This window comes from Pantoea sp. X-Soil-YNGN-844 (assembly GCF_059730595.1).
Genome location: NZ_AP036007.1, coordinates 3,097,470 through 3,212,561, shown reverse-complemented (window position 1 = coordinate 3,212,561; position 115,092 = coordinate 3,097,470). Strand labels below are relative to the sequence as shown.

Annotated in this window: 104 protein-coding genes, 6 tRNA genes, 3 rRNA genes, 1 other RNA gene and 1 other annotated feature (2 of these 115 running past the window's edge); of the genes, 57 read left to right on the top strand and 57 right to left on the bottom strand. The window is 54.0% G+C overall.

All coding sequences use genetic code 11. The features are described from left to right. The 4 genes from surE to rpoS all read left to right on the top strand — a co-directional run. Window positions 1-140 carry the 3' end of a 5'/3'-nucleotidase SurE gene (gene surE / locus AC6I8C_RS14875; RefSeq protein WP_497822913.1) on the top strand. The gene continues 622 nt to the left of window position 1, outside the view, so 140 of the gene's 762 nt are visible here — the last part of the coding sequence; its start codon lies off the left edge, out of view; it ends in the stop codon at window positions 138-140. Beyond that, a complete protein-coding gene (locus tag AC6I8C_RS14870; RefSeq protein WP_013358862.1) occupies window positions 134-760 on the top strand; it encodes a protein-L-isoaspartate(D-aspartate) O-methyltransferase in 627 nt (208 codons plus the stop codon). The genes surE and AC6I8C_RS14870 overlap by 7 nt, the downstream gene beginning before the upstream one ends. 162 nt (window positions 761-922) lie before the next feature. Next, window positions 923-2,023, top strand: coding sequence for a murein hydrolase activator NlpD (gene nlpD / locus AC6I8C_RS14865; protein ID WP_013358860.1), 1,101 nt, complete (start codon window positions 923-925; stop codon window positions 2,021-2,023). A gap of 57 nt (window positions 2,024-2,080) precedes the next feature. Then, the gene (gene rpoS / locus AC6I8C_RS14860; RefSeq protein ID WP_009086923.1) at window positions 2,081-3,073 is read left to right on the top strand and encodes an RNA polymerase sigma factor RpoS; all 993 of its coding nucleotides are present in this window, start codon (window positions 2,081-2,083) and stop codon (window positions 3,071-3,073) included. A gap of 132 nt (window positions 3,074-3,205) precedes the next feature. On the opposite strand, the gene mutS is transcribed toward rpoS, so the two are convergent. Further along, window positions 3,206-5,767, bottom strand: coding sequence for a DNA mismatch repair protein MutS (gene mutS, locus AC6I8C_RS14855; protein WP_497822912.1), 2,562 nt, complete (start codon window positions 5,765-5,767; stop codon window positions 3,206-3,208). Window positions 5,768-6,072: 305 nt separating this feature from the next. Continuing rightward, the gene (gene narL, locus AC6I8C_RS14850; RefSeq protein WP_497822911.1) at window positions 6,073-6,720 is read right to left on the bottom strand and encodes a two-component system response regulator NarL; all 648 of its coding nucleotides are present in this window, start codon (window positions 6,718-6,720) and stop codon (window positions 6,073-6,075) included. A 311-nt stretch (window positions 6,721-7,031) separates the two neighbouring features. Here narL and AC6I8C_RS14845 point away from each other — a divergent pair, with 311 nt between their 5' ends. The 7 genes from AC6I8C_RS14845 to AC6I8C_RS14815 all read left to right on the top strand — a co-directional run bounded on the left by AC6I8C_RS14845 (window position 7,032) and on the right by AC6I8C_RS14815 (window position 16,873). Beyond that, a complete protein-coding gene (locus AC6I8C_RS14845; protein ID WP_497822910.1) occupies window positions 7,032-8,423 on the top strand; it encodes a NarK family nitrate/nitrite MFS transporter in 1,392 nt (463 codons plus the stop codon). Window positions 8,424-8,524: 101 nt separating this feature from the next. Continuing rightward, window positions 8,525-12,286 (top strand): nitrate reductase subunit alpha, encoded by a 3,762-nt coding sequence (locus tag AC6I8C_RS14840; RefSeq protein ID WP_497822909.1) that lies wholly within the window; start codon window positions 8,525-8,527, stop codon window positions 12,284-12,286. Then, window positions 12,283-13,827: a nitrate reductase subunit beta gene (narH, locus tag AC6I8C_RS14835; protein WP_497822908.1), complete on the top strand. Its 1,545-nt coding sequence runs from the start codon at window positions 12,283-12,285 to the stop codon at window positions 13,825-13,827. Before AC6I8C_RS14840 ends, narH begins: the two co-directional genes overlap by 4 nt. After that, window positions 13,824-14,552: a nitrate reductase molybdenum cofactor assembly chaperone gene (narJ, locus tag AC6I8C_RS14830; protein ID WP_497822907.1), complete on the top strand. Its 729-nt coding sequence runs from the start codon at window positions 13,824-13,826 to the stop codon at window positions 14,550-14,552. The genes narH and narJ overlap by 4 nt, the downstream gene beginning before the upstream one ends. Beyond that, window positions 14,549-15,226, top strand: coding sequence for a respiratory nitrate reductase subunit gamma (narI, locus tag AC6I8C_RS14825; protein WP_098052529.1), 678 nt, complete (start codon window positions 14,549-14,551; stop codon window positions 15,224-15,226). Before narJ ends, narI begins: the two co-directional genes overlap by 4 nt. A gap of 149 nt (window positions 15,227-15,375) precedes the next feature. Further along, window positions 15,376-16,458, top strand: coding sequence for a lytic murein transglycosylase B (gene mltB / locus AC6I8C_RS14820; protein ID WP_033733598.1), 1,083 nt, complete (start codon window positions 15,376-15,378; stop codon window positions 16,456-16,458). A 79-nt stretch (window positions 16,459-16,537) separates the two neighbouring features. Further along, a complete protein-coding gene (locus AC6I8C_RS14815; RefSeq protein WP_497822906.1) occupies window positions 16,538-16,873 on the top strand; it encodes a zinc ribbon domain-containing protein YjdM in 336 nt (111 codons plus the stop codon). A gap of 33 nt (window positions 16,874-16,906) precedes the next feature. On the opposite strand, the gene AC6I8C_RS14810 is transcribed toward AC6I8C_RS14815, so the two are convergent. Further along, complete coding sequence (locus AC6I8C_RS14810; protein WP_497822905.1) at window positions 16,907-17,794, bottom strand: dihydrodipicolinate synthase family protein; 888 nt, start codon at window positions 17,792-17,794, stop codon at window positions 16,907-16,909. A gap of 165 nt (window positions 17,795-17,959) precedes the next feature. Here AC6I8C_RS14810 and tam point away from each other — a divergent pair, with 165 nt between their 5' ends. The 14 genes from tam to luxS all read left to right on the top strand — a co-directional run bounded on the left by tam (window position 17,960) and on the right by luxS (window position 29,127). Beyond that, entirely contained in the window at window positions 17,960-18,736 is a 777-nt protein-coding gene (tam, locus tag AC6I8C_RS14805; protein ID WP_497823350.1) for a trans-aconitate 2-methyltransferase, read from the top strand. A gap of 105 nt (window positions 18,737-18,841) precedes the next feature. After that, window positions 18,842-19,336, top strand: coding sequence for a nicotinamide-nucleotide amidase (gene pncC / locus AC6I8C_RS14800; RefSeq protein ID WP_497822904.1), 495 nt, complete (start codon window positions 18,842-18,844; stop codon window positions 19,334-19,336). 95 nt (window positions 19,337-19,431) lie between these two features. After that, on the top strand, window positions 19,432-20,502 hold the full coding sequence (gene recA, locus AC6I8C_RS14795; protein WP_013358828.1) for a recombinase RecA: 1,071 nt from the start codon (window positions 19,432-19,434) through the stop codon (window positions 20,500-20,502). Between the two features lie 121 nt (window positions 20,503-20,623). After that, entirely contained in the window at window positions 20,624-21,142 is a 519-nt protein-coding gene (locus AC6I8C_RS14790; RefSeq protein WP_497822903.1) for a regulatory protein RecX, read from the top strand. Window positions 21,143-21,275: 133 nt separating this feature from the next. Further along, window positions 21,276-23,903, top strand: coding sequence for an alanine--tRNA ligase (gene alaS, locus AC6I8C_RS14785; protein ID WP_497822902.1), 2,628 nt, complete (start codon window positions 21,276-21,278; stop codon window positions 23,901-23,903). Window positions 23,904-24,151: 248 nt separating this feature from the next. Continuing rightward, complete coding sequence (gene csrA, locus AC6I8C_RS14780) at window positions 24,152-24,337, top strand: carbon storage regulator CsrA (protein ID WP_008927091.1); 186 nt, start codon at window positions 24,152-24,154, stop codon at window positions 24,335-24,337. A 282-nt stretch (window positions 24,338-24,619) separates the two neighbouring features. Then, window positions 24,620-24,712: transfer RNA gene (locus AC6I8C_RS14775), tRNA-Ser, on the top strand. Window positions 24,713-24,720: 8 nt separating this feature from the next. Next, window positions 24,721-24,797 (top strand) — tRNA-Arg (locus AC6I8C_RS14770). A gap of 217 nt (window positions 24,798-25,014) precedes the next feature. Beyond that, window positions 25,015-25,091, top strand: a tRNA-Arg gene (locus tag AC6I8C_RS14765). Between the two features lie 71 nt (window positions 25,092-25,162). Next, window positions 25,163-25,239: transfer RNA gene (locus tag AC6I8C_RS14760), tRNA-Arg, on the top strand. A gap of 591 nt (window positions 25,240-25,830) precedes the next feature. Continuing rightward, on the top strand, window positions 25,831-26,397 hold the full coding sequence (gene yqaB / locus AC6I8C_RS14755; protein WP_497822901.1) for a fructose-1-phosphate/6-phosphogluconate phosphatase: 567 nt from the start codon (window positions 25,831-25,833) through the stop codon (window positions 26,395-26,397). Continuing rightward, window positions 26,394-26,822 (top strand): YqaA family protein, encoded by a 429-nt coding sequence (locus AC6I8C_RS14750; protein ID WP_033783952.1) that lies wholly within the window; start codon window positions 26,394-26,396, stop codon window positions 26,820-26,822. The genes yqaB and AC6I8C_RS14750 overlap by 4 nt, the downstream gene beginning before the upstream one ends. A 31-nt stretch (window positions 26,823-26,853) precedes the next feature. Continuing rightward, window positions 26,854-28,461, top strand: coding sequence for a glutamate--cysteine ligase (gshA, locus tag AC6I8C_RS14745; RefSeq protein WP_497822900.1), 1,608 nt, complete (start codon window positions 26,854-26,856; stop codon window positions 28,459-28,461). Window positions 28,462-28,611: 150 nt separating this feature from the next. Next, window positions 28,612-29,127: an S-ribosylhomocysteine lyase gene (luxS, locus tag AC6I8C_RS14740; RefSeq protein WP_003849049.1), complete on the top strand. Its 516-nt coding sequence runs from the start codon at window positions 28,612-28,614 to the stop codon at window positions 29,125-29,127. A gap of 61 nt (window positions 29,128-29,188) precedes the next feature. Here the strand turns inward: luxS and AC6I8C_RS14735 are convergent, their stop codons facing one another. Together AC6I8C_RS14735 and AC6I8C_RS14730 are read right to left on the bottom strand one after the other, a co-directional pair. Then, window positions 29,189-30,475, bottom strand: a complete 1,287-nt coding sequence (locus tag AC6I8C_RS14735) for an HlyC/CorC family transporter (RefSeq protein ID WP_497822899.1) — start codon at window positions 30,473-30,475, stop codon at window positions 29,189-29,191. 15 nt (window positions 30,476-30,490) lie between these two features. Next, complete coding sequence (locus AC6I8C_RS14730; protein WP_497822898.1) at window positions 30,491-31,291, bottom strand: cytochrome C assembly family protein; 801 nt, start codon at window positions 31,289-31,291, stop codon at window positions 30,491-30,493. 165 nt (window positions 31,292-31,456) lie between these two features. On the opposite strand from AC6I8C_RS14730, the gene ffh reads away from it, so the two are divergent. From ffh to rplS, 5 genes are all read left to right on the top strand, one after another. Then, entirely contained in the window at window positions 31,457-32,818 is a 1,362-nt protein-coding gene (ffh, locus tag AC6I8C_RS14725) for a signal recognition particle protein (RefSeq protein ID WP_013358819.1), read from the top strand. Between the two features lie 141 nt (window positions 32,819-32,959). Next, the gene (gene rpsP, locus AC6I8C_RS14720; RefSeq protein WP_003849041.1) at window positions 32,960-33,208 is read left to right on the top strand and encodes a 30S ribosomal protein S16; all 249 of its coding nucleotides are present in this window, start codon (window positions 32,960-32,962) and stop codon (window positions 33,206-33,208) included. An 18-nt stretch (window positions 33,209-33,226) separates the two neighbouring features. After that, a complete protein-coding gene (rimM, locus tag AC6I8C_RS14715; protein ID WP_013358818.1) occupies window positions 33,227-33,775 on the top strand; it encodes a ribosome maturation factor RimM in 549 nt (182 codons plus the stop codon). A gap of 35 nt (window positions 33,776-33,810) precedes the next feature. Continuing rightward, the gene (gene trmD, locus AC6I8C_RS14710; protein WP_013358817.1) at window positions 33,811-34,575 is read left to right on the top strand and encodes a tRNA (guanosine(37)-N1)-methyltransferase TrmD; all 765 of its coding nucleotides are present in this window, start codon (window positions 33,811-33,813) and stop codon (window positions 34,573-34,575) included. A 42-nt stretch (window positions 34,576-34,617) separates the two neighbouring features. Beyond that, entirely contained in the window at window positions 34,618-34,965 is a 348-nt protein-coding gene (gene rplS, locus AC6I8C_RS14705) for a 50S ribosomal protein L19 (protein WP_003849035.1), read from the top strand. Window positions 34,966-35,061: 96 nt separating this feature from the next. Here the strand turns inward: rplS and AC6I8C_RS14700 are convergent, their stop codons facing one another. Then, complete coding sequence (locus AC6I8C_RS14700) at window positions 35,062-35,598, bottom strand: GNAT family N-acetyltransferase (RefSeq protein ID WP_497822897.1); 537 nt, start codon at window positions 35,596-35,598, stop codon at window positions 35,062-35,064. A gap of 288 nt (window positions 35,599-35,886) precedes the next feature. On the opposite strand from AC6I8C_RS14700, the gene AC6I8C_RS14695 reads away from it, so the two are divergent. Then, complete coding sequence (locus AC6I8C_RS14695; protein WP_033733589.1) at window positions 35,887-36,966, top strand: 3-deoxy-7-phosphoheptulonate synthase; 1,080 nt, start codon at window positions 35,887-35,889, stop codon at window positions 36,964-36,966. Window positions 36,967-36,971: 5 nt separating this feature from the next. Further along, a complete protein-coding gene (tyrA, locus tag AC6I8C_RS14690; RefSeq protein WP_312217462.1) occupies window positions 36,972-38,093 on the top strand; it encodes a bifunctional chorismate mutase/prephenate dehydrogenase in 1,122 nt (373 codons plus the stop codon). A gap of 41 nt (window positions 38,094-38,134) precedes the next feature. Here tyrA and pheA read toward each other — a convergent pair whose 3' ends face one another. From pheA to bamD, 4 genes are all read right to left on the bottom strand, one after another. Then, window positions 38,135-39,298, bottom strand: a complete 1,164-nt coding sequence (pheA, locus tag AC6I8C_RS14685) for a bifunctional chorismate mutase/prephenate dehydratase (protein ID WP_497822896.1) — start codon at window positions 39,296-39,298, stop codon at window positions 38,135-38,137. A gap of 22 nt (window positions 39,299-39,320) precedes the next feature. Further along, window positions 39,321-39,445: a sequence feature (Phe leader region), on the bottom strand. After that, on the bottom strand, window positions 39,397-39,444 hold the full coding sequence (gene pheL, locus AC6I8C_RS14680) for a pheA operon leader peptide PheL (protein ID WP_187507180.1): 48 nt from the start codon (window positions 39,442-39,444) through the stop codon (window positions 39,397-39,399). Its footprint overlaps the feature before it by 48 nt. 88 nt (window positions 39,446-39,533) lie before the next feature. Further along, on the bottom strand, window positions 39,534-39,869 hold the full coding sequence (gene raiA, locus AC6I8C_RS14675) for a ribosome-associated translation inhibitor RaiA (RefSeq protein ID WP_013358812.1): 336 nt from the start codon (window positions 39,867-39,869) through the stop codon (window positions 39,534-39,536). A gap of 277 nt (window positions 39,870-40,146) precedes the next feature. Beyond that, window positions 40,147-40,878 carry an outer membrane protein assembly factor BamD gene (gene bamD, locus AC6I8C_RS14670; protein WP_010248444.1) on the bottom strand — a complete coding sequence of 244 codons (732 nt, stop codon included), beginning with the start codon at window positions 40,876-40,878 and terminating at the stop codon, window positions 40,147-40,149. 129 nt (window positions 40,879-41,007) lie between these two features. On the opposite strand from bamD, the gene rluD reads away from it, so the two are divergent. The 9 genes from rluD (at window position 41,008) to AC6I8C_RS14625 (ending at window position 52,686) form a co-directional block, all read left to right on the top strand. After that, window positions 41,008-41,985, top strand: coding sequence for a 23S rRNA pseudouridine(1911/1915/1917) synthase RluD (gene rluD, locus AC6I8C_RS14665; protein WP_497822895.1), 978 nt, complete (start codon window positions 41,008-41,010; stop codon window positions 41,983-41,985). Continuing rightward, window positions 41,985-42,713 carry a purine nucleoside phosphorylase YfiH gene (yfiH, locus tag AC6I8C_RS14660; RefSeq protein ID WP_497822894.1) on the top strand — a complete coding sequence of 243 codons (729 nt, stop codon included), beginning with the start codon at window positions 41,985-41,987 and terminating at the stop codon, window positions 42,711-42,713. Before rluD ends, yfiH begins: the two co-directional genes overlap by 1 nt. A gap of 113 nt (window positions 42,714-42,826) precedes the next feature. Further along, window positions 42,827-45,412 carry an ATP-dependent chaperone ClpB gene (clpB, locus tag AC6I8C_RS14655; RefSeq protein ID WP_497822893.1) on the top strand — a complete coding sequence of 862 codons (2,586 nt, stop codon included), beginning with the start codon at window positions 42,827-42,829 and terminating at the stop codon, window positions 45,410-45,412. 472 nt (window positions 45,413-45,884) lie between these two features. Further along, window positions 45,885-47,426: ribosomal RNA gene (locus AC6I8C_RS14650) — 16S ribosomal RNA — on the top strand. A 73-nt stretch (window positions 47,427-47,499) separates the two neighbouring features. Continuing rightward, window positions 47,500-47,576, top strand: a tRNA-Ile gene (locus tag AC6I8C_RS14645). A gap of 142 nt (window positions 47,577-47,718) precedes the next feature. Further along, window positions 47,719-47,794: transfer RNA gene (locus tag AC6I8C_RS14640), tRNA-Ala, on the top strand. Between the two features lie 208 nt (window positions 47,795-48,002). Further along, window positions 48,003-50,911, top strand: a 23S ribosomal RNA gene (locus AC6I8C_RS14635). Window positions 50,912-51,003: 92 nt separating this feature from the next. Continuing rightward, window positions 51,004-51,119 (top strand): 5S ribosomal RNA (rrf, locus tag AC6I8C_RS14630). Together the 16S, 23S and 5S rRNA genes with 2 tRNA genes alongside form the textbook arrangement of a ribosomal RNA operon. A 277-nt stretch (window positions 51,120-51,396) precedes the next feature. Then, window positions 51,397-52,686 (top strand): MFS family transporter, encoded by a 1,290-nt coding sequence (locus AC6I8C_RS14625; protein WP_497822892.1) that lies wholly within the window; start codon window positions 51,397-51,399, stop codon window positions 52,684-52,686. Between the two features lie 194 nt (window positions 52,687-52,880). On the opposite strand, the gene pssA is transcribed toward AC6I8C_RS14625, so the two are convergent. From pssA to trxC, 4 genes are all read right to left on the bottom strand, one after another. After that, entirely contained in the window at window positions 52,881-54,236 is a 1,356-nt protein-coding gene (gene pssA / locus AC6I8C_RS14620; protein ID WP_497822891.1) for a CDP-diacylglycerol--serine O-phosphatidyltransferase, read from the bottom strand. A gap of 117 nt (window positions 54,237-54,353) precedes the next feature. After that, window positions 54,354-57,011 carry a bifunctional acetate--CoA ligase family protein/GNAT family N-acetyltransferase gene (locus AC6I8C_RS14615; protein ID WP_497822890.1) on the bottom strand — a complete coding sequence of 886 codons (2,658 nt, stop codon included), beginning with the start codon at window positions 57,009-57,011 and terminating at the stop codon, window positions 54,354-54,356. A 135-nt stretch (window positions 57,012-57,146) separates the two neighbouring features. After that, window positions 57,147-57,824 (bottom strand): tRNA-uridine aminocarboxypropyltransferase, encoded by a 678-nt coding sequence (locus AC6I8C_RS14610; protein WP_497822889.1) that lies wholly within the window; start codon window positions 57,822-57,824, stop codon window positions 57,147-57,149. A gap of 81 nt (window positions 57,825-57,905) precedes the next feature. Next, complete coding sequence (trxC, locus tag AC6I8C_RS14605) at window positions 57,906-58,325, bottom strand: thioredoxin TrxC (RefSeq protein ID WP_013358802.1); 420 nt, start codon at window positions 58,323-58,325, stop codon at window positions 57,906-57,908. 159 nt (window positions 58,326-58,484) lie between these two features. Here trxC and AC6I8C_RS14600 point away from each other — a divergent pair, with 159 nt between their 5' ends. Then, window positions 58,485-59,669, top strand: a complete 1,185-nt coding sequence (locus tag AC6I8C_RS14600) for a tRNA/rRNA methyltransferase (RefSeq protein WP_033733581.1) — start codon at window positions 58,485-58,487, stop codon at window positions 59,667-59,669. Window positions 59,670-59,705: 36 nt separating this feature from the next. On the opposite strand, the gene emrB is transcribed toward AC6I8C_RS14600, so the two are convergent. The 9 genes from emrB to AC6I8C_RS14555 all read right to left on the bottom strand — a co-directional run bounded on the left by emrB (window position 59,706) and on the right by AC6I8C_RS14555 (window position 69,352). Further along, on the bottom strand, window positions 59,706-61,241 hold the full coding sequence (gene emrB, locus AC6I8C_RS14595) for a multidrug efflux MFS transporter permease subunit EmrB (RefSeq protein ID WP_135907811.1): 1,536 nt from the start codon (window positions 61,239-61,241) through the stop codon (window positions 59,706-59,708). Window positions 61,242-61,257: 16 nt separating this feature from the next. Next, window positions 61,258-62,430: a multidrug efflux MFS transporter periplasmic adaptor subunit EmrA gene (gene emrA / locus AC6I8C_RS14590; protein WP_497822888.1), complete on the bottom strand. Its 1,173-nt coding sequence runs from the start codon at window positions 62,428-62,430 to the stop codon at window positions 61,258-61,260. Window positions 62,431-62,580: 150 nt separating this feature from the next. After that, window positions 62,581-63,111, bottom strand: coding sequence for a transcriptional repressor MprA (gene mprA / locus AC6I8C_RS14585; RefSeq protein ID WP_003850381.1), 531 nt, complete (start codon window positions 63,109-63,111; stop codon window positions 62,581-62,583). Between the two features lie 303 nt (window positions 63,112-63,414). Further along, window positions 63,415-64,602: an MFS transporter gene (locus AC6I8C_RS14580; RefSeq protein WP_497822887.1), complete on the bottom strand. Its 1,188-nt coding sequence runs from the start codon at window positions 64,600-64,602 to the stop codon at window positions 63,415-63,417. A 397-nt stretch (window positions 64,603-64,999) separates the two neighbouring features. Next, window positions 65,000-65,959 (bottom strand): class 1b ribonucleoside-diphosphate reductase subunit beta, encoded by a 960-nt coding sequence (gene nrdF, locus AC6I8C_RS14575; protein ID WP_135907814.1) that lies wholly within the window; start codon window positions 65,957-65,959, stop codon window positions 65,000-65,002. An 8-nt stretch (window positions 65,960-65,967) separates the two neighbouring features. Next, a complete protein-coding gene (gene nrdE / locus AC6I8C_RS14570) occupies window positions 65,968-68,106 on the bottom strand; it encodes a class 1b ribonucleoside-diphosphate reductase subunit alpha (protein ID WP_497822886.1) in 2,139 nt (712 codons plus the stop codon). Next, a complete protein-coding gene (gene nrdI, locus AC6I8C_RS14565; protein ID WP_497822885.1) occupies window positions 68,076-68,489 on the bottom strand; it encodes a class Ib ribonucleoside-diphosphate reductase assembly flavoprotein NrdI in 414 nt (137 codons plus the stop codon). The genes nrdE and nrdI overlap by 31 nt, the downstream gene beginning before the upstream one ends. A 4-nt stretch (window positions 68,490-68,493) precedes the next feature. Further along, window positions 68,494-68,736, bottom strand: a complete 243-nt coding sequence (gene nrdH, locus AC6I8C_RS14560) for a glutaredoxin-like protein NrdH (protein ID WP_033783939.1) — start codon at window positions 68,734-68,736, stop codon at window positions 68,494-68,496. Window positions 68,737-69,034: 298 nt separating this feature from the next. Then, window positions 69,035-69,352, bottom strand: coding sequence for a DUF883 family protein (locus AC6I8C_RS14555; protein ID WP_033733577.1), 318 nt, complete (start codon window positions 69,350-69,352; stop codon window positions 69,035-69,037). A gap of 153 nt (window positions 69,353-69,505) precedes the next feature. Here AC6I8C_RS14555 and AC6I8C_RS14550 point away from each other — a divergent pair, with 153 nt between their 5' ends. The 4 genes from AC6I8C_RS14550 to AC6I8C_RS14535 all read left to right on the top strand — a co-directional run bounded on the left by AC6I8C_RS14550 (window position 69,506) and on the right by AC6I8C_RS14535 (window position 72,817). Continuing rightward, window positions 69,506-69,841: a DUF2002 family protein gene (locus AC6I8C_RS14550; protein WP_003850360.1), complete on the top strand. Its 336-nt coding sequence runs from the start codon at window positions 69,506-69,508 to the stop codon at window positions 69,839-69,841. 136 nt (window positions 69,842-69,977) lie between these two features. After that, on the top strand, window positions 69,978-71,387 hold the full coding sequence (gene mmuP / locus AC6I8C_RS14545) for an S-methylmethionine permease (RefSeq protein ID WP_497822884.1): 1,410 nt from the start codon (window positions 69,978-69,980) through the stop codon (window positions 71,385-71,387). Next, the gene (gene mmuM, locus AC6I8C_RS14540; RefSeq protein ID WP_497822883.1) at window positions 71,377-72,312 is read left to right on the top strand and encodes a homocysteine S-methyltransferase; all 936 of its coding nucleotides are present in this window, start codon (window positions 71,377-71,379) and stop codon (window positions 72,310-72,312) included. The genes mmuP and mmuM overlap by 11 nt, the downstream gene beginning before the upstream one ends. Window positions 72,313-72,397: 85 nt before the next feature. Beyond that, window positions 72,398-72,817, top strand: a complete 420-nt coding sequence (locus AC6I8C_RS14535) for a hypothetical protein (protein ID WP_003850357.1) — start codon at window positions 72,398-72,400, stop codon at window positions 72,815-72,817. Here the strand turns inward: AC6I8C_RS14535 and speG are convergent, their stop codons facing one another. From speG to AC6I8C_RS14505, 6 genes are all read right to left on the bottom strand, one after another. Beyond that, the gene (speG, locus tag AC6I8C_RS14530; protein ID WP_003850356.1) at window positions 72,818-73,363 is read right to left on the bottom strand and encodes a spermidine N1-acetyltransferase; all 546 of its coding nucleotides are present in this window, start codon (window positions 73,361-73,363) and stop codon (window positions 72,818-72,820) included. Window positions 73,364-73,609: 246 nt separating this feature from the next. Further along, entirely contained in the window at window positions 73,610-74,287 is a 678-nt protein-coding gene (locus tag AC6I8C_RS14525; protein ID WP_497823349.1) for an ABC transporter ATP-binding protein, read from the bottom strand. Beyond that, entirely contained in the window at window positions 74,280-75,110 is an 831-nt protein-coding gene (locus AC6I8C_RS14520; RefSeq protein WP_497822882.1) for an ABC transporter ATP-binding protein, read from the bottom strand. Before AC6I8C_RS14520 ends, AC6I8C_RS14525 begins: the two co-directional genes overlap by 8 nt. Then, a complete protein-coding gene (locus AC6I8C_RS14515) occupies window positions 75,100-75,957 on the bottom strand; it encodes an ABC transporter permease (protein ID WP_010257750.1) in 858 nt (285 codons plus the stop codon). The genes AC6I8C_RS14520 and AC6I8C_RS14515 overlap by 11 nt, the downstream gene beginning before the upstream one ends. Beyond that, a complete protein-coding gene (locus AC6I8C_RS14510) occupies window positions 75,954-77,006 on the bottom strand; it encodes an ABC transporter permease (protein WP_013358787.1) in 1,053 nt (350 codons plus the stop codon). Before AC6I8C_RS14510 ends, AC6I8C_RS14515 begins: the two co-directional genes overlap by 4 nt. After that, window positions 77,006-78,574 (bottom strand): ABC transporter substrate-binding protein, encoded by a 1,569-nt coding sequence (locus tag AC6I8C_RS14505; protein WP_278497541.1) that lies wholly within the window; start codon window positions 78,572-78,574, stop codon window positions 77,006-77,008. Before AC6I8C_RS14505 ends, AC6I8C_RS14510 begins: the two co-directional genes overlap by 1 nt. A gap of 657 nt (window positions 78,575-79,231) precedes the next feature. Between AC6I8C_RS14505 and mgtA the strand changes: the two genes are divergently transcribed. Together mgtA and mgtU are read left to right on the top strand one after the other, a co-directional pair. After that, complete coding sequence (gene mgtA / locus AC6I8C_RS14500; protein WP_497822881.1) at window positions 79,232-81,934, top strand: magnesium-translocating P-type ATPase; 2,703 nt, start codon at window positions 79,232-79,234, stop codon at window positions 81,932-81,934. Between the two features lie 10 nt (window positions 81,935-81,944). Then, the gene (gene mgtU / locus AC6I8C_RS14495) at window positions 81,945-82,031 is read left to right on the top strand and encodes a magnesium transporter protection protein MgtU (RefSeq protein WP_368668636.1); all 87 of its coding nucleotides are present in this window, start codon (window positions 81,945-81,947) and stop codon (window positions 82,029-82,031) included. Window positions 82,032-82,087: 56 nt separating this feature from the next. On the opposite strand, the gene AC6I8C_RS14490 is transcribed toward mgtU, so the two are convergent. The 7 genes from AC6I8C_RS14490 to AC6I8C_RS14460 form a co-directional block, all read right to left on the bottom strand. Next, a complete protein-coding gene (locus AC6I8C_RS14490; RefSeq protein ID WP_013358784.1) occupies window positions 82,088-82,942 on the bottom strand; it encodes a PA4780 family RIO1-like protein kinase in 855 nt (284 codons plus the stop codon). 316 nt (window positions 82,943-83,258) lie between these two features. Then, window positions 83,259-83,747, bottom strand: coding sequence for a cold-shock protein (locus tag AC6I8C_RS14485; protein WP_497822880.1), 489 nt, complete (start codon window positions 83,745-83,747; stop codon window positions 83,259-83,261). Window positions 83,748-83,942: 195 nt separating this feature from the next. Beyond that, a complete protein-coding gene (locus AC6I8C_RS14480) occupies window positions 83,943-84,188 on the bottom strand; it encodes a YmjA family protein (RefSeq protein WP_033783932.1) in 246 nt (81 codons plus the stop codon). 114 nt (window positions 84,189-84,302) lie between these two features. After that, window positions 84,303-85,031: a proteasome-type protease gene (locus AC6I8C_RS14475; RefSeq protein ID WP_497822879.1), complete on the bottom strand. Its 729-nt coding sequence runs from the start codon at window positions 85,029-85,031 to the stop codon at window positions 84,303-84,305. A 292-nt stretch (window positions 85,032-85,323) separates the two neighbouring features. After that, on the bottom strand, window positions 85,324-86,106 hold the full coding sequence (locus tag AC6I8C_RS14470) for a transglutaminase family protein (protein WP_497822878.1): 783 nt from the start codon (window positions 86,104-86,106) through the stop codon (window positions 85,324-85,326). Further along, window positions 86,103-87,029, bottom strand: coding sequence for an alpha-E domain-containing protein (locus tag AC6I8C_RS14465; RefSeq protein WP_497822877.1), 927 nt, complete (start codon window positions 87,027-87,029; stop codon window positions 86,103-86,105). The genes AC6I8C_RS14470 and AC6I8C_RS14465 overlap by 4 nt, the downstream gene beginning before the upstream one ends. Continuing rightward, window positions 87,023-88,459, bottom strand: coding sequence for a circularly permuted type 2 ATP-grasp protein (locus tag AC6I8C_RS14460; RefSeq protein ID WP_013358778.1), 1,437 nt, complete (start codon window positions 88,457-88,459; stop codon window positions 87,023-87,025). The genes AC6I8C_RS14465 and AC6I8C_RS14460 overlap by 7 nt, the downstream gene beginning before the upstream one ends. Before the next feature lie 164 nt (window positions 88,460-88,623). Between AC6I8C_RS14460 and AC6I8C_RS14455 the strand changes: the two genes are divergently transcribed. Both AC6I8C_RS14455 and AC6I8C_RS14450 read left to right on the top strand, forming a co-directional pair. Then, the gene (locus AC6I8C_RS14455; protein ID WP_497822876.1) at window positions 88,624-88,800 is read left to right on the top strand and encodes a hypothetical protein; all 177 of its coding nucleotides are present in this window, start codon (window positions 88,624-88,626) and stop codon (window positions 88,798-88,800) included. A gap of 29 nt (window positions 88,801-88,829) precedes the next feature. Beyond that, window positions 88,830-89,030, top strand: a complete 201-nt coding sequence (locus AC6I8C_RS14450; RefSeq protein ID WP_497822875.1) for a hypothetical protein — start codon at window positions 88,830-88,832, stop codon at window positions 89,028-89,030. Between the two features lie 258 nt (window positions 89,031-89,288). Here AC6I8C_RS14450 and oxlT read toward each other — a convergent pair whose 3' ends face one another. The 11 genes from oxlT to AC6I8C_RS14395 form a co-directional block, all read right to left on the bottom strand. After that, window positions 89,289-90,563 carry an oxalate/formate MFS antiporter gene (gene oxlT, locus AC6I8C_RS14445; protein WP_497822874.1) on the bottom strand — a complete coding sequence of 425 codons (1,275 nt, stop codon included), beginning with the start codon at window positions 90,561-90,563 and terminating at the stop codon, window positions 89,289-89,291. A 600-nt stretch (window positions 90,564-91,163) separates the two neighbouring features. Next, a complete protein-coding gene (locus tag AC6I8C_RS14440) occupies window positions 91,164-91,637 on the bottom strand; it encodes a hypothetical protein (protein WP_497822873.1) in 474 nt (157 codons plus the stop codon). 2 nt (window positions 91,638-91,639) lie between these two features. Further along, the gene (locus tag AC6I8C_RS14435) at window positions 91,640-92,362 is read right to left on the bottom strand and encodes a hypothetical protein (protein ID WP_497822872.1); all 723 of its coding nucleotides are present in this window, start codon (window positions 92,360-92,362) and stop codon (window positions 91,640-91,642) included. A 541-nt stretch (window positions 92,363-92,903) separates the two neighbouring features. Beyond that, window positions 92,904-93,596, bottom strand: coding sequence for a hypothetical protein (locus tag AC6I8C_RS14430; protein ID WP_346461807.1), 693 nt, complete (start codon window positions 93,594-93,596; stop codon window positions 92,904-92,906). Between the two features lie 512 nt (window positions 93,597-94,108). After that, window positions 94,109-95,554: a metallophosphoesterase family protein gene (locus AC6I8C_RS14425; protein WP_480343766.1), complete on the bottom strand. Its 1,446-nt coding sequence runs from the start codon at window positions 95,552-95,554 to the stop codon at window positions 94,109-94,111. Further along, entirely contained in the window at window positions 95,536-96,459 is a 924-nt protein-coding gene (locus AC6I8C_RS14420) for a hypothetical protein (protein WP_346461809.1), read from the bottom strand. The genes AC6I8C_RS14425 and AC6I8C_RS14420 overlap by 19 nt, the downstream gene beginning before the upstream one ends. Before the next feature lie 422 nt (window positions 96,460-96,881). Beyond that, entirely contained in the window at window positions 96,882-99,212 is a 2,331-nt protein-coding gene (locus tag AC6I8C_RS14415) for a phage/plasmid primase, P4 family (protein ID WP_497822871.1), read from the bottom strand. Between the two features lie 14 nt (window positions 99,213-99,226). After that, window positions 99,227-99,550, bottom strand: coding sequence for a DUF5375 domain-containing protein (locus tag AC6I8C_RS14410; RefSeq protein WP_346461811.1), 324 nt, complete (start codon window positions 99,548-99,550; stop codon window positions 99,227-99,229). Then, the gene (locus tag AC6I8C_RS14405; RefSeq protein WP_346461812.1) at window positions 99,547-99,771 is read right to left on the bottom strand and encodes a hypothetical protein; all 225 of its coding nucleotides are present in this window, start codon (window positions 99,769-99,771) and stop codon (window positions 99,547-99,549) included. Before AC6I8C_RS14405 ends, AC6I8C_RS14410 begins: the two co-directional genes overlap by 4 nt. Then, window positions 99,768-100,307 (bottom strand): host cell division inhibitor Icd-like protein, encoded by a 540-nt coding sequence (locus tag AC6I8C_RS14400; protein WP_497823348.1) that lies wholly within the window; start codon window positions 100,305-100,307, stop codon window positions 99,768-99,770. The genes AC6I8C_RS14405 and AC6I8C_RS14400 overlap by 4 nt, the downstream gene beginning before the upstream one ends. A gap of 28 nt (window positions 100,308-100,335) precedes the next feature. Next, window positions 100,336-100,602 (bottom strand): helix-turn-helix transcriptional regulator, encoded by a 267-nt coding sequence (locus tag AC6I8C_RS14395; protein ID WP_009088621.1) that lies wholly within the window; start codon window positions 100,600-100,602, stop codon window positions 100,336-100,338. A 532-nt stretch (window positions 100,603-101,134) separates the two neighbouring features. Between AC6I8C_RS14395 and AC6I8C_RS14390 the strand changes: the two genes are divergently transcribed. Together AC6I8C_RS14390 and AC6I8C_RS14385 are read left to right on the top strand one after the other, a co-directional pair. Beyond that, the gene (locus tag AC6I8C_RS14390) at window positions 101,135-101,410 is read left to right on the top strand and encodes an ogr/Delta-like zinc finger family protein (protein WP_346461813.1); all 276 of its coding nucleotides are present in this window, start codon (window positions 101,135-101,137) and stop codon (window positions 101,408-101,410) included. A gap of 17 nt (window positions 101,411-101,427) precedes the next feature. Further along, window positions 101,428-102,240 carry a phage polarity suppression protein gene (locus AC6I8C_RS14385; protein ID WP_346461814.1) on the top strand — a complete coding sequence of 271 codons (813 nt, stop codon included), beginning with the start codon at window positions 101,428-101,430 and terminating at the stop codon, window positions 102,238-102,240. A 313-nt stretch (window positions 102,241-102,553) separates the two neighbouring features. Here the strand turns inward: AC6I8C_RS14385 and AC6I8C_RS14380 are convergent, their stop codons facing one another. The 4 genes from AC6I8C_RS14380 to smpB all read right to left on the bottom strand — a co-directional run bounded on the left by AC6I8C_RS14380 (window position 102,554) and on the right by smpB (window position 106,011). Then, on the bottom strand, window positions 102,554-103,675 hold the full coding sequence (locus AC6I8C_RS14380) for a hypothetical protein (protein WP_346461815.1): 1,122 nt from the start codon (window positions 103,673-103,675) through the stop codon (window positions 102,554-102,556). A gap of 49 nt (window positions 103,676-103,724) precedes the next feature. Next, a complete protein-coding gene (locus AC6I8C_RS14375) occupies window positions 103,725-104,930 on the bottom strand; it encodes an integrase domain-containing protein (RefSeq protein WP_346461816.1) in 1,206 nt (401 codons plus the stop codon). Between the two features lie 193 nt (window positions 104,931-105,123). After that, window positions 105,124-105,485, bottom strand: a transfer-messenger RNA (tmRNA) gene (gene ssrA / locus AC6I8C_RS14370). Window positions 105,486-105,528: 43 nt separating this feature from the next. Then, complete coding sequence (gene smpB / locus AC6I8C_RS14365; protein WP_033733561.1) at window positions 105,529-106,011, bottom strand: SsrA-binding protein SmpB; 483 nt, start codon at window positions 106,009-106,011, stop codon at window positions 105,529-105,531. Between the two features lie 158 nt (window positions 106,012-106,169). Between smpB and AC6I8C_RS14360 the strand changes: the two genes are divergently transcribed. Together AC6I8C_RS14360 and AC6I8C_RS14355 are read left to right on the top strand one after the other, a co-directional pair. Further along, window positions 106,170-106,604 carry a type II toxin-antitoxin system RatA family toxin gene (locus AC6I8C_RS14360; protein WP_013358774.1) on the top strand — a complete coding sequence of 145 codons (435 nt, stop codon included), beginning with the start codon at window positions 106,170-106,172 and terminating at the stop codon, window positions 106,602-106,604. Continuing rightward, the gene (locus tag AC6I8C_RS14355) at window positions 106,597-106,890 is read left to right on the top strand and encodes an RnfH family protein (protein ID WP_013358773.1); all 294 of its coding nucleotides are present in this window, start codon (window positions 106,597-106,599) and stop codon (window positions 106,888-106,890) included. The genes AC6I8C_RS14360 and AC6I8C_RS14355 overlap by 8 nt, the downstream gene beginning before the upstream one ends. A gap of 91 nt (window positions 106,891-106,981) precedes the next feature. Here the strand turns inward: AC6I8C_RS14355 and bamE are convergent, their stop codons facing one another. From bamE to nadK, 3 genes are all read right to left on the bottom strand, one after another. Continuing rightward, window positions 106,982-107,329: an outer membrane protein assembly factor BamE gene (bamE, locus tag AC6I8C_RS14350; RefSeq protein WP_497822870.1), complete on the bottom strand. Its 348-nt coding sequence runs from the start codon at window positions 107,327-107,329 to the stop codon at window positions 106,982-106,984. 186 nt (window positions 107,330-107,515) lie between these two features. Beyond that, window positions 107,516-109,177 (bottom strand): DNA repair protein RecN, encoded by a 1,662-nt coding sequence (gene recN / locus AC6I8C_RS14345; RefSeq protein ID WP_143813124.1) that lies wholly within the window; start codon window positions 109,175-109,177, stop codon window positions 107,516-107,518. An 84-nt stretch (window positions 109,178-109,261) separates the two neighbouring features. Then, window positions 109,262-110,140 (bottom strand): NAD(+) kinase, encoded by an 879-nt coding sequence (gene nadK, locus AC6I8C_RS14340; RefSeq protein ID WP_003848582.1) that lies wholly within the window; start codon window positions 110,138-110,140, stop codon window positions 109,262-109,264. 122 nt (window positions 110,141-110,262) lie between these two features. Here nadK and grpE point away from each other — a divergent pair, with 122 nt between their 5' ends. After that, a complete protein-coding gene (gene grpE, locus AC6I8C_RS14335; RefSeq protein WP_003848585.1) occupies window positions 110,263-110,844 on the top strand; it encodes a nucleotide exchange factor GrpE in 582 nt (193 codons plus the stop codon). A 59-nt stretch (window positions 110,845-110,903) separates the two neighbouring features. Here grpE and ung read toward each other — a convergent pair whose 3' ends face one another. Beyond that, window positions 110,904-111,584 carry a uracil-DNA glycosylase gene (gene ung / locus AC6I8C_RS14330; protein WP_033733557.1) on the bottom strand — a complete coding sequence of 227 codons (681 nt, stop codon included), beginning with the start codon at window positions 111,582-111,584 and terminating at the stop codon, window positions 110,904-110,906. Between the two features lie 242 nt (window positions 111,585-111,826). Here ung and grcA point away from each other — a divergent pair, with 242 nt between their 5' ends. After that, window positions 111,827-112,210 carry an autonomous glycyl radical cofactor GrcA gene (grcA, locus tag AC6I8C_RS14325; RefSeq protein WP_497822869.1) on the top strand — a complete coding sequence of 128 codons (384 nt, stop codon included), beginning with the start codon at window positions 111,827-111,829 and terminating at the stop codon, window positions 112,208-112,210. A gap of 217 nt (window positions 112,211-112,427) precedes the next feature. Here grcA and srmB read toward each other — a convergent pair whose 3' ends face one another. Next, window positions 112,428-113,756 carry an ATP-dependent RNA helicase SrmB gene (srmB, locus tag AC6I8C_RS14320; protein ID WP_497822868.1) on the bottom strand — a complete coding sequence of 443 codons (1,329 nt, stop codon included), beginning with the start codon at window positions 113,754-113,756 and terminating at the stop codon, window positions 112,428-112,430. Window positions 113,757-113,920: 164 nt separating this feature from the next. Here srmB and trmN point away from each other — a divergent pair, with 164 nt between their 5' ends. Next, window positions 113,921-114,670, top strand: coding sequence for a tRNA(1)(Val) (adenine(37)-N(6))-methyltransferase TrmN (trmN, locus tag AC6I8C_RS14315; protein WP_497822867.1), 750 nt, complete (start codon window positions 113,921-113,923; stop codon window positions 114,668-114,670). Here the strand turns inward: trmN and nadB are convergent. Then, window positions 114,655-115,092: the final stretch of an L-aspartate oxidase gene (nadB, locus tag AC6I8C_RS14310; protein ID WP_497823347.1), read on the bottom strand. 1,182 nt of this gene lie beyond the right edge of the window; only the last 438 of its 1,620 coding nucleotides appear in the window; its start codon lies beyond the right edge, outside the window; its stop codon occupies window positions 114,655-114,657. The genes trmN and nadB overlap by 16 nt on opposite strands.

Genomic DNA, 115,092 nt, shown 5'->3' with positions numbered 1-115,092 from the left:
CGGGCCCGGATACGGACTTTGCCGCCGTGGATCAGGGTTACGTTTCTGTCACCGCACTGCATGTCGATTTAACGGCGCACAGCGCGCAGAACGTGCTCAGTGATTGGCTGGCTAAAGCTGAGGTGAACCTGGCATGGTGAATCGGCGTATTGAGACACTGCTGTCACAACTGCGTCAGCAGGGTATTGATGATGAAAACCTGCTGAAAGCCATCAGCGAGGTGCCGCGCGAACGGTTTATCGACGAGGCGTTTGAGCATAAAGCCTGGGACAATGTGGCCTTGCCTATCGGCTCCGGCCAGACGATTTCACAGCCTTATATGGTCGCGCGGATGACCGCTTTGCTCGGGCTGAATCCGCATTCGCGTGTACTGGAGATTGGTACGGGTTCCGGGTATCAGACAGCGATTCTTGCCCATCTGGTAGACCATGTTTATTCAGTAGAACGCATCAAAGGGCTGCAATGGCAGGCCAAACGTCGTCTGAAACAGCTGGATCTGCATAATGTCTCAACCCGCCATGGCGATGGCTGGCAGGGCTGGCCATCTCGCGGTCCGTTCGATGCCATCATTGTTACCGCCGCGCCACCGGAAATTCCGATTGCGCTGATAGCACAACTGGCAGAAGGCGGCATTATGGTGCTGCCGGTTGGCGAAGATCAGCAGGTACTGAAGCGCCTGCGTCGTCAGGGCGAAGAGGTCACGGAAGAGATCATTGAACCGGTGCGTTTTGTTCCGCTGGTACAGGGCGATCTCGCCTGACGCTCTTCGTATTTCTTCACAACTGTTTCATGGCACCACCTGGTTGATATTGTTACTATCCAGTTTATTCAACGAAAACACAGATTTTATCGCGCCGCGCAGAGCATTCTGCTGGCGGGTACAGTGAAACAGATAGATCAGCGTTGCCATCACGGGGGATTAATGAGCACGGGAAGCACACTTTTTCAGTTACGCCGTCTGGCGGCACTTTCACTGGTAGGATTCTGGCTGGCAGGCTGCAGCTCTGGCGACAACTCACAGGCACCGATCAGTCGCGTTGGCGATGATGGCGGCATGATGAACAGCCAGGCTGGCGCAGGCCCGGTTTCGGGTGGTGTGCCTGCTGCGCCGTCTCAGGGACAAATGTTAAGCAGAAATTCAGCATCTGTCCCCAGCAATGGCGGAATGGTTAGTACCAACAGTAATGTTGAGACGCAGAACGGCCGGATAGTGTACAACCGCAGTTACCAGAATATTCCTAAGGGTAGCTACTCCGGTGAAACATATACCGTTAAGCGCGGAGACACCTTGTTTTACATTGCCTGGATTACTGGCAATGATTTCCGTGATTTAGCCCAGCGCAACAACGTTGCTGCGCCATACAGCCTGAATGTGGGTCAGACTTTACAGATTGGTAACGGGTCGGGTCAGCCGATTACCGGTGGCAATCCCATTACCGTTGCTGATGCAACGCAGGGCGGCGTTCCGGCGGCGCCACAAATTAAATCGCCTGCTGTTGCACAGCAACCTGTTATTACGTATTCTGATGATTCAGGTAATTCGGGTGGCAGCAAATTGTTGCCTTCGAAAGGAGCAAATGTTGCAACGACAACAGCTCCGGTGGTTACCGCACCCCCAACGGTTAGCAGTACTACCAACAGTTCAACGCCGGTCGGAAGCTGGCGCTGGCCGACTGACGGGAAGATTATCGATAACTTCTCTGCCGCCGAAGGTGGCAATAAAGGCATCGATATCGCCGGGACGCGCGGACAGTCTGTGGTTGCCACTGCTTCAGGACGAGTGGTTTACGCAGGTAACGCACTCCGGGGTTACGGTAATTTAATCATCATTAAACACAACGATGATTACCTGAGCGCCTACGCCCACAACGATACAATGCTGGTTCGGGAACAACAGGAAGTTAAGGCGGGGCAAAAGATCGCTACCATGGGTAGCACCGGAACCAGTTCAGTCAGATTACACTTTGAAATTCGTTACAAGGGGAAATCCGTAAACCCGTTGCGTTATTTACCGCAGCGATAATCCGGCAGAACAAATCCTTTTTATGTTCTGCCCTGGAATCACGGGTAGGAGCCGCTTATGAGCCAGAATACGCTGAAAGTAAACGAGTTACATGAGAACGCGGAATTCGATGAGAACGGAGCTGAAATTTTTGACGAGAAGGCCCTTGTTGAAAATGAAGCCAGTGATAGCGACGTAGCGGAAGAAGAGTTGCTATCACAGGGTGCGACGCAGCGTGTATTAGATGCGACGCAGCTCTATCTTGGGGAGATTGGCTATTCTCCGTTGTTAACGGCAGAGGAAGAAGTTTTCTTCGCTCGCCGTGCATTGCGGGGTGATATCCCTTCCCGTCGTCGCATGATCGAAAGTAACTTACGCCTGGTGGTGAAAATCGCCCGTCGTTACAGCAATCGTGGTTTAGCACTGCTGGACCTGATTGAAGAAGGTAACCTCGGCCTGATTCGCGCCGTAGAGAAATTTGACCCGGAGCGTGGGTTCCGTTTCTCAACGTACGCCACCTGGTGGATTCGTCAGACTATTGAACGGGCGATTATGAATCAAACCCGTACCATTCGTCTGCCGATTCACATTGTTAAAGAACTGAATGTTTATCTGCGTACCGCACGTGAACTTTCCCACAAGCTTGACCATGAGCCAAGTGCGGAAGAGATCGCCGAGCAGCTTGATAAACCGGTTGATGACGTAAGCCGTATGTTACGTCTCAACGAACGCATTACCTCAGTTGATACGCCATTAGGCGGTGATTCTGAAAAAGCGCTGCTGGATATTCTGGCCGATGAGAAAGATAACGGCCCGGAAGACACCACGCAGGACGATGATATGAAACAAAGCATCGTCAAGTGGCTGTTCGAACTGAACGCCAAGCAGCGTGAAGTGCTGGCTCGTCGTTTCGGCCTGTTGGGCTATGAAGCGGCAACGCTTGAGGATGTGGGTCGTGAAATCGGCTTAACCCGTGAGCGTGTACGTCAGATTCAGGTTGAAGGTTTGCGCCGTCTGCGCGAAATCCTGCAGGCGCAGGGTCTCAACATTGAAGCACTGTTTCGTGAATAATCGTCTGTAAGATGGTCTGAGTTCGAATGCAAAAAGCGGTGGTGAAAACCACCGTTTTTTTATGCCTGCAGAAAAGTGATTGACAGAGAAATGCCAGCGCCACACCGTGCGTTTACACGATGCGGCGTGCTCTCACACCAGCGATTTAAGCCGATAAATCCAGTCAAGTGCCTGACGCGGTGTCAGCGTATCCGGATCCAGCGCCTCAAGCGCCTCCACCGCTGGCGAGGTCTCTTCAACCAGCAGCGGCAACTGAGAACCATCAACCGTTGATGATGCCGAGTGGTTTGAAACGGTCTCCAGCTCTTTCAGCTTGTTGCGCGCCCGCTTGATCACCTCTTTAGGCACGCCGGCCAGCGCGGCTACCGCCAGACCATAACTCTTGCTCGCAGCCCCTTCCTGAACGCTGTGCATAAAGGCAATGGTGTCGCCATGCTCAACCGCATCCAGATGAACGTTGACCACGCCTTCCATTTTTTCCGGCAATGTTGTCAGCTCGAAGTAGTGAGTGGCAAACAGCGTCATTGCCTTGATGCGATTCGCCAGGTTTTCAGCACAGGCCCAGGCCAGCGATAAACCGTCGTAGGTCGAGGTGCCGCGTCCAATCTCATCCATCAGCACCAGACTGTTTTCCGTGGCGTTGTGCAGGATGTTGGCGGTCTCGGTCATCTCCACCATAAAGGTCGAGCGCCCGGAGGCGAGATCGTCAGCCGCACCGACGCGGGTAAAAATGCGATCCAGCGGACCAATCAGCGTCTCATCGGCAGGAACAAAACTGCCAATCCATGCCATCAGCGCAATCAGTGCCGCCTGTCGCATATAGGTACTTTTACCGCCCATGTTGGGACCGGTAATGATCAGCATTCTGCGCTGTGGTGCCAGTGACAGCGGGTTAGCAATAAACGGCTCTTTCAGAACCTGCTCAACCACCGGATGGCGACCGCCGCTGATTTTAATGCCGGCTTTATCCTGCAGCACCGGACGGCAATAGTTCAGGGTCCAGGCGCGTTCTGCCAGGTTGCTCAATACGTCCAGTTCGGCCAGCGCGGCGGCACTCAGCTGCAGCGCTTCAAGGTGCGGCAGCAGCTGATCGAACAGCGCCTCATACAGGCTTTTCTCCAGCGACAGCGCTTTGCCCTTCGAGGTGAGAACTTTGTCTTCGTACTCTTTCAGTTCCGGGATGATGTAGCGTTCAGCATTCTTCAGCGTCTGACGACGCACATAGTGCATCGGCACCTGATGGCTCTGACCACGGCTGACCTGGATGTAATAGCCATGCACACCGTTAAAGCCGACCTTCAGCGTATCCAGTCCCAGCTTCTCACGTTCACGGATCTCCAGCCGGTCAAGGTAGTCGGTTGCGCCATCGGCCAGCGCGCGCCACTCATCCAGCTCTGCATTGTAGCCGGGCGCGATCACGCCGCCGTCGCGAATCAGCACCGGCGGTGACTCAATCACCGCCTGCTCCAGCAGCTCGCGTAGTGCGGTGAACTCGCCCATCTGCGTGCGCAGCTTTTGTAGCTGTGGCGCTTTTACGTCGGCCAGCAGCTGGTTCAGTTCAGGCAGTTGCTGAAACGCATGGCGCATGCGGGCCAGATCGCGCGGACGCGCGGTGCGCAGGGCCAGACGGGCCAGAATTCGTTCCAGATCGCCGACCTGACGCAGCACCGGTTGCAGGACGTCGCTGAGATTCTGCAGCTCAGCAATCGACTCCTGACGCTGGTTAATGATGCGCACATCGCGCAGCGGCATATGCAGCCAGCGTTTCAGCATCCGGCTGCCCATTGGGGTGACGGTTTTATCCAGCACGGCCGCTAAGGTATTGTCGGTGCCGCCTGCCAGGTTCTGGGTGATCTCCAGATTACGGCGGGTGGCGGCATCCATGATGATGCTGTCCTGCTGCCGCTCCATGCTCAGCGAGCGGATGTGGGGCAGCGTGGTGCGCTGGGTATCTTTGACATATTGCAGCAGGCAGCCCGCCGCGCTCAGCCCCAGATTCGCATTCTCCACGCCGAAGCCATTGAGGTCGCGGGTGCCAAACTGCAGGTTCAGCTGCTGGCGCGCGGTGTCGATCTCAAACTCCCACAGCGGACGGCGGCGCAGGCCACGACGCTGATCGATCAGCGACATCGCCTGAAAATCTTCGGGATAGAGCAGCTCGGCGGGATTGGTGCGCTGCAGCTCTGCCGCCATGGTTTCAGCATCCGCCGGTTCGCTTAAGCGAAAACGGCCTGAGCTGATATCCAGCGTGGCGTAGCCAAAACCGCGCGGACTTTGCACAATCGCCGCCAGCAGATTGTCATGCCGCTCCTGCAACAGCGCCTCATCACTGATGGTGCCGGGTGTTACGATGCGCACCACTTTGCGCTCGACCGGGCCTTTGCTCAGCGCCGGATCGCCTATCTGCTCACAGATGGCAACCGATTCGCCCAGCTGCACCAGCTTAGCCAGATAGCCTTCAACCGCATGATAGGGCACACCCGCCATCGGGATCGGTTCGCCCGCAGACGCGCCGCGTTTGGTAAGTGAAATCTCCAGCAGCTGCGAGGCGCGTTTGGCGTCGTTATAAAACAGCTCGTAGAAGTCACCCATCCGGTAAAACAGCAGAATATCAGGATGCTCCGCCTTGAGGCGCAGGTACTGCTGCATCATGGGCGTATGGGAAGGAAAGTCCTTTTCGGTTGGCTCTTGCATAAGGTTTTAACTCATCTTTAATGCGGTAAATTTCTGGCGGTCAACGCCCATGAAACCGAAAGGGATTCCAGGCACGCAGGATAACCAGATGATAACGAATAGGGCAGGGCATATGCCAGCCTGATAATCGCCCTGATCCTTGCCGGGTTTAACCTGACAGGCATCCTGGCAAATGTGGCGACGGCTGGCGACAGAAAAGTGGCGTTTTTCATGACGCTGGCGCGGTGCTGCGAGGCGGCTCGCGATTTCCGCGTCAGTTTACGGTGTGCGGAGCGGCGCCAGAGCGCACAGCAGAAGAAAAAAGCTCAGTGCAGCCCGTTCTGCAGCGCCCAGACGGCGGCTTCAAGGCGGGATTTGAGGTTCATTTTTTTCAGCAGATATTTGACGTGAACCTTGACCGTGCTTTCACTGATGTCCAGTTTGCGGGCAATGGCTTTATTGGTCATTCCATCGCTGATCAGCTGCAGGATGTCGCGTTCACGTCGGGTCAGCTGGCTGATATCGCGCGTCTGTGCAGTCTGCGATTCGCGCAACCGCGCAACCAGAATCGGCGTTAACGCTTCGCTGAGTACGATCTGCCCGGCGGCGGCCTGATGCAGCGCTTTCAGCAAGGCTTCCGGTTCCATATCTTTCAGCAGATAACCATCCGCGCCGCGCTTCAGTGCGCTGACCACATCCTCTTCATTATCAGAAACGCTGAACACCACCACCCGGCCAGAAAGGGCGATTTCGCGCAGTTGGGTCAGGGTATCCAGCCCATTCAGACCCGGCATATTAAGATCCAGCAGGATCAGGTCGGGATCGTGCTGTTGTGCCAGCGCCAGACCATCAATGCCGTTACCCGCTTCGGCCACCACCTGCAGTCGTTCATCCAGCGCAATCAGCTGCTTCAGCCCGTTGCGCAGCATGGGGTGGTCATCGATTAATAAGAGCGTAAATTTCTCTGCCGTCACAATCTTTCCTGTCCTGTACGCCAGCCCTGTGCGGGCGAAGGTGCCTATCTTACCGGTGAAGCAGGGTCGCTATATACCCCCAAAGGACTACTCCTTTATTTCCATTCAGATGCCCTTTTGCTGAAGGGGTTCGCAGCAGTAATTAAACCGCATGATTTATAAGGGTTATCTGCATTCAGTTAACTACTTAACCGGGATGATCAGAGATTGCCACGCCTTTGTAACCTGCATTGCCGTTGATTTGTATCAAGCAAGCCGCCAGGCCGGATGCGCAGGATATGCACAATTATTATTCTGCTGATGAGAGAGTTATGACCCAATCTGCCCCACTGCAAACCCCGACGCGCGGCGCATTAATCCAGGACTGGCAACCGGAAAACGAGGCGTTCTGGCAGACGAGCGGCAAGCGTATCGCCAGCCGTAATCTGTGGATTTCTGTTTTTTGCCTGCTGCTGGGCTTCTGCGTCTGGATGCTGTTCAGCACCGTCGCGGTTAATCTGAATAAAGTCGGCTTTAACTTCACTACGGAGCAGCTCTTTTTACTGACCGCGCTGCCGTCGGTGTCCGGCGCGCTGCTGCGTGTGCCTTACTCTTTTGTGATCCCCATCTTTGGTGGCCGCCGCTGGACCGCCTTCAGCACCGGTATCCTGATCATTCCCTGCCTGTGGCTCGGCTTTGCGGTACAGGACAGCCAGACCTCATTCGCGACATTTATGGTGATCTCCCTGCTGTGCGGATTTGGTGGCGCTAACTTCGCGTCAAGCATGGGCAACATCAGCTTCTTCTTCCCTAAAGCCCATCAGGGCGGCGCGCTGGGTATCAACGGTGGTCTCGGTAATCTTGGCGTCAGCGTGATGCAGTTTGTCGCACCGCTGGCAATTTCCTGTGCCATTTTTGGCTTTGCCGATGTGGGCCATACCACTGCCACCGGTGACAGTCTCTGGCTGGAAAATGCGTCCTGGATCTGGGTACCGTTCCTGGCGGTCGGCACGCTGGCGGCCTGGTTCGGCATGAACGATCTCGCGGCGGCGAAATCCTCGCTGCGTGAGCAGTTGCCGGTGCTGAAACGTCCACACCTGTGGATCATGGCGCTGCTCTACCTGGCGACCTTCGGTTCCTTTATCGGATTTTCTGCCGGTTTCGCCATGCTGACAAAAACGCAGTTTCCGGATGTGGTGATCATGCATTACGCCTTTTTCGGCCCGCTGATTGGTGCGCTGGCCCGTTCAGCAGGCGGCATCGTTTCTGACCGCCTCGGCGGGACCCGCGTCACGTTGGTCAACTACATCCTGATGGCGCTGTTTGCCGCGCTGCTGTTCCTCACGCTGCCGGGAGACGGACATGATGGCTCGTTTATCGCCTTCTTCGCGGTGTTTATGGGCCTGTTCCTGACCGCCGGTCTGGGCAGTGGCTCCACCTACCAGATGATTGCGGTGATCTTCCGCAAGCTGACGCTGGAACGTATCAAAGCTGAAGGTGGCGACGATGCGCATGCGCAGCGCGAAGCGGCAACTGAAACCTCGGCTGCGCTGGGCTTTATCTCCGCCATTGGCGCACTGGGCGGCTTCTTTATTCCACAGACCTTTGGCCTGTCGCTCGCCATGACCGGTTCACCCGCTGGCGCGATGAAAATCTTCCTGGTCTTTTATCTCTGCTGCATCGCCGTGACCTGGCTGGTTTACGGACGAAAAGCCCGCGCCTGATAACGACAAAGCCGGTGTGGCGCACCGGCACCATTTTACTTTCTGTGTCGCGACAGATGCAGAGTCAGCAATGTCATACCAGGCCTTCAGGAGTATTCCGGATGAGCAAGTTTCTTGATCGATTTCGTTATTTCAAACAGCTGGCTGAGCCCTTTTCCGGCCAGCATGGCCAGACGTTAAACAGCAACCGCGACTGGGAAGATGGCTATCGCAGTCGCTGGCAGCACGATAAAATCGTGCGCTCCACGCACGGCGTTAACTGTACCGGCTCATGCAGCTGGAAAATCTACGTCAAAAATGGACTGGTCACCTGGGAGACCCAGCAGACCGACTATCCGCGTACCCGTCCCGATCTGCCCAACCATGAGCCGCGTGGCTGCCCACGCGGTGCCAGCTACTCCTGGTATCTTTACAGCGCTAACCGCCTGAAGTATCCGCTGATGCGCAAGAAGCTGATTCAGCTGTGGCGCGACGCGAAAGCGCAGCACAGCGATCCGGTAGAGGCCTGGGCATCCATTATCAGCAATCCGGAAAAGGCTAAAAGCTACAAGCAGGCGCGCGGACGCGGTGGCTTTGTCCGCTCCAGCTGGCAGGAAGTGAACGAGATGATCGCTGCTGCGAACATCTGCACCGCGAAGACCTACGGCCCTGACCGTATTATGGGCTTCTCGCCGATTCCGGCGATGTCGATGGTCTCCTACGCTGCGGGCGCTCGTTACCTGTCACTGATTGGCGGCACCTGCCTGAGCTTTTACGACTGGTATTGCGATCTGCCGCCAGCGTCACCGATGACCTGGGGCGAGCAGACCGACGTGCCGGAATCGGCCGACTGGTACAACTCCTCTTACATTATTGCCTGGGGTTCGAACGTGCCGCAGACCCGTACCCCGGATGCTCATTTCTTCACGGAGGTCCGCTATAAAGGGACAAAAACCGTGGCCATTACCCCGGACTATGCCGAAGTCGCTAAGCTGTGCGACCAGTGGCTGAGTCCGAAGCAGGGCACTGACAGCGCGATGGCGCTGGCGATGGGCCATGTGATGCTGAAAGAGTTTCACCTTGATCGCGAAGTCGGTTATTTTCGCGACTACGTGCGCCGCTACACCGATATGCCGATGCTGGTCATGCTGGAACCGCGTGAGGGCGGCTACTACGCCGCGGGCCGTCAGCTGCGCGCCAGCGATCTGGTGGATGGTCTGGGTCAGGAGAATAACCCGGAGTGGAAAACTGTTGCGCTGGATCAGGCGACCGGTGAACTGGTTGCCCCGCAGGGCTCTATCGGCTTCCGCTGGGGCGAAAAAGGCAAATGGAACCTGGAACAGCGTGACGGTCTGTCACAAAAAGAAGTGGAGCTGCAGCTCAGCCTGCTCGGCAGCCACGATGAGGTCGTTGAGGTCGGTTTCCCTTACTTTGGCGGCATCACCAGCGAGCATTTTAACAGCGTCGCGCTGGATGAGATTCTGCTGCACAAGCTGCCGGTGAAACGGCTGCAGCTGGCGGATGGCAGTGAAGCGCTGGTCACCAGCGTCTACGATCTGACGCTGGCGAACTACGGTCTGGATCGCGGTCTGGATGATGCCAACTGCGCGCAAAGCTACGACGAGATTAAAGCCTATAGCCCGGCCTGGGCGGAGCAGATTACGGGCGTTTCCCGTCAGAACATCATTCGCATTGCCCGTGAGTTTGCCGAAAACGCTGAAAAAACCCGTGGCCGCTCAATGATCATCGTCGGTGCCGGTATGAACCACTGGTATCACATGGACATGAACTACCGTGGCCTGATGAACATGCTGATTTTCTGTGGCTGCGTCGGTCAGAGCGGCGGAGGCTGGGCGCACTATGTCGGTCAGGAGAAACTTCGTCCGCAGACCGGCTGGACACCGCTGGCCTTTGGCCTGGACTGGCAGCGTCCGCCACGTCAGATGAACAGCACCTCTTTCTTCTACAACCACTCCAGTCAGTGGCGCTATGAAACCCTGGCCACCAGCGAACTGCTGTCACCGCTGGCGGACAAAAGCCGCTACAGCGGCAGCCTGATCGACCTTAACGTCCGTTCCGAACGGATGGGCTGGCTGCCTTCCGCGCCGCAGCTCAACGTCAACCCGCTGCATATCGCGGCACAGGCGAAAGCCGCCGGTCAGTCACCGCTGGACTACACCGTGGAGAGCCTGAAGCAGGGCACTATCCGGTTTGCCGCCGAACAGCCGGACGACCCGCAGAACTTCCCGCGTAACCTGTTTGTCTGGCGTTCCAACCTGCTCGGTTCCTCAGGTAAAGGGCATGAATACATGCTGAAGTACCTGCTGGGCACGGAAAACGGCATTCAGGGTAAAGATTTAGGTCAGCAGGGCCGCGTGAAACCCGAAGAGGTGGAGTGGCTGGACCAGGGTGCTGAAGGCAAACTGGATCTGGTGGTCACACTCGACTTCCGCATGTCGAGCACCTGTCTCTACTCTGACGTCGTGCTGCCAACCGCTACCTGGTATGAAAAAGACGATATGAATACTTCGGATATGCATCCGTTTATTCATCCACTCTCGGCGGCTGTCGATCCTGCCTGGGATTCAAAAAGCGACTGGGAGATCTATAAAGGCATCGCCAAAGCCTTCTCCGAACTCTGCCCTGGCCATTTAGGTGTTGAAACGGATGTGGTGACGCTGCCGGTATTGCATGACTCGCCCGCCGAACTGGCACAGCCGTTTGAAGCAAAAGACTGGAAAAAAGGCGAGTGCGACCTGATTCCAGGCAAAACCGCGCCACACATTATGGTGGTGGAACGCGACTATCCGGCGACCTGGGAGCGCTTTACCTCGCTGGGGCCGTTGCTGGAGACCCAGGGTAACGGCGGCAAAGGCATCAGCTGGAACACCAGCAAAGAGGTCGATTTCCTCAAACAGCTTAACTATGTCAAAGCCAGTGGCCCGGCAGCGGGACGGCCAAATATTGACACGGCGATTGATGCAGCCGAAGTGATCCTGGCGCTGGCTCCGGAAACTAATGGTCAGGTGGCGGTGAAAGCCTGGCAGGCGCTGGGCGCGATTACCGGTCGTGACCACACGCATCTGGCACTAAACAAAGAAGATGAGAAGATCCGCTTCCGCGATATTCAGGCGCAGCCGCGCAAAATTATCTCCAGCCCGACCTGGTCAGGTCTGGAAGATGAACATGTCTCGTACAACGCCTGCTACACCAACGTTCATGAGCTGATCCCGTGGCGTACCCTGAGCGGCCGTCAGCAGCTCTATCAGGATCATGAGTGGATGCGCGCCTTCGGTGAGAGCCTGATGGTCTATCGTCCGCCAATCGATACTCGTGCGGCGAAGCCGTTGCTGAACAGCAAGCCCAACGGTAATCCGGAGAAGGCGCTTAACTTCCTGACGCCACATCAGAAATGGGGCATTCACTCCACCTACAGCGACAACCTGCTGATGCTGACGCTGTCACGCGGTGGACCGATTGTCTGGATGAGTGAAGATGACGCCCGCGAGCTGGGCATTGTGGATAACGACTGGATCGAGGCGTTCAACGCCAACGGTGCACTGACCGCGCGTGCGGTGGTGAGCCAGCGTATCCCGGCCGGTATGACCATGATGTACCACGCGCAGGAACGCATCGTGAATATTCCCGGCTCGGAGATCACCAGCCAGCGTGGCGGCATCCATAACTCCGTGACGCGAACCTGCCCGAAACCGACCCATATGATCGGCGGTTATGCCCAGCTCTCCTGGGGCTTTAACTACTACGGTACCGTCGGCTCTAACCGCGATGAGTTCGTGGTGGTGAGAAAAATGAACAACGTTAACTGGTTAGACGGGGAAGGCAACGATGCCTGCCAGGGCAGCCAGCAGGAGGTAAAACCATGAAAATTCGTTCACAGGTCGGCATGGTGCTGAACCTCGACAAATGTATCGGCTGCCACACCTGCTCGGTAACCTGTAAAAACGTCTGGACCAGCCGCGAGGGCATGGAATACGCCTGGTTTAATAACGTCGAAAGCAAACCTGGCGTCGGCTATCCGCACGCCTGGGAAGATCAGCAGAAGTGGAAGGGCGGCTGGATCCGTAAGATCAACGGCAAGCTGGAGCCACGCATGGGCAGTCGCGTCGGCCTGCTGTCGAAGATCTTCGCTAACCCGGATGTGCCTGCACTGGATGATTACTACGAGCCGTTCGATTTCGATTATCAGCATCTGCACAATGCGCCTGCCGGTAAACATCAGCCGATTGCGCGTCCGCGCTCGCTGATCACCGGTCAGCGGATGAAAAAGATCGAAAACGGGCCGAACTGGGAAGAGATCCTCGGCGGCGAGTTTGCTAAACGCTCACAGGATAAGAACTTCGACAACGTCCAGAAGGAGATTTACGGCCAGTTTGAGCACACCTTCATGATGTACCTGCCACGACTGTGTGAGCACTGCCTCAACCCGGCGTGCGTGGCGACCTGTCCGAGCGGCGCGATCTACAAGCGCGGAGAAGATGGCATCGTGCTGATCGACCAGGATAAATGCCGCGGCTGGCGGATGTGCCTCACCGGCTGTCCGTACAAGAAGATCTACTTCAACTGGAAAAGCGGCAAATCAGAAAAATGCATTTTCTGTTATCCACGTATTGAAGCGGGCCAGCCCACCGTTTGCTCGGAAACCTGCGTCGGCCGTATTCGCTATCTCGGCGTGCTGCTCTATGACGCGGATCGCATTGAACAGGCGGCGGCTGCGGAAAACGAAAAAGATCTCTATCAGAGCCAGCTGGATATCTTCCTTGATCCCCACGATCCTGCCGTGATCGCCCAGGCGTTGAAAGATGGCGTTGCGCAGAGCGTGATCGACGCCGCGCAACGTTCACCGGTTTATAAAATGGCGATGGAGTGGAAGCTGGCGCTGCCGCTTCACCCTGAATACCGCACGCTGCCGATGGTCTGGTACGTGCCGCCATTGTCACCGATTCAGTCGGCGGTGGATGGCGGAGCACTGGCGCACACCGGCGTACTGCCGGATGTGGAAAACCTGCGCATTCCGGTGGAGTATCTGGCGAACCTGCTGACCGCGGGCGACACCGCGCCGGTGCTGCTGGCACTGAAACGCATGCTGGCGATGCGCCATTACAAGCGCGCAGAAAGCGTGGAGGGTGAGCATGATATCCGGGCGCTGGAGCAGGTCGGTCTGACCGAAGCCCAGGCGCAGGAGATGTATCGTTATCTGGCGATCGCCAACTATGAAGATCGCTTTGTGGTGCCTTCAAGTCATCGTGAACTGGCGCGTGAAGCCTTCCCGGAAAGCAAAGGCTGCGGCTTCAGCTTTGGCGATGGCTGCCACGGCAGCGACAGCAAATTTAACCTGTTCAACAGCCGCCGAATTGATGCCATCGACGTCAGCAGGAAAACCACGCGTCCGGAGGATGCCTCATGATCACGCTGCGTGTTGTGTCGCGCCTGCTGGACTATCCGGACGAGGCGCTGTTTACCCACTATCCCGATCTGATCGCGGCGCTGGAAGAGGCCAGTGAACTCAACCTGCAGCAGAGCGCACGGCTGGTGCGCTTTATTAATCAGCTCTGCACCCGGCCCTTGCTGGACGTGCAGGCTAACTACTGCGAACTGTTTGATCGCGGCCGCGCCACCTCGCTGCTGCTGTTTGAACATGTGCACGGGGAGTCCCGCGATCGCGGTCAGGCGATGGTTGATCTGCTGGAACAGTACCGGGCCGACGGTCTGGAGCTGGACAGCAAAGAACTGCCCGATTATCTGCCGCTCTACCTGGAATACCTCGCCTGTAAAAGAGATGAGGCGGCGCGTCAGGGGCTGGACGATATCGTGCCGATCCTGGCGTTGCTGGCCGTGCGGCTGGAAGCGCGCCAGAGTCCTTATGCCGATCTCTTCACGGTGTTACTGACGCTGTCCGGTAGCGCGGTCGATCCTGCGGTCCTCAAGCCCCAGGTGGCGCAGGAAGCGCGCGACGATACTCCGGCCGCACTCGATGCGGTCTGGGAAGAGGAGCAGATTAAATTTCTCGGCGAACAGGGCTGCGCCTCAGCGCAGCAGGCGATGCATCAGCGTCGCTTCGCCGATGCGGTCGCGCCGCAGTATCTGGATATCGCCGCGGCGACGGCGCGCACCACAGGAGAATCAGCATGAATTTTATTAACACTTTCTTCTTCGATATTTACCCTTACCTGGCCGGAACGGTTTTTCTGGTCGGGAGCTGGCTGCGCTATGACTACGGGCAGTACAGCTGGCGGGCCGGTTCCAGTCAGATGCTGGACAAAAAAGGAATGCGGCTTGCCTCTAACCTGTTCCACATCGGCATCATCGGGATCTTCTTCGGTCATATCGTCGGGATGCTCACCCCGCACTGGATGTATGAATCTTTCCTGCCAATCGACGTGAAGCAGAAGCTGGCGATGATTGCCGGTGGCCTGTTTGGTGCGATGACCCTGGCGGGCGGCGCGCTGCTACTGAAGCGCCGTCTGACCAATCCTCGGGTGCGGGCGACCAGCAGCGTCGGCGACATTCTGATCCTGACCCTTCTGGTGGCTCAGGCTACGCTGGGCCTGCTGACCATTCCGTTCTCCGCCCAGCATATGGACGGCAGTGAGATGATGAAGCTGGTGGGATGGGCGCAGGCGGTGGTGACCTTCCACGGTGGTGCATCGCAGCATCTTGAGGGCGTCGCGTTTATCTACCGCGTACACATGGTACTGGGCATGACGCTGTTCCTGCTGTTCCCGTTCTGCCGTCTGGTGCATATCTGGAGTGCGCCGGTTGAGTATCTGACCCGCCGTTATCAACTGGTGAGAAATCGCCGCTAACCCCGGAATGGCTGCGGGAAGATACTGCCCCGCAGCCCTTTTTACCCCACGGCTGCGTTGACGTTTTTTTAAGATTCCGGACTGTATGTCAATGCGCTGAACGACTACTATTACCGCATCTGAATTTACCCCTCGTTTATGGATAACCGATGCGTCTTAAGCTAGCCCTCCTTGCGTTCATCCCACTTCTGGCCTCCTGCAGCAGCAAACCTGACGTTCCGTCCCAGCAGAAGATGCTGGCTGCGCCGCAGGGCGGTTTTTTACTGCAGCCGTCGCACAGCGGACAGGCGATGTTCGGCGACTTTGCCGGTAACCCGGCCGCAGAGCAGTTTATCGATAAGATGGTTGAGAAGCATGACTTCGACCGTGAGCAACTGCACAACATCATTGGTCAGGCTAAGCGACTGGATTATGTGCTGCGGCTGATGGATCGTCAGGCACCGAGCTATACGCCAGCACCGGGCCCTAACGGGGCCTGGATCCGCTATCGCAACAAGTTCATTACACCGGATAACGTGCAAAACGGCGTGGCGTTCTGGAACCAGTATCAGGATGCGCTGCAACGCGCGCAGCAGGTCTATGGCGTGCCGCCGGAGATCATTGTCGGCATTATTGGCGTGGAAACCCGCTGGGGTCGCGTGATGGGGAAAACGCGGATCCTGGATGCGCTGGCAACCTTATCGTTTAACTATCCGCGCCGCGCCGCGTACTTCAGCAGCGAGCTGGAAACCTTCCTGCTGATGTCGCGTAAAGAGCAGGATGACCCGCTGGCGCTGAAAGGCTCTTTCGCCGGGGCGATGGGCTATGGCCAGTTTATGCCTTCCTCTTATAATGATTACGCGGTTGATTTCAACGGCGACGGCCATGCAAACCTGTGGGATCCGGTGGATGCGATCGGCAGCGTGGCGCACTACTTCCAGAAGCACGGCTGGCGCAGCGGTGAAAATGTGGCGGTCCCGGCCAGCGGTCAGGCACCGATGCTGGAAGATGGCTTCAAAACCAGTTACAGCGTGAGCATGCTGGCGGCGTCAGGCCTGTCACCGCAGGGCTCGTTGGACGGTAACAATCAGGTCAGTCTGCTGCGTCTTGATTTAGGCACCAGCTACCAGTACTGGTACGGCTTACCGAATTTCTATGTCATTACCCGCTACAACCACAGTACCCATTATGCGATGGCGGTGTGGCAGCTGGGCGAGGCGGTGAGCAAGGCACGGCAGGGCGGCCTGTTATAAAGGCTATCCTTGTTAACTGTAAGGTTATATGATGACGCCCTTTTCAGGCCACACAGCCACTGATATCTCTGGAGTCGTTATGTCTTTACCTGCCTGCCCAGCCTGTCACGCCGATTACACCTGGCAAGATGGCGAGAACCTCAACTGCCCCTCCTGCGGTCATATCTGGACCGAAGGAGAGGTTGACAGCAGCAACGGATCGCTGGAAGTGCGTGATGCCAACGGTAATCTGCTGGCAGATGGCGACAGCGTCACGGTGGTCAAAGATCTTAAGGTGAAGGGCAGTTCCTCATCGCTGAAGATCGGCACCAAAGTGAAAAGCATTCACCTGGTTGAAGGGGACCACAACATCGACTGTAAAATCGACGGTTTTGGCCCGATGAAATTAAAATCTGAGTTCGTGAAAAAGAACTGAGATGCGGGGCGCAGGGATGCGCCCGCCTTCCTTCTAACTGAACAGCCGATCAATTGCGGCGCACTGTTCTGCGTTCAGAGCACCACCGTAATTACGCGAGTTACTGCTCATTGAGTCATAACGTCGCGCCACGGCCGTTTTAATCGTCGTCACAAAATCATCGCCAATACTGTAAATCGCCATCAGCCGACCGATCTGCTGCTGCAGACGCGTCAGCTCAGGCAGATTGCCCGTTCGCCATGCCGCCATCATCTCGGCAAAGTACTCCGACACAATATTATTCAGGCCTGAAATCACCCCGGCACCTCCCGCCAGCAGATTGGGAAGCAGGTATTCGTCATACCCTGATAGCACGGCGAAATCAGGGCGTACCTTGCGGGTCTCTTCGATTATCGCCCGGTTATGCGACAGGCAATCCACCGTATCTTTGATACCGATAAAGTTGGGCAGCTTTGCCGCCAGAGCGGCAACCAGCGCGGGCGTCAGATCGCAGCCGGTGCGAGCCGGGAAGTTGTAGGCAAACCACTTGCCACCCAGTTGCGCGTCGAGTGCTTCGAAGTAGTGCATCAGCTGCTGTTGCGTCTGGCCGTAATAGTAGGGCGGCAGCACCATCACCGCATCAAAATCGTTTTTCCACGCGGCTTCGGCCAGCGCCAGCATATCAGGCACGCAGGTCGCCGAAACGTTCGCTACCATCTTCAGCGGTGACAGGGGCCTGGCTTCCTGAATCAGCTGTAAACGCTCCTGCTGCGTCAGTGAGGCAAACTCGCCAATGCTGCCCATTACCAGCAGCGTGTCGATACCGGAGTCATTAAGGCGGGAGAAGTGTCGCCCGAGTGCGTCGATATCAAGGCCGCCCTGTGCATTGAACGGGGTGACGGTAGGGCACCAGACACCGGCAAAGGCCGATTTTTCACGCATAGCTGACTCCTGAAGCAAATGTTAAAAATGAAACGCTGTTTTAACTTAATGGCTCCAGTCAGTCTCTGCCAGCGCATGATTCAAAAGTGAGCAACGGGTCGCACTTTTTCGTTTTTCGTTCGTCTCAGTAAGCGAATGCTTCTGACAACTGAGCGAGAGGTGATGATGAAAGAGTGGGATCCCGTGCTGTATCGCAAATTTGAAGCGGAACGAACCCGTCCGGCCCGCGAGCTGCTGGCGCGCATCAGTCTGGAACAGGTTGAGCAGGTGACCGATCTGGGCTGCGGACCCGGCAACAGCACCGAGCTGCTCGCCGAGGCCTGGCCGCTGGGGCAGATCACCGGGCTCGACAGTTCAGCGACGATGCTAACTCAGGCCCGTGAACGTCTGCCGCACTGCCGTTTTGTCCAGGCAGATATCCGCACATGGCAGGCGGATGCGCCGCAGCAGGTGATTTATGCCAACGCGTCTCTGCAATGGCTGGATAATCACGCCACGCTGTTTCCTCATCTGGTCAGTCAGCTGGCACCCGGTGGCGTGCTGGCGATCCAGATGCCTGATAATCTCAGTGAGCCGTCGCACCAACTGATGCGCGAGGTGGCGGCTACCGATCGCTGGTCGTCACGCATTAATGCCAGTGTCGCTGAACGTACACAGCTGCTTTCTACGGGCGAATATTATGATCTGCTGACCCAGGCCGGCTGTGAGGTGGATATCTGGCGAACCACCTATTATCACGTGATGGCCGACGCACAGGCGATTATCAGCTGGCTGCAGGCGACCGGCCTGCGACCTTTCCTGGCGATGCTGAATGAGTCTGAACAGACGGCTTTTCTGTCTGATTATCATCAGCGCTTACTTACCGCTTATCCGGCTCAGTCCGATGGTCAGGTTCTGCTCGCCTTCCCGCGACTTTTTATGGTTGCAGTGAAAAAAAGGTGAGGGCGCTGGAAAGCAGGCCGCAAAATCAGGGCAATAATGATAAGAGCCCTTGAAAAAGTGGTTTTTCTGCACCACCTTCAACCCACGACCAAAGGGAGAGTTGAAATGGACGATCAGCAATTGCAGGCATTAAGCGCGCAGATAGGTGAGAAGCTGAAGCAGCGTAATGCCACCGTAACCTGTGCGGAATCCTGCACTGGCGGCTGGATTGCCAAAGTCTTTACCGATATCAGCGGCAGCTCCGCCTGGTTCGAACGCGGTTTTGTCACCTACAGTAATGAGGCGAAACAGGAGCTGGTGGATGTGAAGGCCGACTCGCTGGCGCAGTATGGCGCGGTGAGTGATGCGGTGGTGCGTGAGATGGCGCTGGGTGCCCGTAAGGCAGCCCATGCTGACTACGCGATCTCCGTCAGCGGCATTGCCGGCCCGGATGGCGGCAGTGAAGAAAAACCGGTCGGCACAGTGTGGTTTGGCTTTGCCGGGCCGCAGGATAACGTATTGACTTATCAGCAGCATTTTAGCGGCGATCGTGATGCCGTCCGCCGCCAGTCGGTGGCATGGGCCCTGCAGAAACTGTATGGCGAATTTCTGACAAATTAAACTTGATACTGTATGACTATACAGTATAATTGTCGGCAACAGAAAGAGTGCAGGCACCCTGAGTGCGTGTTTACCCGGCTTGATTAGGAGTTGAAATGGCGATTGATGAAAACAAACAGAAGGCTTTAGCTGCCGCGCTGGGCCAGATTGAGAAACAATTTGGTAAAGGCTCCATCATGCGCTTGGGTGAAGACCGCTCAATGGATGTGGAAACCATCTCTACCGGTTCGCTTTCGCTGGATATCGCATTAGGTGCAGGCGGTCTGCCAATGGGCCGTATCGTTGAGATCTACGGACCAGAGTCTTCCGGTAAAACCACGCTGACCCTGCAGGTTATCGCATCTGCACAGCGTAAAGGCAAAACCTGTGCCTTTATCGATGCTGAGCATGCGCTCGATCCGGTTTACGCCAAGAAACTGGGCGTAGATATTGAAAACCTGCTCTGTTCTCAGCCCGACACGGGTGAGCAGGCGCTGGAAATCTGTGATGCGCTGGCGCGCTCTGGTGCCGTTGATGTCATCATCGTCGACTCCGTTGCGGCGCTGACGCCGAAAGCGGAAATCGAAGGTGAAATCGGTGACTCACATATGGGCCTCGCGGCACGTATGATGAGCCAGGCGATGCGTAAACTGGCCGGTAACCTGAAGCAGTCCAATACGCTGCTGATCTTCATCAACCAGATCCGTATGAAAATTGGTGTGATGTTTGGTAACCCGGAAACTACTACCGGTGGTAACGCGCTGAAGTTCTATGCGTCTGTCCGTCTTGATATCCGCCGTATCGGTGCCATCAAAGAGGGCGATAACGTGGTGGGCAGTGAGACCCGCGTTAAGGTAGTGAAAAACAAAATCGCTGCGCCATTTAAACAGGCCGAGTTCCAGATCATGTACGGCGAAGGTATCAATACCTTTGGTGAGCTGGTTGACCTGGGCGTGAAGCACAAGCTGATTGAAAAAGCGGGTGCATGGTACAGCTACAATGGCGACAAGATTGGTCAGGGTAAATCGAATGCCGGCAACTTCCTGAAAGAGAATGCTGCTGTGGCAAACGAAATTGATCTGAAGTTACGTGAGATGTTGCTCAACGGCGCGGATGAGAAACTCGCAGCAGCCGATAAGTCTGCTGAGAAAGAAGACGCGGCAAGTGAAGCGAACGAAGACTTCTGATTTATGATGCGGGAGGGGCAAAAGCCTCTCCCGCTGTTTTATCCCCCCTGATACCTTTCCTGCCTTCCCTCTGTCCTGTTCTGTCGCCATAATCTCCCTCTGTTTGTAGAAGGTGCGCAGTATGACTGAATCCTCTCAGCCCCAACCCAATGTTGTCTCTTATTCTCGTCTGCTTGACCGTGCGATGCGCATTCTGGGTCAGCGCGATCACAGCCGTGCAGAGTTATCCCGTAAGCTGCAACAGTCAGCTCAGCGTGCCGCATGGGCACAGAAAAAAGAGCCTGAAATTATCACTGAAGTGCTGCTGGAGCAGGTACTGGACTGGTGTCAGGAAAGCGGCTGGTTAAATGACGAGCGTTTCACCGATCGGTTTATTCAGAGCCGAAGCCGTAAAGGTTTTGGGTCGCAGCGCGTACGGCTTGAACTGGCCCAGAAAGGCATTGATCGTGAAGCCATTGATATTGCGATGGAAGAGACGGATGTTGACTGGGCAGCCTGCGCTGCACAGCTGGCTGAACGAAAATTCGGACATCCGCTGCCCACAGAGTGGAAAGAGAAAGCGAAAGTACTACGCTATCTGCAGTCAAAGGGCTTTCAGACCGACGATATCCAGTCTATTTTCAGAAATTTTGATGACTAAAAGCCGATGTAATTTTACTTCCCACTGAAGAAAATTTATCTTATTCCCACTTTTTGTTCCGCTAATCAGGCACCACGAGAATGTGGCCGCGCCGATCAGAGGGAACGTTCGTTAGCGTGATTCCAGGACATTTATGAGCAAGAGCACTGCTGAGATCCGTCAAGCGTTTCTCGACTTTTTTCATAGCAAGGGACATGAGGTTGTAACCAGCAGCTCCCTCGTACCGAATAACGATCCAACGTTGTTGTTTACCAACGCCGGGATGAACCAGTTTAAAGATGTGTTCCTCGGTCAGGACAAACGTGATTACACACGTGCGACCACGTCACAGCGCTGCGTTCGCGCAGGCGGTAAACACAACGATCTTGAAAACGTCGGCTACACCGCGCGTCACCACACCTTCTTTGAAATGCTGGGTAACTTCAGCTTTGGTGACTACTTCAAGAGAGAGGCGATTGGTTTTGCCTGGGAACTGCTGACGAGCGAGCAGTGGTTCAGCCTGCCGAAAGAGCGTCTGTGGGTGACGGTCTATGAAACCGATGATGAAGCCTACAATATCTGGGCGGATGAAATCGGCGTGCCACGCGAGCGCATTATTCGCATCGGCGACAACAAGGGCAGCGCGTACGCGTCAGATAACTTCTGGCAGATGGGCGATACCGGTCCTTGTGGTCCATGCAGTGAAATTTTCTACGATCATGGCGATCACATCTGGGGTGGCCCGCCAGGCAGCCCGGAAGAAGATGGTGATCGTTATATTGAGATCTGGAACATCGTCTTTATGCAGTTCAACCGTCAGGCTGACGGCACTATGCTGCCGCTGCCAAAACCGTCGGTTGATACCGGAATGGGCCTAGAGCGTATTTCTGCCGTTCTGCAACACGTCAACTCCAACTATGAAATCGACCTGTTCCAGAAACTGATTCAGGCTGTGGCACAGGTTACCGGCGCAACCGATCTGAGTAATAAATCGCTGCGCGTGATTGCCGACCATATCCGCTCCTGTGCTTTCCTGATTGCCGATGGTGTGATTCCGTCGAATGAGAACCGTGGCTATGTGCTGCGTCGTATCATTCGTCGTGCCGTACGTCATGGCAACATGCTGGGCGCCAAAGAGGCCTTCTTCTATAAGCTGGTTGCGCCACTGGTTGAAGTCATGGGTGCTGCGGGCGAAGAGTTACAGCGCCAGCAGGCTCAGGTTGAGCAGGTGCTGAAAAGCGAAGAGGATCAGTTTGCCAGAACGCTGGAGCGTGGACTGGCGCTGCTGGACGAAGAGCTGGAAAAACTGCAGGGCGACACGCTGGATGGCGAAATCGTCTTCCGTCTTTACGATACCTTTGGCTTCCCGGCTGATTTAACGGCTGACGTCTGCCGCGAACGCAATCTGAAAATCGATGAAGCGGGCTTTGAGCAGGCGATGGAACAGCAGCGTCAGCGTGCACGTGAAGCAAGTGGCTTCGGCGCTGACTACAGCAACGTTATCCGCATTGATGCCGCCTCTTCCTTCAAAGGTTACGACCAGCTTGATTTGGCTGCCACGGTGAAAGCGCTCTACGTTGCGGGCGAGGCGGTTGATGAAGTGACCGCAGGTCAGGATGCCGTAGTCGTGCTGGACGAAACCCCATTCTATGGCGAATCCGGTGGTCAGGTCGGCGATACCGGTCTGCTGAAAGGGAAGAATGCTGAATTTAGCGTCCAGGATACACAAAAATATGGTCAGGCAATCGGTCATGTCGGTAAGCTGACCGCAGGGCAGTTGCGTATCGGAGATCGCCTTGAGGCCCAGGTTGATGCGGCACGTCGTGCGCGCATTCGTCTTAACCACTCTGCGACCCACTTATTGCATGCCGCATTGCGTCAGGTTTTAGGTGAGCATGTGGCGCAGAAAGGCTCGCTGGTTAATGACAAATACCTGCGTTTCGATTTCTCGCATTTCGAAGCGATGAAACCTCAGGAGATTCGTCAGGTCGAAGATATTGTCAATGCGCAGATTCGTCGCAACCTGCCGGTTGAAACGGAAGTGATGGATCTTGACGCGGCGAAGTCTAAGGGTGCAATGGCACTGTTTGGCGAGAAATATGATCAGCGCGTACGCGTTCTGACCATGGGTGATTTCTCGGTTGAGCTGTGCGGGGGTACGCATGCTGCGCGCACCGGTGATATCGGCCTGTTCCGTATTCAGGCTGAATCAGGAACGGCAGCGGGTATCCGTCGTATCGAAGCCATTACCGGTGAAGGCGCGCTGGCGCAGGTCAATGCGCAGAGCAGCCAGCTGCAGGATCTTGCGCAGCTGGTCAAAGCGAACAGCAGCAACCTGAACGAGAAAGTGCGAGGTCTGGTCGATCACGTGCGTGCTCTCGAGAAAGAGTTGCAGCAACTGCGCGATCAGCAGGCCGCGCAGGAGAGCGCCTCACTGAGCAGCAATGCCATCGACGTTAAGGGTGTGAAACTGCTGGTCAGTGAGCTCAACAACGTCGAGCCTAAAATGTTGCGTACCATGGTGGATGATCTTAAGAATCAGCTGGGATCGGCGATTATTGTGCTGGCGACAGTTGCTGAAGGTAAGGTGTCACTGATTGCGGGTGTGACCAAAGATCTGACTGACCGTGTTAAAGCGGGTGAGTTGATTGCCGGTCTGGCACAGCAGGTTGGCGGCAAGGGCGGTGGCCGTCCTGATATGGCACAAGCGGGTGGTACTGATGCTGAAGCGCTGAAAGGCGCTCTGGCAGGGGTTGAGAGCTGGGTTAACAGCCGTCTGTAACACATAGAACAAGGCATTGTAAAAAGCGTCAGAACTCCGGTTCCGGCGCTTTTTAATACGATGCTAAAACAGCAAATGACAAAGTCAGGTTGATGTAGTGTATTTCGGCTAAACTAACTATCAGCAGAATGTATTGGCGCATCGATGTGCATTGGTGTATTTCTCATAGTCAATGTGCAGCGTTAAATGATGGATAATGCCGGGAGCCTGTACAAGCCCGACTCTTTTAATCTTTCAAGGAGCAAAGAATGCTTATTCTAACTCGTCGAGTTGGTGAAACCCTCATGATCGGTGATGAGGTAACTGTAACGGTGCTGGGTGTTAAGGGTAACCAGGTTCGCATAGGGGTTAACGCGCCGAAAGAAGTGTCTGTGCATCGCGAAGAGATCTATCAACGCATCCAGGCTGAAAAAACGCAACAAACCAGCGTTTAACGGATTCAGCGTCTCGCACCTGTGCGAGGCGCTACCGCTTTCTGTAAAAATCCTGCCTTTTCTTTTCTGCTTTCTCTTCCCTGTTTCGTTAACGACATCATCTTTCATTGTTGATAATTCACTCTTTTTGTCGCCATTTTATCCCAATTGTGTGTGATTTGCTCAATCAAACAAAGTTTCGGAAAAATTGTTTGACTTAAAAGTCCGGGAAAGTAATATGTGCGCCACGCAGTGCCGATGAGCAGAAACAAGTTCAGACGCACGGTTCGAAAGAAAGCGTAAGGTGAGGTGGCCGAGAGGCTGAAGGCGCTCCCCTGCTAAGGGAGTATACGGTCAAAAGCTGTATCGAGGGTTCGAATCCCTCCCTCACCGCCATTTTCGATGCATCCATAGCTCAGCTGGATAGAGTACTCGGCTACGAACCGAGCGGTCGGAGGTTCGAATCCTCCTGGATGCACCATATTTTCGAATATGGAGAAGTGCCTCGGTGTGACATGACGCATTAGCGTTCAGGCCGCACTAAGGAGGATAACGTTGCATCAGCAACGGCCCGCAGGGCGAAGCGCAAGCTGAGTAATCCTCCTGGATGCACCATCGAAAAAAAGAAGTAAAGCGAATTAGCAATTCCTTTCATGGTGAGTAGTTAGCACCCTGCGTTGTACAAGAATCAGATTTATGCATCCATAGCTCAGCTGGATAGAGTACTCGGCTACGAACCGAGCGGTCGGAGGTTCGAATCCTCCTGGATGCACCATTCTTTGTAACATCCTCAGGTTGGTTTCTGTAAGTCCATAAAAAGTTGTACCTCAAAAGATAGACCCCAATGCATCCATAGCTCAGCTGGATAGAGTACTCGGCTACGAACCGAGCGGTCGGAGGTTCGAATCCTCCTGGATGCACCATATTCTCCAATATGGTCAGTGCCTCAGTGTGTCATGACGTGATTAGCGTTCAGGCCGCACTAAGGAGGATAACGTTGCTTTAGCAACGGCCCACAGCGCGAAGCGCAAGCTGAGTAATCCTCCTGGATGCACCATCTTTGTTCTCTCATAAACCCTCAATGTATCATGGCGTGATCATCGCTAAGAACTCACTAAACTCCTTACTGCCGCATCAGTAACCGCCTGTGCTCCAAAGCTAAAAACGTTTCAGGAACTCCCCCTGCAGTTTCCCTCTGGCTTTGCCCGTACTGTTTTTCTGCTTAACCCGCCTCACTGATTCATCATTCTGACTTAAGCGAATTACAGCGCCTGTTTCACGCGTCAGCACTCTCTGTTTTGCTGCTCACGCCCATCCGCCGCCGCCTGTCTGCCAGAATAATGTTAAAAAATCGCTGCAAATTCGTACGGTTATCCCTGGCCGCGCACGATCACCTTTATCTGAAAACAAAAATTGTTAATGCTTTCAAAGCATTTGCTGTTCATCCCCCCTGGCGACAACCTGTCCACATTAGGCTAAAGTAATGTCTCATTTGGTGAATGTCCGGAGTGACAATGTACGATCAATATGACGCCCTGATTTTCGATATGGACGGCACGATTCTTGATACTGAGCCGACACATCGAAAAGCGTGGCGTCAGGTACTGGCGCGTTATGGATTAACGCTGGATGAAGCGCGTATTATCGACTTGAATGGCGCTCCCGCCTGGCGGCTGGCGCAGTTCATCATTGAATCCAATCAGTCGTCACTCGACCCTCATCTTCTTGCTGCAGAAAAAACGGCTGCTGTGAAAGCGATGCTGCTTGAAAACGTCAGGCCACTGCCATTAATGGAGGTGGTAAAAGCGTATCACGGGCGTCGTCCGATGGCGGTGGGTACCGGAAGCGAACACAGCATGGCAGAGGCGTTACTGACGCAGCTGGGCGTGCGTGAGTTCTTCTCAGCAGTTGTCGGCGCTGACGACGTTCAGCGTCATAAACCTGAGCCTGAAACCTTCTTACGCTGCGCTGAGCTGCTGGGTGTGGCGCCGGCACGTTGTGTGGTGTTCGAGGATGCGGACTTTGGAATTCAGGCCGCGAAGGCGGCAGGTATGGACGTGGTGGATGTCCGCTTACTGTGAGTGACGTTCTCGCCTATGCCTCGATGTTCGGCAGCAGTTTTCTGAGTGCGACGCTCCTGCCGGGAAGTTCCGAAGCACTGCTGATAGCACTATTGATAGCAAAAAAGACATCAGTTTACGGGTTGCTTTTGGCCGCATCCCTGGGAAACACCTTGGGCGGCTTAACCAACATTCTTATTGGTCGCTTGCTGCCGCTAAAACGTCAGGGGCGATGGCATGACACAGCAATGACGTGGTTGCACCGACTGGGACCTGCAGCACTGTTATTCAGCTGGCTGCCGGTGGTAGGTGATCTGCTCTGCGTTCTCGCAGGCTGGTTACGTTTCGCCTGGCTACCTGCGATGCTGTTTCTCGCCGTCGGCAAAACACTGCGTTATATCGTTATCGCGACTGCCACATTACAGGGTATGCAATGGTGGCATTGATTCGCACAGATTCGAGGCTACGGTTAACATTATGCTGAACAAAAATAAATTATTATCACAGCGGGGGGGTAATGTGATCCCGGACGTATCTAAAGCGCTCTCCTGGCTGGAAGCGCATCCCAATGCCCTGAAAGGTATTGGCCGTGGCATCGAGCGTGAAACGCTGCGAGTACAGGAAAATGGCGATCTGGCAAAAACCGGCCACCCGGAATCTCTGGGCTCGGCGCTGAAGCATGACTGGATCACCACTGATTTTGCCGAAACGTTGCTGGAATTTATCACGCCAGTGGATCACAGCATCGATCATATGCTGGCTTTCCTGCGCGATATCCACCGTCACGTTGCCCGTGAACTGGGTGATGAACGCATGTGGCCTTTCAGTATGCCGTGCGAGATTGACGACGCGGACAATATTGAGCTGGCGCAATACGGCACCTCCAATATCGGCAAGATGAAGACCCTCTACCGCGAAGGCCTGAAAAACCGTTACGGCGCGTTAATGCAGACCATCTCCGGCATTCACTATAACTTCTCGCTGCCACTCTCATTCTGGCAGGAGTGGGCTGACGTGAAAGATCAGGAAAGCGGCAAAGAGACCATCTCAGCGGGCTACCTGCGGCTGATCCGCAACTACTATCGCTTCGGCTGGGTGATCCCGTATCTGTTTGGCGCATCGCCTGCTATCAGCTCCAGCTTCCTGCAGGGCCGTGAGAGTGCGCTGCCGTTCGAAACCAATGACAAAGATACCATGTGGCTGCCGTACGCCACCTCGCTGCGTCTGAGCGATTTAGGCTACACCAATAAATCGCAGAGCGCTCTGGGGATCACGTTTAACTCGCTGGAAGGCTATGTCACCGCGCTGAAGAAAGCCATCAGGACGCCATCCGACGAGTATGCGGCGATGGGCACCAAAGATGCCGACGGTAACTGGCTGCAGCTCAACACCAACGTATTGCAGATTGAGAACGAGCTTTATGCGCCAATCCGCCCTAAGCGTGTGACACGCTCGGGTGAAGCACCTTCAGATGCGCTGCTGCGTGGCGGCATTGAATACATTGAAGTGCGCTCGCTGGATATCAACCCGTTCTCTGCTATCGGCGTTGATGAGAATCAGGTGCGCTTCCTCGACCTGTTCCTGATCTGGTGTACCCTGGCCGATGCGCCGGAAATGAGTGCCGATGAGTTGCAGTGCACCCGCAAAAACTGGAACCGGGTGGTGCTGGAAGGGCGTAAACCGGATCAGAAAATTGCTGTGGGCTGTGGAGATGCGGAGCATTCGCTGGTGGAAGTAGGCAAGACCCTGTTTGCCGATCTGCGTCGCGTTGCTGAAGTCTTAGACAGCAATAATCAGGACAGCACGGAATATCAGCAGGTTTGCGATCAACTGGTAGCATCATTCGACGATCCTGAGCTAACCTACTCGGCGCGCATCCTTCAGGCAATGAAGGATAATGGTGTCACCGGAACGGGCGTGGCGCTGGCTGAACAGTATCGCCATCTGCTCTGCGAAGAGCCGCTGGAAGTGCTGACAGAAGACGATTTCACGCGTCAGGCGCAGGAATCTGTTGCTGCACAGCAACAGCTGGAAGCGAATGATAAGCTGGATTTTGAAGCGTATCTGGCGAGCCGGGAAGGGTAGAAAAGAAAAAGGCCACATCAATGTGGCCAAATTAACATCTCTGTTGTCAGGGATGATGATAACAAATGCGCGTCTTTCATATATTCAGACGTTGGGCGAACAGAAAAGTTTCATCGTTTTAAAAAAAATTCTCAGAACAGGAGGTGACGTATGCCACTACTGGACAGTTTTACCGTTGATCACACCATCATGGGCGCACCGGCAGTACGCGTTGCAAAAACCATGAAGACTCCGCATGGCGATACGATTACCGTCTTTGACCTGCGTTTTTGCCGCCCGAACATTGATATCCTCACTGAGCGTGGCATTCATACGCTGGAGCATCTCTTTGCCGGATTCATGCGTGACCACCTGAATGGTGACGGTGTGGAAATCGTCGATATCTCGCCGATGGGTTGCCGCACCGGCTTCTACATGAGCCTGATTGGTACGCCAGACGAGCAGCGCGTTGCGAAAGCGTGGAAAGGGGCGATGGAAGATGTTCTGAAAGTGAAAGATCAGAACCAGATCCCTGAGCTGAATGAATACCAGTGTGGCAGCTACAAGCTGCACTCACTGGACGAAGCGCAGCAGATCGCCCGCAATGTGCTGGCGCATGAGATCGGCGTTAACCGCAACGACGACCTGAAACTGCCTGCTGAAAAGCTGAAAGAACTGCACATCTAGTCAGGGCTTCTCTGCTAAAAAAAACGCCGCATCGATTCGATTGCGGCGTTTTTTTATGGCTTCAGGAACCGACCGATTTTTTCAGTGGCGTCTTTGGCGTGATGCGCACCTGTTTGATCATGTTGTCCTGCACGTCCAGAATATCGATGTTGTAGTGGCCGATCTGAACCCGGGTGGCGATGGCAGGGATCTCTTCCAGCGCTTCCAGCAGCATGCCGTTGATGGTGCGGGCTTCCTGCTCTGGCAACTGCCAGTTAAAAGCCTTGTTGATTTCACGCACGTTAGCACTGCCCTCAATCAGCACAGAGCCATCATTCTGCGGCATCACTTCCTCTGCCAGCGACGGTGACATGGAGGTGGTAAAGTCACCAACAATCTCCTCCAGAATGTCCTCAATCGTCACCAGCCCTTTGATATCGCCATATTCATCAACCACCACGCCCGCTTTCTCTTTATTGCGCTGAAACTTCACCAGCTGGGTGTTAAGCGGTGTCCCTTCCGGGATGTAGTAGATCTCATCGGCGGCACGCAGCAGCGTCTCTTTGGTGAACTCTTTTTTCTCCGTCATCATGCGCCAGGCTTCGCGTACCCGCAGCATGCCGACGCAGTCATCCAGCGAATCCCGGAACAGCACGATGCGGCCGTGTGGCGAGTGACTCAGCTGACGTACGACCGACTTCCAGTCATCGTTGATGTTGATGCCGACGATCTCATTACGCGGCACCATAATGTCGTCAACGCTGACTTTCTCCAGGTCGAGCACAGAGAGCAGCATGTCCTGGTTCCGGCGTGACATCAGGCTACGCGACTCATAGACGATGGTACGTAACTCCTCTTTGCTCAGCGCAGAGTTAATGGCACCGTCAGCGCGGATACCCGCTATTCTCATCAGCAGCCGGGTAATGGTGTTGAGCAGCCAGACCAGCGGCAGCATGATGTATTGCAGCGGGACCAGCAGCAGGCTGCTGGGAAAGGCGACGCGCTCGGGATAGAGCGCCGCCACGGTTTTTGGCAGCACTTCGGCGAAGACCAGCACCACAAAGGTCAGGATGCCGGTCGCAATTGCAACGCCTTCATCACCGTGAATACGCATCCCTACGATGGTGGCAAGGGCGGAGGCCAGAATATTGACCAGGTTGTTACCGATTAAAACCAGACTGAGCAGCCGGTCAGGACGACGCAGTAGCTTCTCCACCCGACGTGCGGCACGATTACCGTTTTTTGCCTGATGGCGCAGCTTATAGCGGTTAAGCGTCATCATTCCGGTTTCCGACCCGGCAAACCAGGCGGAAACCAGGACCATGACGCAGAGAATAATAATCAGCGTGGTGGTTGAAACATTCTCCAACGCAGAACTTCCTTTTTAACGAGAGGTAGGGACAAGCAGATGCTGCAGGATGCGACTGCCGAAGTAAGCCATGGTTAACAGCACCGCACCGCTGCAGTTAAACCAGACGACGCGGCGACCACGCCAGCCTTCATGATAGTGCCCCCACAGCAAAACGATATAAACAAACCACGCAATGATGGAGAGAACGGCTTTATCGACATTTTCTGCTCTGAAGAGATCCTGCATATAAAACAGACCTGTGCAGAGCACCAGCGTCAGCAGCACGACGCCCACCTGGGTAATGTGAAACATCTTACGTTCGATGGTCAGCAGCGGCGGCATATCCTGGGTAAATGCCAGTCGCTTGTTTTTCAGCTGGTAATCAATCCACGCCAGCTGCAGCGCATAGAGCGCGGCAATAATCAGCGTCGCATAGGCGAACAGCGACAAGCCGATATGGATCATCATGCCTGGCGTGGTTTCCAGATGGGTGATGAACGCATTGGGGACGAAAGTGGCGAAGGCCAGATTAATCAGCGCGAAGCTATAGACAATCGGCAGCAGCAGCCAGCCACGGTTGCGTGACGCCACAATGGTCATGATGGCGCAGATCAACAGGCTCACCAGCGAGCCAATGTTGAGCAGGCTTAAATTCTGTCCGCTATCAACCGCAAATATGCGTTGCTGCAGGGCGACCGCGTGTGTCACCAGCGCCACACAGGCAGAGAACATCGCCATTCGCCGCCAGCCGCCGTTACGTTTCAACAGGCTGGGAATGATAAGGGCAAGACTTAAGGAGTAGGCGAATAGCGCCACTATCGCGAAAACGAACATAGATCCTTTCAGGTCAGTCAGATAAGGAAAAAGGCAGTATAGCGCCAGCCGAAGCAGGCTCCAAACGATCTGAGGGGCAATTGCAGAGATCGCCGAGGCTTCGTGTTATAATCCGCCGCATTCTGCCGATCAGGCACCTCGCGATCTTTTTTTTAGTGAGAGACCATGTTTGATAATTTAACCGATCGTTTGTCGCAAACCCTGCGAAATATCAGCGGCCGCGGAAGGCTGACTGAAGAGAACATCAAAGAGACCCTGCGTGAAGTGCGCATGGCGCTGCTTGAAGCTGACGTTGCACTACCGGTGGTACGTGACTTCATCAACCGTGTGAAAGAGAGCGCGGTCGGCCATGATGTGAATAAAAGCCTGACGCCAGGTCAGGAGTTCATCAAAATCGTTCGTAACGAGCTGGTTGCGGCGATGGGCGCAGAGAACAATGCACTCGACCTGGCGGCTCAGCCACCAGCCGTAGTACTGATGGCGGGCCTGCAAGGTGCCGGTAAAACCACCAGCGTCGCTAAGCTGGGTAAGTTCCTGCGTGAGAAACATAAGAAGAAAGTCTTAGTGGTTTCTGCCGACGTCTATCGTCCGGCGGCAATCAAACAGCTGGAAACCCTGGCACAGCAGGTTGGCGTGGATTTCTGTCCGTCCGATCTCAGTCAGAAGCCGGTCGACATCGTCAATAATGCGCTGCGTGAAGCCCGCCTGAAGTTCTACGATGTGCTGCTGGTGGATACCGCCGGTCGTCTGCACGTTGACGAAGCGATGATGGACGAAATCAAACAGGTTCATGCCGCGATTAAACCGGTAGAAACGCTGTTTGTGGTCGATGCCATGACCGGTCAGGATGCCGCAAACACGGCGAAAGCCTTTAATGAAGCGCTGCCGCTGACCGGGGTTATCCTGACCAAGGTCGACGGTGATGCCCGCGGTGGTGCAGCGCTGTCGATTCGCCATATCACCGGCAAGCCGATTAAATTCATGGGTGTCGGTGAAAAAACCGAAGCGCTTGAACCGTTCTATCCCGACCGTATTGCGTCACGTATCCTCGGCATGGGTGACGTGCTGTCACTGATCGAAGATATTGAAAGCAAGGTTGACCGCGACCAGGCGGAGAAACTGGCTAAGAAGCTGAAAACCGGCGACGGTTTTGATCTCAATGACTTCCTTGAGCAGCTGAAGCAGATGCGCAACATGGGCGGCATGGCCAGCCTGATGGGCAAACTGCCCGGTATGGGACAGTTGCCTGACAATGTGAAATCGCAGATGGATGACAAAGTCCTGGTGCGCATGGAAGCCATCATCAACTCGATGACGCGCAAAGAGCGTGAGAAACCAGAAATCATCAAAGGCTCGCGCAAGCGCCGCATCGCAACCGGCTCCGGAATGCAGGTGCAGGACGTTAACCGCTTATTGAAGCAGTTCGACGACATGCAGCGTATGATGAAGAAAATGAAGAAGGGCGGTATGGCGAAAATGATGCGCGGCATGAAGGGTATGATGCCGCCAGGATTCCCCGGCCGCTAAGCGTTCCACAAAAAAGCCCGGAAAGGCACGGTTTAGGTTGCTTTTTTCGCCAAAATGAGTAAAATTTTCGGGCTTTTTATACAGCACCCGGACCCCGTTCCTCGATGGGGGCCGGGTGTTTTATTAACTGAAGAGGATGTTATGGTAACAATTCGTTTGGCACGTCACGGCGCTAAAAAGCGTCCGTTCTATCAGGTCGTCGTTACTGACAGCCGCAATGCACGCAACGGTCGTTTCATCGAGCGCGTTGGTTTCTTCAACCCGATCGCATCTGGTCAGGCTGAAGGTCTGCGTCTGGATCTGGACCGTATCGAGCACTGGGTTGGCCAGGGCGCAACACTCTCTGATCGCGTTAACGCGCTGGTCAAAGAAGCTAAGAAAGCAGCTTAATCTGTCACGGTGGTGAGCATGAGCAGACAACTTGCCGCACAGCCTCCTGTTAACCCGATTGTATTGGGTAAGATGGGAGCCGCCTACGGTATTCGCGGCTGGCTCAAAGTGTTTTCCTCCACTGAAGACGCTGAAAGCATCTTCAACTACCAACCCTGGTTCATCCAGCGCGCCGGTAAATGGCAGCAGGTCGAACTGGAAGGTTGGAAGCACCACAATCAGGACCTGATCATCAAAGTCAAAGGCATTGACGATCGGGATGCGGCGGCTCAGTTAACCAATTGCGAAATTCAGGTTGACTCGACGCAGTTGCCATCGCTTGAAGAGGGCGACTACTACTGGAAAGACCTTATGGGCTGCCAGGTAGTTAACCTTGAAGGCTACGAGATGGGTAAAGTCATCGATATGATGGAAACCGGCTCGAACGACGTACTCGTCGTTAAGGCAAACCTGAAAGATGCATTCGGTGCTCAGGAGCGGTTAATTCCGTTTCTTGATGAACAGGTTATCAGGAAAGTCGATCTCTCTACTGGCGTCATTGAGGTAGATTGGGATCCTGGTTTTTGATCTCCGAATCGAACGGTAACGTAACGGCGAATACAATGTGGATTGGTGTTATCAGCCTGTTTCCAGAAATGTTTCGCGCTATTACCGATTACGGGGTAACTGGCCGGGCTGTAAAAAACGGTCTGCTCAGCATTCAGAGCTGGAGTCCTCGTGACTTCACGCACGACCGGCACCGTACTGTGGATGATCGTCCTTACGGCGGCGGACCGGGAATGCTGATGATGGTACAACCCTTACGGGATGCCATCTCCGCAGCGAAAGCAGCGGCAGGTGATGGCGCCAGAGTGATATATCTTTCACCTCAGGGTCGCAAACTGGACCAACAGGGCGTTTGCGAACTGGCGGCACGGGACAAGTTAATTCTGGTCTGTGGCCGTTATGAAGGGATTGATGAGCGCGTAATTCATTCCGAAATTGACGAAGAATGGTCAATCGGTGATTACGTTCTCAGCGGCGGGGAACTGCCAGCAATGACGATGATTGACGCAGTTGCCCGGTTTATTCCAGGCGTACTCGGCAAGCAGGCGTCAGCCGATGAGGATTCGTTCTCTGATGGCTTGCTGGATTGTCCGCACTATACCCGACCTGAAGTGTTAGACGGCGTGGAGGTCCCGGCAGTATTACTGTCAGGTAACCATGCTGATATTCGCCGCTGGCGTCTGAAGCAGTCGCTAGGCCGTACCTGGCTGAGAAGACCTGAACTTCTGGAAAACCTGGCTCTGACTGAAGAGCAAGCAAGGTTGCTGAATGAGTTCCAGCGGGAATCTCAGCAGCAACAAAACGATGATGTGGAAGAGTGATCTTCCCCGACTATCAGTTTACCCAGGATATGAGATTTAATTATGAGCAACATTATCAAGCAAATTGAACAAGAGCAGATGAAACAGGACGTACCTTCCTTCCGCCCGGGTGATTCCGTGGAAGTGAAAGTATGGGTCGTTGAAGGTTCTAAAAAACGTCTGCAGGCATTCGAGGGCGTGGTTATCGCTATTCGTAACCGCGGTCTGCACTCTGCATTCACTGTTCGCAAAATTTCTAACGGCGAAGGCGTTGAGCGTGTATTCCAGACTCATTCACCTGTCATTGACAGCATCGCTGTTAAACGTCGTGGCGCTGTGCGTAAAGCCAAACTGTACTACCTGCGTGAGCGTACTGGTAAGTCTGCTCGTATTAAAGAGCGTCTTAACTAAGGTATCGCTAACGCGACATCTAAAAGTTAATAGCAAACAAGGGGTTGGCATCTGCCAGCCCCTTTTTTTGTCCTGATGACAACCAGATAGCAGCAGTTAACCGGCATCCGGCCGCTGAAAATGATAAATCGCGGTATTCACCGGCCCCGCCTCTAATACGATCAGGCCATAACGACAGCCAATAAACTGGCCACCGCACTTCTCCGCTACGCCCCGACTGGCCAGGTTATCCTCAGCGGCCAGAATTTCAATCACCCGTGTCTCCGGGCGTGAAAATCCGAGCGGCAGCAGCTTTGCTACCGCGCGGCTCGCGATCCCCTGACGCTGTGCATCACTGCGAACCCAGTAGCCAATTGCGCTGGTGTCACCCGGATGACGGGCAAAGCGTATGCCTGCGCCTCCCAGCAGCCGGTCATGCTGATCGACAATCGCAAACTCTTCTGCTTCCTCCTTTATCCGCTGCCAGTGAGTAAAGCGGATCCAGCTTTCTGCTTCGTGAGGCTGATAATCGTGATGCGCCCAGACCATCCAGGGGAGCAGGCTGTCCAGAGAGGCATTAACCGCAGCAGTAAATGCGGCTATGTCATTGAGCTCAAACGGTCGCAGATAAATTTTCTGTAGCGATGGGCGCATAACTCTCTCAGTTTCATCAGAATAATTCTTTCATTCTGCCTGCGGGGAGCAGAAACGCAACATACGCATGTGTAAATATATAATTACATTATGATGACTCGTCATTTTATGTGTGTCTTAATTAAAATTATGAATTTAAAGGTTATTTAATTGGTAGGCTTAGCAGTGTTTGATCTGCGGTAATAAATGTGTACATATATTATTGCGCTATGTATTGCCTGTGATACAGTATTTGCATCCCTCAATGAGGAGCCACAATAAGCTAATACGAGCCAAAGGATCGCCATCATGCAAAAAGACGCGCTGAACAATGTGCATATCGCCGGTGAACAGGTACTCATTACGCCTGAAGAGCTGAAAGCGAAGTTTCCACTGACTACTGAACAGCAGGAGCAGGTCGCGGCGTCCCGCCAGACTATCTCTGACATTATTGCCGGCCGCGATCCGCGTCTGCTGGTGGTGTGCGGACCCTGCTCGATTCACGATACCGAAGTGGCGCTTGAATATGCTCGTCGTCTGCACACCCTTTCTGAAGAGCTGAAAGATCAGCTTTATATCGTGATGCGCGTCTATTTTGAAAAGCCTCGTACGACTGTCGGCTGGAAAGGGCTGATTAATGATCCTTACATGGATAACTCGTTTGATATGGAAGCGGGTCTGCACATAGCGCGTCAGCTGCTGGTGAACCTGGTTGAAATGGGCCTGCCGCTGGCGACTGAAGCACTGGATCCGAATAGCCCGCAATACCTGGGCGACCTGTTCAGCTGGTCTGCCATTGGCGCACGGACGACAGAATCTCAGACGCACCGTGAAATGGCCTCGGGCCTGTCGATGCCGGTCGGCTTTAAAAACGGCACCGATGGCAGTCTGGGAACGGCAATCAACGCCATGCGTGCTGCTGCAATGCCGCACCGTTTTGTCGGGATCAATCAGGCTGGTCAGGTCTGCCTGCTGCAGACGCAGGGCAATCCGGATGGTCACGTGATTCTGCGTGGTGGCAAAGCGCCGAACTACGGTCCTGAAGATGTTGCGCAGTGTGAAAAAGAGATGCTCAAAGCGGGACTGCGTCCAGCCTTAATGATAGATTGCAGCCATGGCAATTCGAACAAAGACTACAGCCGTCAGCCTGGCGTAGCGGAATCCGCTATCGCGCAGATCAAAGACGGTAACCGTTCAATCATTGGTCTGATGCTGGAAAGCCATATCAATGAGGGGAACCAGTCTTCTGAACAGCCACGCAGCGAAATGAAGTATGGCGTTTCCGTAACCGATGCCTGCATCAACTGGGAGGTGACCGAAACGTTGCTGCGTGAGATGCATCAGGATCTGCAGGGAGTGCTGTCGGCGCGTCTGTCACAAGAGGTGTAAGAGCAATGGTGGCTGAACTGACCGCGTTACGCGATCAAATTGACAGTGTTGATAAAGCGCTGCTGGATCTGCTGGCTAAACGGCTGGAGCTGGTAGCGGAAGTAGGGGAGGTTAAGAGCCGTTACGGACTGCCTATCTATGTCCCTGAACGGGAAGCGTCTATGCTGGCTTCCCGTCGCAAAGAGGCTGAGGCGCTCGGTGTACCACCGGATTTGATAGAGGATGTGCTGCGTCGTGTGATGCGCGAATCCTATACCAGCGAAAATGACAAAGGGTTCAAAACCCTCTGTCCTGAACTGCGCCCGGTGGTGATCGTCGGTGGCAAGGGCCAGATGGGCCGGTTGTTTGAAAAAATGCTCGGGCTGTCAGGCTATACGGTCAAAACGCTGGATAAAGAGGACTGGCCACAGGCTGAGTCACTGCTTAGTGATGCCGGCATGGTGATCATCAGTGTGCCGATTCACCTGACTGAGCAGGTCATTGCTCAGCTGCCGCCACTGCCTGAAGATTGTATCCTGGTCGATCTGGCGTCAGTGAAAAACCGGCCTCTGCAGGCGATGCTGGCCGCTCATAACGGCCCGGTGCTGGGTCTGCATCCGATGTTTGGCCCGGACAGCGGCAGTCTGGCAAAACAGGTGGTGGTCTGGTGTGATGGAAGAGAGCCGGAAGCCTACCAGTGGTTCCTGGAGCAGATTCAGGTCTGGGGTGCGCGTCTGCATCGTATCAGTGCCGTTGAGCATGACCAGAACATGGCGTTCATTCAGGCGCTGCGCCACTTTGCCACCTTTGCCTATGGTCTGCATTTAGCTGAAGAGAACGTCAATCTCGATCAGCTATTGGCGCTCTCGTCGCCGATTTACCGGCTGGAACTGGCGATGGTGGGACGATTGTTCGCGCAGGATCCGCAGCTTTATGCGGATATTATCATGTCCTCAGAGAGTAATCTGGCGCTGATCAAACGCTATTACCAGCGGTTTGGTGAAGCAATAGCCCTGCTGGAGCAGGGTGACAAGCAGGCGTTTATTGCCAGCTTTAACCGGGTAGAGCAGTGGTTTGGCGATCACGCGAAACGCTTCCTGGTTGAAAGCCGCAGTCTGCTGCGTTCGGCCAATGACAGCCGTCCATAAATGAAGAAGGCATCCAATCGGATGCCTTTTTTCTTTTCTTTTTATTCGCCAGGGTCAACTGGCACCACATTCTCGCTGGGATAGCAGCCCAGAACTTTCAGCGAGCGGGTCATGGTTTGCAGTTCCTGAAGCGCCTGCTGCATCCGCTCTGATTGCAGATTGCCCTGCACATCAATGTAAAACATCTCTTCCCACGGATTGCCATTAATCGGGCGGGACTCCAGCTTGCTCATAATCAGATTGTGCTGACGCAGAACCAGCAGCGCATCGACCAGCGCCCCCGCCTGCTGGCCGGTTGCCATGATCAGCGTGGTTTTCGCCGGGACCTGGTCCGATACCTCAATTGGTTTGCGTGCCAGCACAATAAAGCGGGTATGGTTCTGCTGCTGATTGGCCAGATTACGTTCCAGCACCTGCAACTGATAGAGCTCGCCGCCTGCTTCACTACCCAGCGCTGCCACCTTAGGTGAGTTGAGCGCAGCCACTTTCTCCATCGCTGCTGCGGTACTCTCGGTATATTCGATTTTCCAGTGCGGGAAGCGGTTAATGAACTGGCTGCACTGCTGGAAGGGCTGAGGATGGCTGTACACCGTTTCAATCTGCTGCAGATCGGTGGGACCATTTACCAGCACGCAGTGATCGATAGGTAATGTCAGCTCACCCACGATAGAGAGGCTGGTCTGTTGCAGCAGATCGTAGACGTCGTTAATAGAGCCCGAACTGGTATTCTCAATCGGCATTACGGCGTAATCAGCCACACCATTCTCGACCTGTTTGATGATGTCGTGAAACTTCAGGCAGCCACATTCCACCATGCTATCGAAATGGCGCGATGCGTAGTTGCGTGCGGCAAGATGTGAGTAAGAGCCTTTCGGACCAAGGAAAGCGATGCGGGCGGCATGCGCATGGGGATGATTGAGGTTTTTCTGCAGCAGTGCCTGCTGAGTCAGTACTGAATCTTCGATGACCAGCTGGAACAGGCGGGTGATGTAGTGCGCATCCAGTTTGTGCTCTTTACCCAGCACAATCAGATTCTCCAGCAGCGCGCGTTCACGCTCCACATCGCGAATCGGGCGATGCGTTGCCAGTTTCGCTTGCGCGACTTCCACTGCCAGCAGACGACGCTCGGCCAACAGCGTCAGAAGTTTTTTATCCACTGCGCTGATCTTGTCGCGTAGCGCCAGCAATGGATTGTCGGGATTCATAGGGCTCACCTGTATGCTATCCAATAAAAAAGCCTCCCGGTTGGGAGGCTTCGTTGTTCGTCTTCGCTTTCATTTTCACACGACGAATGGCCTCCCGTTCAGGGGAAGGTAAAAAAGAAAGCGAAGAAAAACAGATCAAGTTTCATGGGAATGTCCGAAAAGAGAGTGACCTGAGAGTAACCGTACTGCTTAAAAGCTGTCAATAAAAAACGCGCCCGAAGGCGCGTTAACAAACTCAGGACTCTTCGTCGGCGGGGATAATATCTTTTACGCTGGCACTGGCGCGGCGTGCTTCAGACTTATGCTGAACTTTATTCAGCTGACGTTCGAGCTTCGCAATCAAATCGTTGATCGCGGTGTACATATCATCATGCTTGGCGCTGGCTACCAGAGTCCCGTTAGGTGTGTTAATGGTGGCGTCAGCCACGAATTCTTTGGGCTCTTTGGACAGGACAATATGCGGGTTAATCAGGTCAGTTTGCCATTTTTCGAGCTTGGCGAGACGGTCTTCAACATGGCTTCGGATTGCCGGAGTGATCTCCATTTGTTTACTGGTAATGTTCAGAATCATCGTTCTTACCTCTCTGTCATTTCCGTCTTGGTCTTTTCAGCATAGCGCGAAAAAGCGTTGAATGTGCGATTTCGATCACGAAAAAATGTCACTTTTTGTCAGTCACGACATTCTGTGAGAAAGGCTGAGAAACTGGCTGAAATGGCTTGAAGCGAAACGATTAACACGGCATGCTTGATGAGTTAGCTCGCTGGCATCAGATCCACTTCTGACTGTTCTTTGAGCAAAAAAAAAGCAGCCATCACAGGCTGCTTTTTTGTGGCTTAAATCAGGGCTATCAGCTTTTGTTCGCTGCGATGATTTTGGCCACTTTGTCCGCTTCAGCGTTCAGCTGCAGATTGCGGTAAGCATTTTCCATCAGCGGCAGCGCATCGTGTGTTGCCTGAGTATCCGGATAATCGCGCATCATACCTTCGACACGGTTAACAACCGCGACATACGCCTCACGCTTAGTATAGAATTGCGCCACTGACAGCTCATATTTCGCCAGGCGGTCTTTCAGATAGACCAGGCGTTTCTGAGCATCAGCCGCATACTGGCTGTTCGGGTAACTGCGCAGCAGCTGGGAGAAGTCGCGGAAGGCATCACGAGCGTGCGTCGGATCGCGGTCAGAACGATCGATACCAAAGAAGCCCTGCAGTGCTGAGTCATCCAGCGCCATGTCCGTCAGACCTTTCATATAGATGACATAGTCAATGTTCGGATGTGTGGGGTTAAGACGCATAAAGCGGGCAATGGCAGCCTGTGCGAGGGGCAGATCGGCATTTTTATAGTACGCGTAGATTAAATCCAGCTGCACCTGCTGCGAATAAGGACCGAACGGATAACGATTATCCAGCGCTTCCAGTTGCTTAATCGCGGCTTTAAAGTTACCGTCCTGCAGCTTTTGCTGCGCTGTAGCATAGATTTCAGAAGGCGGGCTGTCCGGTACCGCGTCATTTGAGCCGGAACAACCAACAAGTGCCAGGCTCAGTGTGGCAGCAGCCACCAGATGTTTCATACGCGTCATGACGAAGTGATTATCCTCAAATGTTATGGCGGAAGCTGTCCGTATAGCTCCCGGTAATGACCAGGTACGATAGCACATTATATTAAACGGCATCGCCGTGAAAACCCAACGTTAACGAAGAAGCTGTATATGGCACAACAAGTTCAACTCACCGCAACGGTATCCGAATCACAACTCGGACAACGCTTAGATCAGACTTTGGCGGAATTGTTCCCTGATTATTCACGTTCCCGCATAAAAGAGTGGATCCTCGACCGTCGCGTAACAGTAAACGGCGTCATGGTCGATACACCTAAAGAAAAAGTGCTGGGCGGCGAGCTGGTCGCGATTGACGCTGAGATCGAAGAGGCACAGCGCTGGGAACCGCAAAATCTGCCACTCGACATCGTTTATGAAGATGAAGACATCATCGTCATCAACAAACCACGCGACTTTGTGGTTCACCCTGGCGCCGGTAACCCGGATGGCACGGTACTCAACGCCTTACTTCATCACTATCCGGCGATTATGGATGTGCCACGCGCGGGCATCGTACACCGCCTGGATAAAGACACCACCGGTTTAATGGTGGTGGCGAAAACTGTACCGGCTCAGACGCATCTGGTGGACTCGCTGCAACGTCGCGAAATCACTCGTGAATATGAAGCGGTCGCAATTGGTAATATGACGGCGGGCGGCACGGTTGAGCAGCCTATCAGCCGTCACTCAACCAAACGCACCCACATGGCGGTTCACCCGATGGGTAAGCCGGCGGTGACCCATTACCGCATCATGGAGCACTTCCGCGCGCATACCCGTCTGCGTCTGCGCCTGGAAACGGGTCGTACTCACCAGATCCGTGTGCATATGTCTCACATCAGCCATCCGCTGGTGGGCGATCCGCTTTATGGTGGCCGTCCGCGTCCGCCAAAAGGCGCATCAGAGGCATTTATTACTGCGCTGCGCGGTTTCGACCGTCAGGCCCTGCACGCCACCATGTTGCGTCTCTATCACCCAATCAGCGGGATTGAGATGGAATTCCATGCGGCGCTTCCGCAGGACATGGTTGATCTGATCGCGGCATTAAAAGCAGACACTGAAGAATTCAAAGACCAGATGAACTGGTGATGAATCTGATTACGCCTCAATGGCCCGCTCCGTCACGCGTTCGGGCCTGCTCGACGCAGCGACAGGGCGGCATAAGCACGTCGCCGTGGGATGCGCTGAATCTCGGCGGGCACGTAGGGGATAATCCGGATGCAGTGGCGCGTAACCGGCAGTTGCTGGTGGAAGAAGCGGGCCTGCCTGCGATGCCGCAGTGGCTGGATCAGATTCATGGCACGGAGGTTATGCGTCTGGCTGCAGGAGGATGTACGCCATTACGTGCTGATGCCTGCATCACCGATCAGCCCGGCGTCGTCTGCGCCATCATGACCGCTGACTGCCTCCCGGTTCTGTTCTGTTCACAGGATGGGACGGAAGTGGCGGCGGCACATGCAGGCTGGCGCGGACTGTGTGCGGGTGTACTGGAAAATACGCTGGCGCAGTTTCGTTCCCCGCCGGACCAGATCCATGCCTGGCTGGGTCCGGCAATCGGGCCCGATGCATTTGAGGTCGGTGCAGAAGTACGTGAGGCCTTTATGGCTCAGGATCCTCGCGCCGTGCAGGCTTTCCGCCCTTCAGGCGAGAAATTTTACGCTGATATCTGGCTGCTGGCGCGCAGGCGACTCCAGGCAGCAGGAGTGCATTCAATCAGCGCCGACAGCCGTTGTACCTTTACGCAGCGCGACGATTTCTTCTCCTTCCGCCGCGATGGGATCACCGGGCGTATGGCAACTTTAATCTGGCTGTTATAACCTTACGCCATAAGACGGTCCAGTTAGCGTGTTTTTTACTCAAATCTCAGGTCATTAACCTTGAAATTTTGAGGGATGACCTCATTTAATCTCCAGTAGCATTTTGACCTGTAATGGGAGGAATTATGCGTCTGGATCGTCTTACTAACAAATTTCAGCTGGCTCTCGCCGACGCGCAGTCCCTGGCTCTGGGACACGACAACCAATTTATTGAACCTCTGCACCTGATGAGCGCGTTGCTCAAACAGGAAGGCGGATCGGTTTCACCTTTACTGACTTCTGCGGGTGTCAACGTTACCCCCTTACGCGCTCAGGTTGAGCAGGCCATCGATCGCCTGCCACAAGTTGAAGGCAGCGAAGGGGATGTACAACCCTCATCTGACCTCGTGCGGGTATTAAACCTGTGCGACAAGCTGGCGCAGAAGCGCAACGATAACTTCATTTCATCCGAATTATTTGTTCTGGCCGCCCTTGAATCTCGAGGTTCACTGGCCGATCTGCTTAAAGCAGCGGGCGCAACGCGCGAAAAAATCACCAGTGCGATTGAACAGATGCGGGGAGGAGACAACGTGAACGATCAGGGGGCTGAAGATCAGCGCCAGGCATTAAAGAAATACACTATCGATCTGACCGAACGTGCCGAGAAGGGCAAACTCGATCCGGTCATCGGCCGTGACGAAGAGATTCGCCGCACTATTCAGGTTCTGCAGCGCCGTACCAAAAACAACCCGGTGCTGATTGGTGAACCTGGCGTGGGTAAAACCGCTATTGTTGAAGGGCTGGCGCAGCGCATCATCAACGGTGAAGTCCCTGAAGGTCTGAAAGGCCGTCGGGTACTGGCGCTGGATATGGGGGCGCTGGTGGCCGGGGCGAAATATCGCGGTGAATTCGAAGAGCGTCTGAAAGGCGTGCTGAGTGACCTGTCGAAACAGGAAGGCAACGTCATTCTGTTTATTGACGAACTGCACACTATGGTAGGCGCCGGTAAAGCGGACGGTGCAATGGACGCCGGTAACATGCTTAAGCCTGCGCTGGCGCGTGGTGAACTGCACTGCGTGGGCGCCACTACGCTGGATGAGTACCGTCAGTACATTGAAAAAGATGCTGCGCTGGAGCGTCGTTTCCAGAAAGTCTTTGTGGCTGAGCCGAGTGTGGAAGACACCATCGCTATTCTGCGTGGCCTGAAAGAGCGTTACGAACTGCATCACCATGTGCAGATTACTGACCCGGCGATTGTCGCAGCGGCAACGCTTTCTCATCGCTACATTGCTGATCGCCAGTTGCCGGATAAAGCGATTGACCTGATTGATGAGGCTGCATCCAGCATTCGTATGCAGATGGACTCGAAGCCGGAGTCACTCGATCGTCTTGAGCGCCGCATCATTCAGCTGAAGCTGGAGCAGCAGGCGCTGAATAAAGAGGCGGATGATGCCAGTATCAAACGTCTGGAGATGCTGGAAACTGAGCTGAACCAGAAAGAGCGCGAATATGCCGAGCTGGAAGATGAGTGGAAGACTGAGAAAGCTTCGCTGTCGGGCACACAGAATATTAAAGCTGAACTTGAGCAGGCGCGTCTGAACTTAGAGCAGGCTCGTCGTCAGGGCGATCTCGCTCAGATGTCAGAACTGCAGTACGGTAAAATTCCGGAACTGGAAAAACAGCTAGCCGCAGCGACCCAGGCGGAAGGCAAAACCATGAAGTTACTGCGCAACCGCGTAACTGATGTGGAGATTGCGGATGTGCTGGCGCGCTGGACCGGTATCCCGGTGGCGCGAATGATGGAAGGTGAGCGCGATAAGTTACTGCGCATGGAACAGGATCTGCACGGCCGGGTCATCGGACAGGATGAAGCGGTTGAAGCGGTATCCAATGCCATCCGCCGTAGTCGTGCTGGCCTGTCAGATCCTAACCGGCCAATTGGTTCTTTCCTGTTCCTGGGACCTACCGGAGTAGGTAAGACCGAACTGTGTAAATCGCTGGCTAACTTCCTGTTCGACAGTGACGATGCGATGGTGCGTATCGACATGTCCGAATTTATGGAAAAACATTCAGTGTCACGGCTGGTGGGTTCACCTCCCGGCTATGTCGGCTACGAAGAGGGCGGTTATCTGACCGAAGCGGTACGCCGTCGTCCTTATTCGGTCATTCTGCTGGATGAAGTTGAGAAGGCGCATCCTGATGTCTTCAACATTCTGCTGCAGGTGCTGGATGATGGGCGTCTGACGGATGGGCAGGGTCGTACGGTCGACTTCCGTAACAGCGTGGTGATCATGACCTCTAACCTGGGATCAGATTTAATCCAGGAACGGTTCGGCAATCTCAGCTACCCGGAAATGAAAGATATTGTGATGGGTGTGGTCGGACAGCATTTCCGTCCGGAATTCGTCAACCGTATTGATGAAGTGGTCGTCTTCCATCCGCTGGCAGAGAAACACATTGCGTCGATTGCGCAGATTCAGCTGCAGCGGTTGTACAAACGTCTGGATGAACGTGGCTATCAGCTGCACATCTCAGATGATGCTATCAAACTGCTGGCCGAGAACGGATATGATCCGGTCTATGGTGCACGACCTCTCAAACGTGCGATACAGCAGCAAATTGAGAACCCGCTGGCTCAGCAGATCCTTGCTGGTTCGCTGGTGCCAGGCAAAACCATCGAAATGGATGTGGAAAACGACGTCATTACTGCACATCAGTAATGATGTGAGTCGAAAAACGGGCCGCTGGCCCGTTTTTTTTGCCCTTTTGCGGGGTTTTTGCTTATTTAGCATACCTTTTGAGTGCAAATTGAACGGTCAGTAAAAAAATTATCATTTGCACTTGCGCTATCTGAGCCGTTCCCTATAATGCGCCTCCATCGACACGGAACACCGGCAACGGGAAACGGGTTGAGAGGCACAGGAGACTGCGCCGCCGGAGAAAAACTTCTGAGAAAGAGGTTGACTCTGCAGGAGGAAAGCGTAATATACGCCACCTCGCGACAGGACGCTAACGCACTGTTCGCACTGCTCTTTAACAATTTATCAGACAATCTGTGTGGGCACTCGCAGGATTGATATCAGCGTCTCCGGACGTAAAAAATATCAAAGCCTCACGAGTGAACACATAATGAAATTCATTATGACGTTTTACAGATGAGCACCGCTTAACTTGTTTAAGCAAATCAAACTTAAATTGAAGAGTTTGATCATGGCTCAGATTGAACGCTGGCGGCAGGCCTAACACATGCAAGTCGGACGGTAGCACAGAGGAGCTTGCTCCTTGGGTGACGAGTGGCGGACGGGTGAGTAATGTCTGGGGATCTGCCCGATAGAGGGGGATAACCACTGGAAACGGTGGCTAATACCGCATAACGTCGCAAGACCAAAGAGGGGGACCTTCGGGCCTCTCACTATCGGATGAACCCAGATGGGATTAGCTAGTAGGCGGGGTAATGGCCCACCTAGGCGACGATCCCTAGCTGGTCTGAGAGGATGACCAGCCACACTGGAACTGAGACACGGTCCAGACTCCTACGGGAGGCAGCAGTGGGGAATATTGCACAATGGGCGCAAGCCTGATGCAGCCATGCCGCGTGTATGAAGAAGGCCTTCGGGTTGTAAAGTACTTTCAGCGGGGAGGAAGGCGGTGCGGTTAATAACCGCGCCGATTGACGTTACCCGCAGAAGAAGCACCGGCTAACTCCGTGCCAGCAGCCGCGGTAATACGGAGGGTGCAAGCGTTAATCGGAATTACTGGGCGTAAAGCGCACGCAGGCGGCCTGTTAAGTCAGATGTGAAATCCCCGGGCTTAACCTGGGAACTGCATTTGAAACTGGCAGGCTTGAGTCTTGTAGAGGGGGGTAGAATTCCAGGTGTAGCGGTGAAATGCGTAGAGATCTGGAGGAATACCGGTGGCGAAGGCGGCCCCCTGGACAAAGACTGACGCTCAGGTGCGAAAGCGTGGGGAGCAAACAGGATTAGATACCCTGGTAGTCCACGCCGTAAACGATGTCGACTTGGAGGTTGTGCCCTTGAGGCGTGGCTTCCGGAGCTAACGCGTTAAGTCGACCGCCTGGGGAGTACGGCCGCAAGGTTAAAACTCAAATGAATTGACGGGGGCCCGCACAAGCGGTGGAGCATGTGGTTTAATTCGATGCAACGCGAAGAACCTTACCTACTCTTGACATCCACGGAATTTGGCAGAGATGCCTTAGTGCCTTCGGGAACCGTGAGACAGGTGCTGCATGGCTGTCGTCAGCTCGTGTTGTGAAATGTTGGGTTAAGTCCCGCAACGAGCGCAACCCTTATCCTTTGTTGCCAGCGATTCGGTCGGGAACTCAAAGGAGACTGCCGGTGATAAACCGGAGGAAGGTGGGGATGACGTCAAGTCATCATGGCCCTTACGAGTAGGGCTACACACGTGCTACAATGGCGCATACAAAGAGAAGCGACCTCGCGAGAGCAAGCGGACCTCACAAAGTGCGTCGTAGTCCGGATCGGAGTCTGCAACTCGACTCCGTGAAGTCGGAATCGCTAGTAATCGTGGATCAGAATGCCACGGTGAATACGTTCCCGGGCCTTGTACACACCGCCCGTCACACCATGGGAGTGGGTTGCAAAAGAAGTAGGTAGCTTAACCTTCGGGAGGGCGCTTACCACTTTGTGATTCATGACTGGGGTGAAGTCGTAACAAGGTAACCGTAGGGGAACCTGCGGTTGGATCACCTCCTTACCTGAAGATACCTTCCCGCGCAGTGCTCACACAGATTGTCTGATAAAAAGTAACGAGCAGAAAAAACCTCTACAGGCTTGTAGCTCAGGTGGTTAGAGCGCACCCCTGATAAGGGTGAGGTCGGTGGTTCAAGTCCACTCAGGCCTACCAAATTCGCACTCACGCTGCGTTATGTCTCCGGCTCGCATAGTTCACTATGCTTCGCGAAGACATGCCTTGCCTGAGCACGAATTGCATTTCTCACGAAGTGTACTCGGTTGAGTGGTAGTAGTGGTCTCTGCAGTAACTGTATGGGGCTATAGCTCAGCTGGGAGAGCGCCTGCCTTGCACGCAGGAGGTCAGCGGTTCGATCCCGCTTAGCTCCACCATACCGTTTTAACTGTTTTTTCTGAATACTTCAGAGCGTACCGGCAACGGTGTGCTGCGAAGTATTATGCTCTTTAACAATCCGGAACAAGCTGAAAATTGAAACGACGTGTCGTTTTCATTCTCCGTAATAAGAATGAAAAATACGATGCGTTCGAGTCTCTCAAATGCTTGCAGCTTACAGCGTTGAAAAACGCCTGTGGGTTGTGAGGTTAAGCGACTAAGCGTACACGGTGGATGCCCAGGCAGTCAGAGGCGATGAAGGACGTGCTAATCTGCGTAAAGCGACGGTAAGGTGATATGAACCGCTACAGCCGTCGATGTCCGAATGGGGAAACCCGGTGCACTCTGTGCATCATTGCAGCATGAATACATAGTGCTGCAAGGCGAACCGGGGGAACTGAAACATCTAAGTACCCCGAGGAAAAGAAATCAACCGAGATTCCCCCAGTAGCGGCGAGCGAACGGGGAGCAGCCCAGAGCCTGAATCAGCATGTGTGTTAGTGGAAGCGTCTGGAAAGTCGCAGGGTACAGGGTGATACTCCCGTACACAAAAGCACATATGCTGTGAGCTCGATGAGTAAGGCGGGACACGTGGTATCCTGTCTGAATATGGGGGGACCATCCTCCAAGGCTAAATACTCCTGACTGACCGATAGTGAACCAGTACCGTGAGGGAAAGGCGAAAAGAACCCCGGCGAGGGGAGTGAAACAGAACCTGAAACCGTGTACGTACAAGCAGTGGGAGCCTTCTTTATGGGGGTGACTGCGTACCTTTTGTATAATGGGTCAGCGACTTATATTCTGTAGCAAGGTTAACCGTATAGGGGAGCCGCAGGGAAACCGAGTCTTAACTGGGCGTTAAGTTGCAGGGTATAGACCCGAAACCCGGTGATCTAGCCATGGGCAGGTTGAAGGTTGGGTAACACTAACTGGAGGACCGAACCGACTAATGTTGAAAAATTAGCGGATGACCTGTGGCTGGGGGTGAAAGGCCAATCAAACCGGGAGATAGCTGGTTCTCCCCGAAAGCTATTTAGGTAGCGCCTCGTGAACTCATCTCCGGGGGTAGAGCACTGTTTCGGCTAGGGGGCCATCCCGGCTTACCAACCCGATGCAAACTGCGAATACCGGAGAATGTTATCACGGGAGACACACGGCGGGTGCTAACGTCCGTCGTGAAGAGGGAAACAACCCAGACCGCCAGCTAAGGTCCCAAAGTCATGGTTAAGTGGGAAACGATGTGGGAAGGCACAGACAGCCAGGATGTTGGCTTAGAAGCAGCCATCATTTAAAGAAAGCGTAATAGCTCACTGGTCGAGTCGGCCTGCGCGGAAGATGTAACGGGGCTAAACCATGCACCGAAGCTGCGGCAGCGACGCTTAGGCGTTGTTGGGTAGGGGAGCGTTCTGTAAGCCGTTGAAGGTGTGCTGTGAGGCATGCTGGAGGTATCAGAAGTGCGAATGCTGACATAAGTAACGATAAAGCGGGTGAAAAGCCCGCTCGCCGGAAGACCAAGGGTTCCTGTTCAACGTTAATCGGAGCAGGGTGAGTCGACCCCTAAGGCGAGGCCGAAAGGCGTAGTCGATGGGAAACAGGTTAATATTCCTGTACTCGGTGTTACTGCGAAGGGGGGACGGAGAAGGCTATATCAGCCGGGCGACGGTTGTCCCGGTTTAAGCGTGTAGGCGGAGGGTCCAGGTAAATCCGGTCCCTTATCAACGCTGAGGCGTGACGACGAGGCACTACGGTGCTGAAGTGATAAATGCCCAGCTTCCAGGAAAAGCCTCTAAGCATCAGGTAACACAGAATCGTACCCCAAACCGACACAGGTGGTCAGGTAGAGAATACCAAGGCGCTTGAGAGAACTCGGGTGAAGGAACTAGGCAAAATGGTGCCGTAACTTCGGGAGAAGGCACGCTGGCGCGTAGGTGGAGGGATTTACTCCCCGAGCCGAAGCCAGTCGAAGATACCAGCTGGCTGCAACTGTTTATTAAAAACACAGCACTGTGCAAACACGAAAGTGGACGTATACGGTGTGACGCCTGCCCGGTGCCGGAAGGTTAATTGATGGGGTTATCCGTAAGGAGAAGCTCTTGATCGAAGCCCCGGTAAACGGCGGCCGTAACTATAACGGTCCTAAGGTAGCGAAATTCCTTGTCGGGTAAGTTCCGACCTGCACGAATGGCGTAATGATGGCCAGGCTGTCTCCACCCGAGACTCAGTGAAATTGAACTCGCTGTGAAGATGCAGTGTACCCGCGGCAAGACGGAAAGACCCCGTGAACCTTTACTACAGCTTGACACTGAACATTGAGCCTTGATGTGTAGGATAGGTGGGAGGCTTTGAAGCGCGGACGCCAGTCTGCGTGGAGCCAACCTTGAAATACCACCCTTTAATGTTTGATGTTCTAACGTAGGCCCGTAATCCGGGCTGCGGACAGTGTCTGGTGGGTAGTTTGACTGGGGCGGTCTCCTCCTAAAGAGTAACGGAGGAGCACGAAGGTCAGCTAATCACGGTCGGACATCGTGAGGTTAGTGCAATGGCATAAGCTGGCTTGACTGCGAGAGTGACGGCTCGAGCAGGTGCGAAAGCAGGTCATAGTGATCCGGTGGTTCTGAATGGAAGGGCCATCGCTCAACGGATAAAAGGTACTCCGGGGATAACAGGCTGATACCGCCCAAGAGTTCATATCGACGGCGGTGTTTGGCACCTCGATGTCGGCTCATCACATCCTGGGGCTGAAGTAGGTCCCAAGGGTACGGCTGTTCGCCGTTTAAAGTGGTACGCGAGCTGGGTTTAGAACGTCGTGAGACAGTTCGGTCCCTATCTGCCGTGGGCGCTGGAGAATTGAGGGGGGTTGCTCCTAGTACGAGAGGACCGGAGTGAACGCACCACTGGTGTTCGGGTTGTCATGCCAATGGCATTGCCCGGTAGCTAAGTGCGGAAAAGATAAGTGCTGAAAGCATCTAAGCACGAAACTTGCCCCGAGATGAGTTCTCCCTGACTCCTTGAGAGTCCTGAAGGGACGTTGAAGACGACGACGTTGATAGGCCGGGTGTGTAAGCGCAGCGATGCGTTGAGCTAACCGGTACTAATGACCCGTGAGGCTTAACCTTACAACGCCAGAGGCGTTTTTGAGAGACACGATTTTCAGCCTTGTACCGGATATTCTGCGCGGCCCTCAGCGGCGGCGCGGAGACAGAATTTGCCTGGCGGCTGTAGCGCGGTGGTCCCACCTGACCCCATGCCGAACTCAGAAGTGAAACGCCGTAGCGCCGATGGTAGTGTGGGGCCTCCCCATGCGAGAGTAGGGAACTGCCAGGCATTAAATAAGTGAAAAAGCCCCGCACGAGAGTGCGGGGCTTTTTTACGTCCAGATTTTGCGACATTAAGTAGAAATAGTGACCGCAATTCCACTTCCAGCAGCCCTCGCAACCCCCATGCTTCTCTCAAGAATCGCCAGCAACTCGCTGATTTTTCGCTAATTGGCGATATGGCTCACAATATTAATCTCAGATTACCCCGCCTTTACCTTCAGTAGACTTAAATGCTTTACTCAATCCTTTAAACGCTGTTGATCAGCAAGGAACAGAGGTAAGGCATGACAACAACAAATAATAAAATTCAGCCGGATGATACAAGGAAACGCATCTGGGCTATCGTCGGCGCGTCATCGGGCAACCTGGTTGAATGGTTCGACTTCTATGTCTATTCATTCTTCTCGCTCTACTTTGCGCACATCTTCTTCCCGCAGGGCGATACCACCACGCAGTTGTTACAGACGGCTGGCGTTTTTGCGGCAGGATTTCTGATGCGTCCGATTGGTGGCTGGCTGTTCGGCTATATCGGTGATAAACATGGTCGAAAAAATTCGATGCTGGTTTCGGTATGCATGATGTGTTTCGGGTCACTGGTTATTGCCTGTCTGCCTGGTTACGCAACGATCGGCGTGGCGGCTCCCATCATTCTGCTGCTGGCGCGTATGTTTCAGGGATTATCGGTGGGGGGAGAATATGGGACCAGCGCAACCTACATGAGCGAAGTGGCTCTGGAAGGACGTAAAGGATTCTATGCCTCATTCCAGTATGTCACGCTGATTGGTGGTCAGTTAGCGGCGGTACTGACCGTAGTGGTGCTGCAATTCCTGCTTACTGATGCAGAACTGCGCAGCTGGGGCTGGCGAATTCCGTTCTTCCTCGGCGCACTGCTCGCGGTTGTCGCATTGTGGCTACGACGCTCTCTGGAAGAAACATCAGACAAGACCAGTCGCGAACATCGTGATGCGGGAAGCGTAATCGGATTGCTGCGCAATCATACCCGTCCTTTCCTGATGGTGCTGGGTTTCACCGCGGGCGGTTCTTTGAGTTTTTATACCTTCACCACCTACATGCAGAAGTATCTGGTTAACACGTCGGGTATGGATCCTAAAACGGCTAGCGGGCTGATGACCGGTGCGCTGCTGGTCTTTATGCTAATTCAGCCGATTATCGGTGCCCTGTCAGATAAAATTGGTCGTCGCACGTCGATGATGATCTTTGGCGCAGGTGCGGCGATCTGTACGGTGCCAATTCTGACCCTGCTGCAAAACGTGCAGAGTCCCGGCGTGGCTTTCCTGTTGATTATGCTGGCCTTGCTGGTCACCAGCTTCTACACAGCCATCAGCGGCATTCTTAAAGCCGAAATGTTCCCGCCACAGGTACGCGCACTGGGTGTCGGGCTCTCTTATGCGGTAGCGAATGCGCTGTTTGGTGGTTCGGCAGAGTATGTAGCGCTGCTGATGAAAAAGCAGGGGATCGAGACCACCTTCTTCTGGTATGTCTCTGCGATGGGGGCGGTGGCGTTTCTGGTGTCACTGTTGCTGCACAAGCGTGGTAAGGGGATAAAGCTTTAAAACAGCTACTGACTCAGATTCCACAGGGCAATGCCGCTGGCTGCACCGGCGGCATCTCTTGCAAAATATTTCCAGCTCCAGCCGCTGCCATTCGGGCGGCTGTCATACCACTCTTTTCCCGCCCCAGGACTTAACGAAACATCAGCACAACAGTAGCCCACTTCGCATAATGGATGCCTTCATGGCCGCAGGGATTAAAGAATACGGCTGATCAGACGATCGATACGTATCCGGCGCAGGCGACGAATCAGTTTCCGCACCTTGGCCGGATAATCAGCAATACTTTCAAGCTCACGGAAATGCGTCACTACCGTGGTGTGCTGTCGGATTAGCGTAAGCTCTTTTTCACGCTGCGCTGCTAACTGCTGATGAGGATCGTGGATCAGCACCGCATTTTCCAGGTCGAGCCGCCATGCACGTGGATTGAGGTTATTGCCGGTAATCAATTGCCATTCATCATCGACCCACATCCCTTTAAGGTGATAACTGTTCTCGCCATCCTTCCACAGTCTTACGACCAACTGGCCGGTCGTAACGTAGTAGTGCAACCGGCTCAGGAAGCGTCGCAGATTGATTTCATACAGGTATGGCAGCGCGCCGATAATTTTGAACGGCTGGTCGGGCGCAATATAGAAATCATTGGCTGTTTTATCACCGACGATAATCTCGACCTGTTTTCCCTGGCGCAGCAGGTTAATGATATTACGTACCAGCAAGGCGGGCAGGTTGAAGTAGGGTGTACAGATAATCAGCTTCTGTTCTGCACAGGGCATCAGATGAAAAATGGTTTTATTAAGCAGACTATGCTTACCCAGACCGACCAGCGGCGTGACTGCCAGCTCATCGTTGCCGGCATTCCCTTCAAACTGATAATTGAAGCCACGCAGGTCCTGACGGAACTGGCGCGTCTCGTTTTTAATTTCAGGGCTGGAAGGACGCTCAGCGAAATCGAGCCGGTTAACCGCTTCTGCTGGCTTCAGATTGAGCGTGATCCAATCATACATAGTATCGGTCAGCTGCGAATTGCGGATAACCTGGTAGCGATCGTAGCGATACTTGTCATGCTGATGCAGGTAAACATCATTGATGCTGGCGCCGCTGTAGAGCAGCGTATCATCAATAATGAAACCTTTAAGATGGAGTACACCCAGGGCTTCCCGGGTATTAACCGGGATACCATACACCGGGATGGCAATATCGGCATAACGCGTCGCCATTTCGCAATACCAGTCGGCATTGGTTACGCCTCGCGCTGCGCCAATTCGCCCACGCTGCGCACGATGCCAGTCTACCAGAATTGAGATATCCAGCTCCGGTCGCGCCTGCTTCGTATGATAAAGCGCATCCATGACGGCACGTCCGGCGTCATCGTTTTCCAGATAGAGCGCAACGATACAGATGCGAGTCTGCGCTGCCGCAATCTTCTCCAGCAACGTCTGACGAAATTCGGCCGGCGAGTAAAGTGTCGACATATCCGCAACGGATTGTGACAGTTTCGGCAGCTCTGCGAGGTGTTGTTGGTGTTTATTACGTTTAAATTTAGACAACATCACAGTGCACTTCTTCTCTGTTCATTGCATGGCCTTTTGCCATCAAATCAGGGTTATAACCATAAATAATAACATCAACTTCGTCGATTCGAACGTTTTTTACCTTTCTCTACAAGGTTAGTTGATCTCATTCTGTAAAGACAATTTCAGGCTGACGATACTGTCATCCAGTTGAATATCAACATGAAAATTGAGTTTTCGGGCCAGGGTAATCATGCCGCGGTTATGGGGCATGGTGATACCGTTCAATTGTTGCAAGCCGTGATGTCGGGTATAGCGGATCATCTTTTCCAGCAGACGACGGCCCATACCTAACCCTTTCAGGTCCGAACGGACCAGCACTGAAAACTCCGCATCAATGTTATCAGCGTCAGAGATGGCGCGGGTGACGCCAATGATTTCGGGGCGTCCCTGATGCTGACGGACCGCCACAATCGCCATCTCGCGGTCATAATCGATCTGAGTCATATTGGCGAGGTCATCATGCGTGAACTCGTTGATCTCACTGAAGTAGCGGTAGTAGAGATCCTCTTTGGTGACCTGACTGATAAAATCGCGCAATAAAGGCTCATCCTCTGGCAGAATCGGGCGGAACAGGCAGAATTGCCCATCTTTTAACTCTACCTGCTCTTCCAGATGCTGCGGATAAGGGCGAATGGCCAGTCGTGCTTCATTATCTCCCCCGAACGGGGCCAGCGTCAGGGTGACATCCAGCAGGGTAAAATCATTGCCCGCCGCCAGCAGCGGATGAATGTCCAGTCGCTGGATCTCCGGGCAATCCACCACCAGGTTTGAGACCTGCACCAGCAGCTGACTTAAACCGGGGATATCGAGCGGATTCAGGGCGCTGCGGCTGCGGATTTTTCCACTCTTTATCGCCTGAATGACCAGATAGCGTGCCAGCGTCATATTCAGCGGAGGCAGGGCAACGGCAGCCTGTTTATCGGCCTGCCATTCAACACCGCCTTCACCCAGCATAATGATCGGGCCAAACAGGGCATCCTGCTCGACCACGACCCGCAGTTCCTGCGCGCCCGCACGGCTGGCCATGCTCTGAACCAGCAGCCCCTCAATACGTGCCTGCGGCAGCGTCTGCTTTACCCGATCAAAAATAGCTTCGGCGGCATGCTCCACTTCACTGGCATTGCGCAGGTAGAGCATCACACCCTGAACCTCTGACTTATGGGCGATATCGGGTGAACGCAGCTTCAGCGCCACCGGGTAGCCAATCTGGTCGGCAATGGCTACCGCTGCCGCGCTGTCACTGGCGATCCAGGTTGGCAGCGTGGCCAGCCCATAAGCCTGCAGCACCGGCTGCACTTCGTGAGTATCCAATGAGGTAATGCCGCGCGCCAGCGCCTGTGACAGCAACTGGTGAGCATGGGCGCTGTCCTGGTTCAGCGTGGCGGGCAGGGCAGGGGTTTCGCGCAGCTGCTTCTGATTACGCCGGTACTCAACCTGATGCATAAAGGCGGTCACGGTGCCTTCCGGCGTACGCCAGGTGGGTATACCCGCCTGTGTAAAGGCACGACGCGCAGCCTGTGAAGAGAACTCGCCGCTCCAGTTGGTCAGCAGCGTCACCAGCTTACCGCGCGGGTGGCGGGCCACGGTATCGATCAGATGTGCGGCTGTTTCCGTCGCGGGCGCGACCGCGCTTGGGGCATGAATGATCATTAAAGCATCAAGTTCATGGCTGTCGAGCAGGATCTCCGCACAGGCAGCGTAGCGCGCGGCGGTGGCGTCATCTTTTAAATCCAGCGGATTACCGCGACCCGCACCGGCAGGCAAAATAGCCTCAAGCTGCTGACGCGTTTCATCGCTGAGCTGCGCCAGCTTCCCATTGCGGGCATAAAGCTCATCCAGCGCCAGCGCGGCGGGCGCCGCACCATTACTGATGATCATCAGCCTGTCGCCGCGCAGTGGCCGCATATGACTCAGCGATTCAACGGCGGAAAACAGCTCATGGGTATCCTGTACCCGCAGTAATCCGGCGCGCTGAATGGCCGCATCCCAGGCCGCGTCCAGACCACTGTGGGTGCCAAGCAGCGCCTGCGCTTCACGGCTGCGACCACTCTTGATCACCAGAATCGGTTTATTACGGGAGGCGCTGCGTGAGGCGGAAACAAAGCGACGTGCGTCACTAAGGTGCTCCAGATAAAGGAGGATGGCACTGGTTTTACCGTCGCGAGCCAGGAAGTCGAGCAGGTCATCAACATCGGTGTCCAGGCTGTCACCCAGCGCGATAAACCACGAAAAACCGAGGTTGCGCTGCTGCGCCCAGTCGAGAATAGTATTCGACACGGCGGCGGACTGGGAGATAAACGCGATACGGCCTTTCTCTATGGGTACCGGCGAGAAGCTGGCATTGAGTCCCTGCCAGGGGGCCAGCAGGCCAAGACTGTTCGGTCCCAGCAGACGGATCTGCCACCGGCTGGCGCAGGCTTTGAGTTCGGCCGACTGGCTGGCGGGCGCGGAGAGGATAATGCAGGCCTTGCAGCCTTTCTCGCCGAGCTGTTGCAGCAATTCGAGGTTACGTTTTGAGTGGGTGCAGATGACCGCCAGGTCTGGCGCGAAAGGTAAGCTGTCGATGGTGGGCCAGGCCAGCACGCCGCTGACCGCTTTATATTTTGGCGTTACCGGCAATACCGGCCCGCTAAAACCGCCCGCCAGCAGGTTACGCATCATAAAGTACCCGGCACGCCCTGGCGTTACCGAGGCACCAATCACCGCAATTGATTTAGGTCGTAACAGCGCTTCCAGTCCGCGTTGGCTCATCTCGCCCTCCAGAGATCGGGATTTGCGTGATTGTAAACGCTTTTTGCGGGCAGTGCTTCCGGGCAGATCGCAGGCTGAACATCAGATCGGGTGATCTATCAGCGCAGGCTTTCGCCTGCCAGAAGAAGGATGCGATTAAGCCTGTCCGGGGTGATGCGGTTTTCCTGCCAGGTAGGCCGCGCGGAACCGATCGAAATGGTGAGATAGCGCCTCTGCCGCCCGCCGATCGCCCGCCTGCGCCAGCAGCGCCGCGGCGACTTCAGCGGTACAGTGCTGTCCTTCGCCGTGCGCCTCACGCAGCGTATAGCGCGAAGGCGTGCTGACATCCAGCGACATCACCGGCAGGGCATCGAGCCAGGGACTTTTGCGAAACATCTTGCGCGCTTCGGTCCAGGTTCCATCCAGCATAATAAACAGCGGCGGCTTGCCGCTGATGGGCGGCGTTGTCAGCACCTCGCGACCGGGATCGGCATAGGAAGCCGGGAAGACGACCAGCGGCTGATAATCGGGATTGCGCACGGCCGCCAGCAGCAGCGGATCCGGCTCGGTGCGTGACCAGCCAAACGCCTGGGTTTCCGGCAGAATATCGGCAATCAGACGACCGGTGTTACTCGGCTTCATTGGCTCGGTATCAAACATCACCAGACAGAAGCGACTATGGGCAGACTGCGGCACGATCTGGCTGCAGAGGCAGTTGGCCTCTGGCAGCAGGCAGCTCTGGCAGCGAATGACCCGATTTCCGCGCGCGAGGAAAGGACGGGTGGCACGGGCCAGGCGTTGGGTGCGCAAGCGCAAAACAGCATTATCAGACATGAGTATTCAGGGCAGGAAAAACGTCAGTGTAATCGAAGCGCAGATGAAAAGGAAAAGGCCAGACTGGCTGGCCTTTGAAGTTTAGAGTGATTCGTCAAGCCATTCGTTAAACGGCGCTTTGGGCATAGCACCGTTCAGCATGTCGACCCGCTCGCCATTTTTAAACAGCATGATGGTCGGGATGCTGCGAATGTTGAAACGGGCGCTCAGGGCGGGCTCCGCTTCGGTATTCACTTTAATAAAGCGGACCTTGCCGCTGCGTTCACTGGCGACATCTTTAAAAACCGGCGCAAAATTGACGCAGGGGCCGCACCAGGGCGCCCAGAAATCGATCACTACCGGCAGATCATCCTGCAGATATTTGTCAAAGTTGGCGCTGGTGGCATTCACCACTTCGCCATCGAACAGCTCATTTCCACAGCGACCACATTTCGCCACGTCGGCAAGGCGTTCGTCAGGAACGCGATTGGTTGCCTGACATGAAGCGCATACCGTATTCATAGGAACCTCTGATGTTGAAAAGTGTCAGTCTGGTAATAGTTGTCCATTATGAAAGGGGGCGGATTTTCGCTCAATCTGGATTGCTCTATAGGTTCAATAGTTGATAGCTAAGCGCCAGCACATCAGGTAATCTGCGCGCTCTAAATGCAGGAGGAAGACATGAACGACGAATATAAAGGCAAGAGCGGCAAAGTTAAGGTGATGTACGTGCGTGGCGAGGACGATAAAAGCGCGCGCGCGCCGAATCCTCGTACAGGCAAAGGTGGTCACTCTGCTGCCCGCCAGGATGATAATCGTCGTTCATCTGGCCCCCGCACTGAACGTACTCAGGAAGGCGGTCGCTCCGCTGGTCGTCGCGGTGACGACACCGGTCGCAGCAGTTCACCGCGTCGTGATGAAGGCGGACGTGGCGCACCACGCCGTTCAGACGATGGCGCAGGTCGCCGCAACGATCGTGGTGATGACAGCCGCGGCGCCTATGGCAGCAGCGACTCCCCGTGGCGCACCGTGTCACGCGCACCATCCGCCGATCGTGCGTCATCGCCTGAGAGCGATAAGCCGGATCACGGCGGCATCAGCGGCAAGAGCTTCGTCGATCCTGAGCAGATCCGCCGTCAGCGTAATGAAGAGACCCGCGTCTATGGCGAGAACGCCTGTCAGGCGCTGTTCCAGAGCCGTCCGGAAGCGATTGTTCGCGCCTGGTTCGTGCAGGAAGTCACACCGCGTTTCCGCGAAGCGCTGCGCTGGCTGGCGGCTAACCGCAAAGCCTATCACGTGGTAGAAGATGCTGAGATCACTAAAGCATCAGGTACAGAGCATCATGGCGGCGTCTGCTTCCTGATCAAAAAGCGTATGGGCATGGCGGTGTCTGAATGGCTGAGCCAGGCAAATACGAAAGATTGCGTACTGGCACTGGAAGATGTCAGCAACCCGCATAACCTCGGCGCAATTATGCGCAGCTGCGCGCACTTTGGCGTAAAAGGTTTGCTGGTGAATGACGCTTCACTGCTGGAGTCAGGTGCAGCCGTACGTACCGCAGAAGGCGGCGCTGAGCATGTGCAGGCGATCAGCGGCGCAACCTTCAGCGAAGGTCTGGAAGCGTTCCGTAAAGCGGGTTACACCATCGTGACCACCTCCAGCCATCAGGGCACGCCGCTGGCGCAGGCTCAGCTGCCGGAGAAAATGGTGCTGGTGTTAGGTCAGGAGCGTGAAGGTCTTTCTGACACCGCGTTCAAACAGGGTGATATGAGCCTGTCGATTGGCGGCACCGGTAACGTGGAAAGCCTCAACGTCTCTGTCGCAACCGGCGTACTGCTTGCCGAATGGTGGCGTCAGAACGCATAAAAAAACGGGCCGAAAGGCCCGTTTTGCTGTGTAACATCAGTGCGCGCCACCACCACCACCGCCTGCCCCAAACGGCGGACGGGCAAACCAGATCAGCACCAGCAGGATTAAAAACACCCCCGCCGACGCCCAGAAGATTTCATTCGCTGAAATAATCAGCCCCTGATTGGTAATCTGCTGCGCGATATAAGCTGACGCCTGCTGCTGCGTCATCCCCAGGCTCTCCAGCTGGCTATACATCTGCTGTGAATTGACGTTATACGGGGTGACCGACTCCGTCAGATAGCTATGATGCATCGACTCGCGGTTCGTCCACATGGTGGTGGTAATCGACGTTCCCACTGAACCGGCAAAGGTTCGCATAAAGTTCGACAGGCTGGATGCGGCGGCCATGCGCTCCGGTGGCAGTCCCGACAGCGTAATGGTGGTCAGCGGCATAAAGAAGCAGGCTACGGCAAAGCCCTGGATAAACTGCGGCCAGGCTGAGGCACCAAAGTCCATGCCCGGTTCAAACGTATACGCGCGCCAGTAGAAGCAGACGGCATACATAATGAAGCTGAACGTGACCAGCCGTCGCATGTCGAGCTTATGCGCAAAGCGACCAATAATCGGCGACAGGATCACCGGCAAAATCCCCACCGGCGCAGATGCCAGACCCGCCCAGGTTGCGGTGTAGCCGTAGACCTCCTGCAGCAATTGCGGCAACAGGACTATCGAGCCGAAGTAAAGCATATAAGCCAGACTGATCGACAGGCAGCCAATGGTGAAGTTGCGCGATTTAAACAGCGACAGGTCGATGATCGGGTGATCGTCCGTCAGCTCCCACACCAGCAGCACTGACAGCGCAATCACCGCCACGACCCCGAGCACGATAATCTCGGACGAGTTAAACCAGTCAAGCTCCTTTCCGCGGTCCAGCATCACCTGCAGACAGCCGATCCCCACCACCAGCAGCACCAGACCGACCATATCGATCGGCCGGATTTCTGTTTTGGTTTCCCGGCCACGCAGGGTCTGCAGCGTCAGTATGACTACTGCCACACCAATGGGCACGTTGATAAAGAAGATCCAGCCCCAGTGGTAGTTATCGCTGATCCAGCCACCCAGTATCGGGCCACAGATCGGCGCAACAATCACCGTCATCGCCCACAGCGACAGCGCAACACTCCGCTTGGCCGGGGGATAGTTGTTGAGCAGAAGACTTTGCGACAGCGGAATCAACGGACCCGCGACGATCCCCTGAATGACGCGGAAAAAGATCAGCATCTCCAGGCTATCTGACATGCCACACGCCCAGGAGGCGATAGCAAACAGAATGGTCGACCAGGTGAAGAGCTTCACTTCACCGATGCGTTTTGCCAGCCAGCCGGTCAGGGGGATCGAGATCGCATTGGCGACGCCAAACGAAGTGATCACCCAGGTGCCCTGAGAGTTCGACGCCCCCAGGTTCCCGGCAATGGTGGGGATAGCCACGTTGGCGATGGTCGAGTCCAGAACCTGCATGAACGTCGCCAGCGACAGCGCAATGGTCATCAGGACCAGCGGCATCCCTTCAAGCGGTTTTTGTGCCATTACAGACTCCGCGTTTTCATCCGGCGTTGGCGCGGACGATATCGGTGATCAGCTGATTGACCGGCGCAAGGTCAATCGCCAGCGCGTTGCTGCTGTAAGCGGCCTGCTGACGGGCGCTGGTGGCGAGCGCGCTACCCTCTTTGCTAGTGGTATCGATTTTAACCAGCGTGGAGAGGCCGATGCGCAGCGGATGTCTGGCGATATCGTCCTGATTCAGTTCGATACGAACCGGCAGACGCTGAACCACTTTAATCCAGTTACCGGTGGCGTTCTGTGCGGGCAGCAGAGAAAAGGCGCTGCCGGTGCCCATATCCAGCCCCACGACTTTACCCTGATAAACCACTTCGTCACCGTAGATGTCGGCGACCACGGTGGCAGGCTGACCGATACGAACGCCTGCCAGCTGCGTCTCTTTGAAGTTCGCATCAACCCACAGATTGGTGGCAGGCACGACAGCCAGCAGCGGGGTACTGGTAGAGATTTGCGAACCGACCTGTACGCTGCGACGGGAGACAAAGCCATCCATCGGGCTGCGGATTTCGGTGCGCTGCAGCGCCAGCCAGGCGTCACGCAGCTCAGCCGCGCTCTGTTGCACGGCAGGCTGATTCTCCAGCGAGGTGTTGAGGATCATCGCCTGATTCGCATTGTATTGCTGAATGGCTACGTCCAGCTGCGCTTTGGCCGTTGCCACGGCGTCACGGGCGTGCTGCAACTCTTCACGGCCAATCAGATTAGCCGCACCTAATGGCTCACGACGTTTCAGGTCGGCTTCTGCCTGCGCCAGCGCGGTCTGCTGCAGCGTAATGCTGGCCTGATACTGTTTGCCATTAATCATCAGCTGATGCGTCTGACGCACGCTGGTGGCCAGTGCCGTCTGCGCTTTTTCAAACGCCTGCTCGGCATCGGTCTTATCGAGTGACACCAGCACATCGCCTTTTTTGACGAAATCGGTATCTTCAAACCAGACTTTATTCACGCTACCGGAGACCTGGGCCATCACCTGCACCTGATTACCTGCAACGTAGGCGTCATCGGTTTCCTGAAAATGGCGCAGGACCAGGAACCAGTAAACGCCCCAGGCAATACCAATCAGCACAAAGATCAGCGCCAGCACAATGAGCACGCTTTTGCGCTTCTTCTTTTTGCTGGCTGACGGTTGCGGGCTTTGTGCTTCTGCCGTTGGACTCATGACTTTCTCCACGTTTTCCATTTAGTCGGGCGGCAGAAATCCTTTTCTGCCAGCGCCCGAGTCGAAAAAGCCAGCGACTGAGCGCTGGCCAGATAAAAAAGGAAATTAAAATAACGATTTCGACAGGTGATTGTGTCGCACTTATTGCTATTAGCGGGACAGCGAGGCGATCAGCTGATCTTCATCCATTTTATCAAGACGATTAAGCAACTTACGTGTGATGCCTTCGAGCTGAGACTTCTCATCGACTGACAGCGACGACCAGAGGTACTGCAGGCTCTGATGCTGAGGTGGCAGCAACTGACGCAGGAACTCCATCCCTTTATCGGTCAGATGCAGGTGCAGGCAGCGACGGTCGTGATCGCTTTCGCGACGCTCAATCCAGCCGCGCTTTTCCAACTCATCAGCAATGCGCGTGGCATTGGTGCGTGAAGAGCCAAGGGCAGAGCTGAGCTCAGAAGGCTGAATGCTGTGATTTTCCTGCGCATCCAGTGTAATCAACGCCATAAACAGGGTCTCATTAATACCCTGTGCTTTCAGCATCTTATTGCGGTTGTCCAGCAGTTTACCCTGCATATGCATACAGAGACGCGTCAGAATAATTTCCTGCAACGGAAAATCCTTATGGCGATTGGCACGGATGTTTAGCATCTGCTCAATGGGAGTAAACGAACTTTCCATTAAAAAAAACCTCACTAATTGCAACTTGTATAATAACTATGGTGACAGGCTAAGCGTAGTCACTTTTTGGCAGGTGGTCGCTGACAGACTCGCACGCTGCACCATCAAAGGTATTCCAGGCCATTCCCTGGCCTTGGGTCAAAAACCCGTACGCCCGGCGGCAGCCGCAGTGCCGGGACGTTATCAAAAAGGGGGCAAATTTAATAATATCGCGAGGAAAAATAACTGAAGTGAATAGGTTTGTTACTAACCATAACAAACCTAACCATTTGTGACCAGACCAATGCACTGTCCGGACAGACTTCAGTTAATTTTTTCCGGCTCAAAGCGCGATCCGCCCGCCCAGATCAGCAGATTCACCAAAGTCAGTAACGCGCCAGCGATACAGACACCATACCAGCCCGCAAGATGGTAAGCGGTAGCGGAGAGCAGCGAGCCCGCCGCACCGCCGATAAAGTAGCTGGTCATGTAACCGGCATTCAGACGGTTCCGCGCCTCCGGCATCTGTGCATAAATCACGCTCTGATTGGTGATATGAACAGCCTGTACTGCCAGATCCAGCAGCAGGATGCCGACGATCAGCGGCACAAGCTGCTCTGCACCCCACGCAATGGCGGCCCACGACAGCAGCATCAGCAGCAGGCCCAGTCGGGTCGTCAGCTTCGCTTTACCTTTGTCGGCCAGTGAACCCGCCTGACGTGCGGCCAGCGCACCCGCGGCACCGACCAGGCCCAGCAAGCCAATTTTGCCTTCTGAGAAGTGATAGGGCGCGCCGGAGAGCAGAAACGCCATTGAGGTCCAGAGCAGGCTGAAATTGGCAAAGGAGAGACAGCCGGTCCAGGCGCGTGTGCGGATCACCCGATTACCTGCATACAGACGAAAGATGGACGCCAGCAGTTGCGGATAGCTCATGGGCACGGACTGTTTAACGCGTGGCAGCGATCGCCACAGCGCCAGCGCCATAATCATCATCAGCAGGCTGGCGGTCCAGTAGACGGTGCGCCAGCCGCCAAGCTGTGCCAGGCCGCCTGCCACGGTACGCGCCAGCAGAATCCCCAGCAGCAGACCGCTCATTACCGTTCCGACAATTTTACCGCGCCGCTCCGGCTCAGCGAGCGTGGCGGCCAGCGGCACCAGAATTTGTGCGGCGACCGAAAACAGGCCGGTCATGACCGTGCCCAGCAGTAAAAAGAGGAACGTGTGCGACAGGGCGATAATCACCATGCCCGCCGCAGCCAGCAGCATCATCGTCACAATCAGGCTGCGTCGTTCAAAGCGATCGCCCAGCGGCACCAGTAACAGCAGACCGCAGGCGTAGCCGAGTTGCGCCGTGGTGACAATAAACCCGGCGAGGCTAACGGAAAGATCAAATTGCTGGGCGATAGTGTTGAGCAGTGGCTGAACGTAGTAATTACTGGCTACGCATAGGCCGGTTGCTACCGACATCAGCATTACTAAAGCAGGCGTCAGACCCTGGCGAGTCGCATTCATAAACAGCATCGGTCGCTAATAATCATTTGAGGTTAATAATAACTCAAAAAACTATTTCACACGCATGTTTATTAACAGGCCATACCAGTCATAACAAGAGGTTTAAACCACGGTAGAGGATTTACGGGTGACGTTATGCGAACAGGCTCAGGAAGCATACGCCTTTCGCAAAGATGCAAAAGATGCCATCCATGGCATGCTCAGCGCGGGCGATTACGCACCTCATCGCTGAGGTGCGCCCGTTGCCGGGCCAACGCGTTGCGTTGTTCAAAAACACTCCCGGCGTTTTTGTCCCTGGCCCGCTATGCTTTGCTACAGGCGTATGCTCCCATCGCTTTGAGTTTTGGTGCCGTCTGAATGAAGAAACGCTTTCAGATCAGGACGACCTGCCCGACTATCAGAAATTCCAGTCCTCGTCTTCGGTTTCGACCGCTTTGCCCATCACATAGGAGGAGCCTGAACCGGAGAAGAAGTCGTGGTTCTCGTCGGCGTTGGGCGACAGCGCCGACAGAATGGCCGGATTCACCGCCGTCAGCTCCGCCGGGAACAGCGCCTCATAGCCCAGATTCATTAATGCTTTGTTGGCGTTGTAGTGCAGGAAGGTTTTTACCTCTTCCACCCAGCCGACATCACCATAGAGCGCTTCGGTATAGGCCACTTCATTTTCATACAGCGCCAGCAGCAGATCATAGGCAAACTGCTGCAGCTCTTCGCGACGCAGATCGTCAGCGCTGGCCAGTGCCTGCTGATATTTGTAGCCGATATAGTAACCGTGCACCGCTTCATCGCGGATAATCAGGCGAATCAGGTCTGCGGTATTAGTCAGCTTGCCCCGGCTTGACCAGTACATCGGCAGCCAGAAGCCGGAATAGAACAGGAACGACTCCAGGAATACGCTGGCGATCTTCTTCTTCAGCGGATCATCGGCCCGGTAGTGCTCCAGGATAATGCGCGCCTTGTTCTGCAGCGGCGCATTCTCTTCACTCCACTGGTAGGCGGCATCCACATCCTGCGTGTTGCACAGGGTTGAGAAGATCGAACTGTAGGAGCGGGCATGTACCGCTTCCATAAAGCTGATATTCGACAGCACAGCCTCTTCGTGTGGGGTAATCGCATCCTCCATCAGTCCCGGCGCGCCGATCACGTTCTGGATGGTGTCGAGCAGCGTCAGGCCGGTAAAGACCCGGATGGTCAGCTGCTGCTGCTGTTTATCCAGCGTCTGCCAGCCGGGCAGATCGTTGGAGAGTGGCACCTTTTCCGGCAGCCAGAAGTTGCTGGTGAGACGATTCCACACCTCAAGATCTTTATCATCCTGAATGCGGTTCCAGTTAATGGCCTGAATCTGTTTGAGTTTCATCGTGTTCATTACAGGGAGCAGGAAACGCAGCCCTGAACCTCCGTGCCCTGAAGCGCCATCTGACGCAGTCGAATGTAATAAAGCGTTTTGATGCCTTTTTTCCACGCGTAAATCTGCGCTTTGTTGATGTCACGGGTGGTGACGTCATCGCGGAAGAACAGCGTCAGCGACAATCCCTGATCGACGTGCTGCGTTGCTTCTGCGTAGGTATCAATAATCGCTTCCGGCCCAATCTGATACGCATCCTGATAGAGGTGAAGATTCTCATTGGTCATAAATGGCGCGGGATAGTAGACGCGGCCGGTTTTGCCCTCTTTGCGGATCTCGATAGGGGAGACAATCGGATGGATGCTGGAGGTGGCGTGGTTGATGTAGGAGATGGAACCGGTCGGCGGGATTGCCTGCAGGTTCTGATTAAACAACCCGTGCTGCATCACCGCATCACGCAGCGCCTGCCAGTCTGCCTGAGCTGGCAGCGTCAGTCCGGCATCGGCAAACAGTTGAGCTACCCGTTCAGTACGCGGCAGCCACGCGCGCTGCAGATACTTATCGAAATAAACGCCGCTGGCGTAGTCCGAATCCGCAAAGCCGTCGAAGGTCTGCTGATGCTCCTGCGCCAGCTGATTAGAGGTGCGCAGCGCATAGTAAGTGATGCAATAGAAGTAGAGATTGGTGAAATCCAGCGCTTCCGGCGAACCGTAGGCGATGCCTTCACGCGCCAGATAGCCGTGCAGGTTCATCTGACCCAGGCCAATGGCGTGCGAGCGGCGATTGCCTTCGGCGATGGAAGGCACCGAGCCGATCTCGCTCATCATCGATACCGACGTCAGGGCGCGAACGGCCACATCCACGGTGCGCGCCAGATCGCGCGAATCCATAGCGTGCGCAATATTCAGTGAGCCGAGATTACAGGAGATATCTTTGCCGACGCGGCGATAGCTGAGATCGTCGTTGTACTCGCTGGCGCTGTTCACCTGCAGGATCTCAGAGCAGAGGTTGCTCATATTGATGCGACCGGCAATCGGGTTGCTGCGGTTCACGCTGTCCTCATACATGATGTAGGGATAGCCCGACTCAAACTGAATCTCGGCCAGCGTCTGGAAAAAATCACGCGGCTGAATATAGGTTTTGCGGATGCGATCGTCCGCCAGCATCTCGTCATACTTTTCACTGATGCTGATATCACCAAAGGCCTGACCGTAGATCCGCTCCACGTCGTAAGGCGAGAACAGCGCCATCGGTTTATTCTCTTTCGCCAGCTGGAAGGTGATATCGGGGATCACCACGCCCAGCGACAGGGTTTTGATGCGAATCTTCTCGTCGGCATTTTCGCGCTTGGTATCCAGAAAGCGGAAGATATCGGGATGGTGCGCATTGAGCCACACTGCGCCAGCGCCCTGACGTGCGCCAAGCTGATTCGCATAAGAGAAGGCATCTTCCAGCATTTTCATCACCGGGATCACGCCCGACGACTGATTTTCTATGCGCTTAATCGGCGCGCCGGACTCTCGCAGGTTGGACAATAAAAAGGCGACGCCGCCGCCCCGTTTTGACAGCTGCAGTGCCGAGTTCACGGCGCGACCAATCGACTCCATATTGTCTTCGATACGCAGCAGGAAGCAGGAGACCAGCTCACCGCGCTGTTGCTTGCCGCAGTTCAGAAAGGTGGGGGTGGCAGGCTGGAAACGGCCGCTGAGGATCTCCTCCAGCAGCGCCCGCGCCAGCGTTTCATCGCCCTGAGCCAGCGTCAGCGCCACCATGCAGGCGCGCTGTTCGAAAGTTTCCAGATAGCGTTTGCCATCAAAGGTCTTTAGCGTGTAGCTGGTGTAGTACTTCCAGGCACCGAGAAAGGTTTTGAATTCGAATCCCCGCTTCTCCGCCACCTCATGCAGCGCAAGCAGGAAGTCAAAGTCGTACTGGTTCAGCACGTCCGCTTCGTAATAACTCTCCGCCACCAGATAGCGTAAACGCTCAGCGTTGCTGGCGAAGGAAACCGTATTGGGCTGTACATGCTGCAGATAAAACTGACGTGTCGCTTCGCGATCCTTGTCGAACTGGATGCGGCCCTCCGTGTCATAGAGGTTCAGCATGGCATTAAGGGCGTGATAATCGAGCGTCACGCCGTTGAGGGTATCTGTTGTTGCCAAAATTGGGTTACTCCCGCTTTAACTTTCGCAATATCGTCAGGCGTTCCCATCAGCTCGAAGCGGTAGAGGCAGGGAACCTGACATTTTTTTGCAATGATGCTGCCCGCCAGGCAGTAACCGGCACCGAAGTTACGGTTGCCGGCCGCGATCACGCCACGAATACTGCGCCGGTTCGCTTCATCATTAAGAAACTGAATCACCTGACGGGGCACCGCACCGCGACTGCTGCCACCGCCATAGCTGGGCACCACCAGAATATAGGGCTGGTCGATATGCAGCGTCTCCCGGGCATCCAGCGGGATGCGCCGGGCGGGCAGGCCGAGGCGTGTCACAAACCGGTGGGTGTTTTCCGACTGGCTGGAAAAATAGACCAGCGGGAACATGCGGTTAGCCTCCGACAGCGGCAAGCTGGCGCAGCGTGGCGATCTTGTCCGGGCGGAAGCCGCTCCAGTGATCGTTATCTGCCATCACCACCGGTACCTGGCGGTAACCCAGTGTTTTCAGGTTATCAATCGCATCCGGCTGGCTGTCGAGATTGATGAGTTGATAGGCGAGACCCTGACGGTCCATCGCATTTTTGGTCGCCGTACACTGGACACAGTTATCTTTAGTGTAAATAATAATGCGCATGATTCGTATTTCCCTCTGTATGCGGTTCTGATGCCCGGAAATAAAGCTGATGCAGCCTGTTGCGGCCTTCATTCGGGCAGGCATCTGGTGTCGTGCTGATGAGGTAAATACTAGATGTAGTGGTTTGAGGGGTCAAGCCCACCAGATATAGGGTTTTATGATTTGCATTTGCGCAACTCAGGCAAAGCCAGCAGGGATGCGCCCTGCCGCCAGGAAAATTTTTTTTGTAAATGACGCAGGCCGGAAAAAGGGCAAAAAAAAGCCCCGCACGGGGCAGGGCTCGGGGGATTTTTTGTACTTAGCGGCGTGAAGCCAGCAGTATACCCACTACGATACCAAACGCGGCACCGACACCGACACCGTGCCATGGTTTGTCATGCACGTAGGTATCAACCTGTGCACCAGCATCACGTGCAACCTGAGATACGCGGTTGCTGCCACCGTTCAGTTTAGAGCGGGTCTGCTTCAGCAGTTTCTCTGCCTGACTGCGGGCAGAATCCACTTCGTCTTTGGCGTCACTGCCATAAGATTTCAACAGCGCTTCGAGTGAATCGGCCAACTCATTTACATCCTGATTGATATCAATGTCATCGTTTTTTACAGTGCGATTAAACATTTTTTAGCTCCCTTTGATTTAAAAACGTAATACTAGTGTAGACGACCTTTTGATAAACGAGACGCGGGAGTGTTCTTTAGGGAAAATTCCGAATGCCCACTCTGTCATGCTGATGTAAGGTTGCGAAGCTTTTGAAAGAGGAGAGGATCGAGCATGTATTTACGACCAGATGAGGTAGCGCGCGTACTGGAAAAAGCGGGTTTCGAAGTCGATGAAATTACTCCACGGGCCTATGGCTATCGCCGTGGTGAGAACTACGTTTATGTGAATCGCGAAGCGCGCATGGGGCGCATGGCTTTAGTGATTCACCCGACGCTGAAAGAGAAGAGCCAGCCGTTCGCTGAACCTGCTTCAGAAATGAAGACCTGCGATCACTACACCCAATTCCCTCTCTACCTGGCGGGTGATTCACAGGAACATTACGGCATCCCGCACGGATTCAGTTCCCGCATGGCGCTGGAACGCTATATTCAAAGCGTTTTCGGCTAACGCATCAGGCCCCGCCGCGACGGGGCACTGAACCACCTGACCATCCTCCCTGTTTACCCTGCCGTTGCAATTACCGGCTGTGACGCGTATAAATTTGTCCCTTATAGATGTTTAGACGTCCATATGGATAAAAGTGATGAGCGAACAGCCAACTCCCTCGCAGGAACAATTTAAACGCACCATGAAAGTGCGCCATCTGGTGATGTTATCGCTGGGAGGCGTGATCGGCACTGGCCTGTTTTTTAATACCGGCTACATTATTTCAACCACTGGCGCGGCGGGTACGCTGCTCGCCTATCTGATTGGTGCGCTGGTCGTCTGGCTGGTGATGGTCTGTCTGGGCGAACTTTCCGTAGCGATGCCGGAAACCGGTGCGTTCCACGTTTACGCTGCTCGCTACCTTAGCCCGGCAACCGGCTACACCGTGGCCTGGCTCTACTGGCTGACCTGGACGGTGGCGCTTGGTTCCAGCCTGACGGCGGCGGGCTTCTGTATGCAGTACTGGTTCCCGCAGATCCCGGTGTGGATCTGGTGCCTGGTCTTCTGCTGCGCCATCTATCTGCTCAACGTCATCTCAACCCGCTTCTTCGCGGAAGGAGAGTTCTGGTTCTCGCTGATAAAAGTCGTCACGATTGTCGCCTTTATCGTGCTGGGCGGCGCGGCAATGTTTGGCTTTATCCCGATGAAAGATGGCACGCCCGCGCCGGGCCTGAGCAATCTCACCGCGCACGGCTGGCTGCCGAATGGCGTACTGCCGATTCTGATGACGATGGTAGCGGTGAACTTCGCCTTTTCCGGCACTGAGCTGATCGGGATTGCTGCCGGTGAAACTCAGCAGCCGGAGAAAGTGTTGCCGCTGGCGATCCGCACGACGGTGGCCCGACTGATTATCTTCTTTATCGGCACCGTATTTGTGCTGGCGGCGCTGATTCCGATGGATCAGGCCGGGATTGTGAAAAGCCCGTTTGTGCTGGTCTTCGAAAAAATCGGCATTCCTTATGCCGCAGACATCATTAACTTTGTGATCCTGACCGCAATCCTCTCTGCGGCCAACTCGGGCCTCTATGCTTCCGGGCGTATGCTCTGGTCGCTGGCTAATGAAAACACGTTGCCGCGCGCCTTTGCCCGGGTGAACAAGCGGGGCGTGCCGCTGCTGGCTATCAGCATCAGCATGATCGGTGGCTTACTGGCGCTGGTTTCCAGCGTGGTCGCACCGGACACGGTATTTGTGGCGCTGTCGGCTATCTCTGGTTTCGCGGTGGTCGCGGTCTGGCTCAGTATCTGCGCCTCGCATTTCGTTTTCCGTCGCCGTCATCTTCAGCAGGGCAAATCGCTGGCCGAGCTGGGCTACCGCGCGCCGCTCTATCCGCTGACGCCGATTCTGGGCTTCCTGCTCTGCCTGCTGGCCTGTGTCGGGCTGGCATTTGATCCGACCCAGCGTATCGCGCTGTGGTGTGGCATCCCGTTTGTGCTGTTCTGCTATGCCGCTTACCATCTGACCCACAAATCATTCCCGAAGCCTGAGGAGGCCAAAGATGTCGCATAACCCTGTCGCGCAGGCTTTAACGGAGTCGCCATTGCTGATTCTGGATGGCGCGCTGGCCACCGAGCTGGAAGCCCGCGGCTGCCATCTGGCCGATGCGCTCTGGTCAGCGAAAGTGCTGATGGAAAATCCTGAGCTGATCTACCAGGTTCACTACGACTATTTTGTTGCCGGGGCACGCTGTGCCATCACTGCCAGCTACCAGGCGACGCCGCAGGGCTTTGCAACTCGTGGGCTTGATGAGGCGCAGTCACTGGCGTTGATCGCCCAGAGCGTCGAACTGGCGCGCCGCGCCCGTCACGATTACCTGGCGGTACGGCCCGATGCGAAAACGCTGCTGGTGGCGGGATCGGTGGGGCCGTATGGTGCCTTCCTGGCGGATGGTTCGGAATATCGCGGCGACTACGCGTTGCCGGAAGCGGAGATGATGGCGTTTCACCGCCCGCGCGTGCAGGCGCTGCTGGCGGCGGGTGCCGATCTGTTGGCCTGTGAAACACTGCCTTCCTTTGCTGAAGCGCAGGCGCTGGTGAAGCTGCTGGCTGAATTTCCTGAAAGCCGCGCCTGGTTCACGTTTACCCTGCGTGACGCCGGACACATCAGCGACGGCACGCCGCTGTCAGAGGTGGTGAGCTGGCTGAATCAGCAGCCACAGGTGGTGGCCATTGGGATCAACTGCGTGGCACTTGAGAGCGTGACGCCTGCGCTGCGCCAGCTGCAGAAGCTGACCGACAAACCGCTGGTGGTCTATCCCAACTCCGGCGAGCAGTATGATGCCGACAGCAAAACCTGGCATTCAGCGCCCTCGGGCTGCACGCTGCATGACAAGCTGGACGAGTGGCAACAGGCGGGCGCGAAGCTGATTGGCGGCTGCTGCCGTACCTCTCCCAACGACATCGCAGCTATCGCCCGCGCTTGTCAACCGCAATAAGCTGGCTGAATCGGGCGATGATAGCCCGATTGAGATGAAGAGGGCGGTCTACACTCTGATCACTGATCACTCTGTGGACCCCTTCATGAAACAGCGAATTCTGGCTCTGGCCGCCGCGCTGCTGCTTAGCGGCTGTGCCACCATTGTCGGCACTGAAACCCAGATGGTGCGCATCGACTCTCTGCCGCAGGGCGCGCGCTTTACCGTGCAGGATGAGCGTGGCTATGCAGTGGCGCAGGGTTTCACGCCGCAGACCGTTGAGCTGGCCAAATCGACCGGTCGCTACTTCGGCAAAAAGCACTACCTGCTGATGCTGGAAAGTCCGGGCTACGTGCCGGTTACGGTGCCGATCGAGGCGCGCGCTAACCTCTGGTATCTGCTGGGCAACATTCCGCTGGGTGGATTCCCCGGCTGGCTGCTGGTTGATCCCTTCTATGGCGGCATGTACGACCTCAAGCCGGAACATCCGCGTCCCTTTATGAACCCGGTTGGCGCGCGCGGCTGATTACTGCGCGGTCGGCTTCACCATTCCGCCTGGCGTTTTATGGCGTTCCAGATACTGATGCTGGAAAATGCACATGCGGATGGTGTTGCGGTACTCCCCGTTAATGAAAAACTCATGCTTAAGCACGCCTTCGATCTCGAAGCCGAGCTTGGTGTAGATGTGGATCGCTTTTTCGTTCTCCTGATCGACAATCAGGTAGAGCTTATAAAGATTCAGCACCGAGAAGCCGTAGTCCATCGCCAGCTTTGCCGCCTGCGTGGCCAGCCCTTTGCCCTGATGCGCCGGATCGATAATGATCTGAAACTCAGCGCGGCGGTGCACATGGTTAATCTCGACCAGTTCCACTAATCCCGCTTTCTGCCCGCTGTGCTCCACCACAAAGCGGCGTTCGGTCTGATCGTGAATGTGCTTGTTGTAGAGATCGGACAGCTCCACAAATGCCTCATAAGGCTCCTCGAACCAGTAGCGCATCACGCTGGCGTTGTTATCCAGTTGATGGACAAAGTGCAGATCTTCCCGCTCCAGCGGACGCAGTTTTACCGTCATTGCCTTTTCCTCTCATGAAATAATGGTCGCGAGTATACCGCATCAGCCAGCCGCTGCGTTTTGCGCATTCGCGTGCCTGCTTCAGTCTACAGCGTCGCGTGGCAATCAAATGACTCAGAGGAAGAGGACAGCGCGCCGTTCTGGCAATAGAGAGTATGAGACTGAAGGTGGAAGAAGGGGATGTTACAGAAAGGCGCAGTGGATGCAGCAGCGCCGGACGGCAGGTGAACGCCGTCCGGCCTGAGTTCAGGCAGAGATCTGCTCGATGATGCGACCCTGCGCCATGCGCACGGCGCGATCGCACATGTGATCAATAACGTCGGGATCGTGACTGACCAGCACCATGGTCAGGCCATCCTGCCGCTTCAGATCGTTGAGCAGATTAAGGATCTCGGCCTGCACTGACATATCCAGCGCCGACGTCGGCTCATCCAGCAGCAGGATCTTCGGCTGCAGCAGCAGGGCACGCACGATAGCGACGCGCTGACGCTGACCGCCGGAGAGCTGATGCGGATAGCGATCTGCCAGCGCAGGATCGAGTCCGACGTGACGAAAGCTCTGATCGATACGATCGTTGATATTGTCGCGTTTCAGCAGCTTCAGCGGCTCCGCCAGCGTGCGGCGCAGGCGGTGACGTGGATGCAGCGAGGCATAAGGATCCTGAAACACCATCTGCACTTCCTGACGCAGTGCGCCGGTAAAGGCTTTGCCCGGCTGAACCTCGTGACCGGCAAGCTGCATCTGGCCCTGCCAGTGTGGATTTAGGCCCGCCAGCACCCACAGCAGCGACGACTTGCCGCAGCCTGAAGGCCCCACCAGACCAAAACACTCGCCAGCGTTAACCTCCAGATTAACCCCGTGCACCACGGTGCGTAGCTCGTAACCCTGTTTGTGGGCTACGCTTAAATCCTTAAGCTTAATCATCATTCGCCTCCAGCGCAGCGCGATCCAGCACCGGTAAAGCCTGGCCGTGAGTCGCTTTACCCGGGCGGCAGGCCCAAAGCGTGCGGGTATAGGGATGGGTCGCGCGCGGCAGATCGGCGGCGGGCAGCGTATCCAGCAACCGGCCTTTGTACATCACCATGACCCGCTCGCAATGTTCCGAGACCTGCTGCAAATCATGGCTGATCAGGAGCAGACCCATGTTGCGCGCTTCCACCAGACCGCGGATCAGCGCCAGCACCTGATCGCGCATGGCGTGATCCAGCGCGGAGGTCGGTTCATCGGCGATCAGGAAGTCAGGATCGGTGATCAGCGCGATCGCCAGCATCACACGCTGGCCCATACCGCCAGAGAGCTGATGCGGATACTGCTGCATCAGACGACGCGGATCGGGCAGGCCGACCGCATCCAGCATCTCGCACACCTTCTCTTTGCGCTCGGTACGGCTCAGACGGCGATGCAGGATCAGCGGCTCTTCCACCTGCCAGCCAATCGTACGCGTCGGATTAAGGGCATACTTTGGGTCCTGCATCACCATCGCCACGCGGTTACCGCGCAGCTGGTTCCAGTGACGCTCACTCAGCGTCAGCACATTCTCACCGGCGACCTGAAGCTGGCTGGCCTGCAGATGCAGCGCGGGCGAGAGCAAGCCCATCAGGCTGCGGGCAGTGAGTGACTTGCCGGAACCGGACTCACCGACCAGCGCCACACGCTCGCGGCCCACGGAAAAACTGATGTTATCGACCAGCAGCGCATCATCGCTCCGAATGGTCAGCCCTTCGGCATGGAGCAGATTATTTTGCATGACGGGTATCCAGTCGGTCGCGCAGGCCATCGCCTGTCAGGTTAAAGGCCAAACTGGCAAACAGAATGGCTGCGCCCGGTGCGGCAGCAACCCACCACTGATCGAAGATCACTTTACTGCCTTCGGCGACCATTGAACCCCATTCCGCCGTGGGCGGCTGAACGCCCATGCCGAGGAAGCCGAGACCGGCCGCGGCCAGGATAATCCCGCCCAGGCTCAGCGCGGCGCGGACCACCGCCGTTGGCATACAGAGTGGCAGGATATGACCGAACATCAGGCGAAAGCCCGTAATCCCCTGCATCCGCGCAGCGGCAAGGTAGTCGCTGCGGCGCAGCGCCAGGGTTTCAGCGCGCGCCTGACGGGCAAACGGCGGCCAGCTGGTCAGCGCCAGTGCCAGCGCCCCATTCATCAGGCCAGGGCCGAGAATCGCCACCAGCGCCAGCGCGATCACCAGGTTCGGCAGCGACAGGAAGATATCGGTAATGCGCATCAGCAGGCGTTCAGTCCAGCCGCCTACGTAACCGGCGGTGATGCCGATCAGCAGCCCGGCCGGAATGGTCAGCACCAGAATCAGCGACACCAGCAGCAGCGTAGGACGTGCGCCGTAAATCACGCGCGACAGCAGATCGCGGCCAAAGCCGTCGGTGCCGAACCAGTGCTGTGCCGACGGGGCCAGCAGGCGGCTCGACATGGTCTGCACGTTCGGATCGAACGGCGCAATCAGCGGTGCCAGCAGCGCCATCAGGATAAGAATCGCCACCAGCGTCAGCCCAACGGTTAACGAGGTCACGCGTTGACGGCGACGGCGTGGTCGCAGCGTTTCGAGTTCAGAGAGTTGTTGCGTCATCGGGTTCTCGGATCGGTTAACCAGGTTAAAACATCCGCCAGGGCGTTAATCAGAATAAAGCAGCTACCGATCAACAGGGTGGAGCCCAGAATTGCCGGCACATCGCCGGAGAACAGTGCATTGGTCATGTAGCGACCCACACCCGGCCAGGCGAAGACGGTTTCGGTCAGCACCGAACCTTCCAGCAGGGTGGCATAGGAGAGGGCGATCACCGTAACCAGAGTGCCCAGCACGTTAGGGAAGATATGGCGCAGCAGGATGCGCACCCGACCCGCGCCTTTAGCACGCGCCAGCACCACATACTCTTTGCTGCTCTCTTCCAGCAGCGCAGCACGCAGCAGGCGGGTAATGCCCGCCATCGCCAGCAGGCCGAGGATCACCACCGGCAGCCAGAGGTGCGCAATCGCATTGCGGAACATCTCCGGTTCACCCGACAGCCAGCTGTCGATCAGCACAAAGCCGGTCTTCGGCTCCAGGGTATAGACCCAGATATCATCCAGCCGTCCCGGTCCGGCGGACCAGTGCAGCACCGCATAAAAGAGCAGCAGGCCCAGCAGGCCGAGCCAGAACACCGGCACCGAGTAGCCCAGCAGCGAGATAAAGCGCGCGAGGTTGTCGATCCAGCTGCCCGGTTTCCATGCCGCCAGCAGCGCCAGCGTGACACCGAACACCACCGCGAAGATCATTGCGCAGGTCGCCAGCTCAATGGTGGCGGGGAAGGTGGTCATCAGGTCGCCACTCACTGACTGATTGGTCAGACGGGAGACGCCCAGATCGCCCTGCGCCAGATGTTCGATGTAGCGCCAGAACTGCATCAGCACCGGCTGGTCGAGCCCCAGGTCGTGACGCACCTGTTGATAGGTTGCTTCACTGGCGTGATCGCCGGCAATCTGCTGCACCGGGTCAATCGGCGAGAGATGCGACAGCATAAAGGTGAAGGCGAGCAGGCCAAGCAGCGTGACCAGCAGCGACAACACGCTACCGATCAGCCGTCCGCCACGCTGCCAAAAAAGCCGGGCGAACCCGGCTGAAGGAACAGACTGTGCCATTACTTAGTGACCTGCGAGTAATACACCATGTCAGGGTTAATGCCCTGTACATAGCCTTTCAGGTTGTCGCGCAGGGCAATCAGGTTCTTCGCCTGCATGCCAATCACGTAAGGGGAGTTCTTCATCACTTCACGCTGCATCGCTTCATACAGCGCGATGCGCTTCTTCGGATCGCTTTCCGCAGTGGCCGCAATGACCTGCTTGTTCAGCTCAGGAATGTGCCAGTCTGAACGGAAGGCGATGGTTTTGCTGCCATCTTCCGGATTGTATGCAAACGAGGCGGCGTTGGTGTTCGGATCGAAGTAGTCGGAGCCCCAGGCGTTCAGCGTCGCTTCATATTTATGCGCTTTCACGTTGGTTGAGACTTCGGAGCTCAGGCCGGGCACCACTTCAACTTTCACGCCCGCTTTGGCGAAGCTGCCCTGCAGCGCCTGCGCAATATCCAGATAAGGCGGCTGGTTGCTGGTGGAAAGCTTGAAGGTGACGTTGTTCAGGCCCGCTTTCTTCAGAATCGCTTTGGCTTTTTCCGGGTCGTAGCTGTATGGCGTGTCGTTGATTGCGCCCAGGAAGCCCTTCGGCAGGAAGCTCTGATGCACGTCGAACTGACCTTTCAGCAGCTCATTAGCAATACCTTTGTAATCCCACAGGTAGCGTGCCGCTTCCCAGAAGGCCGGGTTCTTCATCGTGTCGTTCGCGCCGATGTTGAACTGGATGTAGTAGAGCGACGCCATTGGAATCGCTTCTGTCTTCACGCCAGGTTTGCCGTTTAGCGCAGCAATCTGATCGGCACCCAGGTTACGGGCGATATCGGCATCACCCTGTTCCAGCAGCAGACGACGCGCCGCCGGTTCCGGCACGTTCTTGATCAGGATGTTCTTCATTTTTGGCGCGCCCGCCGGTGAAGTCGGGTTGGCGCTGAGCAGCACCACCTGATGCATCACCACTTTGCGGATCTGATACGGACCGCTGCCCGCGGAGTGGGTTGCCAGCCAGGCGTTACCGAAATCGCCGTTCTTCGCGTTCGCCATCGCGGTTTTTTCATCGACAATGGACGAGACCGGCGCAGAGAGCAGGCTCAGTACGTAAGTCGGGCTGACGTTGGCGGTCCAGCTGATCTGCACATGATTGTCGTCAACCTTCTTCAGGAAGCCATCGACGTTATCTTTGGTCCAGCCGAGCTGCGTCAGGATGAAAGAGGGATCGAGGTTCAGCTTCACCACGCGGCCCAGCGAGAAGATCACATCTTCCGGACGCAGCGGGTTACCGGTGGAGAATTTCGCATCTTTGCGCAGTTCAAAGGTCAGGCTGCGGTTGTCACTGCCGGGCTGCCACGAAGTGGCCAGTGTCGGTTTCAGGTCCACCGGATTCTGCGGGTCAGACTGTACCAGACGCTGATAGATATTCGTAAAAGCCTGAACGCTGGTCAGTTCAAACCCTTTGGCCGGGTCGAAGCTGTCGGCGTCGTCGGTAGATTGGGCAATCACCAGCGTATCTTTTGGTGTTGCGGCCTGTGCTGTGAAGGCGGCAGCCAGCGTCAGCGCCAGCAGTGATGGAATTATAGTTTTCATGAAATTTCCTTGCCTCTAAAAAGTTACGCGAGTTTACGAAAGGGCCGATGCGAAGAATAGTCTAATATAGGCTAACCATATGCCAAAAGGTTATAAGTGTTAGGTTGTGGTTATAAGAAGATCGCCATGTTGTTACCGAAGCGGCAACCTGAGCAGAAACAAATCCTCAACGAAGCGGTTATTTATTTCTGAATCGCTTTACCCCAATTTTCCTCTCTCTATAATAGCGGCAAATAACTTCAGGAGAATTCAGTTGGACAGTGATACCCGATTAACTTTAATTCTGGCAAGCTGAATTTTCTCTGCTGCTTGCCAACCGGCGAGCAGCGATCCCCGCTTTAATTAACGATCGTGCTCCTTTTTTTAATCCTGTCAGCTACAGGAGTGCACGTTATGCTGCTGTTTATCTTAGCCCTTTTTCCTCCACCCCGACTGGCGTAGCTCAGGCTGCGCCCGAACGCCGATATCAGACCTTTAAAACGCAGCGCTTAACAGGCGTTACGTCATCCTGCGCGCGTCATTATTTTTCACGCAGGCGGAATAACGTCATTATTCCTGAAGGTCGCCTCATAAAATAACCCGGCCACGCCAGGTTTTATCCATGCACCTTATTTTGCGTGCAGGACAACTATTGCCTTAAATCAGGGAGATGTCGAAATGAGCGACATGAAACTGGAACAGGTTGCGATCACTTCATCCGGCAACCGTAACGATAAAAAAAGTAAAAAAATATTTGCTGTCGCACAGCAGGCAGGCCAGCACGTTGAGATGACGCTGGCGAACCTGCGCAGTCAGCGTCAGGGTCTGACTCAGGCTGAAGCGGCGAAACGACTGGCCCTGTATGGCCGCAACGAAGTGGCACATGAGAAAGCACCACCGGCGCTGATTCAGCTGCTGATGGCGTTTAATAACCCGTTCATCTACGTCCTGCTGGTCCTGGCGTTGGTGAGCTTCTTTACCGACTATATATTGCCGCTGCGCGCCGGTCAGGAGACCGATCTCTCGGGCGTCATCATCATCTGTACCATGGTGATGCTGAGCGGGCTGCTGCGCTTCTGGCAGGAGTTTCGGACCAACCGTGCTGCGCAGGCGCTGCAGTCACTGGTTCGCAGCCAGGTCACCGTGCTGCGGCGGGAGCCCGGCAGTGAAACCGCGCAGCGCCAGGATGTGGATATGAGTGAGCTGGTGCCGGGCGACATTATTCTGCTCAGCACCGGCGATCAGGTGCCTGCCGATGTGCGTCTGCTGAGCTCACGTAATCTGTTTATCAGTGAAGCGGTGCTGACCGGAGAATCGCTGCCGGTTGAAAAACACAGCAGCGATGCGGGTATTGATACCGAAGATCAGACCGCTCAGGAGCTGCTGGCGTCACCGAACATCTGCCTGATGGGCACCAGCGTGGCCAGCGGCACAGCCAGCGCCGTCGTCGTTGCGACCGGAGGCGAAACCTGGTTTGGTTCACTGGCCTCATCGCTGACCGGAAGTCGTCCACAGACTGCGTTTGACCGTGGCGTGAACAGCGTCAGCAAGCTGCTGATCCGCTTTATGCTGGTGATGGTCCCGGTGGTGCTGCTGATTAACGGCTTCACCAAAGGGGACTGGATGGATGCCACGCTGTTTGCCCTGGCGGTCGCGGTCGGGCTGACCCCGGAAATGCTGCCGATGATTGTCAGCGCTAATCTGGCCAAAGGCGCCATTGCGATGTCCCGGCGTAAAGTGATCGTCAAAAAGCTCAACGCCATTCAGAATCTTGGCGCGATGGATGTGCTCTGCACCGATAAAACCGGCACGCTGACTCAGGACACTATCCTGCTGGCGCATCATCTGGATGCGCAGGGCAGTGAAGATGAGCAGGTCCTGCTGCTGGCCTGGCTCAACAGTTGCAGCCAGAGTGGCGCAAAAAACCTGATGGATCGCGCCGTGCTCTGCGCAGGCGATAAAGTCATTTCACAGACTCAGCGCAGCCAGTATCAGCTGGTTGATGAGCTGCCGTTTGATTTTACCCGCCGTCGCGTGTCGGTGCTGGTGGAAGATCTGACTCAGCATCGCTCGCAACTGATCTGCAAAGGTGCAGTTGAAGAGATGCTGGCAGTCAGCGTTGCCGTGCGGCAGGGTGATGCGATCGTTGCACTGGATGCGGTACAGCGTGCAGCGCTGCTGGCGCAGACCGAACGCTATCATCAGCAGGGCTATCGCGTGCTGCTGGTGGCAACCCGTGATGGCGAGCTGCACGCGCCGCTCAGCGACAGTGATGAGCGCGATCTGATTATTCAGGGCATGCTGACCTTCCGCGATCCACCAAAAGCCAGTGCCGGTAAGGCGATTAAAGCCCTGCGCGACAGTGGTGTAACGGTGAAAGTGCTGACCGGCGATAATCCGCTGGTGACGCTGCGGGTCTGTGCCGATGTCGGGCTGACCGATCCGGCCATGTTGACCGGCGATCAGATTGAGGCGATGAACGACGATGAACTGGCACTGGAAGCGGAGCGCTGCACCCTGTTTGCCCAGCTGACGCCGTTGCAGAAATCACGTCTGGTGCGCCTGATGCAGCAGAACGGTCACACCGTCGGATTCCTCGGCGATGGTATCAATGACGCGCCTGCCCTGCGGGCGGCTGACACCGGTATTTCTGTGGACAGCGCGGCGGATGTGGCGAAAGCCTCATCGGACATCATCCTGCTGGAGAAAGATCTTCAGGTGCTGAATGAGGGGGTACTCAAAGGACGCGAGACCTTTGGCAACATCATCAAGTATCTCAACATGACCGCCAGCTCCAACTTCGGCAACGTTTTCTCGCTGCTGGTGGCCAGTGCCTTTATTCCGTTTCTGCCGATGCTGTCGATTCATCTGCTGATTCAGAACCTGATGTATGACGTTTCCCAGCTGGCCCTGCCGTGGGACAAGGTTGACCGTGAGTTTCTGAATAAGCCGCGTAAATGGGATGCCGGCAACATTAAACGCTTCATGCTGTGGATGGGCCCGACGTCATCAATTTTTGACGTCACTACCTTTGCGCTGATGTGGTTCGTTTTCGGTGCTAACCATGCAGGCGTGCAGTCGCTTTTCCAGTCTGGCTGGTTTATCGAGGGACTGCTGTCACAGACGCTGGTGGTACATATGCTGCGTACCCGGAAGATTCCGTTTATCCAGAGTCGTGCCACCTTACCGGTGATGCTGACCACGCTGGCGGTGATGGCGCTGGGCATCCTGATTCCGTTCTCACCGCTGGGTGCGATGGTCGGTCTGGTGCCGCTGCCATGGCAATATTTCCCGTGGCTGGTGCTGACGCTGTTCAGCTACTGCCTGGTGGCGCAGGGCATGAAACGTTTCTATATCCGTCGGTTTGGTCAGTGGTTCTAGGGAGGCAAAGATGAAAAAAGGCAGACTCGATACGGTATTTGTCGGCGTGATGATCATCGGCTTAACTCTGATTGCGCTGACGGTCGTCGTTAGATGAAAGGATTGTGATAGTGCGGTAGTACAGAGGCAGCGAGACAACTCGCTGCCTTTTTTCTAATCTTCGTCGCGCTCACGGCTGGCGCGCTGGCGTTCGTAATACTCATCTTCTGCGGTGATGATCTCATCCATCAGCGAATCCATATCCACCACGCGCTCCTCTTCGACAAACTGTCCGGTCAGCGGTGTTTCAGGAGTCAGTTTGCCATCTTCATAAAGTTGCCAGATCTCTTTGGCATAGCGCGTCTTCAGCAGCGCCGGAGCAAACTGACCGTAGTAGGAGGTGATGTTGTCTACGTCACGTTCGAACATCGACTCAGCATGGTTATTGGCTGCCGCATCGACCGCCTGTGGCAGGTCAATAATCACCGGGCCCTGATCGTCCAGCAGCACGTTGAACTCGGATAAGTCACCATGGACGATACCGGCACAGAGCATACGCACGATGTTGCGAATCATGGTGTGGAAGTCGGTGATCGCCTCCTCTTCGGAGAGCGTGACGTCGCTGAGGCGCGGCGCGACAGAGCCATTGGCGTCGGTCACCAGCTCCATCAGTAACACGCCGTCAATGCAGAGGTAAGGCTGGGGCACGCGAACACCGGCGTTAGCCAGGCGGAACAGGGCGTCCACTTCAGCAGTCTGCCAGGACTCCTCCTGCTGCTTACGGCCAAACTTCGTGCCTTTCTGCATGGCGCGGGCGTTACGGCTGTTGCGGGTTTTACGTCCTTCCTGATACTGCACCGCCTGCTTAAAGCTACGCTGGGTCGCTTCTTTATAAACTTTGGCGCACTGCACTTTACCGCCGCAAAGCACGGTATAGACGTCTGCTTCTTTGCCGCTTTTCAGCCGCTGCAGCACATCGTCAATGAGGCCGTCATCGACCAGGGGCTGGATTCTGTTTGGGATTTTCATGCGGCTTTATACCTTATTTCACCCGCTTTTCGTATCACTTTGCGATGATGGAAAACATTGGCAATGACTGAACAAAGTATCTGATTCTACCCTGGAAAGACGCGTTGTGGGGATGAACCTTGATGCGTTGCGCTTTTGACCTTTGTTTTATCATAAACAACGGATTAGGCGGGAGAGCAGGGCGGTTTTATCTGCCAGAGATTCGCTTTTTCACGGCACCGGGCAGCATCATGTCAGAGAGATGTGCCTGAATGGCAGGCAGATGCGGGCATAAAGGCCGAAATCCTGCTCACAGAATCCCGGCCTGCCTGCAGGATTACTTCAGGCCTTTAAGCACTTTAACCGTGCTTTCGATGTCGATCTCATCTTCGGAGAAGATTAGTGTCGTTCCCTGGAAGGTAGTCACCGCCAGCTTTTTCAGCGAGCGCATCTCACTGGCGTTCGGGTCAGACTTAGGACGGATATTATTCAGCAACAGGCCCACTGAAAGCACCGCGTTCTCTTTATCGACACCAGCATCAACCGGGACTTCTTCGTTGTAAACCAGGTAAGACTTAATCGAAGTGATCTTCAGCCGCTCGCCTGCGATATAGATATATTTGCTGGTTGGCGCGACTTTCACCGCATAGGCGGACAAGCCTTTGTTGTTGGTGGTGGGTTCAAATGTCACCGCCGCATCTTTCTTAATCAGATCAGGATTGGCGACTTTAATCACATGAAAATAGCGGTTATCACCGTTTTCATCTTTGATAAAGCCAAAACCTTTATCTTCAAACCAGGTTGTGATTATTCCGTTCATCGCCATTTTTTGCCTGCTTAATCTACTCAGTTTTTTACAGCGCGCAGTGTAAAACACAATGCCTGCGCAGACTATATAAGTCTGGATGATAATTTACGGCCGGGCAAGAGGCTGGGGCGGATGCCCGACGAGGAGGTGAATGCGGTGGTCAGAAAGGTTAACCGGCGGACGGCGCAATGCTCGTCTGCCGGTGCGTATCTCTTACTCGTTGCCCCAGCGGTTCAGGAACTCGGCGATATCATCAATACGCTGCTCATCGATACCCGCTTCGCGCGCCATATCCTGCTGCGACTCTTCACTGATCTCTTCGTTATTCATCAGACGGGTGATCAGCAGCTGGAAGTAATGCGCTAGCGGAGTACGCTCTGCTTCGCTGACTGGCTTAGCCGCCTCCGTCGCGTACTCGTCTGCGACATCATAATATTTGAGAGAAATTTCGTTGTTCATAAGGAGATCCGCAGAGTTGAAAGTAAGTAGCGACCGGATTCTGACCCGGCTTGTGGAGGTATTATTTCGTGTTTAGGTTGGGGCTGTAAAGGGGAACAGGATGCCCGATTCTGACTAGAGAACCAGTGGTGGTAGCTGTCTGAACGTGCTGACTAAGCCTTCTCCCCAGCCTTTACGGATAGTCGTGAAGTACGGGTGGTCTTCGGTAATGCGGTATTGCCGGGCATCGCTGTAGCTGTCACACGGGTAGATCATTACGTCGAGCGGCAGACCAACGGACAGATTGCTGCGCAGAGTCGAATCCAGTGAAATCAGCGCGCATTGCATCGCCTGCTCCAGAGACATGTCGTAGTGCAGCACCCGGTCAATGATCGGTTTGCCGTACTTGCTTTCACCAATCTGGAAATAGGGCGTATCGCGGGTGGCTTCGATGAAATTACCCTGTGGGTAAATATGGAACAGGCCAATATCATCCCCATTGATTTGCCCGCCGAGCAGCAGGTTGCAACTGAAGTCTGTTGTACTGCCATTCTGTTGTGCCTCACTGTCACGCTGGATGACCTCACGAACCGTCTCGCCAACCAGAGATGCGGCGTCGTAGAGGCTGGAGGCATTCAGCAGATTGGGGCAGTCGGCATTCCTGCTGCGGTGTCGCAACAGACTGATAATACTTTGCGTGGTCGCTAAATTGCCGGCAGTCTGAAGCACCAGCGTACGATCGCCGTCCTGATGAAACACGTGCAGTTTACGGAAGGTGGAAATATGATCCACGCCAGCATTGGTTCGTGAATCGGACGCAAAGACCAGCCCGGATGACAGGCGCATGGCCACACAATAGGTCATACCACACTCCCCTCAAAAAAAGATTTGCACGCCATCAGCGTGCATGAAGTTTTCACCATCAGCAAGTCGCGATTTAGAGATTGTTGACAAAGTCTGCCTGGGTTGCTGTAAGACAGAGCATGCACAGAAAACACAGTCAGATCGGAAAGACGCAAAATCCGTCATCCCTGACCTGCTCGGCCCGCGCCGTCCCTGGCGCGGGACGCTTTCCTCTTCTGCCCGTGTTCCCTGCGCGTTAAGTTTATTTGTTGCGGCCAGATGCACCCTGATTTGGGTTTGTCAGCAGTCTGTTTTACATCATTTGTACGGCGGCAATCGCGCACATATCTTCGTATCCCCCGCCAATGCGTAAACCGCGCACCGGACAGGCATCCAGGTAATCAATGCCGACGGCAAGCTTAAGATGTTGATCAGGTATACGGGTGTTGTTGGTGACGTCAAAGCAGTGCCAGCGGTCTTCTACCCAGACTTCGGTCCAGGCATGGGTCGCGACATGGGTAGAATCTTTACTGTGCAGGTAACCGCTGACGTAGCGTGCCGGTATATTCAGGCTACGACAGCAGCTCAGAAAGACATGCGTATGATCCTGGCACACGCCGGTACGGGCGGCGAAAGCCTCAGCGGCACTGTCAGTCACCAGGGTAGAACCTGGGGTGTAAGGCATCCTGAGCAGCAGGTCTCCCATCAGGTTTTCCAGGGCGGCCAGAATCGTCTGAGGCTGATGATAGCGCAGGGCAAACGCCTGAATCGCCGCATCGGGCTGGGTCAGCGGACTGTGGCGCAGGAAAACCAGCGGCGACAGATGTCCCTGAGCCTGATCTTCAATGCCGTGTTCAATCTCTACCACGCCATGTGCCTGAATGGTGATGGACTCATGCGGTTCATCGAGTGTCAGAACATGCATGATGTTGCCGAAGGCATCCGTGGTGCAGACCGCCTTCTCCGGCAAGGTCAGTTGCCAGGAAAGTATGCGTTGATGAGGCGATTCCTGAGGCGTCAGACGCAGGTACTGGATACTCCGTTGTACTGCCTGGTCGTAGCGATAGTGCGTGTTGTGCTCAATGCTAAGTTTCATTGCGCCTCCAGATACGTGTGATGAATACTTTCGGCGATCTCGTTGACCTGGGCGAGAAAGGCTTCCAGCCAGTTGTTCAGCCCGATTCTGTTCAGGTCTTTCATGGAACTGAAGCGCAGCTCGGCGTGCAGGATATGCGCCAGGCGGCGTGGCGGATTTGCATGGCCTCCAATCAGCTCCAGCTGCTGAACCATATCGTTGATACACGCCAGCAACGAACGCGGCAATTCGTTGCGCAGGATCATCAGTTCGGCGATGGTATCCCGGCTCAGGGGCTGCTTATAAATACTATGGTAGGCTTCGCGCGCACTTACTGCCTGCAGCAGTGTGTCCATGCGGTAATATTCGCGCACCGGGTCGTCGTCAATGTCCATCAGTCGGTTTTTCACCTCCAGCAGACGGGCGGTGCCATCAGCCCGTTCCAGCAGCGTCCCCAGGCGGATAAAGTGCATTGCATCGCTGCGGAGCAGGGTACCGAACATGGCACCGCGGAACAGATGAGAGCGCTCTTTCACCCAGTCAAAGAAGGCGTCGGCACCGTCTGAGCCGATGCCCTGACGGCGTATCGATTTCATCCCGATCCAGGTGGCATTGATACACTCCCAGACTTCGGATGACAGGCTGCCACGCACCGCATGCGCGTTGTTCCAGCCCATCTGCAGGCAACTGAAAATGCTGCTGTGATTCCGGTTATCAAGAGCGAAAAAACTGACCAGATTGGGCATCGTCAGTGTCGGGTAGGTCTCAGCATACAGCCCGCTGGTGCTGGTCAGGTTGAGCGGTACCAGCAGATCATGCGTACCCCCGTTACGGATTGGCATCATCGACAGCTTGTTGGTGACGTCCAGCACCCGGGCGATATTTTCTGCCCGCTCCAGATAGCGGGCCATCCAATAGAGTTCACTGGCTGTCCGGCTCAGCATAGATCATCCTCCAGTACCCAGGTGTCCTTGGTTCCGCCGCCCTGAGACGAATTGACGACCAGCGATCCTTCCGTCAACGCGACGCGGGTAAGCCCACCGGGAACCAGTCGGATCTCCGCGCCGCTGAGCGCAAAGGGCCGGAGATCGATATGACGTGGTGCCAGGCCGTCGTTGACAAACGTGGGGCAGGTGGACAACGCCAGCGTGTTTTGCGCGATGTAATTCTGCGGACGCGCCAGCAACAGGTCACGGAAGTGGGCGAGCTCAGCTTTGCTCGCGGCGGGGCCAATCAACATGCCGTAACCCCCAGCGCCATGAACTTCTTTTACCACCATTTTTTCGAGGTTGGCCAGCACATACGACAGCTCATTTTTATGCCTGCACTGCCAGGTGGGCACGTTGTTGAGGATCGGTTCTTCCTGCAGATAAAAGCGCACCATATCCGGGACGTAGGGGTAGATAGATTTGTCATCAGCCACGCCCGTGCCGATGGCATTGGCCAGGACAACATTGCCAGCCCGATAAACCGATAGCAGTCCCGGTACGCCGAGCATGGAGTCTGGTCGGAACGCCAGCGGATCGAGGAAGGCGTCATCAACCCGACGATAGATCACATGTACTCTGCATGGCCCGGCCGTCGTGCGCATGAACAGCATGCCATCCTTCACGAACAGATCGGCGCTTTCAACCAGTTCCACGCCCATTTGCTGGGCCAGGAAGCTGTGTTCGAAGTAAGCGCTGTTAAAGCGGCCTGGGGTTAATACCACCACGGTAGGATCGTTGACGGGTGAGCTTTCGCGCAGCGTTTGCAGCAGATGCGACGGATAACGTTCTACGGGCGCAATGCGTTGCTGTGCAAATAGTTCAGGATAGAGCCGCATCATCATCTTACGGTTCTCCAGCATATAGGAGACGCCGGAGGGGGTGCGCAGGTTATCTTCCAGAACGTAATATTCACCATCGCTGTTGCGCACCATATCCACGCCGATAATGTGTGCGTAGATGTTACGGTGGAGATCAACACCCTGCATACAGGGCTGATACTGTTCGTTAGCCAGAACCTGTTCTGCCGGAATGACGCCCGCTTTCAGAATATGTTGTTCATGGTAGATATCGTAGAGAAAGGCATTGAGCGCCTGCACACGCTGACGAATGCCGGCATCGAGCATGGCCCATTCGGCGGCCGGGATAATACGTGGCACGCTGTCGAACGGGATCAACCGTTCAGCACCATTATCGTCATCGTAGACATTGAAGGTAATCCCTACCCGGTGAAACAGGAGGGCGGCCTCTTCCCGCTTGCGCTGTACCGCCTGGTGATCGGCCTGCTGCAGCCATTGCCAGTAGGCGGCGTAGTGGTCACGGTGTTCACCTTCAGCCAGAAGCATCTCATCAAAAAAGGGTGAAGCGGAGAGATTGATATTCAGCATCGTCACCTCGCAGACGTTAAAGGCTGTCAATCTATCCAAGCATAAAGTGTGCCAGCCTCAGAAGAAGCGGAACGGTGCAAAGCCGTGATAGTGCAAGGGTTAAAGCACTTGTTTGGTGCAGGCGCAGAGCAGTAATGTCTTAATATGGCGCTTAGTGTGACGTGATGAAAGAAATGGTCATGGCTCAGGCGTCTTCAGCCCATGAATACTGTCGCTCAGACGGTAACGGTAATATGCGGGATTTTATCGATCTGCCGGGCGTGCTCGGGCTGGTCAATCTGGAAAAAGTTATCGCCGCGCAGCCGGCTGTCTATCTGGTCGCGGTGGCACCAGACCGCTGAAAGCGGGCGATCCGCTACCCGCCGGTTTAGTGCTGGGGGCGCAGACTACTGCAGAACAGGCGAGTGCCAGCCTGAAGCCGCTGCTGGCGCGTAAAGGTATCAGCACGCTGAAAGCGGTTGAAGCCGGTCGCAGTTTTGGCATCTGGTACCATTCCTCCTGTAACGTGCTGGCCGTGCAGTTCTTCGCCAGGGTGTTTTATCCGCAGCAGTTTGCCGATCCCGATGCGTAGTAAACGCAATTCTATAACCCGTTCCTCGCCGTCGTACCGACCGGCACTTACTGGACCGAGTAAAAGGGACTTTGCCCCGACTGCCGGGGCGTTTTAATTCACGGAGAGAAGAGAAGGAAGATCAGGGGATGGTCACTTTCTCGACTATCGAACAGAGTCTCAACGATGCTCCCGGAGTTCTGACAGGCGAAGTATTTTCAATGGCAATACACGCAGTCGGGGGACGCTGTTTTAAGCGCTTTATTCACTACCGGATAATCAGCGTGAAAGAGTATTTTGTGTCTGCATAAATCGCGCACGCCAGGGCTTGAGAACCCACAACGCCAGACCGGCGGTGATGAAGTCGAAGGTAATCGCGCAGCCAAAGACCAGGTGCCAGTTATGGGTGTGCTGATACATCAGCGCCGCCAGCGGACCGCCAAAGATCGCGCCGATACCCTGCGAGATATACAGCCAGCCATAGTTCGCTGAAGCATTTTCGCTGCCAAAGGTGTCGGTCAGTGTGGATGGGAACAGTGAGAAGATTTCGCCCCAGCCAAAGAACACGACGCCTGAAAGCAGTACGAAGAGCAACGGATCTTCGCGGCAGGCAAGCCACAGCGTCATCGCCACACCTTCCAGCGCGAAGGCAATAAACATCGTATTTTCACGGCCGTAGCGGTCAGAAATAAAACCAAATAGGGGACGCGTTAAACCGTTAGTAAAACGATCAATGGTCAGCGCAAGCGGAAGGGCGGCCATACCGAAAATTACCGCCTTGCTGATGCCGAAGTCTTCGGCAAAAATCGCCATCTGCGAAGTCACCATCAGCCCTGAAGTCGACATCATGGTCATCATCATGAACATCAGCCAGAACAACGGCTGGCGCAGCATTTCCCCGGATTTAAACTGGCGCTGGCCCAGCACGGGAGACGGTGTTTTGCTGGCCGGTATCATCATGCTGGTTTCAGGCAGTCTCAGGTTCTGGCTGGCGAGAAGACCCACAGCGGCGAAGATGAGGCCAAATGTCGTCATCGTCTGTTCCAGCCCGTAGCTATTAAGAGAAATAGAAATCGGGAAGGTGGTGAAAATTGCCCCCATGCCGTAGCCCGCCGCCACGGTTCCGGCGGCAAAGCCGCGCTGCTGTGGAAACCACTTCATCACCAGTCCCACCACGCCGATGTAAACAATACCCGTCCCCAGTCCGCCAAGGCAGCCGTAGGCCAGATACAGTGAGGTGAGGCTGTTGACCCGGGCAGCGATCACCCAACTGAAACCCGCCATCAGTGTACCGATGGAGATCAGCAGACGTGGTCCAAAGCGCTCGACCAGCCGACCCTGAAAAGGTGAGAAAAAGGTCTGCAGAATAATCAGCAGCGAGAATGTGACCTGCAGTTCCGCCAGCCCGACGCCGAGTTTAGCAATCATCGGTTTGGTCAACAGCGTCCAGACATATTGCGGGCTGGAAATGGCTGCCATGCAAAGTAATCCAAGCAGAAGCTGTACCCACTTGCTGTGTTTCGCTATTACTACCGGTTCGCTCATTAAGGCCATTATCTTTCTCCAGAATTACGCTTTGCTCTGTTTAACCACTTTTTTTCGTCGTACTTGCCCAGACCTTTAGCTGCTAAAGCTAAATCTCTGAGACAGTCATCCCGATACATAAATGCGTACGTAAAGCAATAAAGCAGGATGTGTGCCAGTTTAAAAAAGTCATTAAATTCAATTAGTAATAGAATTGCGGGCGGAATAAATGTGATGGGGTGCAAAAAATGAGTGCGCTGAGATGGTGCGTGGGAGACGGATGGTGGCCAGTCAGAAAGGTCATCCGGTATAGGCTGGCTTTGGAGGCGATGCGCAGAAAGGCGTTATCGAAAAAAGATGAACAGGTGTTTGAAATATTGGGATTTAGGACACAAAAAAGCCTGCAGGGCTTGTACCGTGCGGGCTGTCAAGACTTCGATGATGGTTGTGGTAACCATCAACCAGGGATTTGGTGGGCTGGCGGAGTCTGAGTATTAGTTGAAATTTTATGTTTGATATACTTTGTTATTAATTCAACTCTAACTGATATTCCTAAGCGTACACCAATGCCGTTTTGTCTGCTGCCTGGTCACCTGCTCCGCTGATAGGTTAAAGGAGCTTCAGATTACCCTATCTACTACCATCTGCTTTGGCTGGTGCAGGGTTAGCATTGATATCAATGTATTTTCTCAATCCCATTGGGCGGCTTACTCCGGGAGGATCGGAAAAGGGAATCTTAAACGTTGGCGATGCTGATACTTTTACTGTCCACGTGGTATCACCGATGAAGCGGAAACTTGCAGAATGAGGTGAAACTTTCAAAGCCTCGAAATGACCTGAAGTATAACTACCCCCAATAGTCAGTTCCTCTAAAATTCCCTGAGAGAGATCTAACAGCAGGAGCGTCAGCATCTCTTCAAAAAGAACGTCATCTGTTATGAATAAAAGATAGCGGCGCTCATCAATTCTTATCGAACCTTCAAGCACTTTTCCAGGGATGATAATTCCCGTTGAGATGCCGCCAATCAAAACTTCGGAACGAGCCTGGGCGGTATCTGTTGCCTCATTAACTTCCGACAGGGATAGTGTAGTGACTTCTTCCATTTCTATTTCCACCAGTTGCCCATTTCCCACGCGGCTAAAGCACCGCCGACGAATCCGCCTAATAGCACGCATACGGGTGCGCCAGGTCCACACATTAAACCAGCAACGGCACCGCCAGCCCAACCGCCCGCAATACCAGCTCCGTTAATAGCAACCTGCCTGCCGGTTTCTGAGGCTTTGTTGTCTGACGTGTATATTTCATACACAGATACCCCGATAGAAAGAACTATCAAGCCTTTAGCTGCACGGGATAATTTCATCATTCTCAGGTTGACCTGAGGATTTGATTTACCCGCTGACTCTATAATCGCAGCATAAACCTGATTTTTTTGTGTTTCAGTTAAGCTGTAAAAATTAGCCTTTGGCCCGAACATAGCGGCAGTTTTTTTGGCGACTAATTCATTAAGCGTTACGCCTGAAGTCTTGATCCTTTCTGCCATTGCCCTGCCAAGTGGCGTACTCCGGGTGCGCACCATATCCATTATCAGATTTCTGGTTTCCTGTGCCTCCATTGCAGCTTTATCCAAGCTGACAATGCCACTATTCGCTTTTGCTCTTAGATCCTCCGCCATTTCTTTAATGCGTTTAGAGTACTCAAGACGCAGCCGTGGATCGACAGAGAGCCTTGCCGCTGCTGCAGAAACATCGCCTTGTAGGGCGTTCACCGCGCTTTCAAATTTCGCTTTGCCGTCTGAGTCCAGCGCACTAAGTAAGGCCGTATCCATTTTCAGTCCCTGTTAGATGAGCAACTCCACGAATATAACAAATGTGCTAATGAAATTGAAAATAGCCTCGTTATGCTATCCGCCGGATTTTCATACTGAACGGATTCTTGAGGCTGCTGGCCTCCATTCAGGCAGTCTGTCGTTGTAGAGGTAATGCCAGGCCTGACGCGGACTGATACTGACATTCCCCCTATAGAGTTCATTGGCTCCGACATGTGCAGGATCATCCAGCGGCTCGATATGCTGCCGATGATGGCATTGATGCGGGCACCGTCACCGCTCCACAATTGCCGGGTTGGTTTGGATCACTTTGACCGATTACAGACACAAAAAAGCCCGCAAGGCTTTCACCTTGCGGGCTCTCAGGACTTCGATGAGGGTTCTGGTAACCCTCAGCCAAGAATTTTGGGGCTGGCGGAGTCTGAAAAAACGATGTAAGCACATGAAAATTAATTTTTTTCCTCAATTCAAGTTTTTCGCGTATACCTAAACGTATACCAATCAAGGGATGTAGCAGGTTTAAACTTAAAATCTAGCCATCTTATTTCATCAGCGAAATAGCTGATTTTATATACTCTTCATGAGGTTTGAACCTCGACATATGCCGCACGCACACAACTGGAACCCGTTGGCCGTGGAAATTAGCATAAAAGGCGTAAGTGGTGTAATACCCTTTAGGATGGGAATACTTCAATGTACTTACGTCGCCAAAATGGTTGAGCAATAATCCGGCAGCGGACAATGAAGATAAGCCATTGCTATAAGCGATAATTACTTCTGGATTGCAAAGGGGCAGCGTTACATTCTCAAAGAATCGCATAGAGTTTATCGTAATCTCTTCTAGAGATTGATTTTTGGCAAGCGCTTCCACTTTTAGTGATGCTGCATTCTTTGAACACATCATGAGAGCATTGGTGTAAAGGACATGTTGCCAATCATAGCCAAGCCCCATTGGGATTTGTTGCAACCGCTTAGCAAGGTGAGTTATTCCCCACGCTCCTTCGATCCCGTTTTGAACATTAGATATGTAAGGTGATTCGAAATCCCTTTCGATGGACTGCGCATTGGTGATATGGGCATCAACGAGTGAGCCATTGAATCCCATCATAATCACGCGTTTTCTTTGTGGTGGAGAGGCTAAAAGTTGAAACGAACTATCGTAAGGCCTTCCGGGAAGGTCGCTTAAACCAAATTCCGCCAGCCCATCTAGGATAAATTTTTTTGTGGCTTCCATCTAAGTTATTCCATTTCAAAACATGCATTCATAATACGGAAAAATTAGTTTTTTTGATAAATCTTTCACACTGTTCACCTTTCATTTTTATTGATATAAAACAATCTATTACGTGGTGATCGATGAGTGTAGGGTGAAGGATATTATTCATCATTAATGAAGCATGGACGTAAAAAACCGGCTTTCGGCGGTTCTGCTTAGTCATCTCGCTGTGGGGTCATCGCATTTTGGCGGCCAGTCGCTGCTGCTTTCCTACGTGATATCGAGGTTGGTTTGCATCCCTGCCTTTGTGCGCCGCTTCAGGTAGTGATTCCCATACTCCCGCATGATGCTGTCAAACGACAGGCCGAACATTTTAATGCGAGTGTATGCGCGTAAGGCAGGGCGAGTCAGAATATATATATAATTTATTTAATTTTTAGATAAAATTAAATAAAATAATGAAGTCTGAAGTAAGAGCTTTCATAAGATTCAAGTGTGATCGTACGGTTTCCCAATCACACTTAGTATAATTAATTAATAAATGTCTCCATAATCGTCACACCATTATGAGAACTATGTACAAATTCCCGCACAGTTACCTTAAGCCCACTATCAGTAACCTCCAAGATGGAGTAACTATTTCGCTCGCCATTCATACGTTGTTGTTGATCTACACTAACACTACCATTTGATATAATTCTTAAAGACTTTTTACTATTAAAGTTGCTTCTTTCAAATTGTGTATATTCTGACATATTAAAAATGTGCTGATGCCCATGCATAGCTAACTTTATATTTTTCGAAATTGCTGATTTCATAACCTTCAATGAATCTATAGTTAAGGAAATTCCTTTCTTATTTAAAATATCAATGTCGTTAACGGGGAGAAGATGATGATGCAGTGCTAATATCCTGAAGCTATCTTTATCATTACTTGATAAATTATTTATGGCATCAATTCCTTCTTGACCGACATAACCATACTCTGTCCATTGTGAAGTACTCACTATTCCACATGAGTTCAATATGGTTATATCTAGATTTTTATTAATCTCTGTTATCTTAAAGTGTGCATTATAAGATAGGCTCTCTCGCCAAGATCTACCGGATAGCTCATCGATAAATGTTCTATAATCTGTTTCAAACTTTTTATCAACTTGGTTTGTAATGTTTTCATTAGGATTAGAGTTATTTCTTACCATGTCATGGTTGCCCGGTAAGGCTAATATATTTTTATGATTTATTTTAAGGGAGTCACAAAGGCTATGGATCTCCTCCTTAATTTTTGAACGAAGAGATGTATCCCAATTTCCCTTTGTTGTAAAATCTCCGGTAATGAGAAGCAAAGAGAACTTATCAGCTATGCCAAGCTCGTTCAAATCTTTCATTATTGAGCGAGTAAGCGAAGATCTGGTCTGTCCTATTTTATTAATTTCACTTTCATAACAGAATCCATAGCTTTCTCCAAAGTGTAAGTCTGAAATAACTAATATATGATTATTATCTAGCTCAATTCTATCAGTTACCATATCATCATGCTTACTTTTCCTTTTTTTTCCTTCTTCAAAGAATCTATATGTCGGATTTCCATTTCGTGCAAATTCTTCATCTAATTCTAAATTATATCTAGGAAGCGCCTCTAAATTTTTGATTAGGAACCACGTGTTGATCTCCCTAGACTTTTGACTGTAATAGCTTGGTACTTGGGCTAAATTAAGTTCACTTTTTTGGTTGTGTATAATCCTAGAAATAGTAGCCTTATAAATTTTGTTAAGATCTCGATTAATTAAAATAATGTAATCGTGTTTGTATGTATCTAAATAGCCCAATTCAATTTCAGAAAGAATCTCTTTTTCTTGCTTCCACCACCCCCACCAAACTGCGCCACAAGTATCAATGATCGATTGATGATCTGTTATCGTGTTTACACCATTTGTGGTGTCTCTAAACCTTAATATTAGAATTCCTGTTTCCATTTTAATTTCCTTGAGTAAGGTGGGGAAGGGATGTCCCATTCTTTTAAATTGGTTGTTTTTTCGTAAAGTTTATCAAGATCGTCACTTTCTAAAAGTTGATCCAATAATCTTATTAGTACAGATGGGTTATCAATTTTCCCGACTTCATTTTCCGAGCTCCATATTTGTATAAGCTCTCTGCCTACTGCTCTTTTGCTGACGGATGGCCAGGTCCAGCCATTTGCATGATCTATTTTTTCTAAATTTACACAATCGTTGTCATTGCTATTTTCATCGCATTTAACTGCAATTTGGTAATCATTTAATAAATACCTTATCCACGTATGGTTATTTTTTGTAATTTTTTCTAATGAAGGTATTTTATTTATTGAAATGATTGCGAGATCACCTTTTCTAATTTTTAGATTGATGTTGTCGATGGTTGATAGTTCCTCAAATAAAGGTGTTTCATAATCTAGTGTGCTTTCAATATATTCAATTTCTGCCCATTTAAATACCCATTCGAATAACTCATTTTTTTCTGATATAGCTAAAGGTCGTGTATTGTCAGGCCATATAGATAAGAATATTTTAGCTCCAACTCCAGCGGAATTAGCTGCCCATGATAACCATCTGTAGTAGACGTCTAAATACCATGGTGGATCCATTACCACATAGTTGTAGCTATCTTGAAGGGGGGCTGAAGAGTTAACATCAATTAGTTTATGATTGTATAAGTTCTGAACCGGATGGCTATCAACTAAAATCACCTTACCTCCCTTATTAGAGAGTATTTCTGCAACAGTTGGCACCCCTATAGAGAGTGTTTTCCCGTTAACACAAAATTCAGCAAGCCTTTCAGCGGTTTTATTAGTAAACCTCCAATCATAATCTAGAGGGTGCGGATTTGGTCTTCTTAATATCACAATTGTTCCTTAATGTGAAAAGTTATCATAATATGATTTTTTAACGCGAATATGAAATTTTTGATCTAAATAGCTTTAGAGTGCAAGTGAGCTTATTTAATAACAATAAATACTTGCGATTCCATATGATTGATTCTGACACTTATTAAGTGTGTATAATATTAATATCCATACTTTTCCTAACATTGATGGACGAATCAATGAAGCTGACAATTAAGTTTATTGAAGCAACTAACCAGTGCTGATTCATAATAAAGTCCCCTTGTAAAAATTTATACCATAATCACTAGCATTGTTCATCTTTGTTTTTTGTGTATAAAAAACATGGGGTTAAGCGGTTTTCTTTAGGTTTAGATGAAATTAATCATTGGCCTTTAGTGAAGCATAGACTTAAAAAACCGGCTTTCACCGGTTCTGGTTAGTCACATTGCTGTGGGATCATCACATTTCGGTAGCCAGTCGCTGCTGCTTTCCTCCATGAGATCGAGGTTGGTTTGCATCCCCAACTTAGTGCGCCGCTTCAGATAGTGATGCCCGTACTCCCGCATTATGCTCTCAAGCGACAGGCCGAACATCTTCATGCTGAGCGGGTTCTTGTAGCCGTTGGCCTCCATGTAGGCCAGATAGGCGTGATAGAGGTAGCGTCTGGGCTGAAGCGGCCTGATGCTCGCGTTACCCATATAAAGCGCGTTTGGCTCGGGCGTGGTGAACAGGTAGCCGCAGAAGTCCACCATCGGATCTGCATCGCGCTTGATGCGCATAGCCTCGTCGGAGTTCTGCTGCGACTGAAGCAGCGACCGGGCCTGCTGTGGCTGGCTGAACTGCTGCATCAGCTGGCGCACTATAACAGCCAGCTCACCGCTGATTTTTTCCTTCAGCTGCGGGTCGCGCTCATCTGCCGGAATGATTTCCGGGAAGTGCAGAATTACCCGGCGGCGCGACACGCCCCCGCTGCGGTCGGTGAAGCGCATCGGGTTGTTGTTCACCGCCAGAATCACCGCCGGAATGTGCGTTGAGTAGGCATCCCTATACTTCGGGTCCACGGAGACCGCATCGCCGCCGGTGATGGCCTTGATGCCCGCGCCGTCGCCGCTCCACTTTTCCTGGTCGGGCAGGATAATCAGCGAATACCCAATCACCGCCGCGCGTTCGCGGGACGACTCCAGCGTTTCAATGGTGGCAGAGGTGGTGTTGTCCGTTCCGGCCAGCATGGTGGCGATTTCAGCCATTATGCTTTTACCACTGCCACCGGGTCCGGTGACCTCCAGAAATAGCTGCCAGTCGTAGCGGTTCGCCAGCACCATAAACAGCGCGGCCAGAATAATGTCGCGTTTGGCCGGGTCCCGTCCGGCAGCGCGGTCGAGCCACTGCCGGAAGTGCGGCGCATGGTCTGCCAGCGTTTCACCCTGAACGGGCTTCGTGTAGTCCACCTCGCTGACCGTGCGCAGCCAGAAGTCTTTACTGTGCGGGCTGAAGCCGCCGGTGCGGGTGTCCAGCACGCCATTACGGAAGCCAATCAGGCGGCGCGCCGGGTCGGCCTGCTGCGGCAGCATCAGCTTCAGCGTGTCCACTACGCCCGAAATCTTGCCCGCCGAAAACGGCGCGCGCAGGCGCTGAAACAGCTTCGCCACGTCGCGCTCAAACTGCTTCCCGGAAATCACCTTCCACGCGCCGGAGCGGTAGCGTGACAGAATTTCCCCGCTGGCGTCCACGGCCAGCGCGCTGCGGTAGTGCTCCGCTACGCGTTCCGCCTTCTCACTGGCGCTCATGGCCGAAAATTCCGCCTCGCTCATTACGTCGAACGGACTGGCGGTGGGCGGCGTGGCGGCTTCGGCCAACGCACGCCGGGTGTTCTCCTCACCGTGCTGCATAAAAGCGTCATTCCAGTCACCGAACACCGGCGGCAGGACCACGACTGCGTGGCTGGCTTCAGCGGCCTGCTTTGCCTTCACCTGACCGTCGCCGTTCAGGTCGCGGTCGGCGGCAATCAGCAGCGGCAGCGTGGCGTGTTTTTCACGGGCAAGGCCAGCCAGAGAAAGGAGGTTCACGGACGACAGGGCAATCCATACCTCATCCCCGGTCAGGTTGTGTACCGTAAGGCCGGTGGCGTAGCCCTCCGTCAGCCAGATGCGCGCTGCCGGTTTGCCGGTGCTGAGGACGTGGCACGCGCCTTTTACCTGTCCGCCCTTCAGCGTGCGCTTCTCGCCTGCTGCGTTAATCAGCTGCACGTTCACCAGCTGGCCGCCCGCATCATGGAGGGGAACGAGCAAATCACCGGCACGATAGGCCGTGAGCGCGATTTTCTGCGGCTTCGCCAGCGTCAGGCAGGACTGCTCCGGCCAGCCCTTACGGGACAGGTAGGCGTTGCCGGTTGCCTGCTGCGCGGTGCTAACCAGCTGCCGGGCCTGCTTCACGGCGGCGGCGCGTGCGGCTTCGTTATCTTCTCCCGCGCTGGCGACAGGCGTGCTGTCCATCGGTGGCAGGCTGCCGGTCAGGCCGTTTACCCGCGCGGCGGCTTCGGTCAGGCTCAGTGAGAGGGCCTTTTTTACCAGGTCCATGCCGTCACCGGCACCGCACTGATTACAAATCCACGTGCCGCGCCCCTCCTGGTCGTCAAAGCGGAAGCGGTCGGTTCCGCCGCATACCGGGCAGGAGGTATGGCGGTTCTTCACCACCTTCACGCCCAGTGCGGGCAGGATACGGGGCCACTGGCCCTGTGCGGCTTTTGCCGCATCTGATACGGTCATTTTCATTGTTCTTTTCTCCCTCAGTGCAGCACCGGCGCGTCTTTGAGGCGCCCGCAGAGTTCATCCATCACCACCTGTCCAAGAAAGCTCAGGCATGGAACCGACTTCAGCGGCCCGGCTGCCAGCAGGTCGTCGAGCAGTGCGCAGGCAATTTCCTGACCGCGCTGGCGTCCGTGCTGGCGCAGATAGAAGCCTTCCAGCTCGGTTTCAATGGCGTGTTCAAGGCGCGCCAGCGTCAGGCCGGGATAGCGCTTCTGTTCGCGGCAGACGGTCAGCCAGGCGCAGGCCACCGCGCGGCGTGAAAGCGCGGAATGCAGTTCGGGGGAAAGGGTAAGTGTGCTCATGGCTCAACCTCCCCGTTCATCCAGCTGTCCTGACAGCGGTTTACTACTCCGTCCAGCTGCTCTGTGATGAGGAAAATCAGCGAATTCAGCTGCGCCTGCTGTGTGGCCGGTTGCTGTTCGTGGCACTCCTGAAGCAGGGTCATGTCGCTGATAAAGCGCCCGGCGTTGCGCAGGTGTTCAAGGCGTAACAGGTCTGCGTGGGAAATGGTGGCGTGAGTCATGCGCGCACCTCCCGGACCGGCAGGCGGGCAGCAAGGGACAGCACGTAATCGCGGGCCAGCGTCAGGCGGGCGGCGCGTTCGTCAGCAGCAACGGTGCGGAGCATGTGAATACGCTGCTGGCGCTCGGTACGGCGCACGGCGGCAAAGACGAAAACAAACTGAGGGTATGGGGAATTAAGGACCGTAGCCATAGGGGCAAACTCCTTTGTTAGCTTTTTACAGCTACCACCAGAGTTCCTACGCTCAAGGGTGGCAGCCCGGACGGGGGTAGGAATACCGGCAACAAAGGAAACCGGCCAGCCCGAAGGCTGCCCCGCCCGGGCCACCATTACGCAGAAGGCACAGCGGAAACAGAACCGCTGCCCGAAAAATGGGTGCACATGGGCACAGACACAAAAAAAGACGCATGGCGCGTCTGGTGTCGCCTTTGTTTCGCTCGGGTTCCTACGCCCGGCTGCCGATTTTGCGACAGCAGAAAGACTGTACCAGGGAATGGCCCCGGCGCGCAAGCCGGGGAACACAGGAAAATGCAGCATGGCGGAAAATCTCAACAGTTGGTGAAGATCATGCTGCACGTTCCCGACCGCGTGCGGCGATGCGTGCATTCATCCAGGCGCTGATTTCACTGGCAAGCCACGCGACGTTCTTGCCGCCAAGCGACACCTGCGCCGGAAAAGCACTGCGGCTGATGAGGTCGTAAATGGTCGAGCGGGACAGCCCGCAGACGTGAATCACTTCCGGCAGGCGCATAAAGCGTTCCTGGACCGGGAATGATACCGGCATGGCAGGGGCCGCCGGAGCAGATGAATGAGCGTTTAAAGTCGTGTGCATGAGCTACCTCTTATGTATCCGTTAAGCGCCGCACAAGTGTGCACGGCATCGGGTAGCTCTTTATTTTGCGAATATTTTTGCCGGTGACAACAACAGAAATCTGTCTGACCGGTCGCACAAAAACCACATAAAGAATGGGTGTACGAGAACAGTACTAAATAGTACTAAAGAGGGATAGTAAGGTTTTATCCAATAACTTTAAGTTTGCTTCAGTCGGATTTTAAAAACTACTCATTCTAAAGGGCGAATAAGGCCGGAATCCCGGCGATGAACAATTGTGAACAGAGGGTGAAGGATTACTTTTTCACTCTTCACCTCTTAATTTACTGTATTTACTCTTTTTTTCTCTCTAATGAAGAATAGTGAAGGATTTATATAAAACTGAAAGCTGATAACAGGCTTCAGTAAAACCTTTTCCTGGCTCGCCAGAAGTAAAGCTTTTGTCTGGTTCGTCATACAACGCCCTCCGGTAGAAGCCACTGTGCCAGACCCGGCACAATTGACTTACTGAAACCAGCCGACAGGAAACGAGATGGCCCTGAAATGTCCCGAATGTGGTCAGGTAGCCCACACCCGCACCAGCTCTTATGAAGCGCCCTCCGTAAAGCGTACCTGGTACCAGTGCCAGAACCTCGACTGCTCCTGCACCTTCACCGCGCTGGAGAGCGTCGAGAAAATCATCATGAAGCCCCACAGGCCCGCATTAGTAGAGCCGGAACGGCAGAATGATGTGCCGGCTCGCCAGCCGCAGACGCTGGGCCGCTATGGTTCAGCAAGCGCCCGCAAAGACCGCCATGCACAGCCCTGACAGAGAGGAAAAACAGCATGACACAGCAGCAGATGACCGACGAACAGATTCAGGCCGCCGGTAACCGTATCGGTACGGCGCAGGCCAGAGCACAGCGCCCACTTAAGGAAGCCGGATGGCTCCTCCGTTTACCCGAGGCCGACGTTATCAGCCACACCACCGAGCTGGTAAAGGGGCTGTCCTCTGAGTGGCGGTTGCGTATTGAAGACCTCAATACAAAGATGCTGGCATGGCTGGAGGCAAGACAGACCGAAAACGCCGCTACTGAAAATCTCAGCGGGCTGCGCCAGCGTAAGGCCGAGATGGAGCAGGCAAGCCGGGACAACCGGGCACGCTTCCGTGAACTGCTGGGACAGAATGGCGGCAGCGTCACGCCGGAGATGAAGACGCTGCGCGCGGAGTATCTGGAGCAGCAGGAAACAGCATCTGACCTTGCCGGGCTGATTGCCGAAAAGGAAAAACAGCTGCCGGTGCTGGCAGATGGGACGGGGCGCAAGGCTAATGCTTACGTATTCTGTCATGAGGGCATCACGGATGAGCGCATTGATACGCTTATTGATGACTTCTTTATCATTCATGGCGCAGAGCTGAGCAGCCTGCTTAGAATGAAGTACAGCCAGTTTGAACGGAATGGCTCAACGCATGCACCGGGTGTTATCGAAGGCGCGAACGATGCCGACACGCTGTACCGCGTATATATCCAGAACCTGATTAAGAGATGGACGAGCGTAAATCAGCCGCTGATGTTCCGTGATGACGTGCTGAGCGTGAGCGGTGCGCATCCTTTCCGGGGAGCCAGAACCGACCGCCGCAAACGTAAACTTTTCTGAGCTGCAGACACAGAAACTCACCGAAGCCCGGCCAGTGCGGGCTTTTTTACGTCCACTGCTTGAGTGCATGTCTATGCTGCATCAAAACGCATGAGTCTCCGGCACCCCGGAACGGCAGACAAGGCCAGCAGCGGCGCGGCTCAGGCCTAATCATGCAGGTGCATGAAAACCGCTGCATAAAGCGGGCAGGCGTGGCGGGGCTATGAGCGCGCGCATTGAATGAAAACTGTGGGGATAAGAATCAATGATCATCGTTTTTTGAAATTAAAGAAGGGAAAACGCATATGATAAAAATCATATGCGTGGCTGCAAATTAATTCTGAGGCTGCATTTTTTTGATGTCGTCTTTGTCTTGGTGGGAAAATGGTAGTTTATTAGATTTCAGATTTGATGTTCTGAAGTTGAATTTAAATAATGTAATGTCACTATCATTATCATCGGACGTGATGAAAATATTAATATTAAGGTCTTCAGGGGTTAATCCATTAGCGATGTTTCTTGTAAGAGTTAGTGTTGTTTCTTTTCCCATTTTTAGTTTTACTTTTTCAGTTGAAAAGGCACCTGTTGGATATCTGAATTCAGTTATGAGCCCGTCATATAGTTTCTTGTATTTTTTGTAATCGTTATCTTTATAATAATCCTCACTTAATTTTTCACTTAGCTTTTTATATCTTTTATAATCTTGCAAGTCAAATGCTGCGAAAGTTGTGGCGTTTAAATATAGTTTATTAACCACCTTAAGTTTAAATATTATTTCTTTATCGGAAACTTTAAAGTCAGTCATGGTTACAGGGAGTTCATTGTTTTTTATATCATACTTCCCAAGGGTTTTACTTATACCATATTTTGACGTCTCAAAACCACGACTATAAAAGTTTGCATATTTATAGTTATTATACTTATCACTTACGTAATCAATAGGGTCAATTTTAAATACAAATAAGGTGGATATTGAACATACCAAAATAAAAAACACAGTCACGATGAACAGTGCAGGGCCTCTACTTGGCGGAATAAGGTCTTTTTTAGCATAACTTTTACCTGAAGCGTTATCTGAGAAAATCTGGGGGAGATTATCTTTCGATAATATCTCTCCAATGTAGCTTATTGTAAAGGTAGTATCCTCTTTACTGATTAGCCTTTTGATTTTTATTTTATTGTCTTCTGCTTCCAGAAAAGGTTTATCTCCAGATAATATTTTTATGAATTTATTCTTGGGAAGGTGTAACTCAATATTTTTCTCTGTTTCTCTTCCTTTATTTATGACATAGATAATGGTTGTATAACTTTTTGAATTGTTACCTAAAGATTGTAAGGAGTATGCTATGGCTGCATAAAGCTCTGGCTTTCTCATTTTGGATGCCAATGATGCGATAAGCTTACCAATAAAAACATTAGCGACCAACCATACGCCCTTTGATACATCTTCATTCATTTTAGTTTCTACCTTCTCCGAAAATAAATATATACTTAATTTTTGGTTTTTATAGATCGGTTGTTTGCATATTTTTAACTTTGCTACCCCACCAATCCATTAAATCTTTGCGCTTTTCAAGATAAGTAGAACGATTGTAAGCACGTCTAACTTCGTTTTTATCAATGTGAGCTAAGGCAGCCTCAATAACATCGGAATTTAAACCAGCTTCATTCATTGCTGTACTTGCAATTGAACGTAAACCATGTGCTACAAGTTTGCCACCATATCCTATTCGTTTTAATGCCGCATTAGCAGTCTGATTGTTCATTGGTTTTTTTGGATCATTTCTGCTTGGAAAAATATATTCCCGATACGCACTTATCGGCTTCATTATTACCAATAATTCTAAAGCCTGCTCTGAAAGAGGTACAATATGCTCACGTTTTGCTTTCATCCTCTCTGCGGGAATCGTCCAAAGTCTAGCATCAAGATCAATTTCTGCCCATCGAGCCCCTGAAGCTTCGGAGGGCCGAACAAGCGTCAGAAGCTGCCATTCAATCAGGCAGCGAGTAGGAATAGATAGATTAGATCTTACAAGCGAACGCATAAGCTGCGGCAGTTCCTCTGGCCGCAGTGTTGGCATATTCTGCTTTTTGGGCTTTTCAAAAGCCATACCGATCCCAGAAGCAGGATTTGAATCAATCAATCCCGTGTTTACAGCATAAATCATAATTTCGTTAATACGCTGTACTAAGCGGCGTACTGTTTCAAGAGCACCACGGGCCTTAATCGGTTCAAGTGCTTCTACAAGCTTACGTGCTTTTATTTCCTGTACAGGAATCTCGCCAATGGCAGGGAAAACATCTTTCTCAAGGGAACGCCAGATATCCTTCGCATAATCCGGGGTAACGCTAGCTTGCTTCAAGGTAAACCAGTTAGCGGCCACGGTTGAGAAGATGCTGTCCAAGGCGTCCTGCTTCTGTTCTATAAGCTGTTCGGCTTGCGTCTGTGGGTCAATTCCATTAGCGAGTAAGGAGAGGTAATCAGCGCGCAAGCGTCTGGCATCGGCTAGCGATAGGGCAGGGAAGGCACCGAGGCCCATCATAGTGCGCTGCCTTGTTACTGGCCGCTGGTAACGAAAACGCCAAAGCTTCTTGCCGGTAGTTTTTACCACCATAAAAAGCCCACCTCCATCATGCAGCGTTAAATCTTTATCGATGGCTTTTGCGCGAAGTACTTCAGTGTTGGTTAAGGGGCGGGTTGTCCTTGCCATATAGGGCATTCCTACGTGAATTGGTATACGTTTTTAGGATACATCTTACCGTATACCAATACGTATACCAATAATCACCGGATTTGGCTGGATCACTTCGGATGATTACAGACACAAAAAAGCCCGCAGGGCTTGTGCCGTGCGGGCTTTCAGGACTTCTGCGGATGGCACTGGAACCATCTTTGAAGAATTTTGGTGGAGCTGGCGGGAGTTGAACCCGCGTCCGAAATTACTACACCGTCGGCACTACATGCTTAGTCAGTTTTTACATTCGCCGGTTAGCTGCGAACAGACACGCCACTAACAGACTATCCTGATTGGATTTAACGCTTCAACCCCAGGCAAGGCATCCACGCGATCTCTTTTGGGTTTGACTTCTCTTGATCCCCGTCTTAAGAGCGGAAGCTAGGGAGAGAAGGCTAAGAGCAGGTTATTAAGCTGCTAAAGCGTAGTTTTCGTCGTTTGCGACTATTTTTTTGCGGCTTTTTACGAGGCAAACCGCCCCTCGGCATGCTCCTAAGGCTTCACAATCCCGTCGAGTCCAGAATCAGCCCCAGAACTTTCAATGTTAGCAACTAAACAGCTGAAAGTCCAGTGCTTAGCGCGCTGAATTCTTCATGATACGTGCTTTGTCTAATTTCCATTCGCGATCTTTAATGTCATCGCGCTTGTCGTGCTCTTTCTTACCGCGTGCAACACCAATCTTCAGTTTGCACCAGGCATTCTTCCAGTACAGCGACAGTGCCACGATGGTGTAACCTTCGCGGTTAACGCGGCCATACAGAGAGTCGAGTTCACGTTGCTTCAGCAGCAGCTTACGGCTGCGCGTCGGGTCACAGACTACGTGGCTGGAGGCAACGGCTAAGGGTTGAAAGGTTGAACCGAACAGAAAGGCTTCGCCATCGCGCAGCAGAATATAGCTGTCGCTGATGTTGGCTTTACCGGCACGAAGTGACTTAACTTCCCATCCTTGTAACGACAATCCCGCTTCATACTCCTCTTCAATGAAGTACTCGTGGCGGGCGCGTTTGTTCATGGCAACAGTGGCAGAACCGGGTTTGTGTGCTTTTTTCTTTGTCATAGTGCGGCGTATTTTACATCACTTAGTCGGTTATCGCATCCCCAGTCCAGCGGGGCAGCAGGAAACGGGATATTCTAGCACACCCTCACTTGGGGACATTTTTGTTTAATCGCTGAAAATGCTATTATTCAGCGGTTTTGTGATGAACAGGAACCATTATGGCTCAGATTAGTCGTTCGGCGCTGGTCCCGTTTAGTGCCGGGCAGATGTACCAACTTGTAAATGACGTGGATGCCTATCCGCAATTCTTGCCGGGTTGTACCGGAAGCCGCGTGCTGGATGCGTCTGATAATCAGATGACGGCGTCGGTGGATGTGTCGAAGGCGGGCATCAGCAAAACGTTTACCACCCGCAATACCCTGACTGATAACCAGAGCATCCATATGCAACTGGTTGATGGGCCGTTCCGCAAGCTGACCGGCGGCTGGACGTTCGTCTCGCTGGGCGATGATGCCTGCAAGGTTGAGTTAAGCCTGGAGTTCGAATTCACCAATATGCTGGTAGAGATGGCCTTTGGACGTATCTTCAAAGAGCTGGCCAACAGCATGGTGCAGGCCTTCACTCAGCGCGCCAAAGAGGTCTACCGTGCCTGATATCTCCGTCGAGGTGGTCTATGCCTTGCCTGAAAAGCAGTATCAGCTTTACGTGAAAGTGGAGCAGGGCAGCACGGTAGAGCAGGCCATCCTGAAGTCAGGCCTGCTGGAACTGCGTCGGGAGATTGACCTCGCCAGCAACAAAGTCGGCGTCTACAGTCGGCCAGTGAAGCTGGATGATGTGGTTCAGGAGGGCGATCGTATCGAGATCTATCGTCCGCTGATTGCCGATCCTAAAGAGCTGCGTCGTCAGCGCGCAGAGCGGGCGGCAGAAAGCAAAAAATAAGTCGTTATATCGGCAGAATCAGCGAATAACAGGCATAAAAAAGGCGCTCAATGCGCCTTTTTTGCTGTCTTTAAAACGGTCTGTCGTGAAATCAGTCGTTGTTCTTGGACAGATTCTGCTTGTTATTGATGTTAGTCAGAACACCGTTGCCATCAAAGGTCAGCGTCAGCGTCTGCTGCTTCACGCTCTCATGGCCTGGCTCCTGACGGAAAACGTAATACCAGACGTTGCTGCCAAACGGATCTTTCATCATCGGCGTACCGAGCGTGTAAGCCACCTGCTGCTGTGTCATACCGGTATGGATCTTGGCCACATCGTTGGCAACCAGATAGTTACCCTGGTTGATATCAGGACGATAGACCACGCGCTCTAAGGTGGAACATCCGGCGGTCATCATCAACATTACCACTGCCGCGGCAGTCAGCGTTTTACAGCGCATCTATACATTCCTTTTCCGGGGCCAAACGCCTTTAACAGGCGGCTTTCTTGCCATCAAAATCTGAACTCTGCCTGCGGCAGGCTTTATTACTCTGACAACATAAGTGCCGATGATAATAAACCTTTTCGCCGTTGGAAACCTCTACAGAGCAAGCATATGACCACGGTACGTTAAAAAAGTGCGCTGCTATGCGGCTAAAAGTTCTTTTGCGTTGGCCAGGGTATTGCGTGTCACTTCGCTGCCGCCCAGCAGTCTCGCCAGTTCCTGCAGACGCGCCCGCTTGTCCAGCGGCTGCATATGGGTTTCGGTCATCGCGCCATCGGTCTCTTTGCTGACATAGAAGTGCTGATGTCCGCAACCGGCAACCTGCGGCAGGTGGGTGACGCACATGACCTGGGTCGATTCACCCAGTTGACGCAGCAGTTTACCGACGACGGCAGCGGTCGGGCCGCTGATTCCGACATCCACTTCATCGAAAATCATCGCCGGCGTTTCCATTTTCTTCGCGGTGATCACCTGAATCGCCAGCGCGATACGTGACAGTTCACCGCCCGAAGCGACTTTGCCTAACGGCTGCAGTGGCTGACCTGGGTTGGTCGTCACCTGGAAATCGACGCGGCTCGCGCCATCTGCCGTCAGTTGATCCGGATTAAAGGTCAGCGCGATTTTAAACTGGCCGTGTGGCATTGAGAGCAGATGCATACTCTGCGTAATCAGCTGCTGCAGTTCATCGGCAAAGTGGCTGCGCTGCTGATGCAGCTGCTCTGCACTTTGCAGTGCCGCCTGATAATGTTCACCCACCAGCGACTGCAGGCTTTCCTGATCGCTTTCGTGCTGTGACAGTAGCTCCGCTTCCGCCAGCAGTTGCTGATGCAGTTCAGGCAGCGCTTCTGGCGTGACGTGATGCTTACGCGCCAGCGCAATCTGGCGGGAAATACGCTTTTCCAGTTCGTACAGGCGATTGGGGTCCAGATCAAGGCTGTCACAGTAGTGACGCAGTTCGTCGCTGGCTTCGCTCAGCTGAATCGCCGCCTCTTCCAGCAGGTTATGAACGCCGTTCAGCTTCTCATCCAGCGAGGTCAGTTCTGAAATCATCTCACGCGCGGTGTAGAGCAGGCTGTTGAGATTATTGTCATCGCTGTCTGCTAACAGCTGCAGCGCCTGCTGGCTGGTCGACAGCAGCTGTCCGCTGTTGGCCAGACGCTTGTACTCTTCGTCAATCTGCTCATATTCGCCCTGCTGCGGCGCGAACTCGTTCAGCTCTTTGAGCTGATACTGCAACAGCTCGCGGCGTGATTCGCGTTCCTGCGCCTGCTGCTGATGCAGCGCGAGGGTACGACAGCTCTGGTGCCAGGTCTGATAACTGGCGCGCATTTGCTGCAGGAGATCGTCGTGACCGGCATAGGCATCCAGCAGATGCTTCTGATGATCGGGTTTGAGCAGAAGCTGGTGTGCATGCTGACCGTGGATCTGGATTAGCAGCTGGCCCAGATCGCGCAGCTGAGAAAGTGGCACCGCCGTGCCATTGATAAAGCCACGGGAACGACCATCAGCACTGATCACCCGACGCAGCAGACACTCGTTGCCGTCGTCGAGTTGATTATCCATCAGCCAGCGCTGAGCAGAAGGGGAGGACTTTAGCTGGAAGCGGGCGCAGAGGTCAGCCCGGCTGGCACCCTGACGCACCATGTCGGCATCGGCACGGCCGCCCAGACATAATCCCAGCGCATCAATCGCGATAGACTTACCGGCACCGGTTTCACCAGTGATTGCCGTCATGCCGCGTTGGAAATCAATGTCGAGCTCACGAACGATAGCGAAATTACTGATGGTCAGTTGGGCCAGCATAGGTTCACCTGTATGAATAAACACATATGGTTTTTCATACAGTATAAACTGGTTTTTTATCCAGTAAAGAGGTGAGGCCGGTTTTCAGAACAATTTTTTTGACCAGCCCAGTTTTGAACTCAGCGTATTGAAATAGCTGTAGTTTTTAGGATGAATTAAATCAAGATGACCGGCACTGCGCCGAATCAGTACATCCTCACCTTCCTGAATTGGCAGCGCAATCTGGCTGTCACAGCTGATTTCCAGGTCGCTGCGGCGTGAAGAAAAGCGCAGACGAATGGTACTGCTGCTGTTGATCACCAGTGGCCGCGCTGACAGCGTATGCGGGAACATCGGCACCAGCACAATCGCTTCGAGTGATGGCGTCAGAATCGGTCCACCCGCAGAGAGGGAATAGGCGGTAGAGCCAGTGGGGGTCGAAATAATCAGCCCATCAGAGCGCTGGGAAAAGGCGAACACTTCATCAATGTAGACTTCAAATTCGATCATGTGCGCGACTTTGCCGGGATGCAGCACAACTTCGTTGATGGCGGAGCCAATACGCGGTGAGCAGTCAGATTTGCACACCTGCGCTTCCAGCAGAAAGCGGCTCTCGACGAAATAGTTACCCTGCAGCACCTCATCCAGCTGTTGCTGCGCATTATCCGGATCAAGGTCGGTAAGAAAACCGAGGTTACCGCGGTTAATGCCAATCACTTTGATATCATAGCGCGCCAGCACCCGCGCTGCGCCCAGCATGTTACCGTCACCGCCCACGACGACCGCTAAATCAGCCTGCTGACCAATCTCTGCCAGCGTGCCGGTCTGCACGTCGTGAAGCGAAAGCTCCTGCGCAATCTGCTTCTCAACGATCACTTGATAACCTTTGGCTGTCAGCCAGCGCCAGAGCATCTCATGCGTGGTTAACGCGGTGGGATGGCGCGGATGACCCACGATACCAATGCAGTTAAAGTGTTTGTTCATCTGGTCGGTGTTCCTTATAAGCCAAAACGGCAAGGCAATGTGATAGGTTCCCTTGAATCCGTCATACCAATCCCCATAATAAGCCAACCAGCGAAATGAATGTGCAAAACGCGGAGAAATTCATGAGTAGTAAAGAACAGAACACCCCAAACGAGCAAGTCTCAGACGAAATTCAGCAGGATCAGCAGCAACCTCAGGAAGCGGAGACAGCAGCAGAGGTGGATCCGCGTGATGAGCGTATTGCTCAGCTCGAAGCTGAATTAGCGCAGTCGCAGACCGGTGTACGCGATGCCCAACTGCGTGCGCAGGCTGAGGTTGAGAACATTCGTCGTCGTGCCGAGATGGACGTTGAGAAGGCGCACAAGTTTGCGCTGGAGAAGTTTGCCAATGAACTGCTCCCGGTCATCGACAGCCTGGAACGTGCGCTGGAAGTGGCCAATAAAGAGGACCCACAGCTGGCATCCATGATCGAAGGGATTGAACTGACGCTGAAGGGACTGCTCGGTGCCGTGCGTAAGTTCGGTGTTGAAGTGGTCGGCGAAACCGGCGTGCCATTCAACCCTGAAGTCCATCAGGCGATGTCGATGATGGAGTCTGAAGAATTTGAACCTAACCATGTCATGCTGGTGATGCAGCGTGGCTATACGCTGAATGGCCGCCTGCTGCGCCCGGCGATGGTGGCGGTTTCTAAAGCTAAAAGCTGATTCAACGCCTGAATCCTGTTACACGGCCGCGCACTGACGCGGCCGTGTGCGTTTGGGCGCTATTCAGGTAAGACCGGCGTCCAGTCCACCGGCTTTTTACCAGCAGCGCTCAGCAGTTCATTAGTCGTTGAGAAGTGTTTGCTGCCGAAAAATCCACGGTGCGCGGAGAGCGGCGAGGGATGCGGCGCCTGCAGCACATGATGGCGCTTACGATCGATAATGCTGCCTTTCTTCTGCGCATGTGAGCCCCACAGCAGGAAAATCACCCCTTCACAGTGCTGGTTAATCGCCGCAATCACGTTGTCCGTAAAGGTCTCCCAGCCAAAACGAGCATGGGAATGGGCTTTACCCGCCTCAACCGTTAACACCGTGTTCAGCAACATTACCCCCTGTTTTGCCCAGCTCTCAAGAAAGCCGTGATCGGGTTTCCGGAAGCCGGGAATATCCTGCATCAGCTCTTTATAGATATTCTGCAGTGAGGGCGGTACCTGAACGCCCGGCAGCACCGAGAAAGCCAGCCCGTGCGCCTGATTTGGCCCGTGATAGGGATCCTGCCCCAGAATCACGACGTTGACGTCACCCAGTTCCGTCAGGCGAAACGCATTGAACACATCTTTCTGCGGCGGATAGACGGTTACACCCGCGGCGCGTTCATCGGCTACCTGCTTCAGCGTCTCAATAAAATAGGGTTTCTCTTTCTCTTCAGCCAGCACGTCGTGCCAGGTCAGCTTTTCAGCCATGTTTAACTCCCTTAACGTTAGTGGAGTAAGCTTAGCCGTTCCTGCCGCTGACCTGAAGGCAAAAATAATTTGAAAAATACAAATTATTTTTAGCTGGCAGGCATTTTGAGATCAATGGGTTAGCTAAAAAGCGCGCTGAATGGCTGATTAATATTGATACAGGTCAAGGCTGTGTCGAATGAACGATGGTATACCGGGGCCTCAAATTTGATTTATTCACGTATTATCCGGGAGACGCAATCATGATCACTGGTATCCAGATCACTCAAACTAACAATTCAAAACTTCTGAACTCCTTCTGGCTGCTGGATGAAGAGAAAGCTGAAGCGCGTTGCTTGTGTGCAAAAGCGGGCTATGAAGAAGATCAGGTTGTCGCCATCAGCGAACTGGGCGAATTCGCTTACCGTGAAGTGCCGGTTGAAATCAAACCGCAGGTGCGCGTTGAGGGCGGACAGCATCTGAACGTCAACGTTCTGCGTCGCGAAACACTGGAAGATGCGGTAAAACATCCAGAAAACTACCCGCAGCTGACCATTCGTGTTTCAGGCTATGCCGTGCGTTTTAACTCACTGACGCCTGAGCAACAACGCGACGTGATCACCCGTACCTTTACCGAAAGTCTGTAAACCGCCTGAATTATCGGGCGCTGAAAATTAGCGCAAAGCACACACGGCAATTTTTACTAGTATTATTAAATAGATAAGCAGTTAATTACCCGGCATGCGGATGTCAGTGTTGTGAAGAAAGGGCACTGGCAGAAAAAACATTCTGAAAAGGCCGTAACTGATTATCAGATAAAAAAAATCGCCTCCTGTGAGGCGATTTTTTTATGCGTGTGATGTTTTATTCCGCATTCTCGTTAGCTGGCGTAGTGCCGCTTGCCTTGCGGCGTTTGCCGACGTTTTTGGCATCACGATGGCGTTTTTTCACGCGCGGCTTTTCTGTTTCGCTCGCTTTCTTCTCGGCACGCTTTGCCAGCACCTTTTTCGACGGTTTACCCGTGGTTTTAGCACTAGGCGCACGCGTCTCAGGACGCAGCTCATCAATCACGCGCGCTTTGATCGGCTCGTTCACGTAGCGGGTGATTTTGCCCAGCAGAACGAAGTCGTGCGCTTCAACCAGTGAAATGGCGATGCCTTTGCGGCCCGCACGACCGGTACGACCAATGCGGTGCAGATAGGTATCGGCGGTGCGCGGCATGTCATAGTTGAAAACGTGACTGACATCTTCAACATCGATGCCGCGCGCGGCGATATCCGTTGCTACCAGCACGTTTACGCGGCCTTCACTCAGACGTTTGATCGCTTCGTTACGCTTGGCCTGCACCATTTCGCCTTCAAGATAGCTGCTACGAATCCCCGCTTCGTGCAGCCAGCTCACCAGCTCATGCAGACGTTCACGCTTGCGCACGAACACGATGCTGCGCGTCACATCCGGCTGCTTCAGCAGATGAATCAGTAATTTGGTTTTATGCTGCAGATCATCCGCGCGGTAGTACCACTGCTGGATCTTTTTGCGCTCGCGACGGCTCGGATCCGCTTCCAGCTCAACCGGTTCGTTCAGCAGACGCTCGGCGAAGTCTCGGATATTGTCGCCTTCCAGCGTGGCGGAAAACAGCATGGTTTGCTTGCGCCAGCGCGTTTCAGCCGCGATGGTTTCGATATCCTGCGCAAAGCCCATATCAAGCATGCGGTCCGCTTCATCCAGCACCAGGGTTTCTACGGCGCGGCAGTCAAAGTTTTCTTCTTTGATGTACTGAAGCAGACGGCCGGTGGTCGCGACCACAATGTCCTGATTTTCGCTGAAGACTTCGGCATGGTTCATATAAGCCACGCCGCCAGTGATCGTAGCGATGTCCAGATGCGTATGTTTCGCCAGCTCACGCGCATGATCGGCAACCTGCATCGCCAGTTCACGGGTTGGGGTCACAATCAGGATGCGGGGTGGCCCGGATTTCTTGCGCGGAAAATCAAGCAGGTGCTGCAGCGTCGGTAACAGATACGCGGCGGTTTTCCCGGTTCCTGTAGGTGCCGAACCCAGAACGTCACGGCCCTCCAGCGCGGGCGGAATTGCAGCGGCCTGGATCACTGTTGGGCGCGTAAAGCCTTTTTCCTGCAACGCTTGTAGCAGGCTTTCGTCGAGTTCGAGTTCGGAAAATGTGGTTACTGTCATGGTCTACCTCAGTTTGGGGCGCTGATTATAGACAGATCAGACTGAATCTTCATCTGTTAATCCGTTTCCGCTGCGCCTGGGGTTGTCTGCTGCGTGAATTCCCACTGTCGTCACGTTACACTCATGCGCTGCCGTGCGGCAGGAAAAAACGATGGTAGTGACGAATGATGCAGGATAAGCCGCGTGAACGGCCTCAGTTAAACAAGAACGGATTTACCTTTAAACAATTTTTTGTTGCCCACGATCGCTGTGCGATGAAAGTGGGCACCGATGCCATTCTGCTTGGTGCCTGGGCGCCGGTCGCCGGAGTCAGACGTATTCTGGATATTGGCAGCGGCAGCGGGCTAATCGCGCTGATGCTGGCGCAGCGCACGCCGTCACTGGTCCAAATCGATGCGGTGGAGTTAGAACCTGAAGCTGCACAGCAGGCGCAGGAGAATGTGCAGCAGTCACCGTGGCCTGAACGTATTCAGGTTCATCAGCAGGATATCGCCAACTGGGCTGAGCAGTGCGATAAACGTTACTCGCTGATTGTCAGCAATCCCCCTTATTTCACGCCGGGCGTAGCCTGTTCTACCGTGGCACGGGACAATGCACGCGCGACGGCCTCGCTCGATCATCAGACGCTGTTACGCAGTGCAGCCTTATTAATTGAAGAAGAGGGGATGTTCTGCGTGGTGCTGCCCGTCGATATTGGGGAGACGTTTATCACCCTGGCGCAGGCCGATGGCTGGCATCTGCGTTTCCGGCTGGACGTGGCGGAATATGTCCATCGTCCGCCACACCGCGTCGTACTGGGTCTGTCGCCGCAGGCTGGGGAAACGCTGCTGGAGCGTCTCGCAATCCGCGCACCAGATACTCGCTATTCCGATGAGTGGTGTAGCCTGACGCAGGACTTTTACCTCTTCATGTAACCCGGCGGGGTCAGAATAGTTGGCAGCGCTTCTGGCAGTAAGTCCGGATAGTCACGGATATAGTGCAGGCCGCGACTCTCTTTTCGCTCCAGCGCGCAGCGCACCATCAGGTCTGCGACCTGCACCAGATTCCGCAGCTCCAGCAGATTATTGGAGAGGCGGAAGTGGTGATAATACTCATCGATCTCCTGCTGAAGCAGATTGATGCGGCGTAACGCCCGTTCCAGCCGCCGGGTGGTGCGGACGATTCCCATATAATCCCACATGAACAGACGCAATTCGTGCCAGTTATGCTGGATCACTACGCGTTCATCGGCGTCATCAACCTGACTCTCATCCCATGCAGGGAGGGCTGTGACGGCTTCAATGCCGGGCAGAGTACGCATCAGCTCCTCTGACGCGGACCAGCCATACACCAGACA

Bases quoted from the DNA above. Each gene is read 5' to 3' on its own strand.
- AC6I8C_RS14430 (WP_346461807.1), bottom strand. From the start codon at position 93,596: ATGGAAGCCACAAAAAAATTTATCCTAGATGGGCTGGCGGAATTTGGT.
- AC6I8C_RS14390 (WP_346461813.1), top strand. From the start codon at position 101,135: ATGGCCCTGAAATGTCCCGAATGTGGTCAGGTAGCCCACACCCGCACC.
- AC6I8C_RS14490 (WP_013358784.1), bottom strand. From the start codon at position 82,942: ATGAAAATCCCAAACAGAATCCAGCCCCTGGTCGATGACGGCCTCATT.
- speG (WP_003850356.1), bottom strand. From the start codon at position 73,363: ATGACGGTAAAACTGCGTCCGCTGGAGCGGGAAGATCTGCACTTTGTC.
- AC6I8C_RS14405 (WP_346461812.1), bottom strand. From the start codon at position 99,771: ATGACTCACGCCACCATTTCCCACGCAGACCTGTTACGCCTTGAACAC.
- recN (WP_143813124.1), bottom strand. From the start codon at position 109,177: ATGCTGGCCCAACTGACCATCAGTAATTTCGCTATCGTTCGTGAGCTC.
- srmB (WP_497822868.1), bottom strand. From the start codon at position 113,756: ATGACAGTAACCACATTTTCCGAACTCGAACTCGACGAAAGCCTGCTA.
- tyrA (WP_312217462.1), top strand. From the start codon at position 36,972: ATGGTGGCTGAACTGACCGCGTTACGCGATCAAATTGACAGTGTTGAT.
- AC6I8C_RS14425 (WP_480343766.1), bottom strand. From the start codon at position 95,554: ATGGAAACAGGAATTCTAATATTAAGGTTTAGAGACACCACAAATGGT.
- mgtU (WP_368668636.1), top strand. From the start codon at position 81,945: ATGAAAAAAGGCAGACTCGATACGGTATTTGTCGGCGTGATGATCATC.
- mprA (WP_003850381.1), bottom strand. From the start codon at position 63,111: ATGGAAAGTTCGTTTACTCCCATTGAGCAGATGCTAAACATCCGTGCC.
- AC6I8C_RS14415 (WP_497822871.1), bottom strand. From the start codon at position 99,212: ATGAAAATGACCGTATCAGATGCGGCAAAAGCCGCACAGGGCCAGTGG.
- AC6I8C_RS14610 (WP_497822889.1), bottom strand. From the start codon at position 57,824: ATGTCTGATAATGCTGTTTTGCGCTTGCGCACCCAACGCCTGGCCCGT.
- AC6I8C_RS14845 (WP_497822910.1), top strand. From the start codon at position 7,032: ATGACCCAATCTGCCCCACTGCAAACCCCGACGCGCGGCGCATTAATC.
- clpB (WP_497822893.1), top strand. From the start codon at position 42,827: ATGGGAGGAATTATGCGTCTGGATCGTCTTACTAACAAATTTCAGCTG.
- trmN (WP_497822867.1), top strand. From the start codon at position 113,921: ATGATGCAGGATAAGCCGCGTGAACGGCCTCAGTTAAACAAGAACGGA.
- emrB (WP_135907811.1), bottom strand. From the start codon at position 61,241: ATGGCACAAAAACCGCTTGAAGGGATGCCGCTGGTCCTGATGACCATT.
- AC6I8C_RS14485 (WP_497822880.1), bottom strand. From the start codon at position 83,747: ATGGCGATGAACGGAATAATCACAACCTGGTTTGAAGATAAAGGTTTT.
- AC6I8C_RS14615 (WP_497822890.1), bottom strand. From the start codon at position 57,011: ATGAGCCAACGCGGACTGGAAGCGCTGTTACGACCTAAATCAATTGCG.
- ffh (WP_013358819.1), top strand. From the start codon at position 31,457: ATGTTTGATAATTTAACCGATCGTTTGTCGCAAACCCTGCGAAATATC.
- nrdF (WP_135907814.1), bottom strand. From the start codon at position 65,959: ATGAAACTCAAACAGATTCAGGCCATTAACTGGAACCGCATTCAGGAT.
- yfiH (WP_497822894.1), top strand. From the start codon at position 41,985: ATGAATCTGATTACGCCTCAATGGCCCGCTCCGTCACGCGTTCGGGCC.
- AC6I8C_RS14625 (WP_497822892.1), top strand. From the start codon at position 51,397: ATGACAACAACAAATAATAAAATTCAGCCGGATGATACAAGGAAACGC.
- AC6I8C_RS14695 (WP_033733589.1), top strand. From the start codon at position 35,887: ATGCAAAAAGACGCGCTGAACAATGTGCATATCGCCGGTGAACAGGTA.
- AC6I8C_RS14535 (WP_003850357.1), top strand. From the start codon at position 72,398: ATGAAACAGCGAATTCTGGCTCTGGCCGCCGCGCTGCTGCTTAGCGGC.
- mltB (WP_033733598.1), top strand. From the start codon at position 15,376: ATGCGTCTTAAGCTAGCCCTCCTTGCGTTCATCCCACTTCTGGCCTCC.
- trxC (WP_013358802.1), bottom strand. From the start codon at position 58,325: ATGAATACGGTATGCGCTTCATGTCAGGCAACCAATCGCGTTCCTGAC.
- pheA (WP_497822896.1), bottom strand. From the start codon at position 39,298: ATGAATCCCGACAATCCATTGCTGGCGCTACGCGACAAGATCAGCGCA.
- AC6I8C_RS14600 (WP_033733581.1), top strand. From the start codon at position 58,485: ATGAACGACGAATATAAAGGCAAGAGCGGCAAAGTTAAGGTGATGTAC.
- tam (WP_497823350.1), top strand. From the start codon at position 17,960: ATGAAAGAGTGGGATCCCGTGCTGTATCGCAAATTTGAAGCGGAACGA.
- nrdH (WP_033783939.1), bottom strand. From the start codon at position 68,736: ATGCGCATTATTATTTACACTAAAGATAACTGTGTCCAGTGTACGGCG.
- AC6I8C_RS14435 (WP_497822872.1), bottom strand. From the start codon at position 92,362: ATGGATACGGCCTTACTTAGTGCGCTGGACTCAGACGGCAAAGCGAAA.
- AC6I8C_RS14475 (WP_497822879.1), bottom strand. From the start codon at position 85,031: ATGACCTATTGTGTGGCCATGCGCCTGTCATCCGGGCTGGTCTTTGCG.
- emrA (WP_497822888.1), bottom strand. From the start codon at position 62,430: ATGAGTCCAACGGCAGAAGCACAAAGCCCGCAACCGTCAGCCAGCAAA.
- nrdI (WP_497822885.1), bottom strand. From the start codon at position 68,489: ATGTTCCCGCTGGTCTATTTTTCCAGCCAGTCGGAAAACACCCACCGG.
- AC6I8C_RS14455 (WP_497822876.1), top strand. From the start codon at position 88,624: ATGAAAGAAATGGTCATGGCTCAGGCGTCTTCAGCCCATGAATACTGT.
- mgtA (WP_497822881.1), top strand. From the start codon at position 79,232: ATGAGCGACATGAAACTGGAACAGGTTGCGATCACTTCATCCGGCAAC.
- AC6I8C_RS14385 (WP_346461814.1), top strand. From the start codon at position 101,428: ATGACACAGCAGCAGATGACCGACGAACAGATTCAGGCCGCCGGTAAC.
- grcA (WP_497822869.1), top strand. From the start codon at position 111,827: ATGATCACTGGTATCCAGATCACTCAAACTAACAATTCAAAACTTCTG.
- AC6I8C_RS14460 (WP_013358778.1), bottom strand. From the start codon at position 88,459: ATGCTGAATATCAATCTCTCCGCTTCACCCTTTTTTGATGAGATGCTT.
- AC6I8C_RS14730 (WP_497822898.1), bottom strand. From the start codon at position 31,291: ATGTTCGTTTTCGCGATAGTGGCGCTATTCGCCTACTCCTTAAGTCTT.
- AC6I8C_RS14400 (WP_497823348.1), bottom strand. From the start codon at position 100,307: ATGCTGCATTTTCCTGTGTTCCCCGGCTTGCGCGCCGGGGCCATTCCC.
- AC6I8C_RS14550 (WP_003850360.1), top strand. From the start codon at position 69,506: ATGTATTTACGACCAGATGAGGTAGCGCGCGTACTGGAAAAAGCGGGT.
- pncC (WP_497822904.1), top strand. From the start codon at position 18,842: ATGGACGATCAGCAATTGCAGGCATTAAGCGCGCAGATAGGTGAGAAG.
- AC6I8C_RS14840 (WP_497822909.1), top strand. From the start codon at position 8,525: ATGAGCAAGTTTCTTGATCGATTTCGTTATTTCAAACAGCTGGCTGAG.
- mmuM (WP_497822883.1), top strand. From the start codon at position 71,377: ATGTCGCATAACCCTGTCGCGCAGGCTTTAACGGAGTCGCCATTGCTG.
- AC6I8C_RS14395 (WP_009088621.1), bottom strand. From the start codon at position 100,602: ATGCACACGACTTTAAACGCTCATTCATCTGCTCCGGCGGCCCCTGCC.
- AC6I8C_RS14360 (WP_013358774.1), top strand. From the start codon at position 106,170: ATGGCTCAGATTAGTCGTTCGGCGCTGGTCCCGTTTAGTGCCGGGCAG.
- ung (WP_033733557.1), bottom strand. From the start codon at position 111,584: ATGGCTGAAAAGCTGACCTGGCACGACGTGCTGGCTGAAGAGAAAGAG.
- AC6I8C_RS14815 (WP_497822906.1), top strand. From the start codon at position 16,538: ATGTCTTTACCTGCCTGCCCAGCCTGTCACGCCGATTACACCTGGCAA.
- AC6I8C_RS14505 (WP_278497541.1), bottom strand. From the start codon at position 78,574: ATGAAAACTATAATTCCATCACTGCTGGCGCTGACGCTGGCTGCCGCC.
- oxlT (WP_497822874.1), bottom strand. From the start codon at position 90,563: ATGGCCTTAATGAGCGAACCGGTAGTAATAGCGAAACACAGCAAGTGG.
- rimM (WP_013358818.1), top strand. From the start codon at position 33,227: ATGAGCAGACAACTTGCCGCACAGCCTCCTGTTAACCCGATTGTATTG.
- AC6I8C_RS14480 (WP_033783932.1), bottom strand. From the start codon at position 84,188: ATGAACAACGAAATTTCTCTCAAATATTATGATGTCGCAGACGAGTAC.
- rpoS (WP_009086923.1), top strand. From the start codon at position 2,081: ATGAGCCAGAATACGCTGAAAGTAAACGAGTTACATGAGAACGCGGAA.
- raiA (WP_013358812.1), bottom strand. From the start codon at position 39,869: ATGATTCTGAACATTACCAGTAAACAAATGGAGATCACTCCGGCAATC.
- AC6I8C_RS14700 (WP_497822897.1), bottom strand. From the start codon at position 35,598: ATGCGCCCATCGCTACAGAAAATTTATCTGCGACCGTTTGAGCTCAAT.
- alaS (WP_497822902.1), top strand. From the start codon at position 21,276: ATGAGCAAGAGCACTGCTGAGATCCGTCAAGCGTTTCTCGACTTTTTT.
- rplS (WP_003849035.1), top strand. From the start codon at position 34,618: ATGAGCAACATTATCAAGCAAATTGAACAAGAGCAGATGAAACAGGAC.
- pssA (WP_497822891.1), bottom strand. From the start codon at position 54,236: ATGTTGTCTAAATTTAAACGTAATAAACACCAACAACACCTCGCAGAG.
- AC6I8C_RS14580 (WP_497822887.1), bottom strand. From the start codon at position 64,602: ATGAATGCGACTCGCCAGGGTCTGACGCCTGCTTTAGTAATGCTGATG.
- rpsP (WP_003849041.1), top strand. From the start codon at position 32,960: ATGGTAACAATTCGTTTGGCACGTCACGGCGCTAAAAAGCGTCCGTTC.
- AC6I8C_RS14870 (WP_013358862.1), top strand. From the start codon at position 134: ATGGTGAATCGGCGTATTGAGACACTGCTGTCACAACTGCGTCAGCAG.
- AC6I8C_RS14790 (WP_497822903.1), top strand. From the start codon at position 20,624: ATGACTGAATCCTCTCAGCCCCAACCCAATGTTGTCTCTTATTCTCGT.
- narI (WP_098052529.1), top strand. From the start codon at position 14,549: ATGAATTTTATTAACACTTTCTTCTTCGATATTTACCCTTACCTGGCC.
- nadK (WP_003848582.1), bottom strand. From the start codon at position 110,140: ATGAACAAACACTTTAACTGCATTGGTATCGTGGGTCATCCGCGCCAT.
- mmuP (WP_497822884.1), top strand. From the start codon at position 69,978: ATGAGCGAACAGCCAACTCCCTCGCAGGAACAATTTAAACGCACCATG.
- AC6I8C_RS14375 (WP_346461816.1), bottom strand. From the start codon at position 104,930: ATGGCAAGGACAACCCGCCCCTTAACCAACACTGAAGTACTTCGCGCA.
- AC6I8C_RS14520 (WP_497822882.1), bottom strand. From the start codon at position 75,110: ATGCAAAATAATCTGCTCCATGCCGAAGGGCTGACCATTCGGAGCGAT.
- AC6I8C_RS14380 (WP_346461815.1), bottom strand. From the start codon at position 103,675: ATGAATGAAGATGTATCAAAGGGCGTATGGTTGGTCGCTAATGTTTTT.
- narJ (WP_497822907.1), top strand. From the start codon at position 13,824: ATGATCACGCTGCGTGTTGTGTCGCGCCTGCTGGACTATCCGGACGAG.
- csrA (WP_008927091.1), top strand. From the start codon at position 24,152: ATGCTTATTCTAACTCGTCGAGTTGGTGAAACCCTCATGATCGGTGAT.
- luxS (WP_003849049.1), top strand. From the start codon at position 28,612: ATGCCACTACTGGACAGTTTTACCGTTGATCACACCATCATGGGCGCA.
- AC6I8C_RS14470 (WP_497822878.1), bottom strand. From the start codon at position 86,106: ATGAAACTTAGCATTGAGCACAACACGCACTATCGCTACGACCAGGCA.
- AC6I8C_RS14510 (WP_013358787.1), bottom strand. From the start codon at position 77,006: ATGGCACAGTCTGTTCCTTCAGCCGGGTTCGCCCGGCTTTTTTGGCAG.
- yqaB (WP_497822901.1), top strand. From the start codon at position 25,831: ATGTACGATCAATATGACGCCCTGATTTTCGATATGGACGGCACGATT.
- gshA (WP_497822900.1), top strand. From the start codon at position 26,854: ATGCTGAACAAAAATAAATTATTATCACAGCGGGGGGGTAATGTGATC.
- AC6I8C_RS14525 (WP_497823349.1), bottom strand. From the start codon at position 74,287: ATGATTAAGCTTAAGGATTTAAGCGTAGCCCACAAACAGGGTTACGAG.
- bamD (WP_010248444.1), bottom strand. From the start codon at position 40,878: ATGACGCGTATGAAACATCTGGTGGCTGCTGCCACACTGAGCCTGGCA.
- AC6I8C_RS14410 (WP_346461811.1), bottom strand. From the start codon at position 99,550: ATGAGCACACTTACCCTTTCCCCCGAACTGCATTCCGCGCTTTCACGC.
- AC6I8C_RS14555 (WP_033733577.1), bottom strand. From the start codon at position 69,352: ATGTTTAATCGCACTGTAAAAAACGATGACATTGATATCAATCAGGAT.
- mutS (WP_497822912.1), bottom strand. From the start codon at position 5,767: ATGCAAGAGCCAACCGAAAAGGACTTTCCTTCCCATACGCCCATGATG.
- AC6I8C_RS14440 (WP_497822873.1), bottom strand. From the start codon at position 91,637: ATGGAAGAAGTCACTACACTATCCCTGTCGGAAGTTAATGAGGCAACA.
- bamE (WP_497822870.1), bottom strand. From the start codon at position 107,329: ATGCGCTGTAAAACGCTGACTGCCGCGGCAGTGGTAATGTTGATGATG.
- AC6I8C_RS14465 (WP_497822877.1), bottom strand. From the start codon at position 87,029: ATGCTGAGCCGGACAGCCAGTGAACTCTATTGGATGGCCCGCTATCTG.
- recA (WP_013358828.1), top strand. From the start codon at position 19,432: ATGGCGATTGATGAAAACAAACAGAAGGCTTTAGCTGCCGCGCTGGGC.
- rluD (WP_497822895.1), top strand. From the start codon at position 41,008: ATGGCACAACAAGTTCAACTCACCGCAACGGTATCCGAATCACAACTC.
- smpB (WP_033733561.1), bottom strand. From the start codon at position 106,011: ATGACAAAGAAAAAAGCACACAAACCCGGTTCTGCCACTGTTGCCATG.
- grpE (WP_003848585.1), top strand. From the start codon at position 110,263: ATGAGTAGTAAAGAACAGAACACCCCAAACGAGCAAGTCTCAGACGAA.
- trmD (WP_013358817.1), top strand. From the start codon at position 33,811: ATGTGGATTGGTGTTATCAGCCTGTTTCCAGAAATGTTTCGCGCTATT.
- nlpD (WP_013358860.1), top strand. From the start codon at position 923: ATGAGCACGGGAAGCACACTTTTTCAGTTACGCCGTCTGGCGGCACTT.
- AC6I8C_RS14515 (WP_010257750.1), bottom strand. From the start codon at position 75,957: ATGACGCAACAACTCTCTGAACTCGAAACGCTGCGACCACGCCGTCGC.
- narH (WP_497822908.1), top strand. From the start codon at position 12,283: ATGAAAATTCGTTCACAGGTCGGCATGGTGCTGAACCTCGACAAATGT.
- AC6I8C_RS14810 (WP_497822905.1), bottom strand. From the start codon at position 17,794: ATGCGTGAAAAATCGGCCTTTGCCGGTGTCTGGTGCCCTACCGTCACC.